Source organism: Kitasatospora sp. NPDC088346 (assembly GCF_044740765.1).
Lineage (GTDB): Bacteria > Actinomycetota > Actinomycetes > Streptomycetales > Streptomycetaceae > Kitasatospora.
The window spans coordinates 56,187-143,314 of sequence record NZ_JBIURH010000019.1 but is presented as its reverse complement, the minus strand read 5'-3'; the positions used below and the strand labels follow the sequence as shown (position 1 = coordinate 143,314).

At 73.3% G+C, this 87,128-nt stretch carries 79 protein-coding genes, 1 pseudogene and 1 riboswitch; of the genes and pseudogenes, 30 read left to right on the top strand and 50 right to left on the bottom strand.

The window, feature by feature from the left end; all coding sequences use genetic code 11:
- Positions 1-338: 338 nt before the first annotated feature.
- Genes ACIOFR_RS23985 through ACIOFR_RS23975 form a run of 3 tightly spaced genes read right to left on the bottom strand, consistent with a single transcriptional unit; the run spans position 339 to position 3,555 of the window.
- A complete protein-coding gene (locus ACIOFR_RS23985; protein ID WP_401000514.1) occupies positions 339-1,412 on the bottom strand; it encodes a threonine aldolase family protein in 1,074 nt (357 codons plus the stop codon).
- A complete protein-coding gene (locus ACIOFR_RS23980) occupies positions 1,409-2,158 on the bottom strand; it encodes an SDR family NAD(P)-dependent oxidoreductase (RefSeq protein ID WP_401000512.1) in 750 nt (249 codons plus the stop codon). Before ACIOFR_RS23980 ends, ACIOFR_RS23985 begins: the two co-directional genes overlap by 4 nt.
- Positions 2,155-3,555: a DUF6421 family protein gene (locus tag ACIOFR_RS23975; protein WP_401000510.1), complete on the bottom strand. Its 1,401-nt coding sequence runs from the start codon at positions 3,553-3,555 to the stop codon at positions 2,155-2,157. Before ACIOFR_RS23975 ends, ACIOFR_RS23980 begins: the two co-directional genes overlap by 4 nt.
- Positions 3,556-3,958: 403 nt before the next feature.
- On the opposite strand from ACIOFR_RS23975, the gene nadE reads away from it, so the two are divergent.
- Positions 3,959-4,789 carry an ammonia-dependent NAD(+) synthetase gene (gene nadE, locus ACIOFR_RS23970; protein ID WP_401000508.1) on the top strand — a complete coding sequence of 277 codons (831 nt, stop codon included), beginning with the start codon at positions 3,959-3,961 and terminating at the stop codon, positions 4,787-4,789.
- A 51-nt stretch (positions 4,790-4,840) separates the two neighbouring features.
- On the opposite strand, the gene ACIOFR_RS23965 is transcribed toward nadE, so the two are convergent.
- On the bottom strand, positions 4,841-5,086 hold the full coding sequence (locus ACIOFR_RS23965; protein ID WP_371495706.1) for a hypothetical protein: 246 nt from the start codon (positions 5,084-5,086) through the stop codon (positions 4,841-4,843).
- A gap of 161 nt (positions 5,087-5,247) precedes the next feature.
- Here ACIOFR_RS23965 and ACIOFR_RS23960 point away from each other — a divergent pair, with 161 nt between their 5' ends.
- The 4 genes and pseudogenes from ACIOFR_RS23960 to ACIOFR_RS23945 all read left to right on the top strand — a co-directional run bounded on the left by ACIOFR_RS23960 (position 5,248) and on the right by ACIOFR_RS23945 (position 8,387).
- Positions 5,248-5,919 (top strand): DUF5134 domain-containing protein, encoded by a 672-nt coding sequence (locus ACIOFR_RS23960; protein WP_401000506.1) that lies wholly within the window; start codon positions 5,248-5,250, stop codon positions 5,917-5,919.
- Between the two features lie 160 nt (positions 5,920-6,079).
- Positions 6,080-7,030 carry a M56 family metallopeptidase gene (locus ACIOFR_RS23955; RefSeq protein WP_401000504.1) on the top strand — a complete coding sequence of 317 codons (951 nt, stop codon included), beginning with the start codon at positions 6,080-6,082 and terminating at the stop codon, positions 7,028-7,030.
- A 207-nt stretch (positions 7,031-7,237) separates the two neighbouring features.
- A pseudogene (locus ACIOFR_RS23950) lies at positions 7,238-7,813 on the top strand (protein-L-isoaspartate O-methyltransferase); the annotation flags it as partial.
- A gap of 94 nt (positions 7,814-7,907) precedes the next feature.
- Complete coding sequence (locus ACIOFR_RS23945; protein WP_401000502.1) at positions 7,908-8,387, top strand: hypothetical protein; 480 nt, start codon at positions 7,908-7,910, stop codon at positions 8,385-8,387.
- 556 nt (positions 8,388-8,943) lie between these two features.
- On the opposite strand, the gene ACIOFR_RS23940 is transcribed toward ACIOFR_RS23945, so the two are convergent.
- Positions 8,944-9,627 carry a winged helix-turn-helix transcriptional regulator gene (locus tag ACIOFR_RS23940; RefSeq protein ID WP_401000500.1) on the bottom strand — a complete coding sequence of 228 codons (684 nt, stop codon included), beginning with the start codon at positions 9,625-9,627 and terminating at the stop codon, positions 8,944-8,946.
- A 9-nt stretch (positions 9,628-9,636) separates the two neighbouring features.
- A complete protein-coding gene (locus ACIOFR_RS23935) occupies positions 9,637-10,350 on the bottom strand; it encodes an alpha/beta fold hydrolase (protein ID WP_401000498.1) in 714 nt (237 codons plus the stop codon).
- A gap of 105 nt (positions 10,351-10,455) precedes the next feature.
- Between ACIOFR_RS23935 and ACIOFR_RS23930 the strand changes: the two genes are divergently transcribed.
- Positions 10,456-10,881 carry an organic hydroperoxide resistance protein gene (locus tag ACIOFR_RS23930; RefSeq protein WP_401000496.1) on the top strand — a complete coding sequence of 142 codons (426 nt, stop codon included), beginning with the start codon at positions 10,456-10,458 and terminating at the stop codon, positions 10,879-10,881.
- 110 nt (positions 10,882-10,991) lie between these two features.
- Here the strand turns inward: ACIOFR_RS23930 and ACIOFR_RS23925 are convergent, their stop codons facing one another.
- A complete protein-coding gene (locus tag ACIOFR_RS23925; protein WP_401000494.1) occupies positions 10,992-11,408 on the bottom strand; it encodes a MarR family transcriptional regulator in 417 nt (138 codons plus the stop codon).
- Between the two features lie 87 nt (positions 11,409-11,495).
- On the opposite strand from ACIOFR_RS23925, the gene ACIOFR_RS23920 reads away from it, so the two are divergent.
- Complete coding sequence (locus ACIOFR_RS23920; protein ID WP_401000492.1) at positions 11,496-13,043, top strand: MFS transporter; 1,548 nt, start codon at positions 11,496-11,498, stop codon at positions 13,041-13,043.
- A gap of 230 nt (positions 13,044-13,273) precedes the next feature.
- Positions 13,274-13,879, top strand: a complete 606-nt coding sequence (locus tag ACIOFR_RS23915; protein ID WP_401000490.1) for a TetR/AcrR family transcriptional regulator — start codon at positions 13,274-13,276, stop codon at positions 13,877-13,879.
- A gap of 76 nt (positions 13,880-13,955) precedes the next feature.
- Here ACIOFR_RS23915 and ACIOFR_RS23910 read toward each other — a convergent pair whose 3' ends face one another.
- Positions 13,956-14,822 carry a helix-turn-helix domain-containing protein gene (locus ACIOFR_RS23910; RefSeq protein ID WP_401000488.1) on the bottom strand — a complete coding sequence of 289 codons (867 nt, stop codon included), beginning with the start codon at positions 14,820-14,822 and terminating at the stop codon, positions 13,956-13,958.
- A 418-nt stretch (positions 14,823-15,240) separates the two neighbouring features.
- Between ACIOFR_RS23910 and ACIOFR_RS23905 the strand changes: the two genes are divergently transcribed.
- Positions 15,241-15,792, top strand: a complete 552-nt coding sequence (locus ACIOFR_RS23905) for an ATP-binding protein (RefSeq protein WP_401000486.1) — start codon at positions 15,241-15,243, stop codon at positions 15,790-15,792.
- A gap of 310 nt (positions 15,793-16,102) precedes the next feature.
- On the opposite strand, the gene ACIOFR_RS23900 is transcribed toward ACIOFR_RS23905, so the two are convergent.
- The gene (locus ACIOFR_RS23900) at positions 16,103-16,348 is read right to left on the bottom strand and encodes a DUF397 domain-containing protein (RefSeq protein WP_401000484.1); all 246 of its coding nucleotides are present in this window, start codon (positions 16,346-16,348) and stop codon (positions 16,103-16,105) included.
- Positions 16,349-16,766: 418 nt separating this feature from the next.
- Here ACIOFR_RS23900 and ACIOFR_RS23895 point away from each other — a divergent pair, with 418 nt between their 5' ends.
- Positions 16,767-17,645, top strand: coding sequence for a sirohydrochlorin chelatase (locus ACIOFR_RS23895; RefSeq protein ID WP_401000482.1), 879 nt, complete (start codon positions 16,767-16,769; stop codon positions 17,643-17,645).
- Between the two features lie 146 nt (positions 17,646-17,791).
- Here the strand turns inward: ACIOFR_RS23895 and ACIOFR_RS23890 are convergent, their stop codons facing one another.
- Positions 17,792-19,972 (bottom strand): hypothetical protein, encoded by a 2,181-nt coding sequence (locus ACIOFR_RS23890; RefSeq protein WP_401000480.1) that lies wholly within the window; start codon positions 19,970-19,972, stop codon positions 17,792-17,794.
- 270 nt (positions 19,973-20,242) lie between these two features.
- Positions 20,243-20,404: riboswitch (cyclic di-AMP (ydaO/yuaA leader) on the top strand.
- A gap of 5 nt (positions 20,405-20,409) precedes the next feature.
- Between ACIOFR_RS23890 and ACIOFR_RS23885 the strand changes: the two genes are divergently transcribed.
- Complete coding sequence (locus tag ACIOFR_RS23885) at positions 20,410-21,603, top strand: transglycosylase family protein (RefSeq protein WP_401000479.1); 1,194 nt, start codon at positions 20,410-20,412, stop codon at positions 21,601-21,603.
- A 95-nt stretch (positions 21,604-21,698) separates the two neighbouring features.
- Positions 21,699-21,899 carry a hypothetical protein gene (locus ACIOFR_RS23880; protein WP_401000477.1) on the top strand — a complete coding sequence of 67 codons (201 nt, stop codon included), beginning with the start codon at positions 21,699-21,701 and terminating at the stop codon, positions 21,897-21,899.
- Positions 21,900-21,992: 93 nt separating this feature from the next.
- Here ACIOFR_RS23880 and ACIOFR_RS23875 read toward each other — a convergent pair whose 3' ends face one another.
- The 5 genes from ACIOFR_RS23875 to ACIOFR_RS23855 form a co-directional block, all read right to left on the bottom strand.
- Entirely contained in the window at positions 21,993-23,018 is a 1,026-nt protein-coding gene (locus ACIOFR_RS23875; RefSeq protein ID WP_401000475.1) for a LacI family DNA-binding transcriptional regulator, read from the bottom strand.
- Between the two features lie 25 nt (positions 23,019-23,043).
- Complete coding sequence (locus ACIOFR_RS23870; protein ID WP_401000473.1) at positions 23,044-24,747, bottom strand: glycoside hydrolase family 13 protein; 1,704 nt, start codon at positions 24,745-24,747, stop codon at positions 23,044-23,046.
- Positions 24,748-24,848: 101 nt separating this feature from the next.
- Positions 24,849-25,745 carry a sugar ABC transporter permease gene (locus tag ACIOFR_RS23865; RefSeq protein WP_401000529.1) on the bottom strand — a complete coding sequence of 299 codons (897 nt, stop codon included), beginning with the start codon at positions 25,743-25,745 and terminating at the stop codon, positions 24,849-24,851.
- Between the two features lie 50 nt (positions 25,746-25,795).
- Positions 25,796-26,797 (bottom strand): carbohydrate ABC transporter permease, encoded by a 1,002-nt coding sequence (locus tag ACIOFR_RS23860; RefSeq protein WP_401000471.1) that lies wholly within the window; start codon positions 26,795-26,797, stop codon positions 25,796-25,798.
- Between the two features lie 105 nt (positions 26,798-26,902).
- On the bottom strand, positions 26,903-28,183 hold the full coding sequence (locus tag ACIOFR_RS23855) for an extracellular solute-binding protein (protein ID WP_401000469.1): 1,281 nt from the start codon (positions 28,181-28,183) through the stop codon (positions 26,903-26,905).
- Between the two features lie 403 nt (positions 28,184-28,586).
- On the opposite strand from ACIOFR_RS23855, the gene ACIOFR_RS23850 reads away from it, so the two are divergent.
- The gene (locus ACIOFR_RS23850; RefSeq protein ID WP_401000467.1) at positions 28,587-29,780 is read left to right on the top strand and encodes a globin domain-containing protein; all 1,194 of its coding nucleotides are present in this window, start codon (positions 28,587-28,589) and stop codon (positions 29,778-29,780) included.
- 7 nt (positions 29,781-29,787) lie between these two features.
- Here ACIOFR_RS23850 and ACIOFR_RS23845 read toward each other — a convergent pair whose 3' ends face one another.
- The 3 genes from ACIOFR_RS23845 to ACIOFR_RS23835 all read right to left on the bottom strand — a co-directional run bounded on the left by ACIOFR_RS23845 (position 29,788) and on the right by ACIOFR_RS23835 (position 34,648).
- On the bottom strand, positions 29,788-30,432 hold the full coding sequence (locus ACIOFR_RS23845; protein ID WP_401000465.1) for a helix-turn-helix transcriptional regulator: 645 nt from the start codon (positions 30,430-30,432) through the stop codon (positions 29,788-29,790).
- A gap of 40 nt (positions 30,433-30,472) precedes the next feature.
- Positions 30,473-31,534: an aldose epimerase family protein gene (locus tag ACIOFR_RS23840; RefSeq protein WP_401000463.1), complete on the bottom strand. Its 1,062-nt coding sequence runs from the start codon at positions 31,532-31,534 to the stop codon at positions 30,473-30,475.
- 159 nt (positions 31,535-31,693) lie between these two features.
- A complete protein-coding gene (locus tag ACIOFR_RS23835; protein WP_401000461.1) occupies positions 31,694-34,648 on the bottom strand; it encodes an ATP-binding protein in 2,955 nt (984 codons plus the stop codon).
- A 263-nt stretch (positions 34,649-34,911) separates the two neighbouring features.
- Here ACIOFR_RS23835 and ACIOFR_RS23830 point away from each other — a divergent pair, with 263 nt between their 5' ends.
- The 3 genes from ACIOFR_RS23830 (at position 34,912) to ACIOFR_RS23820 (ending at position 37,953) form a co-directional block, all read left to right on the top strand.
- On the top strand, positions 34,912-35,862 hold the full coding sequence (locus tag ACIOFR_RS23830) for a hypothetical protein (protein WP_401000459.1): 951 nt from the start codon (positions 34,912-34,914) through the stop codon (positions 35,860-35,862).
- 182 nt (positions 35,863-36,044) lie between these two features.
- On the top strand, positions 36,045-37,568 hold the full coding sequence (locus ACIOFR_RS23825) for an aldehyde dehydrogenase family protein (protein ID WP_401000457.1): 1,524 nt from the start codon (positions 36,045-36,047) through the stop codon (positions 37,566-37,568).
- A gap of 1 nt (position 37,569) precedes the next feature.
- Positions 37,570-37,953 (top strand): DUF779 domain-containing protein, encoded by a 384-nt coding sequence (locus ACIOFR_RS23820; protein WP_401000455.1) that lies wholly within the window; start codon positions 37,570-37,572, stop codon positions 37,951-37,953.
- Between the two features lie 114 nt (positions 37,954-38,067).
- Here ACIOFR_RS23820 and ACIOFR_RS23815 read toward each other — a convergent pair whose 3' ends face one another.
- The gene (locus ACIOFR_RS23815) at positions 38,068-38,496 is read right to left on the bottom strand and encodes a DUF6325 family protein (RefSeq protein ID WP_401000453.1); all 429 of its coding nucleotides are present in this window, start codon (positions 38,494-38,496) and stop codon (positions 38,068-38,070) included.
- 194 nt (positions 38,497-38,690) lie between these two features.
- Between ACIOFR_RS23815 and ACIOFR_RS23810 the strand changes: the two genes are divergently transcribed.
- A complete protein-coding gene (locus ACIOFR_RS23810; RefSeq protein ID WP_401000451.1) occupies positions 38,691-39,014 on the top strand; it encodes a nuclear transport factor 2 family protein in 324 nt (107 codons plus the stop codon).
- A gap of 78 nt (positions 39,015-39,092) precedes the next feature.
- Positions 39,093-40,070, top strand: a complete 978-nt coding sequence (locus tag ACIOFR_RS23805) for an acetylxylan esterase (protein WP_401000449.1) — start codon at positions 39,093-39,095, stop codon at positions 40,068-40,070.
- 53 nt (positions 40,071-40,123) lie between these two features.
- Here the strand turns inward: ACIOFR_RS23805 and ACIOFR_RS23800 are convergent, their stop codons facing one another.
- Positions 40,124-41,341, bottom strand: coding sequence for a serine hydrolase domain-containing protein (locus ACIOFR_RS23800; protein WP_401000527.1), 1,218 nt, complete (start codon positions 41,339-41,341; stop codon positions 40,124-40,126).
- Between the two features lie 94 nt (positions 41,342-41,435).
- Between ACIOFR_RS23800 and ACIOFR_RS23795 the strand changes: the two genes are divergently transcribed.
- Positions 41,436-41,954 (top strand): NUDIX hydrolase, encoded by a 519-nt coding sequence (locus ACIOFR_RS23795; RefSeq protein WP_401000447.1) that lies wholly within the window; start codon positions 41,436-41,438, stop codon positions 41,952-41,954.
- Here ACIOFR_RS23795 and ACIOFR_RS23790 read toward each other — a convergent pair.
- Together ACIOFR_RS23790 and ACIOFR_RS23785 are read right to left on the bottom strand one after the other, a co-directional pair.
- The gene (locus ACIOFR_RS23790; RefSeq protein WP_401000445.1) at positions 41,924-42,598 is read right to left on the bottom strand and encodes a cytochrome b/b6 domain-containing protein; all 675 of its coding nucleotides are present in this window, start codon (positions 42,596-42,598) and stop codon (positions 41,924-41,926) included. The two genes, ACIOFR_RS23795 and ACIOFR_RS23790, sit on opposite strands and share 31 nt — an antisense overlap.
- On the bottom strand, positions 42,582-43,235 hold the full coding sequence (locus tag ACIOFR_RS23785) for a molybdopterin-dependent oxidoreductase (RefSeq protein ID WP_401000525.1): 654 nt from the start codon (positions 43,233-43,235) through the stop codon (positions 42,582-42,584). Before ACIOFR_RS23785 ends, ACIOFR_RS23790 begins: the two co-directional genes overlap by 17 nt.
- 214 nt (positions 43,236-43,449) lie before the next feature.
- Between ACIOFR_RS23785 and ACIOFR_RS23780 the strand changes: the two genes are divergently transcribed.
- The 3 genes from ACIOFR_RS23780 (at position 43,450) to ACIOFR_RS23770 (ending at position 48,735) form a co-directional block, all read left to right on the top strand.
- Positions 43,450-44,229, top strand: coding sequence for a TetR/AcrR family transcriptional regulator (locus ACIOFR_RS23780; RefSeq protein ID WP_401000443.1), 780 nt, complete (start codon positions 43,450-43,452; stop codon positions 44,227-44,229).
- A 122-nt stretch (positions 44,230-44,351) separates the two neighbouring features.
- On the top strand, positions 44,352-46,166 hold the full coding sequence (locus tag ACIOFR_RS23775; RefSeq protein ID WP_401000441.1) for a hypothetical protein: 1,815 nt from the start codon (positions 44,352-44,354) through the stop codon (positions 46,164-46,166).
- A 310-nt stretch (positions 46,167-46,476) separates the two neighbouring features.
- On the top strand, positions 46,477-48,735 hold the full coding sequence (locus ACIOFR_RS23770; RefSeq protein WP_401000439.1) for a glycosyl hydrolase family 18 protein: 2,259 nt from the start codon (positions 46,477-46,479) through the stop codon (positions 48,733-48,735).
- Between the two features lie 15 nt (positions 48,736-48,750).
- Here ACIOFR_RS23770 and ACIOFR_RS23765 read toward each other — a convergent pair whose 3' ends face one another.
- The 11 genes from ACIOFR_RS23765 to ACIOFR_RS23715 form a co-directional block, all read right to left on the bottom strand.
- Positions 48,751-49,437, bottom strand: a complete 687-nt coding sequence (locus ACIOFR_RS23765; protein ID WP_401000437.1) for a spermidine synthase — start codon at positions 49,435-49,437, stop codon at positions 48,751-48,753.
- Positions 49,438-49,614: 177 nt separating this feature from the next.
- Complete coding sequence (locus tag ACIOFR_RS23760; protein ID WP_401000523.1) at positions 49,615-50,643, bottom strand: YeiH family protein; 1,029 nt, start codon at positions 50,641-50,643, stop codon at positions 49,615-49,617.
- A gap of 13 nt (positions 50,644-50,656) precedes the next feature.
- Positions 50,657-51,223, bottom strand: coding sequence for a cysteine dioxygenase (locus ACIOFR_RS23755; protein WP_401000435.1), 567 nt, complete (start codon positions 51,221-51,223; stop codon positions 50,657-50,659).
- Between the two features lie 88 nt (positions 51,224-51,311).
- Positions 51,312-52,217, bottom strand: coding sequence for a LysR family transcriptional regulator (locus ACIOFR_RS23750; RefSeq protein WP_401000433.1), 906 nt, complete (start codon positions 52,215-52,217; stop codon positions 51,312-51,314).
- Positions 52,218-52,283: 66 nt separating this feature from the next.
- Positions 52,284-53,147, bottom strand: a complete 864-nt coding sequence (locus ACIOFR_RS23745; protein WP_401000431.1) for an amino acid ABC transporter permease — start codon at positions 53,145-53,147, stop codon at positions 52,284-52,286.
- Entirely contained in the window at positions 53,144-53,788 is a 645-nt protein-coding gene (locus tag ACIOFR_RS23740) for an amino acid ABC transporter permease (protein WP_401000429.1), read from the bottom strand. The genes ACIOFR_RS23745 and ACIOFR_RS23740 overlap by 4 nt, the downstream gene beginning before the upstream one ends.
- Before the next feature lie 82 nt (positions 53,789-53,870).
- Positions 53,871-54,785 carry a glutamate ABC transporter substrate-binding protein gene (locus ACIOFR_RS23735; protein WP_401000427.1) on the bottom strand — a complete coding sequence of 305 codons (915 nt, stop codon included), beginning with the start codon at positions 54,783-54,785 and terminating at the stop codon, positions 53,871-53,873.
- Positions 54,786-54,794: 9 nt separating this feature from the next.
- Complete coding sequence (locus tag ACIOFR_RS23730) at positions 54,795-55,523, bottom strand: amino acid ABC transporter ATP-binding protein (protein ID WP_401000521.1); 729 nt, start codon at positions 55,521-55,523, stop codon at positions 54,795-54,797.
- A gap of 20 nt (positions 55,524-55,543) precedes the next feature.
- The gene (locus tag ACIOFR_RS23725) at positions 55,544-55,792 is read right to left on the bottom strand and encodes a lipopolysaccharide assembly protein LapA domain-containing protein (RefSeq protein ID WP_401000425.1); all 249 of its coding nucleotides are present in this window, start codon (positions 55,790-55,792) and stop codon (positions 55,544-55,546) included.
- Positions 55,793-56,009: 217 nt separating this feature from the next.
- Positions 56,010-57,782 carry an ABC transporter ATP-binding protein gene (locus ACIOFR_RS23720; protein ID WP_401000423.1) on the bottom strand — a complete coding sequence of 591 codons (1,773 nt, stop codon included), beginning with the start codon at positions 57,780-57,782 and terminating at the stop codon, positions 56,010-56,012.
- The gene (locus tag ACIOFR_RS23715) at positions 57,779-59,617 is read right to left on the bottom strand and encodes an ABC transporter transmembrane domain-containing protein (RefSeq protein ID WP_401000421.1); all 1,839 of its coding nucleotides are present in this window, start codon (positions 59,615-59,617) and stop codon (positions 57,779-57,781) included. The genes ACIOFR_RS23720 and ACIOFR_RS23715 overlap by 4 nt, the downstream gene beginning before the upstream one ends.
- Positions 59,618-59,940: 323 nt before the next feature.
- Between ACIOFR_RS23715 and ACIOFR_RS23710 the strand changes: the two genes are divergently transcribed.
- A complete protein-coding gene (locus ACIOFR_RS23710; RefSeq protein WP_401000419.1) occupies positions 59,941-60,795 on the top strand; it encodes an aldo/keto reductase in 855 nt (284 codons plus the stop codon).
- Between the two features lie 107 nt (positions 60,796-60,902).
- Here ACIOFR_RS23710 and ACIOFR_RS23705 read toward each other — a convergent pair whose 3' ends face one another.
- Positions 60,903-61,703 carry a MarR family winged helix-turn-helix transcriptional regulator gene (locus ACIOFR_RS23705; RefSeq protein WP_371495780.1) on the bottom strand — a complete coding sequence of 267 codons (801 nt, stop codon included), beginning with the start codon at positions 61,701-61,703 and terminating at the stop codon, positions 60,903-60,905.
- Between the two features lie 565 nt (positions 61,704-62,268).
- Here ACIOFR_RS23705 and fabG point away from each other — a divergent pair.
- From fabG to ACIOFR_RS23675, 6 genes are all read left to right on the top strand, one after another.
- The gene (gene fabG / locus ACIOFR_RS23700; RefSeq protein ID WP_401000416.1) at positions 62,269-63,033 is read left to right on the top strand and encodes a 3-oxoacyl-ACP reductase FabG; all 765 of its coding nucleotides are present in this window, start codon (positions 62,269-62,271) and stop codon (positions 63,031-63,033) included.
- Positions 63,034-63,182: 149 nt separating this feature from the next.
- Entirely contained in the window at positions 63,183-63,374 is a 192-nt protein-coding gene (locus ACIOFR_RS23695; RefSeq protein ID WP_401000414.1) for a hypothetical protein, read from the top strand.
- 162 nt (positions 63,375-63,536) lie between these two features.
- On the top strand, positions 63,537-66,284 hold the full coding sequence (locus ACIOFR_RS23690) for an NPCBM/NEW2 domain-containing protein (protein ID WP_401000412.1): 2,748 nt from the start codon (positions 63,537-63,539) through the stop codon (positions 66,282-66,284).
- Positions 66,285-66,538: 254 nt separating this feature from the next.
- Positions 66,539-67,279, top strand: coding sequence for a phosphatase PAP2 family protein (locus ACIOFR_RS23685; protein WP_401000410.1), 741 nt, complete (start codon positions 66,539-66,541; stop codon positions 67,277-67,279).
- Positions 67,280-67,345: 66 nt separating this feature from the next.
- The gene (locus ACIOFR_RS23680; protein WP_401000408.1) at positions 67,346-67,621 is read left to right on the top strand and encodes a DUF6343 family protein; all 276 of its coding nucleotides are present in this window, start codon (positions 67,346-67,348) and stop codon (positions 67,619-67,621) included.
- A gap of 88 nt (positions 67,622-67,709) precedes the next feature.
- A complete protein-coding gene (locus ACIOFR_RS23675; RefSeq protein WP_401000406.1) occupies positions 67,710-68,228 on the top strand; it encodes a hypothetical protein in 519 nt (172 codons plus the stop codon).
- A gap of 69 nt (positions 68,229-68,297) precedes the next feature.
- On the opposite strand, the gene ACIOFR_RS23670 is transcribed toward ACIOFR_RS23675, so the two are convergent.
- The 16 genes from ACIOFR_RS23670 to ACIOFR_RS23595 form a co-directional block, all read right to left on the bottom strand.
- Entirely contained in the window at positions 68,298-69,698 is a 1,401-nt protein-coding gene (locus tag ACIOFR_RS23670; RefSeq protein ID WP_401000404.1) for an aspartate aminotransferase family protein, read from the bottom strand.
- Positions 69,688-71,598, bottom strand: a complete 1,911-nt coding sequence (gene dxs / locus ACIOFR_RS23665) for a 1-deoxy-D-xylulose-5-phosphate synthase (RefSeq protein ID WP_401000402.1) — start codon at positions 71,596-71,598, stop codon at positions 69,688-69,690. The genes ACIOFR_RS23670 and dxs overlap by 11 nt, the downstream gene beginning before the upstream one ends.
- A gap of 122 nt (positions 71,599-71,720) precedes the next feature.
- Positions 71,721-72,746 (bottom strand): adenosyl-hopene transferase HpnH, encoded by a 1,026-nt coding sequence (gene hpnH, locus ACIOFR_RS23660; protein WP_401000400.1) that lies wholly within the window; start codon positions 72,744-72,746, stop codon positions 71,721-71,723.
- Positions 72,747-72,748: 2 nt separating this feature from the next.
- Positions 72,749-73,429 carry a 1-hydroxy-2-methyl-2-butenyl 4-diphosphate reductase gene (locus ACIOFR_RS23655; RefSeq protein ID WP_401000398.1) on the bottom strand — a complete coding sequence of 227 codons (681 nt, stop codon included), beginning with the start codon at positions 73,427-73,429 and terminating at the stop codon, positions 72,749-72,751.
- Complete coding sequence (gene shc, locus ACIOFR_RS23650; RefSeq protein ID WP_401000396.1) at positions 73,426-75,444, bottom strand: squalene--hopene cyclase; 2,019 nt, start codon at positions 75,442-75,444, stop codon at positions 73,426-73,428. The genes ACIOFR_RS23655 and shc overlap by 4 nt, the downstream gene beginning before the upstream one ends.
- Positions 75,445-75,451: 7 nt before the next feature.
- On the bottom strand, positions 75,452-76,549 hold the full coding sequence (locus tag ACIOFR_RS23645) for a polyprenyl synthetase family protein (RefSeq protein WP_401000394.1): 1,098 nt from the start codon (positions 76,547-76,549) through the stop codon (positions 75,452-75,454).
- 80 nt (positions 76,550-76,629) lie between these two features.
- A complete protein-coding gene (hpnE, locus tag ACIOFR_RS23640; protein WP_401000392.1) occupies positions 76,630-78,042 on the bottom strand; it encodes a hydroxysqualene dehydroxylase HpnE in 1,413 nt (470 codons plus the stop codon).
- 124 nt (positions 78,043-78,166) lie between these two features.
- Positions 78,167-79,024: a presqualene diphosphate synthase HpnD gene (gene hpnD / locus ACIOFR_RS23635; protein ID WP_401000519.1), complete on the bottom strand. Its 858-nt coding sequence runs from the start codon at positions 79,022-79,024 to the stop codon at positions 78,167-78,169.
- A 41-nt stretch (positions 79,025-79,065) separates the two neighbouring features.
- Entirely contained in the window at positions 79,066-80,004 is a 939-nt protein-coding gene (gene hpnC / locus ACIOFR_RS23630) for a squalene synthase HpnC (RefSeq protein ID WP_401000388.1), read from the bottom strand.
- A 241-nt stretch (positions 80,005-80,245) separates the two neighbouring features.
- On the bottom strand, positions 80,246-81,055 hold the full coding sequence (locus tag ACIOFR_RS23625; RefSeq protein ID WP_401000386.1) for an ABC transporter ATP-binding protein: 810 nt from the start codon (positions 81,053-81,055) through the stop codon (positions 80,246-80,248).
- Positions 81,048-82,025: an ABC transporter permease gene (locus ACIOFR_RS23620; protein ID WP_401000384.1), complete on the bottom strand. Its 978-nt coding sequence runs from the start codon at positions 82,023-82,025 to the stop codon at positions 81,048-81,050. Before ACIOFR_RS23620 ends, ACIOFR_RS23625 begins: the two co-directional genes overlap by 8 nt.
- Positions 82,026-82,139: 114 nt before the next feature.
- Positions 82,140-82,985 carry a glycosyltransferase family 2 protein gene (locus ACIOFR_RS23615; RefSeq protein ID WP_401000517.1) on the bottom strand — a complete coding sequence of 282 codons (846 nt, stop codon included), beginning with the start codon at positions 82,983-82,985 and terminating at the stop codon, positions 82,140-82,142.
- 41 nt (positions 82,986-83,026) lie between these two features.
- Positions 83,027-83,764 (bottom strand): CDP-alcohol phosphatidyltransferase family protein, encoded by a 738-nt coding sequence (locus ACIOFR_RS23610; protein ID WP_401000515.1) that lies wholly within the window; start codon positions 83,762-83,764, stop codon positions 83,027-83,029.
- A 94-nt stretch (positions 83,765-83,858) separates the two neighbouring features.
- On the bottom strand, positions 83,859-84,920 hold the full coding sequence (locus ACIOFR_RS23605) for an iron-containing alcohol dehydrogenase family protein (protein ID WP_401000382.1): 1,062 nt from the start codon (positions 84,918-84,920) through the stop codon (positions 83,859-83,861).
- Positions 84,908-85,663, bottom strand: coding sequence for a sugar phosphate nucleotidyltransferase (locus tag ACIOFR_RS23600; RefSeq protein WP_401000380.1), 756 nt, complete (start codon positions 85,661-85,663; stop codon positions 84,908-84,910). Before ACIOFR_RS23600 ends, ACIOFR_RS23605 begins: the two co-directional genes overlap by 13 nt.
- Entirely contained in the window at positions 85,660-86,127 is a 468-nt protein-coding gene (locus ACIOFR_RS23595) for a DUF5941 domain-containing protein (RefSeq protein WP_401000378.1), read from the bottom strand. The genes ACIOFR_RS23600 and ACIOFR_RS23595 overlap by 4 nt, the downstream gene beginning before the upstream one ends.
- Positions 86,128-86,367: 240 nt before the next feature.
- Here ACIOFR_RS23595 and idi point away from each other — a divergent pair, with 240 nt between their 5' ends.
- Positions 86,368-86,982, top strand: coding sequence for an isopentenyl-diphosphate Delta-isomerase (gene idi, locus ACIOFR_RS23590; RefSeq protein WP_401000376.1), 615 nt, complete (start codon positions 86,368-86,370; stop codon positions 86,980-86,982).
- Positions 86,983-87,128 lie beyond the last annotated feature (146 nt).

Below are 87,128 nucleotides of genomic sequence, written 5' to 3'. Positions count from 1 at the left end.
ATATCTGGCGTTGACTTTTGGCACGCTGTTGAGTTCTCAAGGAACGGACACTTCCTTCGGACCGCCTTCCAGCGGGCCCTCCGGGCGCTTCGTTCTTTCGTGTTTCAAGCTTATCAGATGTTTTCCGCTCCGTTTTCCGGAGTTTCATTCATCGGATTTCACTTCGGCCTTTCGGCGCTCCCGAACTCTAGCAGAGTTTTTCGGGCTGTTTTCCCGGCCCGGATTCGAATCCATCTCTGATTTCGAAGGCCCGAACCGTGCGACCGAACGGCCGCGGGGCAACTCGGAGAACATTACGCTCCGAGCTGCCCCGCGTCAAACCGGGCTGGGGTGGCGGGTCAGGCCCGGCCCAGCTCCTCGATCAGCGCCGCCACGAAGGCGTCGATGTCGGCCTCGGTGGTGTCGAAGGCGGTCATCCAGCGGACCTCACCGGTCTGCTCGTCCCAGAAGTAGAAGCGGTAACGCTTCTGCAGTCGCTCGCTGACCTCACGGGGCAGGATCGCGAAGACCGCGTTGGACTCCACGGGCCGCACCACGGTGACGCCCTCGATCTCGCGCACCGCCGTCACCAGCCGCTGGGCCATCGCGTTCGCGTGGCCCGCGTTGCGCAGCCAGAGGTCGCCGGCGAGCAGCGCCTCGAACTGGACCGAGACGAAGCGCATCTTCGACGCGAGCTGCATCGACATCTTGCGCAGGAACTTCAGGTCCCGGACGCGGTCGGGGTTGAGCACCACGACGACCTCGCCGAACAGCAGACCGTTCTTGGTGCCACCGTACGAGAGCACGTCGACCCCGGCGTCCGTGGTGAACGCGCGCAGCGGCAGGCCCTGGGCCGCGGCGGCGTTCGCCAGGCGCGAGCCGTCGAGGTGGACCAGCATGCCGCGCTCGTGGGCGTGGTCGCAGATCGCCTTGATCTCGTCGGGCGTGTAGACCGTGCCGAGCTCGGTGGACTGCGCGATCGAGACGGCGAGCGGCTGTGCGCGGTGCTCGTCGCCCCAGCCCCAGGCCTGGAGGTCGATCAGCTCGGGGGTGAGCTTGCCGTCCGGGGTGGGGACGGTCAGCGCCTTGATGCCGGCGACCTTCTCGGGGGCGCCGCACTCGTCCACGTTGATGTGGGCGCTCTCGGCGGAGATGACCGCGCCCCAGCGCGGCAGCAGGGCCTGGAGCGCGACGACGTTCGCGCCGGTGCCGTTGAAGACCGGGTACGCCTCGGCGCGCTCGCCGAAGTGCTTCCGGAACACCTGCTGGAGGTGGTCGGTGTACTGGTCCTCGCCGTAGGCGATCTGGTGACCGCCGTTGGCCACCGCGAAGGCCGCGAGGATCTCGGGGTGCACGCCGGCGTAGTTGTCGCTGGCGAAGCCCCGGACGGACGGGTCGTGCCGCCGGACGGCGTCGGTGTGGTGGATCGTCATCGGGCTGTCAACCACAGGTGCTGTCCGTTCAGTTCTGCTGCGGGGCGGTCCCAGAGGCCCGCGAGGTGCTCGGCCAGGTCGGCCGTGTCCGTGAAGCCGGGGAACTTGGCGTCCGGCTTCTCGGCCCGCATCTCCGGGCTGACCAGGGCCTTGATCACCAGGATCGCCGCCGCGGCGGTGGGCTCGCCGTCGTCGGCGGTGGTCTCCTTGACGAAGGAGTGCGCCATGGAGAGCGTCCAGGCCTCGGTCGCGGCCTTGGCGGCCGCGTACGCGGCGCCGCCGGCGGTGGGCTTGTGCGCGGCGGCGGCACCGATCATCGCGAACCGGCCGGACTCGCTGCGCAGCAGCGCGGGCTGGAACGCGAGCGAGGTGTGCTGGAGGGTGCGGACGACGGTGTCGTGCAGGAAGTCCCAGTCGTCTATGCGGCTCTCGAAGAAGGACTTGCTGCCGCGCCAGCCGCCGACCAGGTGGAAGAGGCCGTCGACGTGGCCGTGCTCGGCCTCCAGGTGGTCGGCCCAGTCGTGGACCTCCTGCGGGTCGAGGAGGTCGATGATCTGACCGGTGATCTTGGCGCCCGGGACGGCGGTGCGGACCGCGTCCACCGCGGAGTCCAGCCGGCGCTGGTCGATGTCGGCGCCGATGACGGTCGCGCCCTCGGCGGCGAGACGGCGCATGGTGGCCTGGCCGGCCGGGCCACTGGCTCCGGCGACGGCGACGACCTTGCCTGCGAGTCGGAGGGTGCTCACGCGGCGACTCCCTCGAGGCCGGCGCCGGTGATGCCGGTGGTCGCGGCGATGACGCCGCTGAGCTTCTTGGACAGGGCCTCGTAGAACATGCTCAGCGGGAACTCGTCCGGGTGGACGGCGTCGCACAGGGCCTTGTTGAGCGCCTTGCCGTCGACGGTGTCGAGCGGCAGCGCCTCCGGGCCCTTCGCCCAGGTGGAGGCCGGGTGCGGGGTGAGGTACTTGGAGACCAGCTGGTAGGCGGCGATCCAGTGCGCGGTCTTGGGCCGGTCGATGCCGTCGCGGTAGAGGGTCTCGATCTCGCCGCAGAGCTGGTTGGTGACGTCGGCGACGCGGTCCCAGTCGATGCTGAGGCGGTTGTCGCGCCAGCGCAGCGCGTCGTGCTTGTGCAGGTACGCGAAGAGCAGCTGGCCGCCCATGCCGTCGTAGTTGCGGACGCGGTCGCCGCTGACCGGGAAGCGGAACATGCGGTCGAAGAGGATCGCGTACTGGACGTCGCGGCCCTGGGCGTACCCCTCGGCCTGCAGCCTGACGGCCTCCTTGAAGGCGGTCAGGTCGCAGCGCAGCTCCTCCAGCCCGTACATCCAGAACGGGCTGCGCTGCTTGATCATGAAGGGGTCGAACGGCAGGTCGCCGTGGCTGTGGGTGCGGTCGTGCACGAGGTCCCACAGGACGAAGGTCTGCTGGGCGCGGTCCTGGTCCTCCAGGAGGCCGGCGGCGTCGGCCGGGATCTCCAGGCCGAGCAGGTCGACGGCGCTGGTGGTGACGGCGCGGAAGCGGGCGGCCTCGCGGTCGCAGAAGATGCCGCCCCAGGTGAAGCGCTCGGGGGCCTTGCGCACGGCGACGGTCTCCGGGAAGAGCACCGCGGAGTTGGTGTCGTAGCCGGCCGTGAAGTCGGTGAAGGTGATCGGCACGAACATCGGGTTGTCGAAGCGCTCGCGCTCCAGCTCGGCCAGCCAGTCCGGCCAGACGACCTTGAGCAGGACGGCCTCGAGGTTGCGGTTCGGGTTGCCGTTCTGGGTGTACATCGGGAAGACCACGAGGTGGTCGAGGCCGTCGACGCGCTGGTCGGCGGGCTGGAAGGCGAGCAGCGAGTCCAGGAAGTCGGGCTCGCGGTAGCCGGTGTCGGCCCACTTGACCAGGTCGGCCTGCACGGCGGCGAGGTACGCGGCATCGTGCGGGAAGAGCGGGGCGAGCTCGGCGACGGAGGCGCGGACGGTGTCGATCAGCGGGTCGACGGTGTGCCGCTGGACGGCGCCCAGGTCGATCGAACCGTCCTTGGACTGCATCGGTCGAAGGGTCTCGACAGCGTCCTTGAGGCGCAGCCAGGCAGCGTGGCCGGCCGGGCCGGCGGCGGTGGCGTCGCCCGCTACCGCGAGCTTCGGCGAAAGATTCTGCATTGGAGACTCACTTCGACAGGAGTATTTCGACAGGACCACCATAGATACGAAAGGTTCTCCTGTTCAAGGGGGGGTCGGGGGTACTCCTGGAGACAGGAGGGGTTGTCCGCGATGTGGACGGCGGCCCGAACACCTGCGAGGGCGCGGCGGGCGGTGTCCCGGCGCCCGCCCGGAGCGCCTCGCGGGCAGGGTCCGTACGCCGACCATCCCCCGCCTCCCCCGGCGCCGCCACCGGTGGCCGTCCACCCGCGGCGGGCCGCGTGCCGGCGGCCGGGGAGCACGGGACCACGGGCCCGCCGGGCTCCGCGGCCTTCCTCTAGAGTGCTTGCGTCCCCCACCGCGCTGGTGGCCCCGGCCCCGCGGCTCCCGCCGCCCGCGCCGCGGGCCCGACCGAGGAGCAACCGTGACCGACCTGGCGTCCACCGCCGTGCAGCAGGAGATCGCCCGGGATCTTCAGGTGAGCCCGTCCTTCGAGGCGGACCAGGAGATCGAACGCCGGGTGGCCTTCCTCACCGAGCGGCTGGTCTCCACCGGGCTGCGCTCGCTGGTGCTGGGGATCAGCGGCGGCGTCGACTCCACGACCGCGGGCCGGCTGTGTCAGCTGGCGGTCGAGCGGGTCCGGGCCGGCGGGCAGGAGGCGACGTTCTACGCGATGCGGCTGCCGTACGGCACCCAGGCCGACGAGCACGACGCCCAGCTGGCGCTGGAGTTCATCCGGCCGGACCGGATCCTTACCGTCGACGTGAAGCCCGCCTGCGACGCCGCCCTGGACGCGGTGCTGGCCGGCGGCACGGTCTTCCGTGATCCGCACCACCAGGACTTCGTGCACGGCAACATCAAGGCCCGGCAGCGCATGGTCGCCCAGTACGCGGTGGCTGGCGCCCAGGACGGCCTGGTGGTGGGTACCGACCACGCCGCCGAGGCGGTGTCCGGCTTCTTCACCAAGTTCGGCGACGGCGCGGCCGACGTGGTCCCGCTCACCGGGCTCACCAAGCGGCGGGTGCGGGCCGTGTCGCAGGCCCTGGGCGCGCCGGCCGAGCTGATCTGGAAGACCCCGACCGCCGACCTGGAGACGCTGGCCCCGGGCAAGCCCGACGAGGAGGCCCTCGGCGTCACGTACGACGACATCGACGACTTCCTGGAGGGCGAGCCGGTCGACACCGCCGTCTTCGAGGCCGTCGTCCGCCGCTACCGGCTCACCGAACACAAGCGGCAGCTGCCGATCGCCCCCTGAGTCGCCCGACGGGCAGTCATCCGGCGGGCCGGGTCGGTGCCACCGCGGGTCTCAGCCGCCGGCCCCGACCCGGACGACCTCGGCCAGCACCATCAGCCCGCCGAGCGAGGCCCACCAGGCGCCGATCCGCCGCAGCGTGCCCGGGGTCGCGGACCCGAGCGGACGCCAGGAGCGCGCGCCGAGCCGGAAGCACTTCTCGGCCACCCCGCCGGTGTTCAGCGCCAGTGCCAGACCCGAGACCACCATCACCGCGATGGTGATCCACAGAACCCAGCTGTCGTCACCCGCTGCTCCCATCCGGATCCCCCCTGTCGTGACGTCCCCACGCCACCCTCGCACAGCGGACCGCCGTTTCAAGGGGCAAGCCCCAGTGCGCCCCTCACGCGCCCTGCCTGCGGCGGCGGCCCCTCCGGGACCGTGGACGCTGAACCCGTCTGCACACGGTCGAGGGGGCGTCCATGCACGGTCCGGCCCTGGTCACCTGGCTGGTCGCCGCCCTGGCCGTGGGCGCCGCGGCGCTCTGCCTGGTCCGGCTGCGCGGCCCCCGGCCCGGCTGCGGCCCCGGCCGCGCCACCCGCCCGGACGGCCCCGCGGCCGGCCACCGGCGCGACCGCGAGTCGGACGCGGCCGAGGCGCTGATGGCCCTCGGCATGGCCGGGATGACCCTGCTGCCCGGCCCGCTCTGGGGCTGGCTGTTCACCGTGCCGGCCGGCGCGCTGCTGCTGGGCGCGCTGGGACCCGCCGGGCCCCGGACGGACCACGGGGCCGGGCCGCGGGCGCACCGGCTGCACCACGGCGTCGGAGCCCTCGCCATGGTCTACATGGCCCTCGCGATGGGGAGCGGGCCGGCCCATCCGCACCACGCCGCCGCCCCCGGGCTGCCCGCCGTCACCGGGCTCCTGCTGGTCTACTTCGGCGGCTACTCGCTGTGGAGCGGGAGCCGGCTGCTCTCCCCCGCACCGGCCGGCCCGCACCCCGGCCGGTCCCCCGCCCCCGCCCCCATTGCCCCCGCCCCCATTGCCCCCACCCCCGCAGGCCCCGCCCGCGCACTCGCCGTCGCCGGCGGGCTCGGCCCGGCCTGCCGGGTCGCCATGGGGATCGGGATGTTCGCGATGCTGCTGACGATGTGACCCCCACGGCCCGCCCGGTCCCGGCCCGATGCCCGGTCCGCCGGCCCCGCACGTGGCCTTGGTCACTGCTGCCGGCAAGAAGCACCAAGAGGCCTGGCCGGCGCATAGGTTGGGGCTGCGCACTGCCGCGCGCCCGTTCTCCCCGGGGGGAGCCACTGCCATGACGGCCCTGCTCAGCCTGCTGCTGCTCGGACTGCTGCTCGCCACCGTGGCCCCCCGCCTGCTGGCCCGGGCCCGCTGGCCCGAACGCGAACCGGTGCTGGCCCTGTGCGTCTGGCAGTGCCTGGTGGCCGCAGTGCTGCTGTGCTGCGTGCTCAGCCTGCTGCTGGCCTGCACGGCCGCCCTGCCGGAACTGCGCGCCCTGGTCTTCGCGAATGCGCCGCACGGCGTCGAGGAGGCGTACGGCCTCGCGGGCTCGGCGGGCTGGGGGCGGCTGTGGGCCGCCCTGCTCGCGGCGGGCGGGGTGTGGACGGCGGTCTCGCTGGCGCGGGAGGTCAGGTCCGCCCGGACGCTGCGCGGCCACCAGCACTCCCGGCTCAGCCGCTCGGCGCCCGAACTGCCCGCCGGACTCGGCGCGGCCGAGCGCGTCAGGGAACGGCTGGTGGTCCTGGAGGACGTCCGCCCGGAGGCCTGGTCCCTGCCCGGCCCGGCCGCCCGGCTGGTGGTCACCACCGGGGCGCTGCAACAGCTGAGCGGTCAGGAGCTGGCGGCCGTCCTCAGCCACGAGCGCGGCCACGTGCGGGCCAGGCACCACTGGCTGTCCCAGTGCGCGCAGGCACTGGCCGACGGGTTCCCGGGGGTCTGGGTCTTCAGCGCCTTCCGCGACCAGGTCGGCGAGCTGGTCGAGCTGGCCGCCGACGACCGGGCGGCCCGCCGGCACGGCCGGCTGACCACGGCTCTCGCCCTGGTCGAGCTCAACTCCGGCCGCGGGGTGTTCGGTTCGTGCACCCCGCAGCAGCTCGCCCAGTCCCCGCGCCGGGTGGACCGGCTGCTCGCGGGCGAGCCGCGGCTGCACCCCGCCCACCGGCTGCGGCTCACCCTGGCGGCGCTCGCCGCCCCGGCCGCCGCCGTCCTGCTCGCCGCCTGGCCCGGGCTGTCGGCGCTGCTCTGAGGACCGTCGCGCCGCCGCCGGCTCCCGCCGGTCGCGCCCACCTCAACTCGTGCGCCGGTGAACCACTCTGATGCGCCCTCCCCCGCCCGGTCGCGCCCGCGCACGATGGATCCGGGCCAGGGCACGCCGCCACCGGGGAACTCGGACGGGCAGGTGCCTCCGCCGCCGCCGAGCGACGGAAAGCACCGGAAGTAGGCGGTCGTGGCGATGCCGACCACCGGCGCCCTAGGCCTGGACCGGCACCGTGCCCGCCTCGACCGGGTGATGGCCGAGCGCGGTGCGTGGCCGGAGCGGTCGCCGTGGATCCGGGAGGCGGTCGCCGCGCTGCCCCGGCACCGGTTCGCGCCCGAGCGACTGTGGCGCTGGGACGGCCGGGTGTGGGTGCCGGTCGACCGGGCGACCGACCGGAACGGCTGGGCGGACCAGCTGTACGGCGATCCGGACGCGGCGACGATCACCCAGCTGACCGGCGATCTGCCCGCCTCCAGCCTCTCCTGCCAGGCGGTGGTCGCGGACATGGCCGACTCCCTGCTGCTGGAACCCGGGCAGCGGGTGCTGGAACTCGGCGCCGGCGCGGGCTGGGACGCCCCACTTCTCGCCCACCGCGCTGGACCGGGCCGGGTCACGTCGGTGGAGGTCGACCCCCGGCTGGCCACCGCGGCCGCCGACCGGATCCGGGCGGCCGGCCCGGAGGTCGCGGTGGTCGGCGGGGACGGCGACGCCGGGTGGCCCGCCGGGGCGCCGTACGAGCGGATGATCGCGACGGACGCGGTGGAGCGGATCCCGTGGGCGTGGGTGGAGCAGACCGTCCCGGGCGGACGGATCGTCACCCCGTGGGGCCGGCTCGGGCACGCCGCCCAGGAGCGCCACCGGCCGGATGCAGGGCCTGGGGCGGTTCATGCCCTCCCGCGCCACCGGCCCGGCTGCGGCGGTCGGCGGACCGGGGCCGGTCGGGTTCGCGGCCGTCCGCGGCCGCAACGAGCGGGACCACCGCGGCGAGACGGGCCGGGACCTCACGGCGCTCACCGACTGGTGGCGGCTGGGCTTCGCCCTGCGCGTCGCCCTGCCCGACGTCGCGGTCACCACCGCGGTGGACGCGGACGGCACCAGCGCCTGGCTGACCGACGGCAGCTCCTCCTGGGCCTCGCTGTCCGCCCGGCCCGCCCCCGACGGCGGCGCCCGGGTGGACGAAGGCGGTCCCCGCCGGCTCGCCGCCGAGCTGGAGGCGGCCTGGGCCCGGTGGGAGCGGATCGGATCACCCGGCGTGTACGACTACGGCATCACCGTCACCGGGGACGAGCAGTGCACCTGGGCGAACGACCCGGCCACCGGCCCCCGCTGGGCCGCCTCGGCGTAGCGCACCCTGCCCTGGCCGGCCACCGGGGCCCCGGCGGGCGGCCCGTCCGCCGGTGCGCACCGCGGGAGCCGGCGCGGAGGGTCAGGATCGGGGAGGTCTCCGCCGGTCGCTCGGACGGCTCCGGGTGCGGGCGGTTGTCGTGGAGGACCCGGCCGTCCGGCAGACGCAGAGCCACGTGCAGGCGCTCGGGGCCGGGGTGGTGCGCCTCGTGCATCAGGTTCCCGAGTTCCGCCTGGGCCGCCGGCGGCGTTCCGGGGGCGTTCCGGGGGCGTCGAACCGGACGTCGAGTGCGATCTCCAGGCCCGTGCAGTACGCAACGAGTCCGGCGACCGTCACCGCGACCTGCCCGGTCGTGACGGTGAACGGCGGGCCGGCGAGCGGGGCTCCGACCTCACCGGCCGGGGGCTCGGCACCGACGGCGCCGTCCGGTTCGAGGTGCGGCGCGAACCGGTGCGCAGCCGGCTGCGGGGCTTCGGACGTCCCCGCTCCCGCGGGACCGCCCGGTGCGGGTGGACGGCCGCGGGCGGTCCGCGGACGTGGCCGACGCGACCCGGCGTCAGGGACTCGGGTCACCCGTGCGGGCGCTCGGGGCGGGCAGGCGGAAGAGGGCCTTCAGCCTCCGCAGGGCCTCGGCGTCGCCGGACACCGACGCCGCGCCGGTCTCGATCGCCTGGGCGAGGGTCCGGTCCTGCGCGGTGAGGCCGAGGAAGGTCTCCTCGTTCATGGTGATCGTGGCGTCCGGGTACTGGGCCGGGCCGTGCAGTGCCTCGATCGTCCCGTCGTCGATCCGGGTGTGGAAGGTCTCGGCGTCGATGCGGAACTCGTAGACCGCGCGGAGTCCGGCGGCGGCGTCGGCGTCGAAACAGGCCCGCAGGCCGAGCACCGCCCAGCCGGGGTGGAAGGTTTCGGTCGTCCGTCGTTCGCCCATGGCCCATTTCAGGCCCCACCGGGCGAGGGCCAGGACGGCGGGGGCGAGTTCGCTGCCGGCCTCGGTGAGGGCGTAGGCGGGGGTGCGGGCGGGCGGCGGGAGGGTGACCCTGCGGGCCAGGCCCTCCTGTTCGAGGTGCTTGAGGCGGGCGGACAGCAGGCCGGTCCCGAGGCCGCGCAGGCTGGCCTGAAGGTCGCCGAACCGCTTGGGGCCGGTGAGGAGTTCGCGGATCAGCAGCAGCGTCCAGCGCTCGCCGACCAGGTCGAGGGTCCGCGCGGTGGCGCAGTACTGGTTGTATGTTCGCTGGTCCACTTCGTCATTCTAGGGTTCGCGCTTCCGGTTACTGAACGAACCGATGTCGAGGAGCAGGCGGGCGACCCGTTCCGGGTCGGTCAGCATCACGTCGTGCGGGCCGTCCAGGGGAAGCGTCCGGTACCCGAGGGCCGCGCCGAAGCGCTCGAACGGGTAGGTCGGCGGCCGGCAGTGGACGGCGGTGCCGGGGATCCGGTCGACGGCGCCGCTCAGGCGGGTGGGCTCGGCGAAGGTGCGCAGCGGCTGCGGGAGCAGGCGTGCTTCCAGCCAGGCCGCGTCGTCGGGGTCGACGATGCCGAACGCGGCCGGGGGCGGGGCCGGGATCAGCCGTCCGTCCCCGGAGGTCCCGGCCGCGGCGCGGACCGCCGCGACGAAGGCTCCGGGCGCCAGGCCGAACATGCTCGCCCCGTCGGCTCCCGCCCAGCCGTCGAGGAGGACGAGGTGGTCGACGGCTCCGGGGCGCGCGTCCGCGGCCTCTCGGACGACCAGGCCCGCGTAGCTGTGGCCGACCAGCACGAGTTCGTCCTCCTCGGGAACGGCATCGATGGCGGCGACGACCACGTCGGCGTGGTCGTGCAGCCCGTGGTCGTTCGGCCCGCGCTCTCCGGCGGCGCCGAGGTCGGGGACGAGGGTGCGGGCCCCGGCGGCGTGCAGGGCGGGTACGACGCGGTCCCAGGCCCACGGGCCGTGCCAGGCGCCGTGGACGAGTACGAACGTGGTCATCGGTCCTCCAGGTCGTCGCGGGATCTCGATCCTAGACCCTTGACTTCCTGTTTTTGAAGTGTCAAGTTTCAGATCAAGAAGTTGGCAGACGGAGGGGAGCTCATCATGGACAAGGCGCTCTACACGGCGCAGGCGCACGTCACCGGGGGGCGGAGCGGCCACGGCCGCACGTCCGACGGACGGCTCGACCTGACCCTGCGCCAGCCCGAGGCGCTGGGCGGGGACGGCGAGGGGGTCAACCCGGAGCAGCTCTTCGCGATCGGGTACGCGGCATGCTTCGGCACGACGCTGGAGCTGGTCGGCCGCCGCGCGGAACTGGTGGCGGACGATGCGGAGATCGACTCGTCCGTCTCGCTGTGGCCGAGCGGCGCGGGCTTCAGGCTCGGCGTCGAGTTGCGGGTCTCCCTGCCCTCGGTCACCACCGGGCAGGCGATCGAACTGGTCAGGACCGCCCACCGGATCTGCCCGTACTCCAACGCCACGACCGGGAACGTCGACGTGGCCCTGGTCGTCAACGGCACCCGACTCTGACGGTCCGCCACCGGCCCCGCCGTCCGGGCGGGGCCGGGCGCGCGGGGCCGGGCGCGCGGGGCCGGGCGCGCGGGGCCGGGCGCGCGGGGCCGGGCGCGCGGGGAGAGGCCCTAGCGCCCGGCGCCCTGCTCGGTCAGGGTGCGGGCCAGGATCTCCCGGTGCAGCGGGCGGGCCTGCTGGTAGCGGTCGCGGCCGGCGTCGGTGAGGACGACGTAGATGCCCCGGCGGTCGACCTGGCACATCGCCCGTTCGACCAGCCCGGCCTTCTCCAGCCTGCCGATCAGGCGGGACAGCGCGCTCTGGCTGAGGTGCACCGTGCAGGCGAGGTCCTGCACCCGCAGGGCCGCCTCGCGGGTGCGGCGCTCGTCCTCCCAGAGGCGTTCCAGCACCTCGAACTCGCTCATGCCGAGGTCGTACCGCTCGCCCAGCTCCCGGTCGAGCGCACAGGAGGCGGTCGCGTGGCGCGCCAGCAGTGCGCGCCACTCGGCGACCAGGGCCGTGTCGGGGGCGGTGTCGAGTTCAGTCACGGCGCCACACTAGCAGATGCAGAAGAACTTATTGCACTCACATTAAATGCATTTGCAGTCAATGCACATGCATGTAGTCTCCTGCCCATGACCTCAGCCCATCCCGCCCCCGCCGGCGGCCAGTCGGACACCGCTTGGAGCCCGCGCCTGTGGGGCACCCTGGTCGTCCTGTGCGCCGCGATGTTCCTCGACGCCCTCGACGTCTCCATGGTCGGCGTCGCCCTGCCCTCCATCGGCGCGGACCTGCACCTGTCCACCTCCACCCTGCAGTGGGTGGTCAGCGGCTACGTGCTCGGCTACGGCGGCCTGCTGCTGCTCGGCGGCCGCGCGGCGGACCTGCTCGGACGCCGACGGGTCTTCCTGGTCGCCCTCGCCGTGTTCGCCGGCGCCTCCCTGCTCGGCGGCCTGGTGGACGACGGCGGGCTGCTGATCGCGGCCCGCTTCCTCAAGGGTGTCAGCGCCGCGTTCACCGCGCCGGCCGGCCTGTCCATCATCACCACCACCTTCGCCGAGGGCCCGGCCCGCAACCGCGCCCTCAGCATCTACACCACCTGCGGCGCCAGCGGCTTCTCGCTCGGCCTCGTGCTCAGCGGCCTGCTCACCTCCGCCGGCTGGCGCTGGACGTTCCTGATGCCCGTCCCGGTCGCCCTGCTGGCCCTGGCCTTCGCGGTCCGGCTGCTCCCCCGCCAGGCGGCGCCCGAGCGCGGCAGGGCCGGGTACGACGTGGCCGGCGCGGTCACCGGCACCGGCGCCCTGCTGCTGCTGGTCTTCACCCTGACCGAGGCGCAGAGCGCGGGCTGGGCCTCGCTGCGGACCCTCGGTTCACTGGCCGTGGTGGCCGTCCTCGCCGCCGCGTTCCTGCTGATCGAGTCCCGCACCGCGCACCCGCTGGTCCGGCTCGGCATCTTCCGCAACGGCGGGGTGGCCCGGGCCAACCTGACCGCCTTCACCATCTTCGGCTCGTACGCGGGCTTCCAGTTCATCACCACGCTCTACCTCCAGCGGCTGCTCGGCTGGTCCGCGCTGGAGATGGCCTTCGGCCTGCTGCCGGCCGGCGCGCTGGTGGCGCTGTCGGCGACCAGGATGGGTGCGATCATCGACCGGTTCGGCACCGGACGGCTGCTGCCGATCGGCGTCCTGGCCCTGACCGCCGGCTACGCGTACTTCCTGCAGCTGGGCGAGCACAGCGGCTTCCTCACCCTGGTGCTGCCGAGCATGGTGCTGCTGGGCATCGGCTTCGCGCTCGCCTTCCCGTCCGTCAACATCAACGCCACCAGCGGGGTCGCGGACGAGGAGCAGGGCCTGGCCTCCGGTCTGGTGAACACCGCCTTCCAGGTCGGCAGTGCGATCGTGCTCGCCGTCACCACCGCCGTGATCACCGCGGGCAGCGGCGGTGGCGAGAGCCCGCAGGCCCAACTGGACGGGTACCGGCCGGCGTTGTTGCTGGTCACCGGGATCGCGGCACTCGGCCTGCTGGTCGCCCTGCTCGGCGCGGCGCTGGAGCGACGGCCCAAGCCCCCGGCCCCGGTGCCCGACTACCGCTACGGGCCGCTCGACGGCGCCCGGGACGGAGCGGGACGGGACAGGACCGGTCGGGAAGCGGTCACCGAAGCACAGGTGATGTCCGAGCGCTGAGCGGATCCGACCGGCCGCCGAGCGGACCTGACAGTGCCTGACCGAGGTGCCGGCTCCACCAAACCCCCGTGTTGGTGGAGCCGGCACTTCGGCGTACCGCCACGGGGACGATGTCCGGAAGTACCCGGATCCCACCGGTGGCGGGCGACCCGGCCAGTATATTGGCCGGGAGCCAATGAACGTACGGAGCAGACACGATGGCACCTCGCGGGGAATCGGTCAATGAGGAGATGCGCCGCCGATCCCGCCGTCGCATCCTCCGGGCCACGGTGGAGCTGGTCGACCAGCGGGGTTACGCCCGCACCACCCTGGGCGACATAGCGGAACGGGCCGGGCTGGCCCGCGGCCTGGTGTCCTACTACTTCGAGGGCAAACGGCTGCTGATGCAGGCCGCCACCCACCGGCTGATGCACCTGGAGCTGGCCGCCGCACTGGCCGCACTGCCCCCGGGGGCCAGCCCCGACGCCCGGCTGGCCCGGGCGATCGACGCGGTGGTGCAGGTGGCGATCGACCACCCGCTGGTGATGCGCTCCCATCTGGCGCTGATCCTGGAGCCGGACGCCGGCACCTTCGTCCAGGACCCGGAGCAGCAGCAACTCGGCGCGATCCTGCGCGCGTTGCTGAGCGACTGGGGAGCGGCCGACCCGGTGGCCGAGCACGCGGTGCTGCGCAGCGCGCTGATGGGCGCCTGCATCGGGGTGCTGCTGCCGGGGGCGTCGGCGCCGCTGGCACCGATCCGGGCCGACCTGTTCGCCCGGTACGGCCTGGTCTGGGAGCTGGGCGTGCCGCCGCAGCCGGAGGCGCCGGCCAGGCCCCAGCCGTCGGTGCGGGGCTGACCGGACCGGAGCCGGACGTCGCCGGGGACCCGGGGACCCGGGGACCCGGGGCCTCGACGGCCGCGCGGGCCGGGGCTCAGCGGTCCTTGAGGATGGTGGCGAGCAGGTCGACGGTCTGGCCCGGAGTCAGGCTGTCCACGCAGAGCCGTTCCATGACCTGGATGTAGGCGTCGACGTCGTCCCGCTTGTCGAGGTAGAGCGCGCTGGTGAGCTGTTCCAGGTACACGACGTCCGCGAGGTCCTGCTCGGGGAAGCGCAGGATCGAGAACGCGCCGCTCTCGCCGGCGTGCGCGCCGAACCGGAACGGCATCACCTGCACCACCACGTTGGCGTGCTCGGACATGTCGATCAGGTGCTGCACCTGGGCGCGCATCACCTTGGGCCCGCCGACCGGACGGCGCAGCGCCGCCTCGTCGATGACCGCCCACAGCTTGGGGCCCGGGGACTCCATCAGCAGGCTCTGACGGCGCATCCGCAGGCTGACCCGGCGCTCGATCTCCTCCTCGCCCAGCGCCGGGCGGCTCTGACCGAAGATCGCGCGGGCGTACTCCTCGCACTGGAGCAGGCCGGGGATGAACTGCACCTCGTAGGTGCGGATCAGGGCGGCCGCCTCCTCCAGACCGATGTAGGTCTGGAACCAGTTGGGCAGCACGTCGGTGAAGCTGTGCCACCAACCGGACTTGTTGGCCTCGCGGACCAGGCCGAGCAGCGCCTCGCGCTCGGCGCCGTCGTGCACGCCGTAGAGGCTGAGCAGGTCGGCGACGTCGCGCTCCTTGAAGCTGACCCGGCCGAGCTCCATCCGGCTGATCTTGGACTCGGAGGCGCGGATGGCGTAGCCGGCGTCCTCGCGGGTGATCGCGCGCCCTTCACGCAGGCGGCGTAGTTGGGAGCCGAGGAGGATTCGGCGCACCATCGAGCCACCACCGGGCTGAACTGTGGTCATGCGGTCGAAACCTCCACCTCGGGCAAACAGCGCACAGTCTGCCATCAGTTGAGCGCTCTCGGTGCCTGTACTGATGCAACGATCTACCAGTTCTGCATCACATCCACCATCTTGCACGTGCATCCGGCGCTTGCATATGCCAATACCCCGACTGCACGTGAATCGACTCTTGCATCTGCAGTGAGCGCAGAGGACCATGGTGCACGTGCACCTGCACACCCCTGGCAATCCCGCGGGCTCCGCCTCGACCACATGCGCGAACCGCACGCCGTACCCGGCAGCGCTGTTCGCGCAGCCGGATTCGCGTGCACGCGAGTGGTCGTCGGGCGCAGCGGCCGCGCGGCCGAGCGAGTCGGAGGTGACCGGCATGACCCCGGCGGGTCCAGCCGTGTCGGCCCCCTTATGGGAGGAGCTCTTCATGGGCACCGGAACGGCCTTGGCGACCGACCCCCACGTGGTCAGCTGTACCCTCGCTCCTCGCTTCGAAGCCGTGAGAACCGCGCGCGAGTTCGCGAGATCGACGCTGCAGGGGTGGGGCCTCGGTGAGCTCTTCGACGACGTCTCGCTGGTCGCCTCCGAGCTGGTGACCAACGCGCTCCGGCACGCCCTGGGCGCGGCCGAGCCGGCACGGCTGCCGATGCAGCCCGGGCCCCGGCAGGCCGCGGACGCCGCACTGCCGATCCGAATAAGCCTGGTGCACCGTGCTCCGCAGGTGGTCTGTGCGGTGAGCGACCCGAGCAGCACCGGGCCGGTGGCCCGGGAGGCGGACTTCGTCGCGGAGTCCGGCCGCGGGCTGCACCTGGTGGACTCGTTCAGCCGCTCGTGGGGCTGGCATCCGCTGGCCGGCGCGGGCAAGGTCGTCTGGGCCCTGTTCGAAGCCGCACCGTTCGAGCGGGCGCCGTTCGAGGCCGCGTCCTACGAGGCGACGTCCGGGAGCGCCGCCGCCGGGCGGCACCGCCGCTCCGCCTGACCCGCTCCCACCCGTCCCGGACCGCCGGTCCGTCCGGGACGTCCGGCCGGACCGCCGCCGTCGGGTCCTCCCGGTGGAAGAAACGGCGCGGCGCGGCGAAAGGCCGCACCAGGTCGCGGTCAAGGGCCGGTCAACCCGCGCGACCCCCCGTTCGAACCTCCGTGCGGCATCCCGTACGGCGTCCGGCTCGGCATCCCGTGCGGCACTCCGCACGGCCGCCGGAGAAACACCGAGGCCGCCGTGGCGCCCCGCCCACGACGGCCCAGCCCGCCCCTGCTCCTCGCGTTCCGCGCCCGGTCGCTCCGGGTTCTCAGTTCGCCCCCGCGGCGAGGTGGTCGAACTCGCCGTCCTTGACGCCGAGCAACAGCGCCGCGATTTCGGCCCGGGTGTAGACCAGGGCCGGCCCGTCCGGAAAGCGCGAGTTCCGCATCGCGACGTCTCCGCCGGGCAGCGCCGCGAACTCCACACAGTTCCCCTGGGAGTTACTGTGCCGACTCTTCTGCCAGACCACCCCGACGAGGTCCGCAGCAGCCATGCCGTTGAAAGCCTCACGCATTGAAATCTCCCCGATTGACCGGCGATCTCCTCACCTGACGTGATGATAGCCCGGCTGCACGTGCATCAGCACGGGATGGCGCCCGTGCCGATGCACGCCATTACCGAAGTCGTGAATCCCTCACACCGCATCAGTGGACCGCACATTCAAGGGCATAGTGGAACGAAACACAGAGTCCCGATGACCGTCCGTACACCGCGAAAAGCGGCGCGTCGATCTTCGAGGCGGGTCGGCTCCCTCACGGGCAGTCACCTCGGACCGCTGTGAGCCGCGTCACGGTGAATCCGTCGGAGCGTCACGAGCCCGGCACGGGAAGGCTGATGATTTGACCGAGAACATCCCTTTTGACCTGGGAGCTTTCACCCAGTCCTGGGATCCGACTGCAGCCAGGTCGGGCGAATGTCCTACGATCTCCGCCATGAGCACCGCAGCGATCCCGGGCGCGCCACTGCCCGTCCGTACGCCAGGCTCCCGTGCGCGGGGGCGCCACCGCCGTCCTGAGCGCCCCGAGGTCCCGGTCGGTTCGCCGGCCCTGGTGCTCGCGGTGCCCGCCGACGCCGGTCCGGAGTCCCGTCCCGTGGTGGACGAGCTGTTGTCGATCGTGCGCAGCGAGCAGCCCGGCATCGAGGCCGCAGCCGCCTACCTGGCGGTCGGCGAGAGCGCCCCGGAGGCCGTCACGGTCGCCGCCCTGCTGGCCGAGGCCACCAACGCCGGGTACCCGGCGCCGGTCGTCGTCCCGCTGCTGACCGGCCCGCACGGCCGGCTGGGCGAGCTGGCCGAGGTCGCCGCCGCCGCCGGCTCCCCCGTCACCGACGCGCTCGGCCCGCACCCGCTGCTGGCCGAGGCGGTGCACGTGCGCCTCTCCGAGGCCGGTCTGGCCCGTGCCGACCGCGCCCGGCTGTTCGCGATCACCACCGCCGCGGACGGCATCGTGCTGACCGTCGTCGGCGGCGAGGAGGCCGCCACGGCCGCCGGGATCACCGGTGTGCTGCTGGCCGCACGGCTGGCCGTGCCCGTGGTGGCCGCCGCGCTGGACGTCCCGGGTTCGGTGGTCGCGGCCGTCGAGCACCTGCGGGCCACCGGTTCGCAGCGTCCCGCCCTCGCGCCGCTGGTGATCGGCCCCGAGGCCGACCCGGAGCTGCTGGCCACGGCCGCCGAGGAGACCGGCTGCCCGAGCGCCGCGCCGCTGGGTGCGTACCCGACCGTCGGTCAGCTGATCGCCGGCATCTACATGGCGGAGCTGCCGCCCGCGCCGGCCCCCGTCGAGGAGCCGGTCGAGGACAAGCCGGCCGGCTGACCCGCCCGGGCCCGCAGACCCGAAGAGCCGGCCCCGGCCCCCCGTCGTCGGGGGGGCCGGGGCCGGCTCTTCCTGCGTGTGCGTGGCTCCGGCCTCCCGCGCGGGCCGCCCGGGCGGGCCCGGGGCTCGTCGGGTGAGCCCTCCGGTCAGGTCGGGAGGCGTGAGGTCTTCGCCGCCGTGTCGCTCAACCGCAGCGCCGGGGTGACCGGCTGGCGCGGGCCGTCCGGCACGCTGGCCGGGGCCACCGAGGCGTTCCACTCCGCGGGCGCGGCCTTGCCGCCCCCGGGCTTGCCCACCTCGACGGCCTGGCTCTCCCCCGCCTTGCGCAGCACGATCCGCTTGGGGGCCGGGGCCTCCGGGTCGAGCCAGACCTCGTTGCCGCTGAAGGAGCAGTCCAGCACCTGGATGTCGTCCGGCTCGCCGTCCGTGGTGGCCCGGAAGGCCACGCCGGCCTTCCGGTAGCCGGTCAGCCGGCAGCGGCTGACCGTCACCGGCTGCCCGGCCAGCTGGTGCTTGGCGGTGGAGACGGCGTAGTCGGACTGCCCGGCGGCGTCGATCAGCAGGCCGTCGAAGACGGTTCCCTTGTCGCGGCCGAGCGCGTGCACGGCGACCCCGCCGGCCGCGTTGCCGTACAGGACGCTCGCGGTGTAGTCGAAGTCGTTCAGGTAGGCGCCGTGCTCGATGCCCCAGCCGCCGTTGTGGTAGGCCACGAACTGGGTGACGGTGTGGTGGTGCTGGGCGTTGAGCCAGACGAAGATGCCGTTCTCCAGGTTGTTGTGGGCCAGGCACCGTTCGAAGGTCCACACCCCCTCGCTGGTCTCCGGCCACTCGTACCCCGAGGCGCCGGTGGCCCCCTGCACGCCGACGGCCACGCAGTCGGTGGCCCGGCTGCCGGTGCCCGCGCCGAGGCTGAAGCCGGTCAGCCGGTAGCCGCGAGGGTTGGGTTCGAAGACCGTCCGGGAGGCGACGCAGGACTCGTAGCCGATGTCGTCGGACGGCCCCTGCGGGGTCCGGGTGTCCTGCGGCCCGTCCCACCAGTAGGCGTCCTCCCAGGTGTTGTGGCTGATGCAGCTGCGGAAGGTGACGCCGTGGCTCATGTGCGGGACGAAGGCGTGGTTGCCGGCGTCCCGGACGACGACCCCCTCCACCACGGTGCCCCGGCTGGCGTCGGCGAGCATGTGGAAGTGCAGCCCGTACCGGCCCAGCACCGGCTCGGTGACGGCCTTTCCGTTCCACTTCTCCTTGCCCTCGGCCCGCGGGCCCAGCCAGCGCAGCGCAGCGTGCCGGACGTCGGCGCGGCGGGAGCCGGTGAGGTGGATGTGGGCCCGGCCCTGCTCGGTGCCCTCGACCCGGACGTTGCGGGTCAGGTTGAGCACCTCGGCGCCGACGGTGACGCCGCCGCCGACCGCGACCCGGGGGTGGGCGTACTTCAACGGGCCGTCAAGGACGACCGTGCTGCCGTTGACCTGACGGACCGTGCGCAGGTCGTACTGGTTGGTGAAGTCCTCGCCGTCGGGGGCGCCGGTCGGGGTGACGGCCAGTTCGTCGCCGGCCTTCCAGCCGGTCGGGGCGGCGGCGAGGGTGATGCTGGTGTCGCCCGCTCTGAGCGCTCCGGCGGCCCGCACCCAGGCCGTCCGGGCGGCGCCGTCCAGGCGCAGGTAGCCGGCGCCGGTGACCCACAGGCCGGTGTCGGAGTCGACGACGGTCATGCCGCCGCCCTTGAACCGGCGCTCGTCCACGGCGGGGAAACGCACCGTGTGCACGGCGGTGTCGGAGGGGGCGAGCACCAGGCTGCCGCGGACCTCGATGTTGCCGGCCGAGCCGAGCGTGAGGTCGGTGTCCTTGGCGAAGACCAGCGAGCCGGTCGGCTCGATCAGCAGGGAGCCCACCGTCGCGTCCGCGTCGAGCAGCACCTGGTCGGTGATCCGCACCGCGGACTTCGGACCGGGGACGGCGCCGCCCCAGCCGGCCGGGTCGGACCAGCGGCGGCCGCCATCGGTCACCGGCGGCGGCGGGGCGGGCGGCGCGGAGGTGGCACCGGACGTGGCGCCGGAGGTGGGCGTGGCGCTGTGCTGGTGGGGGCTCGGGGTCGCTCCGGCCTCCGTCCGGCCCGGGCGCGGGCGGCGGAAGCCGACCGGCGTCTGACGGACCAGCTCCTCGCCGGTGACGGCCGCGACGATTCCGACGGCCCCCCAGATCAGCAGCCTGCGCCGGGCGATACGCCCCTTATGGTCCGGTTCGGACCGATGTGACCTGGGCCGGGCCGGCCGGGGCTTCGCGTCGTCGGCGCCGTTCACGGGCTCCGGCGGTCTGTGCTCGAACTCCATGATCGCTCAGCCTCACCCAGGCCTCGATAACGACTCTGCCGACTGAAGCATAGGCAAGTCCCCATCCGCTAAAGGCTTTTGCGCGAAAGCGAGCGATAATGAACGGTCCGATCGAGGTTTATCGATCATGAAAAGGCGATGCGAACAGTGTGATGGCGGTCACACACATTTGCGGTTTCAACTTACGTCTGCCTAATGTCCTCCCACGTTCGTGGTCGCACGGACCCAGCCACCCGGGACGCCGAGTCCTGCCGCCGGGTGCGCTGGCACTGCACAGAAGCACCGCGGGCAGGAGCGGGGGAACCAGGTAGGTCGCCCGGGAACGGTACGTCGGTACCGGTCCGGGGCTTGGGGTGAAGCCGTGCTCAGCACGGCCGGGCAACTCCAGCCCGAATCCGACAGCTCACCTCGCAGGCGTGGGAGAGGAACGCATCTTCATGCTGCCCATCAGCGCCTCCAAGCGCGCCCGCCGCATCATCGCCACCACCGGTGTCGTCGGCATCGGCCTCACCATCCCGTGCCTGACCGCCGGGTCCGCCTCCGCCGCCTCGGTCGCCACCTGGGACAAGGTCGCCCAGTGCGAGTCCTCCGGCAACTGGAGCATCAACACCGGCAACGGCTTCTACGGCGGCCTCCAGTTCACCTCCAGCACCTGGGCCGCCTTCGGTGGCACCGCGTACGCCCCGCAGGCCAACCAGGCGACCAAGGACCAGCAGATCGCCGTCGCCGAGAAGGTGCTGGCCTCCCAGGGCCCCGGCGCGTGGCCGGTCTGCTCCGTCCAGGCCGGTCTGACCAAGGGCGGCGAGGCCCCGCAGATCAACACCGGCGCCGCGGCCACCACCACCCAGGCCGCCCCGAAGCCGGCCGCCGCCCCCAAGGCCGCCCAGCCCGCCGCCCCCGAGGCCGCCGCGCCGAAGGCCGCGACCACCGCGCCCGCCGGGAGCACCCACCAGTGGTCCGGCAAGAAGTGGGACGGCTCCCGGGAGCACGGCAGCCACGACTACACCGTGGTGGCCGGCGACTGGCTGTCCCACATCGCCGAGAAGAACCACGTCCAGGGCGGCTGGGAGAAGCTCTACGAGCTGAACAAGGCCACCCTGACGGCCGGTCCGCACGTCATCTACCCGGGTCAGCACCTCGACCTCGGTGACGGCACCCGAGCCGCCGCCCCGGCCGCCGCCGAGCAGCCGGCCGCCCCGGCCGCCCCGGCCGCCAAGGCCGCCCCGGCCGCGAGCACCGCCGCCAAGCCCGCCGCCGCCACCCAGGCGACCGGCTCCAAGGCCGCGGCGATCAACTTCGCGCTCTCCAAGGTCGGCCAGGCCTACGTCTACGGCGGCAGCAGCGACGGCGGCTGGGACTGCTCCGGCCTCACCCAGGCCGCCTACCGTCAGGCCGGCGTCTCGCTGCCCCGCGTCGCCGCGGACCAGGCGGACACCGCCACCCGCGTCTCGCTGGACAGCCTCCAGCCGGGCGACCTGCTGTTCTGGTCCAACAACGGCAGCAACTCGGGCGTCTACCACGTCGCGCTGTACGTCGGCAACGGCACCTACGTCGAGGCCGCCAACCCGAGCGCCGGCGTGCGCACCGAGACCATCGCCGACTGGGCCCCGGACTTCGCCGGCCGGATCTGACACCTGATCCGCGGCCCCGTCCCCCGGCGGGCCTGGCCCGACCCGGGGGACGGGGCCTATGCTGCGGCGAGCCCACCGATCCGGGAGAGCACGCCATGGCGAAGGTCACCATCACCCTCGACGCCGATCTGGCCATCGAGGTGATGCTGCAGTCCGGCACCAGGAATCCGCAGGACGCGGTCGAGTTGGTCGTTCGGGACTACCTCGACCGCACCCGGCGCACCGAGGCGCGGACCGGCGACGCGGCCGACGGGCAGCGACTGAACCAGCCACGGCCGGTCGTCGAGGAGGGCTGAGCTCCCTCCGCCCACGAGAACGTGCGCAACAGCCCCGGAGAGGGTCTCTCCGGGGCTGTTCGCACGCTCGGGCACCACGGGCCCCGGCCGGGCCTACCGGCCGTTGGACACCGCTCCGGTGGAGCCGCGCATGACCAGCTCGGGTTGGAACATGTACTCGGTGCGCTGGCCCAGGTTCCCGCCGACCTCCTCCAGCAGGGCGTCGACCGCGGCGGTGGCCATCGCCTCGACCGGCTGGCGGATGGTGGTCAGCGGCGGCTCGGTGAAGGCGATCAGCGGCGAGTCGTCGAAGCCGACCACCGAGACGTCGTGCGGCACCGACAGGCCGCGCCGGCGCACCGCCCGGATCGCCCCCAGGGCCATCATGTCGCTGCCGCAGACGATCGCGGTGCAGCCCTTGTCCAGCAGGGCGCCCGCTGCCGCGTCACCGCCCTCCACGCTGAACAGGGTGTGCTGGATCAGCTCCTGCGCCTGCTCGGCGGTGCGTCCCAGCAGCTCCTGGACGGCCGCGGTGAAGCCCTCGATCTTGCGCAGCACCGGGACGTAGCGGCGTGGGCCGATCGCCATCCCGATCCGCTCGTGCCCGAGCTCGACGAGGTGCTGGACGGCCATCCACATCGCGGTGCGGTCGTCCGGCGAGATGAACGGCGCGTCGATCTTCTCGCTGTAACCGTTGATCAGGACGTACGGGACCTGGCGGCCGGTCAGCCGGGCGTACCGGTCGTGGTCGGCGGCGGTGTCGGCGTGCAGGCCGGAGACGAAGACGATGCCCGCGACCCCCCGCTCGACCAGCATGTCGACCAGTTCGTCCTCGGTGGCGCCGCCCGGCGTCTGGGTGCAGAGCACCGGCGTGAAGCCGTGCCGGCTGAGGACCTGCTCGATCACCTGGGCGAGCGCGGGGAAGATCGGGTTGCTGAGCTCCGGGGTGATCAGTCCGATCAGACCGGCGCTGCGCTGGCGCAGACGGGTCGGCCGTTCGTAGCCGAGGACGTCGAGTGCGGCCAGCACCGTCTGCCGGGTGGTCGCCGAGACGCCCGCCTTGCCGTTGAGCACCCGGCTGACGGTCGCCTCGCTGACCCCCGCCTGTGCCGCAATGTCTGAGAGTCGCGCCGTAGTCACGATCCCAGAGCCTATTGCAACCACGTCAGACCGCCCACCAAATGGCACAGTCCGTCGGAAGGACGCCCTCGCCGTCCACCACCTCCACCTCCGCGGAGGCGAGCAGCAGCCGGCCGGGGGCGGGCATCCGGACCGGCTCGGCGGTGGTGTTGACGGTGCAGACGAAGGAGCCCTCGGCGCTGTCCCGGCGGAAGGCCAGCACGCCCTCGGGGGCCTCCAGCCAGCTGACCTCGGTGCCGGCGCCGAGCGCGGGGTGCTCCCGGCGGACGGCCAGCGCTGAGCGGTACAGCTCCAGGGTGGAGGTCGGGTCGCCGGTCTGGACCTCGACGCTCAGCTCGGCCCAGGAGGCCGGCTGCGGCAGCCAGCTCGGGCCGCCGGGGGTCGGGCCGAAGCCGTACGGCGCCTCGGTGCCGGACCACGGGATCGGGACGCGGCAGCCGTCGCGGAAGCCGTCCTGGCCGGCCTGCCGGAAGAAGGACGGGTCCTGGCGGACCTCGTCGGGCAGGTCGGTGACGTCCGGCAGACCGAGCTCCTCGCCCTGGTAGACGTAGGCCGACCCGGGCAGCGCGAGCATCAGCAGGGTGGCGGCGCGGGCGCGGCGCAGGCCGAGCGCGCGGTCGCCGGCGGTGCGGATCTGGGTGCCGCCGGGCGGGTTGGCGAAGCGGGTGGCGTGCCGGGTGACATCGTGGTTGGAGAGCACCCAGGTGGCGGGGGCGTCGACCGGGCGCATCGCGTCCAGCGAGACGTCGACCACCTCGCGCAGCGCGGCGGCGTCCCAGTGGGTGCCCAGGTACTGGAAGTTGAACGCCTGGTGCAGCTCGTCCGGGCGGACGTAGTTGGCGGTGCGCTGGACGGTCGGGGTCCACGCCTCGGCGACGCCGATCCGCTGGCCGGGGTACTCGTCGAGGATCTTGCGCCAGCTGCGGTAGATCTCGTGGACTCCGTCCTGGTCGAAGAACGGCATCACGTCGTTGCCGAGCAGCTTGAGCTGGTCGTGCGAGCCGAGGTCGGGCAGGCCGGGGGCCTTGACCATGCCGTGCGCGACGTCGATCCGGAAGCCGTCCACGCCCATGTCCAGCCAGAACCGCAGGATCGAGCGGAACTCGTCGGCGACCGCCGGGCTGTCCCAGTTGAAGTCGGGCTGCTCGGGCGCGAAGAGGTGCAGGTACCAGTCGCCGGGGGTGCCGTCCGGGTCGACGGTGCGGGTCCAGGCCGGGCCGCCGAAGATCGACTCCCAGTCGTTGGGCGGCAGTTCGCCCTCGGCGCCCTTGCCCGGGCGGAAGTGGTAGCGCTCGCGCAGCGGGGAGGAGGGGCCCTCGCGCAGCGCGCGCTGGAACCACTCGTGCTGGTCGGAGGAGTGGTTGGGGACCAGGTCGACGATGATCCGCAGGCCCAGCAGGTGGGCGTCGCGGATCAGGCCGTCGGCGTCCAGCAGGGTGCCGAACATCGGGTCCACCGCACGGTAGTCGGCGACGTCGTAGCCGGCGTCGGCCTGCGGCGAGGCGTAGAACGGGGACAGCCAGACGGCGTCCACGCCGAGGTCCCGCAGGTAGGGCAGGCGGCTGCGGATGCCCGGCAGGTCTCCCATGCCGTCGCCGTTGCCGTCCGCGAAGCTGCGCGGGTACACCTGGTAGATGACCGCGTCCCGCCACCAGCCTCTGGAGGCACCGGCGTTCGCAGCGATCGGAGCGGCGGCGGGCCGGGAGGTGTCGGCCAGGTTCTGGGTCATGGACTGTCATCCCTCACAGGACGTAGGTAGCGTCCCGGCCGTCCGTGCGGGCGGCCGGTGCGCGGCAGCAGGCGTGGGGTGGTGCGCGTGCCCGACGGTGGTCAGGACTTGGCGGCACCGGCGGTGAGGCCGGTGACCAGGTGGCGCTGGACGAGGTAGAAGACCAGGGCCGCGGGCAGGGCGATCAGCACGGCGGCGGCGGCCATCAGGTTCCACTGGTGGTCGTGCTCGCTGACGAAGGTCTGCAGACCGACGGCGAGGGTGTACTTGCCGGAGCTGAGCAGGAACGTCGAGGCGAAGGCGACCTCGGCCCAGGCGGTGAGGAAGGAGTAGAAGGCCGCGACCGCGAGCCCCGGGCGGGCCAGCGGCATGATCAGCCGCCAGAAGGTGCCGAACGGCGAGAGCCCGTCGACCCGGCCCGCCTCGTCGACCTCCACCGGGATGGTGTCGAAGTACCCCTTCAGCAGCCAGGCGCAGTACGGCACGGTGGTGCCCGAGTAGACCAGGATCAGACCGAGGTAGCTGTCCAGCAGCTGGAGGCTGGACAGGATCGTGTACATCGGGACGATCAGCACCGCGATCGGGAACATCTGGGTCAGCAGCAGGGTCCACATCAGCTGGCGGTGGCCCGGGAAGCGCATCCGGGAGACCGCGTAGCCGGTGCTCGCCGCGACCAGGACGCCGACCACGGTGGTGCCGCCGGCCACGACGACCGAGTTGCCGAACCAGCTGAAGAAGTCGGTGTCGCCGAGCACCTTGGAGTAGTTCGCCAGACTGGCCCGGCCGAAGATGTCGCCGGGGTGCAGGTAGTCCATCTCGCCGGGACCGAGCGAGACGAACGCGATGTAGACCACCGGGAAGAGCGCGATCAGGCTGGCCAGGACGAGTCCGGCGTGCAGCAGCGCGGTGCCCAGCGGGCCGCGCTCGCCGCGCGGGCGGACCCGGACCGGGCGGGCGGCGGGGGCCGCGGCGGTGGGGCGTTCGGTGGTGACGGTCATCGGGGTACCTGCCTCGTGGTGGTCGCCGGCCTGCGGTGCGGTAGCGGTCGTCATCCGTTCGCCTGCTCGGTGCGGGCCAGCCAGCGGCGGTAGAAGCTGGTGAAGACGATCAGGATGGACAGCAGCAGGACGCCGTAGGTGGCGGACTGCGCGTAGTCGCGCGGCATCTGGCCGAAGCCCAGGCGGTAGGCCCAGGTGACCAGGATCTGGGCGTCCGGGGCGCCGGCGCCGAACAGCAGGAAGATGACCGCGAACTGGTTGAAGGTCCAGATCACGCCGAGCAGGACGACGGTGCTGCTGACGTTGCGCAGGCCCGGCAGGGTCACGTACCGGAACTGCTGCCAGGCGGAGGCGCCGTCCATCTCGGCGGCCTCGTAGAGCTCGCCGGGGATCGACTGCAGTCCGCCGAGCAGCGAGATCATCATGAACGGCACGCCGACCCAGGTGTTGACGATGATCGCGGCGGCCTTCTGGGCCAGCGGCTCGGAGAGCCAGGCGGGCTCCGGCAGGCCGAGGGTGCCGAGGATGCCGTTGATGGCACCGCCGTCGGCGAGCATCAGGCGCCAGGAGAAGACGGTGACGAAGGTCGGGACGGCCCAGGGCAGGATGAGCAGCATCCGGTAGAGGCCGCGGCCGCGCAGCTTCTGGTTGAGCAGCAGGGCGAGGCCGAGACCGATCGAGTAGTGCAGGCAGACGCAGATGGCCGTCCAGGCGACGGTCCACACGAAGTGCGACCAGAACCGATCGTAGGACCCCGGGCCCCACAGCACGTCGGCGTAGTTGTCGAGGCCGACGAAGGTGAAGCTGTCCGGGATGTGGTTGACGCCGATCTGGCGGCCCACGTTCAGGCTGTTGGCGTCGGTCAGCGTGTAGTAGAGGCCCTGCACCAGCGGGTAGCCCACCAGGACGCCGAGCACGATCACGACCGGCGCGATCATCGCGTACGCGTACCAGTACTTGCTGTACGAGATCCTGAGGCGCTGCACGATACCGGGGCGCGGCTCGCGCTCTCGGCTGGCCTGGCCGGTAGCGCCCTGCACGGCGACTGCCATTGTTGACACCTTTTCGGGAGGTCCGCCGCCTCGCTGCGGCGACTGCTGCTGTTCGTGCGGGAGGCCGCCCGGTCTGCGGTGTCGCAGGCCGGGCGGCCGGGGGGACTACTTGGTGAAGTCCGGCAGGAGCTTCGCGTAGTCGACGACGGTGGCGTCCAGGCCGGCCTTGGTGTCCGACTGGCCCTGGACGATCTTGCCGAGGTTGGTGCCGACCGGGCCGAACAGCGAGCTGTACTCGGGCAGCTCGGGGCGCGGCTGGGCGGAGCTGAGGATCGCCTGGAACCCGGCGATGCCCGCGTTGGCCTTGACCTCGGCGGTGTACGCGTCGGCGCGGGTCGGCAGGGTGGAGTTCTTCAGCGCGAGGAAGGTCTGGCTCTCGGCGGAGGTCAGGAAGCCCGCGAGCTTCTCGGCCGCGGCCTTGTGCGCGGCGTCGGAGCCGGCGTAGACCGAGACGTTGTGGCCGCCGGTGGGGGCGCCGGCCTTGCCGGTGGAGCCGGCCGGGACCGGGGCGACGCCGAGGTTGGCCTTGTCGGCGAAGGCGGAGCCCTTGTAGACGTTGGTGATCTCCCAGGGACCCTGGATGACCATCGCGACCTTGCCGCTGTTGAAGGCGTCCATCATGTGGGCGTACGAGTCGGTGGTGACGTCCGCCTTGACGGTGCCGGGCGCGGTGAACAGCGACTTGTACGTCTCGATCGCCTTGACGGCCTCGGGCGAGTTGACGGTGATCTTCTTGCTCTTGGCGTCCACCATGTCGGTGCCCTCGCCGAACAGGAACGGCATGGCGTAGTAGCCGTCGCCGGCCCGCATGAAGAAGCCGTCGACGCCGGCCTTGTCCTTGAGCAGCGCGGCGTCGGCCTTCAGCTCGTCCCAGGTGGCGGGGGCCTTGGTGATGCCGGCCTTCTCGAACAGCGCCTTGTTGTAGAGCAGGCCGAGGGTGTCGGTGACCAGCGGGGCGCCGTAGGTCTTGCCGGAGAACTTGGCCTGCTGGATCAGGCTGGGCTGGAAGGCGGCGGCGTCGGCCAGCGCGGGGGTGCCGTCCAGCGGCTCCAGGAAGCCGGCCTTGGCGAACGCGGGGGTCCAGCCGACCTCGGCGCGGAAGGCGTCCGGTGCGCCCTTGGCGCCCATTGCGGTCTGGAGCTTGTTCTGGGCCTGGTCGAACGGGACGTTCTCGAAGTTGACCTTGATGTTCGGGTTGGCCGCCTCGAACTTCTTGACCAGCTCCTGGTAGTTCGGAGCCTCGTTGGTGGCGTTGGAGGTGTCCCAGTAGGTGATGGTGACCGGTCCGGAGGACTTGCCGTCCGCACTGGTGCCGCTGCTGCCACAGGCTGCAAGCGTTACCGCAAGGGCCGCAACGAGAGCGGAGGCCGCGATGCCACGCCGCATGAGAACTCCTAAGAGGTGGGGGTGCCCGAGAGGGAGGAGGACCGCGCATAATGGCTGTCCCAGCCGACTGCGCCGTTGCGGCCGTCGGGCTTGGGCAGGAACGTAACAGCGATGCAATCGCGTCGGAAACCCCTTGCAGCAAGTTTCTGCAAGATCTGGGGATCGTTACAGCCGCGTGTCCTCCGCGTTGCCGCAAGGTAGCCACCTTCAGGCCACTTTCGCCCCTTTCGGCCAGCCCTCGACGTGCCCCGACCACCCCACGGGCCTTGCGGGCCTTGCACGTCCTTGCGGCAAGGCCCTGCACGGGCGACCCCTCGCCGATTTAAAAGGATAAAGGTCCTCTATATTGAGAGAGCGGCAACCGCCGCAGGACCGCCCCGCCCCGCCATGCCCTGGAGGACCCGTGCTCTCCCCCGAGTCGACCGCGACCGTCCGCGCCACGCTCCCCGCCGTCGGAGCCGCGATCGGAGAGATCACCAAGCTCTTCTACGCCCGGATGTTCGCCGACCACCCCGCGCTGGAGCGCGACCTGTTCAACCGCGGCAACCAGGCCGGCGGCGCCCAGCAGCAGGCCCTGGCCGGCGCGATCGCCGGGTACGCCACGCTGCTGGTCCAGCAGCCGCAGGAGGGCGCCGCCGGCCCGCTGCTGGCCCGGATCGCCCACAAGCACGCCTCGCTCGGCATCACCCGCGAGCAGTACGGGATCGTCCACACCTACCTGTTCGCCGCGATCGTCGAGGTGCTCGGCGAGGCCGTGACGCCCGAGGTCGCCGCCGCCTGGGACGAGGTCTACTGGCTGATGGCCGGCGAGCTGATCGCCCTGGAGGCCCGCCTCTACCGCGAGGCCGGCGTCGAGGAGGGACAGGTCTGGCAGGAGATGGCCGTGCTGTCCCGCCGCGAGGAGTCCCGCGACGCGGTCTCCTTCACGCTCCGCCCCGCCGACGGCTCGGCCGCACCCGCCTTCCGCCCCGGCCAGTACGTCAGCGTGGCCGTCCACCTCCCGGACGGCGCCCGGCAGATACGCCAGTACAGCCTGTCCGCCGCCGACCCGGAGCAGTGGCGGATCACCGTCAAGCGGGTGCGCGGGGCGGGCGTCCCGGACGGCGAGGTCTCCCGCCACCTGCACGAGCACCTGGCAGCCGGCGACCGCCTCACCGTCTCCCGCCCGTTCGGCGACCTCACCCTGGAGGAGGGCGAGGGCCCGCTGCTGCTCGCCTCCGCGGGCATCGGCTGCACGCCGATCACCGGCATGCTCGACCACCTCGCCCGGACCGGCTCCACCCGCCGGGTGGTCGCCGTGCACGCCGACCGCTCCCCCGCCGACCACGCCCACGCCGACCAGCTCGCGGAGCTGGTCGGCGCCCTCCCCGAGGGCGAGCTGCACCGCTGGTACGAGCAGCCGGCCGGGACCGCCGGCGCCCGGACCGGCCTGGCCGACCTCACCCTGGTCGAGCTGCCGGCGGGCCTCACCGCGTACCTCTGCGGGCCGCTGCCGTTCATGCGCTCCGCCCGCACCGAGCTGCTGCGGCGCGGCGTGCCGGCCGCCTCGATCCGCTACGAGGTGTTCGGGCCCGACCTGTGGCTGGCCTCGGTCTGAGCGGAGCTCAGTCCTGGGGCATGACCAGCGAGACCGTGCAGACCCGCGGCCCGGCGAACGGGTGCAGGCGGAGCGCGCCGGGCACCCCGGCCCGCTCCGCCAGCGCGTCCAGCAGCCCCTGGTGGACGCCGCAGACCACCTCCGGGTGACGCTCGGCGTTGCGCAGGAACGGGCAGCCGTGCAGCGCCACCTCGGTGCCGCCGGCCCGCAGCTCCGGCTGGAAGCCCCAGCGCTCCGCCTCCGCCATCACCCGGGCCACCAGGGGCACCTCGTCCTGCGGCCGGGCCGCCGCACCCCAGGCCCGGCCCGCCCGCTCGGCCCGCTCGGACCTGGCCCCGGGGTCGGTGCCGTAGCCCAGGGCGAGCACCTCGACCAGCTCCTGGTAGGCGGCCAACTGCTCCCGGGCCGGCACCGCGGTGTACAGCAGCCGGGGCCTGCCCCGGCCGGCCGCGCTCTCGTCCCGGTGCACCCGGACCAGTCCGGCCTCCACCAGGGCGGTCAGGTGGTGGCGCACGGTGGTGACGTGCTGGCCCGTCAACGCGGTGAGGCTCCGGCTGTCCAGCGGCTCGGCCGCCTCGGTCAGCGCCGCCAGCAGCACCCGCCGCGCGGGGGCCGCGAGCGCTCTGTGCACACCGGGGTCGGAACTCTCCACCCGGCCAATATACGGCGCCGCCCCGGTCCGGCCCGGCGGCTCAGGCGGTGCCCGGACGCAGCACGGTGGTGGAGCGGAACTCCTCGCCGGGGCGCAGGACGGTGGACGGGTACGAGGCCTGGTGCGGGGAGTCCGGGTGGTGCTGGGTCTCCAGGGCGATGCCCGCGTAGCGGTGGTACGGGACACCGGCGGCGCCGCTGACCGTGCCGTCGAAGTGGTTGGCGGTGTAGACCTGGATGCCGGGCTCGGTGGTGAGCACCTCCAGCGTCCGGCCGCTGCCGGGGTCCTCCAGCAGGGCGGCGCGGACCGGGGTGCCGTCGGCGGGACGGTCCCGCAGCACCCAGTTGTGGTCGTAGCCGCGCGGGCCGCGCAGCTGCGGGTGGTCGTCGTCGATCCCCTTGCCGACCGGGCGTGCGGTGGTGAAGTCGAACGGGGTGCCGGCCACCGGCTCGTACGGGCCGAACGGGATCTGCCGGTCGTCGACCGGGGTGTAGTGGTCGGCGTCCAGGGTCAGCAGGTGGCCGAGGACGTCGCCGCTGCCCTCGCCGGCCAGGTTGAAATAGGCGTGGTTGGTCAGGTTGACCACGGTGGGGCGGGTGGTGACCGCGTGGTACGCGATGGTCAGGCCGTCGGCGGTGAGGGTGTAGGAGACGGTGACGTCCAGGCTGCCCGGGAAGCCCTGGTCACCGCCGGGGCTGTGCAGGTGCAGCCGCACGCCGTCGGGGATCCGCTCGGCCTCCCACATCCGGTTGGCGAAGCCGTCCGGGCCGCCGTGCAGGGTGACGCCACCCCCGGTCGGCAGCAGCGGGTGGTCGACGCCGTCGAGGGTGACCCGGCTGCCGGCGATCCGGTTGGCGTACCGGCCGACGGTGGCGCCGAAGTGCCGCGCCGGGCCGAGGAGGGCGTCCAACTCGTCGGTGCTGAGCAGGAGTTGGGCGGGCGTGCCGGAGCGGTCGGGGGCGCTGAGGGTGTGCAGGGTGGCACCGAGGTTGAGCACGCTGGCCCGCACCGGGCCACAGCTCAGGGTCCAGCGTTCGATGGCCGCCCCGGCCCCGCTGGGTTCGAAGGGCTCGCGTCGTACCTCGGTGGCCTGCGCCGACATGGCCTGCTCCTCACCGGTCACCGGGGCCGGGCGGCCGCGGCGACCACGCCTTGTTCCTGCCCGCAGCCTAGGGCTTTTCCGACAATTCCCGTCGGATCAGCGCGCGAGGAGAACCACTCGCCCCGGGGCGGTCATGGCGGGACCGCCCCGGTCACGGGCTCAGTCGTCCTCGTCGGGCTCCCGGTCGGGCAGGCCGAGGGCGGCGGCCAGACCGTCGGGCCCGGCCCCGGCCTTGCGGTGGACGGCGGCCAGGCGGCGGTGCACCAGGCTGAGTTGGATGTTCAGCTGCTCGGCGATGCGCTGCGGCGGCACGCCCTGGACGGCGAGCTGGGCGACGTCCCACTCGGGCTGGCTGAGCGCGTCCTTGCTGAGGGTGCGCAGCCGGTTGGGCCGCAGGCCGGAGACGGCGAGCTCGGTGCGGGCCTTGGCGACCAGTCCGTCCGCGCCGCAGTGCTGGGCGAGCTCCATGCCCTGGTAGAGGTACTCGCCGGCGGCGGTCAGCCGGCCGACCCGGCGCAGGGCCGCACCGAGGTCGACCAGGGCGTGCGCGTGCTCGTATCCGGCCGGGGACTGGCCGAGCTGCGCGACGGCCTCCTCCAGCAGTTCGACCGAGCGCCGACCCTCGGTGATCATCGCGTTGAGCCGCAGGGCGCTGCCGATCGCCGAGGCGGAGCCGAAGTTCCGGGCCCGGTCGACCGCGGTCTCGGCGTGCTTGCGGGCCGTGTCGGGGTCGGTCGGCGCGAGCGCCACGGCGAGGTGGCCGGCCCACGGCGCCCAGACCGTGTTGTGCCAGCCGCGCTCGTCCAGCTTGGCGCCGACCTCGGTGAACGCCTCGACGGCGCCCGCCAGGTCGCCGCGGGCGAGCAGCAGCTTGCCGTACAGGGTGGGCGCGTCGGGCAGCACCATGGCGGTGGGGTGGTACGGCGGCCGGAAGTCGTAGCGCTGGGCGAGCTCCCAGGCCTCGGCGGTGCGGCCGCGGGCGAGCAGGGTGTCGGCGAGGACGCCGACGATGTCCCACTGCAGCGGCAGGCCGGGGGCGATCCGCTCGGAGATCTTCAGGCCGCGGCGCAGGAAGTCCTCCGCCTCCGGCAGGAAGCCGCGGCGGAACCTGACCAGGCCCATCAGGAAGTAGGCGAAGCCGCGGTGTGCGCCGCTCCACCCGGCGATCTCGAACTCCAGGACGGCGTCGGAGAAGAGCTTCTCGGCGCGGGCGAGCTCGTCGGTGTAGGTCAGGGTGAGGCCGACCAGGGCGGGGAGTTCGAAGCCCCAGGTGGTGTTGGTCCAGCCGAGTTCGGCCGGCAGGCGGCCGTTGTCGAGGGCCTCGTCGGCGAGGGCGACGGCCTCCGCTGCGGGCTTGCCGCGCAGCGTGAGGTCCCAGGCCCGCATGGCGAGGACGGCCCGCTCGGCGGCGGTGTCGCGCTCGCCGAGGGTCAGCGAGAGCTCCTCGAGCCGGTGGGAGCGGTCCGGACCGTCCTCCTCGTCGCGCTGGAACGCGGCCCACATGAAGTGGGCGGCCTGGAGCCGGAGCCGGCCGGGCCCGGGCGGGGTGCGCAGGGCCTCGTCGTGGCAGACCTGGGCGGCGCGGACCAGTTCGCCGGAGTGCGCCAGCACCTCGGAGAGCCGGAAGGTGGCGTCGACGCGCAGCTCGGGGCTCAGGCCGTCCTCCACCTCCAGGGCGAGTTCCAGTTGGTTGACGGTGGAGGCCGGGTCGGTGAGCAGCGCGGAGCAGCCGAGCTCGTAGATGACCTCGGCCCGGTCGGCCTCGTCCGGCGGCTCGCCGAGGGCCCGTTCCAGGCAGCGCTGGGCGGCTTCGGGGGCGCCGATGGCGAGGTGTTCGGCGGCGGCCTTGCGCAGCTTTCGGACGATCGCGTAGTCGCCCTCGGGGATGGTCTCCAGCAGGTGCCGGGAGGCGGCGAGCAGGGTGCCGCCGGAGTTCTCGATGGCGGCCGCGGCGATGCCGTGCATGGCGGTCTTGGTGCCCGGCGGCATGGTCAGGTAGATGGCCGTGCCGATCAGCGGGTGGACGAACTCCAGCCGTCCGTTGGGGCTGCTGGTGAGCACCCGGTGCTTGCGCAGCCGGCGCAGCGACTCGTCGGCCTGGTCCGGTCCCTGGGCGGAGATGGTGGCGGCCAGTTGCTGCTTGATGTCGGTGCCGAGCAGGGCGGCGGCCCAGGCGAACCGCAGGGTGTTCGGGCCGAGTTTCTCCAGCCAGTACTGGAGGGTCTGCCCGCGGGCCGCGGCGGCCAGGTCGCGCAGCCGCGGGGCGTTCTCCTCGATCGGGTCGAGCCCCTGGTCACGGACCTCGCGGAGCAGGATGTGGATGTCGTACGGGGTGCCCGCGGTGATCGCCCAGACCTGGCGGGAGAAGGCGTCGTCGGCGTCGTCGCCGAACATGGCACGCACCAGGTGCGTGACCGAGGCGGGGTTGAGCGGGTTGAGCTCGTGTCGACGGGCGGCGATGCCCTCGATCTGCTGGACCAGGCCGCGGGCCTCTTCCTCGAACTCCTCGCGGTAGCCGAGGACCAGCAGGACGGGAAGCTCCCGGGAGCGGACGGCGAAGGAGGCGAGCCAGGTGAGCGACTCCAGGTCGGCCCAGTGCAGGTCGTCGATGACCATGACCAGCGGTGCCCGGCGCGGGGCGAGCTGGGTGAGGACGAAGTCCAGGCCGTCCCGGACGCCCTGCGGGTCGAGCGGCTCCAGCTCACCGGAGGGCGGGAAGAGGCCGATCGCGGGGCCGACGATGCCGTACCAGTTGCCGAACACCTCACGGCTCTCGGCCTCGGTGAGCCCGCCGAGCACCGGCAGCAGCAACTGGCGCAGCACCCGGAAGGGTTCGTTGCGCTGGCGCTCGCCGCCGCGGGCGAACAGGACGGTGCAGCCGGGCTGGAGCTTGGCCAGTCGGCGGACCTGGTGCAGCACCGAGGTCTTGCCCATGCCGGCCGGGCCGGAGTACAGCAGCAGTTCGCCGATCTCGGTGCCGCCGTTGGCGAAGGCCCGGCAGAGCCGGGCGACCGCCTGCTCGGCGGTCTGGAGCTCGGACTCGCGCTCGTGGAGTGCTTCCTCGGCCCCGGGGCCGTGGTCCTGGTCCCCCTGCGCGTGCTGATCTCCGGCCACCGTTGCGCCCTCCGCCTCACCGATCCGTGGTTCCGTTTCGACATTAGCGCTGCGCGCGCCCCTATGGGCGGCGTTCGCGCAGGCCGGAGGCCACGGACAGGGTTGAGACCGGGTGTCAGGGGCAAATGCCCTGGTACCTCTGACATCTGATGATGTGATCAGATAATCTTCGGCCCGCACCGCCGGAGATGATCTCAGCGTTTGCGGGCCCCCCGAGGCCGCGCAGCCCGTCAGCACAGACCTTCAGCAGCGCCGGGAGAACGATGTCCGACTGCACCTCACTAGAGCTTCCCTTCCCCCACAGGCGGAGCCCCCACCAGGCCAGGGCGGCAGCCCACCACCGGCTCTGGCTGGAGCGCCACAGCCGGCTCGCGGCCTGCACCGGTGAGCTGACCTACGAGCACTGGGACGTGGCCGAGCTCGCCTCGATCTGCTACCCCGAATGCGGGGCCGAGGAACTCGGCCTGGCCGCCGACCTGCTCGGTTTCTACTTCCTCTTCGACGACCAGTTCGACACCGAACTCGGCCAGCACCCCTCCGAGGTGGCGAGGATCTGCGACCGGCTCACCTCCGTCCTGCACGGCGCCCAGCCCGCCGCCGGATCCCCCGCCGAGCTGGCGTTCGCCGACATCTGGAGACGCAGCCGGCAGGCGATGCCTGCCCGCTGGCTGGCCCGTGCCTCCTACAACTGGGAGTGGTACTTCGCCAGCCACCCGGCCGAGTCGGCCGGTCGCACGTTCGCCGAACTCCCTGACCGCGAGGGCTACATGGTCCTCCGTCGGGGGACGGCCGCGATGGAGACCCTGTTCGACATGATCGAGCGGCTCGGCCGGTTCGAGATCCCGCCGACCGTGTTCCACCACCCGGTCCTCCGCCAGCTCCGCCAACTGGCCGCCGACATACCCTCGTTCAGCAACGACGTCCGCTCCTACCCGCTGGAGGCGCCCCGCGGGGACGTCTACAACCTGGTGCTGATCGTCCAGCAGGAGCGCAGCTGCTCCGCCGAGGAGGCCTGCGCCGTGGTCCTCGGGGAGGCCCAGCTGATGGTCGACCGGTTCGCCGAGCTCCGCCAGCAACTTCCGACCGCCTACCACCAGTTGGAGCTCGACCACGAGCAGCGCGGGGCCGCCCAGCGGTACGCCGACGGGCTGGCGGCCTGGCTGGCCGGCTACCTGCGCTGGGAGGGACACACCGGGCGCTACCGGGTCTCGTAACCGGTCCCGCACGCACCGTAGCGACGCCGTGCGCCGGGCGGTTAGGGTGCGGACCGGAGGGGCCAGGCCCCTCCGGCTCACCTTCCCAGCACCCACCGCCCGGGCCGGCACGCGCGGCCCGGCGCGCCGCCGACCCCGGGTCCGCCCGGGGCGGCGGCGCCTGCCGTTGCGAGGAGAACGCCATGACGGTCTACCAGCCCCCCGGACAGCCCGGCGCCGTGGTCGAGTTCCGCGGCCGGTACGAACACTGGATCGACGGCGAGTGGCGGGCCCCGGCCCGCGGCCAGTACTTCGAGAACCCCACCCCGGTGACCGGGCAGGTCTTCTGCGAGGTGGCCCGCGGCACCGCCGAGGACGTCGAGGCCGCCCTGGACGCCGCCCACGCGGCCGCCCCCGGCTGGGGCCGCACCTCCCCGGCCGAGCGCGCCGCGGTCCTGCTCCGGCTCGCCGACCGGATGGAGGAGAACCTGGAGGCCCTGGCCGTCGCCGAGAGCTGGGACAACGGCAAGCCGGTCCGCGAGACGCTGGCGGCGGACCTGCCGCTGGCCGTGGACCACCTACGCTACTTCGCGGGCGCGCTGCGCGCCCAGGAGGGCTCGCTGTCCCAGCTCGACGAGGACACCGTCGCCTACCACTTCCACGAGCCGCTGGGCGTGGTCGGCCAGATCATCCCCTGGAACTTCCCGATCCTGATGGCCGTCTGGAAGCTCGCCCCGGCCCTCGCGGCCGGCAACACGGTGGTCCTCAAGCCCGCCGAGCAGACCCCCGCCTCGATCATGCTGCTGATGGAGCTGACCGCCGACCTGCTGCCGCCGGGCGTGGTCAACGTGGTCAACGGCTTCGGGGTGGAGGCCGGCAAGCCGCTCGCCTCCAGCCCCCGGATCCGCAAGATCGCCTTCACCGGCGAGACCACCACCGGCCGGCTGATCATGCAGTACGCCAGCGCCAACCTGATCCCGGTCTCGCTGGAGCTCGGCGGCAAGAGCCCCAACCTGTTCTTCGCCGACGTCGCGGCGCAGCGGGACGCCTTCTACGACAAGGCTCTGGAGGGCTTCGCGATGTTCGCCCTGAACCAGGGCGAGGTGTGCACCTGTCCGAGCCGGGCGCTGATCGAGTCGTCCATCTACGACGGCTTCCTCGGCGACGGTCTGGAGCGGGTCCGGGCGATGCGGCAGGGCAACCCGCTGGACACCGACACGATGGTCGGTGCGCAGGCGAGCAACGACCAGCTGGAGAAGATCCTCTCCTACATCGAGATCGGCCAGGCGGAGGGCGCCAAGGTCCTGATCGGCGGCGAACGGGTCGAGCTCCCGGGGGAGTTGGCCGGCGGCTACTACGTGGCCCCGACGGTCTTCGAGGGCCACAACCGGATGCGGATCTTCCAGGAGGAGATCTTCGGCCCGGTGGTCGCGGTGGCCCGCTTCGACGGCTTCGAGGACGGCATCGAGACGGCCAACGACACCCTGTACGGACTCGGCGCGGGCGTGTGGTCGCGGGACGGCTCCACCGCCTACCGGGCCGGGCGCGCGATCCAGGCCGGCCGGGTGTGGACCAACAGCTACCACCTGTACCCGGCCCATGCGGCGTTCGGCGGCTACAAGAACTCGGGCATCGGACGGGAGACCCACAAGATGCTGCTGGAGCACTACCAGCAGACCAAGAACCTGCTGGTCAGCTACTCGCCGCAGGCGATGGGCTTCTTCTAGGATGCCGGCCGCCGACCGCTCCCAGGTGGCCGTGACCGCGGCCGCGGCCGACCTGCTGCGTGAACTCGCCGCCGAGCACGGCCCGTTGATGTTCCACCAGTCGGGCGGCTGCTGCGACGGATCGGCCCCGATGTGCTACCCGGCCGGCGAGTTCCTCACCTCCGCCGCCGACCACCTGGTCGGCGCGCTCGCGGTGGACGGCCTCGCCCCGGTCGAGGTCTGGATGGCCCGTGACCAGTACGCGTACTGGTCGCACACCCACCTGACCATCGACGTGGTGCCCGGCCGCGGCAGCGGTTTCTCCCTGGAGGCGCCGACCGGGCGGCGCTTCCTGGTCCGCTCGCGGCTGCTGACGGACGAGGAGGCACGGGCCCTCGGGCGGTGACCCGGCCGGGGGCGGGCGGCTCGCCCCGCGAGGAGGCGCGCCCGCGCGGCGCCGTCCTCCTCCGGGGTGGGCGGCCCGCCCCCGGTCTCCGCGGGGCCGGACCGCGCCCGTTGTTCACCTCTGCGCCGCGACCCGCGCCGCCGCGGCCCGGACGGCCTCCTCGATGGTCTCCGGCGGGATGCGCACGCCCGAGGCGATCCGCCCGCCCACCGCGCGCAGCGCCTCGGCGGCGGCGTGCGCCCAGACGTGCTCGATCAGCACCAGCAGGGCGACCGAGCCCGGCTCCAGCAGTTCGGCGGCCTGCTGGGCGTCCTCCGGGCCGATCAGCGGCAGCTCGCCGCCGGCGTTCGCGGCCACCGCCCGCAGGTGTTCGAAGTCGGCGAGCTCGCCGTAGCTGGCGGCACCGTCGGCGTGCCGGGTGACGACCAGCGAGTCGATCACCCTGATGTCCCCGGCGATGCGCAGGGCCGCGAGCGCCGCGGCGGTCTCGGCCGTGATGGTCGCCTGCGGGAACGTCAGGACGAGCAGTTCGGCCGGCCCCATCCGGTCCTCCCTTCCTCGGGCTGATCCCCCTCAGCGGATCCAAGCACACGGCCCGCCCGGTCGACCCGGGCGACCCGCCGGGGCCGGAGCAGGCCGGGCGACCGCGAACGGCCCAGGCGGCGCGCGGCCGCGGCCCGGCCGTGATCTCTGGAGAGCAGCGGCCGAGTGCGCCGCGGAACAGGAGCCGCAGACCCATGACCATCCCCGTCGACAAGCTGTCCCAGCCCGCCGTCCGCAGCCTGGTCGCCGCGATCAACGCGGGCGACCGGGACGCCTTCATCGCCGCCCTCACCCCGGCCGCCACCATGTCGGACGACGGCTCGGACCGTGACCTCGCCGACTGGATCGACCGGGAGGTGTTCTCCTCCCGGGGCCACATGGACGTCCAGACCGAGAAGGACGGCGGGCTGGCGCTGGTGGCGAACTTCCGCAACGACGCCTGGGGCGAGATGCGCACCGCCTGGCGCTTCACCGTCGACGGCGGGAAGGTCAGCCGCTTCGAGACCGGTCAGGCCTGAGCCCACGGCGCCACCCGGAACCATCGCCCGGGCCCGGCGGTTCCCCTCGGGACGCATGATCGAATCGGAGGAGACCCCGTGCCGCTCACCGACCTGCCGTACGAGGACCTGCTGGAGTACCGGCCGGCCGTCACCGAGCCCGCCGACCTGGACGCCTTCTGGGCCGGCACGCTCGCCGAGGCCCGTGCCCACGACGGCGGGGCCCGGGTCAGCCGGGTGGAGGACTCGCTGCTGACCGGGGTGGAGGTGTTCGACGTCCGCTTCCCCGGCTGGCGCGGCGAGCCGGTGGCGGGCTGGCTGCTGCTGCCGCGCGGCGCCGCGGGGCCGCTGCCGGCCGTGGTCGAGTTCCTCGGCTACAGCCAGGGCCGGGGCCTGCCGCTGGAGCGGCTGCTCTACCCCACGGCCGGCTACGCCTACTTCGTGATGGACACCCGCGGCCAGGGCCACGACACCCCGGACCGGCACGAGGGCGACGCCCCGCAGTGGTACGGCGGGTTCATGACCCGGGGCATCGACGCGCCCGAGCACTACTACTACCGCCGGCTGTACAGCGACGCCGTCCGGGCCGTGGACTTCGTCCGCGGCCTGGACGCGGTGGACGCCGGGCGGGTGGTGGTCGCCGGGGACAGCCAGGGCGGCGGCCTCGCGATCGCCGCCGCCGCGCTGGCGGGCGACCTGGTCGCCGGCGCGATGGCCAACGTGCCGTTCCTGCAGCACTTCCGCCGGGCGGTGGAGATCACCGCGCTCGGCCCGTACCCGGAGATCGCCGACTACCTGCGCCGACACAGTCGCGAGCAGGTCGACCGGACCTTCCGCACCCTGGCGTACTTCGACGGGGCCAACCTCGCCTCCCGGGCCACCGCACCGGCGCTGTTCAGCGTCGGGCTGATGGACCCGGTCTGCCCGCCGTCCACGGTGTTCGCCACGTACCACCGCTACGGCGGCGAGCGCGAGATCGAGACCTGGCGGTTCGCCGACCACGCGGGCGGGATGGCCTCCCAGGCCCGCCGTCAGCTGCGCTGGCTGCACGCACGCGGGCTCGGCCCGACCGGCTGACCGACCAGCCACCCCGTCGGCTGACCCGTCGCCACCCGGCCGTCAACCGGCCGTCAGCCGGTCAGGCAGGAGCGGACCGCGGCGATCAGCGTCCGGGACCGGATGTCCCCGGTCACCCCGGGCTGCATGCCGTTGGTGACGTAGCCGAAACCGATGCCGAGCTCGGGGTCGGCGAAGCCGAGCGAGCCGCCCCGGCCCGGGTGCCCGAAGGCGGCCGGCGAGGACATCGGCGACGTCCCGCCGTGCCGGAAGAAGCCCTGCCCGAACGCGGTGTTGATGATCAGCACCCGGTCCGGCCCGTCCACCGCCGGGCCCGCCGCCTCGGCCAGCACCTGCGGGGTGAACAGCGCGGGCAGCCGCTCCCCGGGCCGCCCGCCGTGCCGGTCCGCGGCGCCGATCAGCGCGGCGTAGAACCGGGCCAGCGAGCGGGCCGTCCCGATGCCGCCCGCCCCGGGCACCTCGGCTGCCTGCACCGCCGGGTCGTTGAGGTCCACGGACGGCCGGACGGCGGCGAAGGCCCGCGCGGTCAGCGAGGTCGGGTCGCGGTAGGCGTCCCGGACGGTCTGCTTGGGCCGCACCCGCAGGCCGTTCGGCCCGACCCGGGCCTGCTCGGGCGCGGGCAGGTCGACCAGCCGCCCCACCCGGGGCGCCGCCCCGGCGGGCAGCCCGATCCACAGGTCCAGGCCGAACGGGCGGGCGATCTCCTCCGCGAAGTAGTGGCCGACGCTGCGCCCGTCCGCCCGCCGGACCAGCTCGCCGACCAGCCAACCGAAGGTGTACGGGTGGTAGCCGTGCGCGGTGCCGGGCGCCCAGGCCGGTGCCTGGGCGGCGACGGCCGCCACCGCGGGCTCCCAGGCGATCAGGTCCTCGACCCGCAGCGGGGTGTCCAGCACGGGCAGCCCGGCCTGGTGCGACAGCAGCCAGCGGACCGGGATCCGGTCCTTGCCGGCCGCCTTGAACTCGGGCCAGTACGAGGCGGCCGGCGCGTCCAGGTCGAGCAGGCCGCGCTGGACCAGCAGCATCGCCGCGGCGGCCGTCAGCCCCTTGGTCACCGAGCGCAGCACCTGCGCGGTGTCGGCCGTCCAGGGCACGGCGGGCGCCGGGCGGGCGCCGACCTCGGGCCGGGCGTCGCCGCCCCACAGGTCGACCACCTTGCGGCCGTCCGCGTACAGCGCGAAGGCCGCGCCCAGCTCGCCGTGGTCCCGGAAGTTGCGGGCGAAGGCCTCCCGGACGGGTTCGAAACCGTCGGCCGTCTCGCCCCAGATCTCCACCGTGCTCACCGCTCGCCGCCCTCGTTCTCGCCGCCGCCCCCTGTTCGACCATAGTCGGATGATCCACCTGACGCCGAGTCGGTACCGTGGCCCCATGACGAACCCCGCCGACGAGCTGCTGGACGTGGTCGACGAGCAGGACCGGGTGATCGGCACCGCGCCGCGCGGTGAGGTCTACCGCCGGGGGCTGACCCATCGCTGCGTGTTCATCCTGGTCCGCGACGCGCGAGGCCGGATCTTCACCCACCGGCGCACCGACACCAAGCTCTTCGCGCCCGGGGCGTACGACTGCTTCGTCGGGGGCGTGGTCGGCAGCGGGGAGAGCTATCCGGTGGCGGCCGTCCGGGAGGCCGAGGAGGAGCTCGGGGTGACCGGGATCCGGCCGGAGCCGCTGTTCAAGTTCCTGTTCGAGGACGGCGACCGGCTGTCCTGGTGGTGCGACGTGTACCGGGCCGAGTGGGACGGGCCGGTCGCCCCGCAGGTCGAGGAGGTCGCCTGGCACGGCTGGCTGACCGAGGCGGAGCTGACCGACCGGATGGCGCGGGAGGAGTTCGTGGTCGACGGGCGCGAGGCCTGGCGGCGCTACCTCCGGTGGCGCTCGGCCCCCGCCTGACCGGGCGGTTCCCCGTCCGCGGGCCCGCCCTCGGGGTACTCCCAGTCCGGGTGCTCCCGGACGGCCCACAGCGGGTCGACGCTGCCGGTGCGCATCCCCCGGCGGGCCTCCGGGTCACGGACCGCCATCCAGACGTGCCCGGCCACGGCGACGGCGACCGCCACGGCCAGCCAGTCGTGGACGAAGGTGGCGCCGGTCCGCCAGACCAGTGGCGCGAGGTGGGTGAACCACATCAGCAGACCGGTGCCGAGCATCACCAGCACCGCGCCCGCCGTCCAGGCCGCGTACAGCTTCTGGCCGGCGTTGAACTTCCCGGCCGGGCGGTGGAAGGAGCGGCGGCGCACCGCCCGCAGCCACTCCCGGTCCAGCCCGGTGAAACGGTTCAGCCTGGTCAGGTCGGCCCGCAGGGCCCGGGAGAACAGGCCGAGCAGCAGCGGCACCGGCAGCAGCAGGCCGCACCACTCGTGCACCACCACGACCAGCCGGCGGCGCCCGACCAGCTCGCTCAGCGGCGGGTAGTACAAGAAGGCGGCGGTCACCAGGCAGACCGCCGTCAGCGCGGCCGTCACCCGGTGCACCCAGCGCTCGGCCGCACTGAAGCGGGGGATCCGGCCCGGGGCCGCGGGCTCAGCCGGTGGGCGCATCGTCGCGTCCGTTCGACCGGCCGACCCAGGCGTCGACGTCGTAGCCGTAGCGCTCCCAGTACCCCGGCTCCACGGAGGGCGTCAGGGTGATCCCGGACAGCCACTTGGCCGACTTGTAGAAGTACATCGGCGCGACGTACAGCCGCACCGGGCCGCCGTGCGCGTGGCTGACCGGCTGGTCCTGCATCCGCAGCGCGACCAGGACGTCGTCGCGGCGGGCCTGCTCCAGGGTGAGGCTCTCGGTGTAGCTGCCGTCGAAGCAGCTGAACCGGACCGCGCCCGCGCCGCCGCGCACCCCGGCCGCGTCCAGCAGCGCCGACAGCCGGACCCCCTCGAACGGCGTGCCCGGCACCCGCCAGCCGGTGACGCACTGGACGTCGTGGACGATCCGGTGCTGCTCCATCGCCTCCAGGTCGGCCAGCCGGTAGGTGGCGGGCCGGTCCACCAGGCCGTCGACGGTCAGCGTGTAGTCCTGCGCCGTCCGGACCGGCACCGAGGCCACCACGGAGTAGTACCGGAAGCCCCCTCCGCCGGGCAGCAGCCCGCTCAGGCCGGTCGGGTCCTTGCTGGTGACCCCTTCGACGGCACGCTGCAGGAACGGTCCGGCCGCCACCCCGGCCACGCCCAGGCCCAGCATGCCGAGGACGACCCGTCGCCCCACCGGTGTTCCGGAACTCTCACTCACACCGTCGATTCGACCAGGTCAGCGCCGCCGGGGCCAGGGATCCGGGGCGGCCGTCAGAATTTCGTCATCTCCTCCAAGGACGGCCCGGCCTCCCGGCCGCCGGCCCCCGCCGCCGGGAGGCCGCAGCCGGCCCCGACCCCCGCACCCGGGCCGATAGGGTGACGGCATGGCTTCCCGTACGCCGTCGGCGGCGACCAGGTCGGAGGACGAGCGCGCGCCGCGCCGCAGGCTGAGCGTGGACGAGCGCCGGGAACAGCTGATCGCGGTCGCACTGGACCTGTTCAGCAAGCACCCGCCCGAGGACGTCTCGATCGACGACATCGCGGCCGCCGCCGGTGCCTCGCGCCCGCTGGTCTACCACTACTTCCCCGGCAAGCAGGCGCTGTACGAGGAGTCGCTGCGGCGGGCCGGACGGGAGCTGGCCGGCCGCTTCGAGGAGGCCGCCGAGGGCCCGATGTCGGAGCGGCTGCTGCGGGTCATGGGCCGCTACCTGGACTTCGTCGACGGGCACGGCCCCGGCTTCGAGGCGCTGCTGCGCGGCGGCTCGGTCGCGGCCAGCCCGGGCACCACCGCGGTGATCGACGAGGTCCGGCGGGCGGCCCTGGAGCAGATCCTGGCGCACCTGGCGGTCCGGGATCCCAGCCCCGGCCTGCGCCGGACCGTCCGGGCCTGGATCGCCAACGCCGAGATCACCTCGCTGGACTGGCTCTCCGAGCGGAGCGTCCCGCTGGAGGAGCTCCAGCTCCAGCTGGTGCAGGAGTTCGTCGCGGCGCTGGCCGTCACGGCGGCCCGCGAGCCGGCGCTCGCCGCCGAGCTGGCGGGCTTCTTCGCCGCCGAGCGCCCCGACGGCCCGACCGGGCGGCTGGTGCGCGAGCTGGCCGGGCTGCTGGCCGTCCCCGGCCTGGCCGCTGACCTGGGCCGGCTGGCGACCCCGCCGGCCGGCTGAGCGGGGGCATCCGGAGCTGCCCCGCCCGCTTGGTGAGGTTCCATGCCGGATGCCGTTGCGTCAGCGGTTTCTGATAGAAAGTGGACGTAATTCCACACCGAGAGCGAGGGGGGCTCGGCGCCATGACGCAGGACGGCTTCACAGCCGCAGAGCGGATCGCGGCCACGCTGGACGCACTGGCCGAAGCGCTGCTGGGCGAGCGTGCGACGCACTACCCGGCAGCCGCGCTGGCCGCCTTCGGCGGCGCCGCCCATCCGTCCGCCGGGGCGTTGTTCGGCGTCCGGATCGGCCCCAACGGCCCCGGCGTGACCGGCGTCCACGGCCTGGGCACCGTGGTCGAGGCCGCGCACACCCGTCGCCCGCAGCCCGCCGAGGGCGCGGCCGCCGAGCTGCTCGCCCGGCACGGCGGCGGTGCGGTGCGCGGGTCGGCGGCGCCCTCGGCCCGCGAGTACCACCTTCCGGTCGCGCTGGAGAGCGCGGACGAGAAGCTGCGGCCGGCCTTCACCCCGGCCCTCGCCGGGCTGGCGGCGGACCGTCAGATCCGCACCCCCGACGAGCTGTCCACCGGGTCCGGCGTGGAGGCGCGCCTGTTGGTGCCCTCCGCGTTCCACCCGGTGGCCGTCCGCGGTGACCGGGCGGCGCTGGCCGCCCACCTGACCGAGGTCGCCGAGGAGCTGTTCGCCGGCGCCCCGCAGGCCCGCAAGGAGTTCGCCGTCGTGTCGGCCGCGCTGGCCGAGGAGGCCGCCGCCGCCGGTGTCGTCTTCGCCGGCCTGTCGGCCGTCGCCGTCGCCGGGCGCCGCTCGCACGCCTCGCTGGTCGTCTCGGTCGCCCCGCACGCCCAGAGCGTCGGCGACCTGGCCAACTCGCTGGCCGACCAGCGGCCCGCGGCCGAGGTCTGGCGGGTCCTGCTGCCGGCCGGCCCCGCGGTCCTGCTGGTGGAGCCGCGGTCGTCCGCGGTGCCCGGCCCGCTCACGGACGGCGGCCAGGCCCGATGGCTGGCCGCCGCCGCCGTCGAGGCGTTCGTCCCGCTGCCGGACGGCCGGTCCGTGCTGGCCGTCCAGTTGAGCACCGCCCAGACCGAGGACTGGGAGCTGTACGCGGGCGCGTTCGCCCGGGTCCTGGAGAGCATCCAGCTGGCCTGGGACGGCATCCTCGACACCAGCCCGCTGCCGCAGGCTCCGGCGGCGGTCACCGTCCAGCAGCCCGTGGCGGCTGCTCCCCCGGCCGCTCCCCCGGCGCCGGCCGCTCCCCCGGCCCCGCCGGTGGCCCCGCCCGCTCCGCCGGTGGCCCCGCCGGCCGCACCGGTCCCGGCCGTCCCGGCGCCGGCCGCCGAGCAGCCCACCGGTACGCCGGTGCTGGTCCCGCCCGCGGACTTCAACCCGTTCGCCCCGCCGGCCCCCGCGGCCGCGCCTGCCGCTCCCGCCGCCCCGGCCGCTCCCGCCGAGCCGCCCGCCGCCGGCAAGGGCACCCCGGTCCGGGTCCCGCCGCCGGACTTCAACCCCTTCGCCCCGCAGGCCCCATCGGCGCCGGCACCCGCGGCCGCACCGGCACCGGCCGCCGCCCCCGCCGCGGCCGACCCGTTCGGCACGGTGCTGCCCAGCGCGCCGGTCGACCCGTTCGGCACGGTGACCACGGGTTCGGCTCCGGCCCCTGCGGCCGCTCCCGCCGCCCCGGCCCCGGCTCCCGCGGCGGCTCCGCCGGGCCCCGGCAAGGGCACTCCGGTCCGGGTCCCGCCGCCGGACTTCAACCCCTTCGCCCCGCCGGCACCCCCGGCCGCGCCGGCCGCTCCCGCCGAGCCGCCCACGGCCGGCAAGGGCACCCCGGTCCGGGTCCCGCCGCCGGACTTCAACCCCTTCGCCCCGCAGGCCCCCTCGGCGCCCGCCGCGGCGCCGGAGCCCCCGGCTCCCGAGCCGCCGGCGTACAGCCCGTTCGGCTGATCGACGGTCCCGACGGCGGTCCGGCAGTGTCAACTGCCGGACCGCCGTTCGGCGTTACCGCACCCGAACCCCGGGGGGCCGGGGGCCGGTCCGCCACTTTGGTCCAGACCTATTGCCAGCCGGGCCGTGGCTCCCTACCCTCCTATGACACAGGACCCCTGCGGCAACCCGACGGCCCGGGGCCCGGGCTCCGGGCTGTCCCCACCTGCCCGAGCGCGCGTCATCCATGCACCTGGCACCTCCCCCCACAGGTAGGGGAGCCCGCCCGGTCGGCCACGGCCCCGGCGCGCTCCCGGACAGGAGCCCTTCCATGCGCAGACGTCGGTTCCGGCTACCCCTGCTCGCCGCGGGAAGCCTGATCGCCCCGCTGATCGCGGTCGCCCTTCCCGCCACCAGCGCCCATGCCGCCTCCGCCACCGCCACCTTCGCCAAGGACCAGGACTGGGGCAGCGGGTACGGCGGCAGCTACACCATCAACAACAGCACCGGCACGGCCATCAACGGCTGGACGCTGGAGTTCGACCTGCCGGCGAACAACAGCGTCGCCTCGCTCTGGAACGCGGGCTACACCGCCGCCGGCTCCCACGTGACAGTGAAGAATCCCGGCTGGCAGCCGGTGATCGCACCGGGCGCCTCGTACAACTTCGGCTTCAACATCGCCTATTCGGGTGCCTACCAGCCGCTGCTGAACTGCCGGCTCAACGGGCAGCCCTGCGCCGGCGCCCCCTCCGACACCACCGCCCCGAGCGTGCCCGGCAACCTGCGGGGCACGCTGAGCGGCACCGACGGCGCGGCGCTCGGCTGGTCGGCCAGCACCGACAACGTCGGGGTGAGCGGGTACGACGTCCTCGACGGAGGCACCAGGGCCGCCACCGTCACCGGCACCTCGGCCACCCTGGCGGGGCTGTCGGTCGGCACCCACGCGTTCACCGTGGTCGCCTTCGACGCGGCCGGCAACCGCTCCGGAGCCGCGGGCCCGGTCACCGTGACGGTGCCCACTCCCCCGGCGGACACCCAGCCGCCGACCGCTCCCGGCGCTCCGACCGCCACCGCGACCGGCTCCCACTCGATCGCGGTGAGCTGGGCCGCCGCCACCGACAACGTCGGCGTCAGCGCCTACGACGTGTACAACGGCGCGGGCCTCGCCAAAACGGTGACCGGCACCTCCGCCTCGGTGGACGGCCTCGCGCCGGACACCTCGTACACCTTCACCGTCAAGGCCAGGGACGCGGCCGGAAACGTCTCCCCCGCCTCCGCGGCGGCCACCGCCAGGACCCTGCCCGACACCGGCAACCCGGGCGGCGGGCTGAAGATCGGCTACTTCACCCAGTGGAGCGTCTACGCCCGCGGCTACAGCGTGAAGCAACTGGACACCTCGGGCACCGCGGCGAAGCTGACCACGCTCAACTACGCCTTCGCCAACATCCACCCGACCACCAAGCAGTGCTTCATCACCAACAAGGCCGCCGGCAACGACTCCGACCCGAACGCGGGCGACGGCGCGGGCGACGCCTGGGCCGACTTCGGCCGCGGCTGGGACGCCGGCACCTCGGTGGCCGGCACCACCGACACCTGGGACCAGAAGCTGGCGGGCAACTTCAACCAGCTCAAGCAGCTCAAGGCCAAGTACCCCAACCTCAGGATGCAGATCTCGCTGGGCGGTTGGTCCTACAGCAAGTGGTTCTCGGACGCCGCCGCCACCGACGCCTCCCGCAAGGCGCTGGTCGGTTCCTGCATCGACATGTACATCAAGGGCAACCTGCCGGTGATCGACGGCCGCGGCGGCGCGGGCTCGGCGGCCGGCATCTTCGACGGCATCGACCTGGACTGGGAGTGGCCCAACTCCGACGGCCACCTGGGCAACATCTTCAAGCCCGCCGACAAGGCCAACTACACGCTGCTGGCCCAGGAGTTCCGCCGCCAGCTGGACGCGCTCGGCGCCACCACCGGCAAGCACTACACGCTCAGCGCGTTCCTCCCGGCCGACCCGCTGAAGATCTCGGCCGGCATCGACGTCCCCGGCCTGTTCGGCGCCTTCGACTTCGCCACCGTCCAGGGCTACGACTACCACGGCGGCTGGGAGAACGTCACCAACCAGCAGTCGGCCCTGCGGCTGCCGGCCGGCGACCCGAGCCCGGCGAACCAGCGGTTCAGCTCCGAGATCGCCATCAACGCGTACGTCAGCGGCGGGGCGCCGAAGAGCAAGCTCACCCTGGGCATCCCGTTCTACGGCCGCGGCTGGACGGGTGTGCCGCGCGGCACCACCAACGGCCTGTTCCAGACCGGCACCGGCCCGGGCCCCGGCACCTACGAGCCCGGCTACGAGGACTACCACAAGCTCAAGGAGATGGCCACGAGCGGCGGTTACTCCGTCTACCGGGACGCGGTCGCCGGTTTCGCGTACATCTACAACGGCAGCGTCCTGTACACCTACGACGACCCGACCGAGATCGCCCGCAAGACCGCCTGGATCAAGTCCCAGGGGCTGGCCGGCGCCATGGTCTGGTCGTTCGACGGTGACACCACCAACGGCGAGCTGATGACGGCCGTCAGCAACGGCCTCAAGTAGAGCGGCCGGCGCCCCTCACGCGCGGCGTGCCAGATGGACGACGTCCGGCACGCCGCGCACCACGTCCACCTCCAGCGTCCCGACCTCCACGAACCCGGCCGCGCCCAGCGCCCGTTCGAACGGCTCGGACGGCTGGGCGCTCCACACCGCGAGCACCCCGCCCGGCGCCAGCCGCCGGTGCGCGGCGGCCAGCCCGGCCGGACCGTACAGACCGGCGTTGGCCTCGGTCACCGTCCAGTCCGGCCCGTTGTCGACGTCCAGGCAGAGCGCGTCGTACGGCTCCCCGGGCCCGGCCAGGTAGGCGAGCAGGTCGGTGTGCTCGACGACGACCCGCGGGTCGTCCAGCGCGCCGGCCGAGAACGCGGCCAGCGGCCCCCGCCGGTGCCAGTCGATCACCGCCTGCTCGCGCTCGACGACGGCGATCCGCGCCCAGCGCGGGTCGGCCGCGGCGTGCGCCAGGGAGAAGCCCACCCCGAGACCGCCGATCAGCACGGACGGCCGGGCCGCGGTCAGCCGGTCCAGCGCCGCCTGGACGAGCAGCCGTTCGGAGCGGCCGTCGGCGGTGTCCATCAGGAAGCAGCCGTTGGCGATGATCTCGAAGTGCGCGCCGCGCCGACGCAGCACCACCTCCCCGTACGGTCCGTCCCGCCGGTCGAGCGTGACGGGCGCGGCCGGTCCGGACCGGGAGGGCAGTACGGGCATCGGGCGTCCTCGGGACGGGTGGGGGTGCGGGACCGAGTGCGGGTGCGGGAACGAGTGCGGGTGCGGGAACGAGTGCGGGTGCGGGACCGGCGGGCCACCGCCGGCCGGATCGTGGTCGGCCCGACTCTAGCCCGCCACCCCGGGCCCGTTCAGCGATTTTCGCGCACTACCACCCGGTCAGGTGGTGAGCAGCACGCCCGCGTACGAGACGCCGGCGACCACCACCCAGGCGGCCAGCCCGAGGGCGGCGACCCGGCCGCCGGTCCGGGCCAGGGCGGGCAGGTTGACCGCGCTGCCGAGGCCGAACAGGGCTGCCGCGAGCAGGAGTTCCTGCGCCTGCTGGGCTCCCTCCAGTAGGCCGTCGGGCACGGTGAGGACGCTGCGCGCCACCACCACCGCCAGGAAGCCGGCCACGAACAGCGGCACGACCGGTGGCCGCTTCAGGGTCCGGACGGTCCGCCGCCGGTTGCGCAGGGCGATCCCGACGCCCGCCACCAGCGGCGCCAGCAGGACCACCCGCATCAGCTTGACCAGCACGGCCTCGCGCAGCGCGACCGGACCACCGGTCTGCGCGGTGGCGACCACCTGGCCGACGTCGTGCACGCCGGCGCCGACCCAGCGGCCGAAGCCGGTGGCGTCCAGGCCGAGCGGCTGGTGCAGCAGCGGCAGCACGGCGATGGCGAGGGTGCCGCAGAGGGTGACCAGGGCGACCGAGGTGGCGGCGTCCTCCTCGTCGCTGCCGGCGGCCTCGCTGACCGCGCCGATCGCGGAGGCCCCGCAGATCGCGTAGCCGGCGGCGACCAGCAGTGGCTGGTCGCCCGGCAGGCCGAGCCGGCGGCCGAGCCACAGGGTGCCGGCGAAGGTGGCGCCGACGACCGCGAGCACCATCGCGACGGTGGCCCAGCCGAGCCCGAGGACGTCGTGCAGGCTGAGCTTGCAGCCGAGCAGCACGATGCCGACCCGCATCAGCCGGCGCCCGGCGAGCGAGAGGCCGGGCCGGGCGGCGCCGCGCACCAGGTCGCGCAGCCGGGGCAGGTGGGCGGCGGCGATGCCGAGGGCGACGGCGGCGGTGAGCCGGGGGACGGCGGGAACCGCGGCGTGCACCGTCCAGGCGACGGCCACGCCGAGGACGGCCAGGGCCAGGCCCGGTCCGTTGCGGCGGAAGGCCGGCGGCAGGGCCGGGCGGGCGACGGCCCGGAGGGTCAGGGCCACGGCGCCGTCACCGCTCGTCGGCTGGGAGGCGGTAGACCCGGCGGATGCTGCTGCCGAGGCGGGCCAGGTCTGCGCCGTAGACGTGCAGCGAGATCGCGGTGCCGGTGCCGCTGTTGCGGACCCGGTGGATGTCGCCGGGGGGCGCGAAGCCGCACACCGTGCCCTGCCGGTTGACCACGTCCTCGGTGGCGACCAGGCGCGCGGTGTTCCCGTCGGAGATCAACCGGTAGCGGCGTTCGCCCTCCTCGCCGAGGTGGACGCCGGTGGTGCACCAGGAGAGGTGGTCGTGGATGGAGGTCCGCTGGCCGGGCAGCCAGACCAGGGCGACCAGCGAGAAGCTGCCGTCGGACTCGGCGTGCAGCAGGTGCTGGCGGTAGTGGTCGGGGTCGCCCTCGCACTGCTCGGCGGTGAGCAGGTCGTCGGCTCCGAGGTGCGGGGCGAGCCGTTCACCGACCAGGTAGGCCGTCAGCTCGGGCGGCAGGCCGCGCTCGACGGTCTCCCGGATCTCCTCGACCAGGTCGCGCAGGCGCCGGGTGCAGGCGGCGGTGGCTGCTCTCGGTGCGGTGGTTGTCATGCCTGCAGGGTCGGGCGGACCGTCCCATCACGTCCAAGGAGGGTTTCTTGGCGGATTCACCATCAACGCTTATGGGTTGCTGCGGACCTCAGCAGCCGGCCCGGGCCGAGGCGGCCCGGCGGAGTTCCTCGACCACCACGGCGGTGGCCGGCACCCGCAGGTGCTCGCGCAGCACGTACGCGGAGACCCGGCGGAACTGGTGCGGCTCCACCAGCCGTCCGGTGACCTTCTGGTGGCACATGAAGGCCAGCACCAGCGAGGGCATCAGGGCGATCCCGACCCCGGCGGCGACCAGGCTCTGTACGGCCAGGTTGTCGTCGGTGGTGAACACCACGTCGGGAGCGTATCCCTCGTCGGCGCAGACCTGCAGCAGATTGGCCCGGCAGCGGGGACAGCCGGCGATCCAGCGCTCCTCGGTCAGGTCGGCGAGGCGGACGGCGTGCCGGCGGGCCAGCGGGTGGCCGACCGGGAGCAGCACGGTGAGCCGGTCCTCCAGCAGAGGGATCTCGACCAGCTCGTCGGCGACCGGCGCGGTGGTGTCCTGGTAGCTGAAAGCGAGGGCCACGTCGCACTCGCCGCGCAGCAGCCGCTGGACGGACTCGGGGGGTTCCGCCTCGGTCAGCTCGACCCGGACGCCGGGGTGGTCGGCGAGCAGGCTGGCCATCGCCTCGGGGATCAGGGTGGCGTTGGCGCTGGGGAAGCCGCAGACCCGTACCCGTCCGGCGCGCAGCCGGGCGAGCGCGCCGAGCTGCTGGTGGGCGGCGTCGAGGCTGGTCAGGATGGTCCGGGCGTGCCGGGCGAGCGCCTCGCCGGCTTCGGTGAGGCGCAGCCCGCGGCCGGATCTGGTGAACAGCGGGACGCCGGCGGTGCGCTCCAGCGCCTTCATCTGCTGGGTGACGGCCGGCTGGGTGTAGCCGAGCACCCGGGCGGCCGCCGAGTAGGAGCCGCTGGTGACCACCTGGTCGAAGGTCTTGATGTGCCGTGAGTCGAACACCTGGGAATCATAAGCGGATTTTGGGGTCGGGAGCCAAATCCCCTGGCGTCACTTTGACATCTCCCGTCACTCCCCGGTCGGGGGCAACCCCATCACCACGCCGGCCTTCGCCATCGGCGCGCCACCGCGCACCCGGGGGCTGCGCCGGCCGTGCCGCTCCACCAGCCGGGCCAGCCAGGAGAGCAGCAGGCACAGGCCGATGTAGATCGGCGTGATCACCAGGACCACCGGGATGAAGGGCAGCCCGTAGTCGAGGTTGGTGGCGATCAGCTTGCCCGCGTGCAGGAACTCCTCGTACGTGATCAGGAAGCCCAGCGAGGTGTCCTTGAGCGCGACCACCAGCTGGCTGATGATGCTGGGCAGCATCGCCCGGTTGGCCTGCGGCACCAGCACGTACGCCATCACCTGGGTCTTGCGCATGCCGAGCGCGAAGGCCGCCTCCCGCTGGCCCGCGGGCACCGCGAGCACCCCGGCCCGGAAGACCTCGGCCAGCACCGAGCCGTTGTAGAGGGTCAGCCCGGCGACCAGGGCCCAGAGCGGCTGCACCTTCAGGGCGACGAAGATGAAGAAGATCATCACCAGCAGTGGCATGGCCCGGAAGAACTCCACCACCGCCGTGCACACCAGGCGCACCGCCCGGTGGTCCGAGAGCCGCCCAGCGGCGAACAGCGCGCCGAACGGCAGCGCCAGCACCACCGTCAGGGCGAAGGCCTTCAGGGTGTTGCCGAGACCGCGCAGCAGCAGCTCCTGGATGCCCCGGTACTGGAAGGGGCGCCACTTCTCGGCGGTGAACTGGTGGGTGTGGAACAGCATGTACACCACCCAGCCGACCAGCGCCGCGATCAGCACCAGCGCGATCAGCCCGTACAGCCGGTGCCGGGCGAGCGCCCGGGGGCCGGGCACGTCGTACAGCGCCGAGGACTCGCTCACCGGGACACCGCCGCGCGCCGCTCCAGCCGGTCGAACAGCAGGCTGATCGCCAGGGTGATGACCAGGTAGCCGGCCGCGATCCAGACGAAGGTCCACACGATGCCGTACCCGAGTTCGTTCAACGGCCGGTAGACGCCGAGGAGTTCGGTGACGCTGAACGATCCGGCGATGGCCGTGTTCTTCGCCAGCGCGATCATCACGCTGCCCAGCGGCGCCACCACCGAGCGGTACGCCTGCGGCAGCACCACGGCCCCGAGCGTCTGGCCGAAGGTCATCCCCAGGCTGCGGGCCGCCTCCCCCTGCCCGGCCGGCACGGTGTTGATGCCCGAGCGCAGCGCCTCACAGACGAAGGCCGAGGTGTAGCAGCCGAGCGCCAGCACCGCGAAGGTGAAGAACGGCAGGGTGATGTCGAACCGCGGCAGGCCCAGCACCACCACGAAGAACAGCAGCGTCAGCGGGGTGTTGCGGAGCACCGTCACCCAGCCGGTGCCGAAGATCCGCAGCGGGCGCACCGGTGAGACCCGGAAGCCCGCGATCAGCACGCCCAGCGCGAGCGCGAGCACGGCGCTGATCAGGGTCAGCCAGAGCGTGCCCAGGAAGCCGTGCCAGTAGGTGGAGAAGTTGTCGGTCAGGACTTTCATGCCGGGCGGTCCTCTCTGGGTCCCACAGCTGCGGGGCGCGGCCGGTACCGGGCCGGACGGAGGCCGGTCGGTGCCGGCCCGGTCAGTACCGGTCGATCGGCGGCGGTTCGGGCGCGGGCACCCCGGACAGGCCCAGCGTGGCGTCGTACGCGGCGCGCCAGTCGCCGTTCTCCTCGTGCCGGGCGAGCGCGTCGTCGACGGCCAGCCGCAGCGCGCTGTCGTTCTTCGGGGTGCCGACGCCGTAGGGCTCGGTGGAGAACGGCTGCCCCGCGATCCGCAGCTCGTCCGGGGCCTTGGCGGCGTAGCCCTGGAGGATGGCGTTGTCGGTGGTGACGGCGTCGACCTGACCGCTGATCAGGTTGTCGACGCAGGCCGAGTAGGTGTCGTAGCCGATCAGCCTGGCCTTCGGGTAGTCCTTCTGGATCCGCTGGTACGGCGTGGAGCCGGCCGCGGAGCAGACCTTGCGGCCGTCCAGGTCCTGCGGGCCGTTGATCTCCCGGTCGTTCCTGCGCACCAGCAGCGCCTGCCCGGCGACGAAGTACGGGCCGGCGAAGCCGACCAGCTTCTTGCGGTTGTCGTTGATGGTGTAGGTGCCGACGTAGTAGTCGACCTGGCCGTTCTGCAGCGCGGTCTCGCGGTTGGCCGAGGCGATGGTCCGGAACTCGATCCGGTCCGGGGGGAAGCCCAGGTCGGCGGCGACCATCCTGGCGATCTCGATGTCGAAGCCGGAGTACTCGCCGCTCGCCGGGTCCTTCTGCCCCAGGTACGGCTGGTCCTCCTTGACCCCGACCACCAGGTGGCCCCGGGCCCGGGCGGCGTCCAGCGTGGCGGAGCCGGTGACGGGCTCGCCGCTGCGCACCCGGTACGCGGGCAGGGCGCCCGGCTGCGGGCCCTTGACCGGCGGGGTGCCGGACTTCCCGCAGCCGGTGAGGGCCAGGAGCGGGGCCAGGAGCAGGGCCAGGGCCGGCAGCAGGGCGGCCGCGGTGGGTCGTCGCACGGCGCCGCCTCAGTGCTTGAGAATCTTGGAGAGGAAGTCCCGGGCCCGCTCGCTCTCCGGCCGGGCGAAGAAGTCCTCGGGGGCGCGGTCCTCGACGATCCGGCCGTCGGCCATGAACACCACGCGGTTGGCGGCGGAGCGGGCGAAGCCCATCTCGTGGGTGACCACCACCATGGTCATCCCTTCCCGGGCGAGGCCGCGCATCACGTCCAGCACCTCGTTGATCATCTCGGGATCGAGGGCCGAGGTCGGCTCGTCGAAGAGCAGCGCCTTGGGGTCCATCGCCAGCGCCCGGGCGATCGCCACCCGCTGCTGCTGGCCGCCGGAGAGCTGGGCCGGGTACTTGTCGGCCTGGTCGGCCAGGCCGACCCGCTCCAGCAGCGCCCGGGCCCGGCGCTCCGCCTCGTCCCGGGGCCGCCCCCGGACCTTCACCGGCGCGAGCGCCACGTTCTGCAGCACGGTCCGGTGGGCGAACAGGTTGAAGCTCTGGAACACCATCCCGACCTCGGCCCGGAGCTTCGCCAGCCCGCGGCCCTCGGCCGGCAGCGGCTGCCCGTCGATGACGATGGTGCCGCTCTCGACCGGCTCCAGCCGGTTGATCGCCCGGCACAGGGTGGACTTGCCGGACCCGGACGGCCCGATCACCACCACCACCTCGCCGCGGCCGACGGTGAGCTCGATGTCCCGCAGGACGTGCAGGTCGCCGAAGTGCTTGTTCACCCCGCTCAGGCTGATCAGCGGGGTGAAGGCGGCGGGGGTCACCTGCTCTGACGCCCCTTGGCGAGCCAGCCGAGCGCCGCGCCCGCGAGCAGCGTCGCCAGCAGCGCGATCCACAGCGGCGCCGTCACGGTGAACACCCAGAGCTGGATCTTCACCCGTTCCAGGTTGGCGAACAGGAACCAGACCGCCAGCGCCACGATCACGACGATGGCGATCACCCTGGTCGGCACACCCGCGATCTCGCCGCGCTTCTTGGCCCCCGAGGAGCCGTCGGAAATCTTGGTCACCCCGGCAGTCTGCGCCGCACCGGGCCCGCGAACGGCCGCGCCGCCCGGGGTTGGCCCGGGCGGCGCAACGCGGTGCACCCGTTCGGGCGACCGGCCGGCCGTGGCGGCCGGACCGGCCGCCGATCGGACGAGCGGACGCCGGACGAGCGGACGGCGGGCGTCCCACCCGTCAGCGCTCGTCCCACCCGTCAGCGCTCGTCCCGCCCGTCAGCGCCCGTCAGCGCTCGTCCCGCCAGGAGCGCCAGAGCGCCGCGTACGGTCCGTCGGCCGCCACCAGCTCGCGGTGGCTGCCGTACTCGCTGATCCGGCCCTGCTCGACCACCGCGATCACGTCCGCGTCGTGCGCGGTGTGCAGCCGGTGCGCGATCGCGACCACCGTACGGCCGTCCAGGACCCGCGCCAGCGAGCGCTCCAGGTGCCGGGCGGCCCGCGGGTCGAGCAGCGAGGTGGCCTCGTCCAGCACCAGGGTGTGCGGGTCCGCCAGGACGAGCCGGGCCAGCGCCAGTTGCTGCGCCTGGGCCGGGGTCAGCGCGGTGCCGCCCGAGCCGACCTCGGTGTCCAGGCCGGACGGCAGCGCGTCCGCCCACTCGGTGGCGTCCACCGCCGCGAGCGCCGCCCGCAGCTCGGTGTCGGCGGCGGCCGGCCGGGCCAGCCGGAGGTTGTCCCGCAGGGTGCCGACGAAGACGTGGTGCTCCTGGTTGACCAGCGCCACCTGGGTGCGCACCCGTTCGGCCGGCATCCGGGACAGCTGCGCGCCGCCCATCGTCACCGTGCCGCGGCCGGGTGCGTAGATCCCCGCGAGCAGTCGGCCCAGGGTGGACTTGCCGGCCCCGGACGGGCCGACCAGCGCGACCCGGCTGCCGGGCGCCACGTCCAGGCTGATGCCGTGCAGCACGTCCGCACCCTCGCGGTAGCCGAACCGGACCTGGTCGGCCGTCACCCGCGCGCCGTCCGGGTGCACCGACTCGTCGGTCTCCGGGTCCGGCACCTCGCGGACGCCCACCAGCCGGGCCAGCGAGGCCTGGCCGATCTGCAGCTCGTCGTACCAGCGCAGGATCATGTCCACCGGGTGGGTCAGCGCCTGGGCGTACAGCACCCCCGCCGTCAGCTGGCCGACGCCGATCCAGCCGTTCAGCGTGTACACCCCGCCGAGCAGCAGGGTGCCGAGGATCGCCAGGGCGTAGGTCGCCTCGATGGCGGGGAACCAGCTGACCCGCAGCCAGAGCGTGTACCGCTCCCAGTCCAGCCACTCGGCGATCTTGCGGTCGGTCAGCTCGACGCGCTCCCGGCCGAGCCGCATCGCCTCCACCGTCCGGCCCGCGTCCACCGTCTCGGCCAGCACTGTGTTGACCGCCGCGTAGCCCGCCGACTCCGCCCGGTACGACTGCGGGGCCCGCCGGAAGTACCAGCGGGAGGAGGCCAGCAGCAGTGGCAGGCCGAGCAGCGCGCTGACCGCCAGCAGCGGGGAGGTGAGCACCAGGGCCCCCGCCACCAGCACCAACGAGACCACCGCGACGGCCAGTTCGGGCACCGCCTCGCGGACCGACTTGGCCAGCCGGTCGATGTCGGTGGTGCCCCGGGAGACCAGGTCCCCGGTACCGGCCCGCTCCAGGACGCCCGGCGGCAGGGCGACCGAGCGGACCAGGAAGTCCTCCCGCAGGTCGGCCAGCACCTCCTCGCCCAGCACCCCGCCGCGCAGCCGGGACAGACCGGTGAAGACGGCCTGCACCACCAGCGCCGCCAGGTACCAGCCGACGGCGGAGACCACCCGGCCCCCGGCGGTCCCGGCGCTCAGCGACTCCACCAGCGAGCCCAGCACCCACGGGCCGACCAGCCCCGCCACCGTGGCGACGGTGTGCAGCCCCACCACGCCGGTGAACCCCCGGCGGTGGCGCCGGGCCAGCAGTCGCACGTACGAGCGGACGGCGGACGGCGAGCCGACCGGCAGCACGGTGGCCGGCCCGCTCTCCTGGACGACGGGGGGCTTCATGCCGGCTCCTTCACGGGTTCGTCGCGGACCGCGGGGTCGCCGTCCTCGCGGGTGCCGTCCGCGCGGACGGCGCCGTCGGGGGTGTCGTCCTCACGGGTGACCACCGCGCGGTAGTGCCGGTCGGCGGCCAGCAGGTCGCGGTGGCGGCCGGTGGCGGCCACCCGGCCGTCGCGGACCAGCACCACGGTGTCGGCCCGGTCCAGCAGCAGCGGGCTGGTCGCGAGGACGACGGTGGTGCGACCGGCCCGCACCTCGCCCAGCCCGGCCGCGATCCGGGACTCGGTGTGCGCGTCCACGGCGCTGGTCGGCTCGTCGAGCACCAGCACCGGCGGGTCCGCGACCAGTGCGCGGGCCAGCGCCAGCCGCTGGCGCTGGCCACCGGAGAGCGAGCGGCCGCGTTCGGTGATCACGGCCCGCATGGCGTCCCCCGCGCACTCGGGCGAGCCGTCGACCAGGGCGTCCAGCACGTCCCCGGCCTGCGCCGCGGCCAGCGCCTCGGCCACCGTCACCCGGCCGGAGCGGGGCACGTCCAGCAGGTCGGCCAGGGTGCCGGAGAGCAGCACCGGCTCCTTGTCGTGCACCAGCACGGCGGCCCGGGCCGCGGCGAGCGGTACGGTGTCCAGCTCCGTGCCGCCGAGGCGGACGCCCGGCTCGGGCCGCTCCCCCTCGGCCGGCGGCAGATGGCCGCCGAGGCGGGCGGCGAGGGCGCCGGCCAGGTCCGGGTCGCCGCAGACCACCGCCGTCAGCCGGCCGGCCCGTGCGGTCAGCCCGGTCACCGGGTCGTGCAGATCGGCGCGCTCCGGGCGGTCCAGCACGGCGGCGGGATCCACCGCGTCGGCGCCGCGGTCCAGCGCCAGCACCCGGGTGGCCCGGGCGGCCGAGACCCGGGCGACGCTGTACGCGTGCGCGGCCTCGCCGAGGATCCGCAGCGGGGCCGCCAGGAAGGCGGTGGCGCCGTAGACGGCGACCAGCTGGCCCACCTCGATCCGCCCGGAGACCGCCAGCCGGGCGCCGTACCAGGTCACACCGACCACGAACAGGCCCGGCAGCAGGACCTGCTGCGCCTGCATCAGGGCCCAGATCCGGCTGGCCCGCACGGCCGCGCCGCGGACCCGCTGGGAGGCGGCGCGGTAGCGCTGCAGGAACAGCTCCTCGCCGCCGATGCCGCGCAGCACGCGCAGCCCGGCGACGGTGTCGGCGGCCAGCTCGGTCGCCTTCCCCCCGAGCGCCCGCTGCTCGTCGTAGCGGCGTTCGAACGGCCCGAGCAGCGGCCACACGGCCACCGCCAGCACCGGTACACCGAGCAGGACGGCCATCCCGAGCAGCGGCTGCTGCACCAGGACGGCCACGCTGACACCGAGCCAGACCAGCACGGCGGCCCGCACCCGGGCGATCAGCTCCACGTACCAGCCGATCTTCTCGACGTCGCCGCTGCTCACGGCCACGATCTCGCCGGTGGCGATCGAGCGGGACAGCCCGGCGCCCAGGTGGGAGGCCTGGCGGGCGACCAGCTGACGGAGCTGGGAGGCGGCGGTGATCCAGTTCCACACCGCCTGGCGGTGCAGCAGGACGAAGCCGGCGGTCTGGACGACGGACAGGGCGAGGGCCAGCGCGCCGGCCCGCCAGAGCCCGCCGGCGTCGTGCTCGACGACGGCCTGGATGCCGAGGCCGAGGGCGGTGGGCAGGGCCGCCATACAGCCCAGCTCCAGCACGCCCCAGCAGGTGGCGAGCAGCTGGCCGCGGCGCTGGCAGCGGCGCAGCCAGCGCAGGAAGGCGATCGGGGAGGAGAGGTCCGGGTTCCCGGGGTCGGACAGGGGCAAGGGTGCGAGCGGCATGACGCTCCGTTTGCGCTGTGCTGACAGGGTCTCTGCGGCGGCTGCCGGGGCGCGCGACCGGTGCTCGGGCGCGGCGATGCGCCCCGGCGGGGGCGTGGGCGGCCGGGGCGGAGCAGGAGTGGGGGGACGGTCTCGTCACGACGTCATGGGCATCGAGCCTGCCCGGCCCGGTGTGATCTGCGCAACAGGTTTTCCGGCCGCGGCGGCGGCCGGGCGGGGGTCACCGATTCCGCCGGATCCCCGCCGGCGGGGGAATGATTCCAGGTCGCCGGCGGTTGGGCATGGTCGGACATCATCGGACGATCAGAGGGGCACCCCTTCTCGTGAGCACCATCCCCAGCGTCACCCTGAACAACGGCGCGGAGATCCCGCAGCTCGGCTTCGGTGTCTGGCAGGTCCCGGACGCGGAGGCCGCGCCCGCCGTGCGGACCGCCATCGAGGCCGGTTACCGCTCGATCGACACGGCCGCGATCTACGAGAACGAGACCGGCACCGGTCAGGCCGTGGCGGAGGCGGGCGTCCCGCGCGAGGAGCTGTACGTCACCACCAAGCTGTGGAACTCGGGCACCAAGGACTGGTCGGGCGCCCAGGGCCGGGACGCCGTCCGCCGGGCCTTCGACGACTCGCTGGGCAAGCTCGGCCTCGACTACGTCGACCTGTACCTGATCCACTGGCCGCGCCCGATGCACGGCACCTTCCTCAACGTGTGGGAGGGCGTCACGGAGCTGCTGGCGGACGGCCGGGTCAAGTCGGTCGGCGTCTCGAACTTCGGCATCCCCCAGCTGGAGACCCTGCTCAAGGAGAGCTCCGTGGTGCCGGTGCTCAACCAGGTCGAGCTGCACCCGTACTTCCCGCAGCGCGAGCTGCGCGAGTTCCAGTCCCGGCACGGCATCGCCACCGAGGCGTGGAGCCCGCTGGGCCAGGGCGGCGATCTGCTCGCCGAGCCGGCGCTGGTGAAGACCGCCGAGAAGCACGGCCGCACGGTCGCCCAGGTGGTCCTGCGCTGGCACCTGCAGAGCGGTGTCATCGCGATCCCGAAGTCCGTCACGCCGTCCCGGATCCGGGAGAACCTCGACGTGGCCGGCTTCGAGCTGGACGCCGAGGACATGGCCGCGATCGCGGCGGTGGAGACCGGCGTCCGGATCGGTCCGGACCCGCAGGGCTTCGACTGGAACTGACCGTCCCGGTCGGTGCACATGCTTGAAGGGCCGCCACTCCCGAGGGGGTGACGGCCCTTCAAGTGCCCTGGCGAATCGTTACGCCCGATTCGCGGTCGGATCCTGCGCTACAGCCGTGCCGCCTTGGCGAGCAGGGCCATCGCCGGCTCGTGCTCGTCCGCGTCGAGCGGGGAGAGCAGGAGCTGCTGGACCTCGCGCACGCCCGCCGCCGAGCGGTGCAGGAGGTCCTGGCCGTCCGGCGAGAGCGACAGCAGGTTGCGCCGCCCGTCGGAGGGGTCCCGGCGACGCAGGACCAGACCGCGGCGGACCAGCCGGCTGACCATCTCCGCCATCGTCGCCTTGTCGAGCGAGGCGAGCTCGCCGACGGTGCGCTGGTCCGCGCCCGGCTCGGTCTCCAGCGCGTCGAGCACCGCGTACTGCGGGGCCGTCAGTTCGGAGCCGACCTTCTCGGACCAGAGCTTGGTGTGCACCTGCTGCGCCACCCGGATGAGGTAGCCGATCGCCCGCTGGGCGTCCAGCATCGGCCGGGCGTCGGTCATGACCGCGACGGCGGCAGGCTCCAGCCGGGCTATCTTCGACATCACCCGGACGATCTCGACCTGCTCGTCGGGGTTGAGGGGCTCGAACAGCGTGCGCTGCACTCGGACCACGCCGCCGGTGGCCTCGCGCACCGCCTGGGCGCCGTTCTGCGAGAGTGCCAGCAGCTTGCGACGGCCGTCGGCCGGATCGCGGCGGCGGAGCACCAGGCCGCGCCGCACCAGGCGGGCGACCATCTCGGCCATCGTGGCCTTGTCGAGCGAGGCCCGCTCGCCGACCGTGCGCTGGTCGGCGCCCGGTTCAAGGGCCAGCACCAGCAGAACGGCGAACTGCGGAGCCGTCAGCTCGGTACCGACGAATTCGGACCACAAGCGGGTGTGTACCTGCTGGGCCACGCGGATGAGGTGGCCGGGCGACTGCTGCAGTCGACCGGTCACTCGGGTTGTCGGGATCTCCCCCAGCACCATGAAATCCGTCCCGGTGTCACGCCCGGTGTGTGTGGGACACCCGGGCGGGGCAGTAACGGCGAGTGAGCATCCCGCTGTGATGGAAGGCACGCCAGCCGTGCAGCCGGTGGCTGCTGGCGCACACTATACAAACGGTCGGCCTGTGCTGGCAGGCAGGGGCCAATAGTAGACGCATGTTCGGCGAAGTTGGCATATTTCCCCGGTCTGTCGGGGCCGTGTCAGACGGTGGTTCACCCGCTCGGATCCGGACCGCCCTCACCCTCCGTCACCTGCGGCGCTGCCCTCTGGCCCGGAATCCTACTCGCCGGTAAGGTGACCGCGCACCACGCAGCGCCACCACCCCGCTCCGCGCCCGCCCGCTCCCGCCCCGCATCGGGCGGTGACGGCCCCGGGCCGGACGCCTCCCGGGGAGGCCGCCGTCAACGCTCCGGCCTCGCCCGTCACCCCATCGAGAGAGACGAGTACGAGCATGACCGAGCAGATCACCACCCGGGTCGCGATCGTGACCGGTGCCGCCCGGGGCATCGGTGCCGCCACCGCCCTGCGCCTGGCGGCCGACGGCTACGCGGTCGCGGTGGTCGACCTGGCCGAGGACGCGGCCCGGGAGACCGTCGAGCGGATCACCGCGGCCGGCGGGCGGGCGCTGGCCGTCGGCGCGGACGTCTCGGACGCCGGGCAGGTCCAGGCCGCGGTCGACCGGATCGCCGAGGAGCTGGGCGCCCCGGTCGTGCTGGTGAACAACGCCGGCGTACTGCGGGACAACCTGCTCTTCAAGATGTCCGAAACCGACTGGGACACCGTCATGGACGTGCACCTCAAGGGCGCCTTCCTGATGACCCGCGCGGTGCAGAAGCACATGGTGGACGCCGGCTTCGGCCGGATCGTCAACCTGTCCTCCTCCTCCGCCCAGGGCAACCGCGGCCAGGCCAACTACTCCACCGCCAAGGCCGGCCTGCAGGGCTTCACCAAGACCCTGGCGATCGAGCTCGGCAAGTTCGGCATCACCGCCAACGCGGTCGCACCCGGCTTCATCGCCACCGACATGACGGCGGCCACCGCGGCCCGGGTCGGCATGGAGTTCGAGGCGTTCAAGGCGGCCGCGGCCACCCAGATCCCGGTCGGCCGGGTCGGCGTCCCGGAGGACATCGCCAACACCATCTCGTTCCTGGCCGCCGAGGGTGCCGGCTTCGTGTCCGGCCAGGTCATCTATGTCGCGGGCGGCCCGCTCGACTAGGTCCCGTCCCGGTCGGGCCCGGCGGGGTCCGGGGCGCGACACGCCGGGGCGGCCTCACCGCGCGGGCGACGGGCGGACAGGTCCACACTCGTTAGGAGGCCTGCCGCCCGCCCGGACGGCCGGCCGACCCCCTCTCCCGGAGGCCCTCTATGTCCGAGCCCAGTGACGTCGACTCCATGCCGACCCCGGACCACCTGCTGCACACCGGATCCGAGCACCCCGTCGATCCCGAGGACCTGGTGCGCGCCTCGGGCCGCGAGCCCACCCCCGAGCTGATCGAGAAGGCCCGCCAGGATCTGGCCAAGTACGGCGCCGCCGCCGTGGAGCGACTGCTCCCCTGATCGGCGCCGGTCCGGCGTCGAAGGCCCCGCAGAGATGCGGGGCCTTCGACGTTTTCTACATGAACATTTCACGGTCGTTTTCGCGACGGACCCGTAGTCAGACCCGTCGAACTGCGCTATACCTGCCCACAGTTGCTCAATCGTGCACTGTGAGAGGTGCTTATGCGCAGAAGTGTGCACCATCCGCTCATATGGCCGGCTGCTCTGGCCCTCGCCGCCGCCCTGACACTGACCGGCGCGAGCCTCAGCGCCGCCCTCGCCCCCACCGCCGTCGCCACCACCACCACCAGCGCGGGCGCCGTCACCGCGTTCAGCGGCAACGGCGCGGTCTACTCCGTCTCGGCCGGCGCCGTCCGGGCCCGGGTCAGCTTCACCACCGACCAGGTGTTCCGGATCGAGCTGGCCCCCGACGGCACCTTCACCGACCCCACCGGCTCGGACATCGTGCTGCCCCAGGGCGCACCGCCGGCCACCAGCTGGCGCGACGCCGGCGACCGGTACGAGATCTCGACCGCGGCGCTGACCCTGCGGGTCTACAAGTCCGCGCTGCGCTTCGAGCTCCGCCGGGCCGACGGCAGCCTGGTGTGGTCCGAGTCCCGGCCGCTGAGCTGGGACGGCACGGCCACCACCCAGACCCTCGCCCGGGGCGCCACCGAGCAGTTCTTCGGCGCGGGCGAGCAGAACGGCTCGTTCTCCCACCGGGGACGGACCGTCCAGGTCTCCCAGGACACCAACTGGAACGAGGGCGGCCACCCCAACTCGGTGCCGTTCTACCTCTCCTCATCCGGCTACGGCGTCTTCCGCAACACCTGGGCGCCGGGCAGCTACGCCTTCAACGACCCGGTCACCACCACCGAGCAGGAGAAGCGCTTCGACGCGTACTACTTCGCCGGGCCCACCGCCAAGGACGTGATCGGCCAGTACACCGCGCTGACCGGCAAGCCCTTCCTGCCGCCGATCTACGGCCTGGAGATGGGCGACTCGGACTGCTACCTGCACAACGCCAACCGCGGCGAGCGGCACACCCTGGACGCCCTCAAGGTCGCCGACGGGTACGTGCAGAACGACATGCCGAACGGCTGGATGCTGGTCAACGACGGGTACGGCTGCGGCTACGAGAACCTCGCCCAGACCGCCCAGGGCCTCCAGCAGCGCAGGATGCAGATGGGCCTGTGGACCGAGAACGGCCTGACCCGGCTCGGCGACCAGGTCCGGGCCGGTCAGCGGATCGCCAAGCTGGACGTGGCCTGGGTCGGCTCGGGCTACAAGTTCGCGCTGGACGGCTGCAAGGCCGCCTACCAGGGCATCGAGGCCAACAGCGACGCCCGGGGCTTCACCTGGGCACCCGAGAGCTGGGCCGGCGCGCAGCGCTGCGGGGTGCAGTGGAGCGGTGACCAGTCGGGCAGCTGGGACTACATCCGCTGGCAGATCCCGACCTACGCCGGGGCCACCATGTCCGGCCTGGCCTACAACAGCGGCGACGTGGACGGGATCTTCGGCGGCAGCGCCAAGACCTACACCCGCGACCTGGAGTGGAAGTCCTTCCTGCCGGCCATCATGTCGATGGACGGCTGGGCCCCCAGCGACAAGCAGCCCTTCCGGTACGGGGAACCGTACACCGCGATCAACCGCAAGTACCTGAAGCTCAAGGAGTCGCTGCTCCCCTACATGTACAGCTACGCCGCCGAGGCCACCCGCACCGGCGTCGGCCCGGTCCGCCCGCTGGCGCTGGAGTACCCCGACGACCCGGTGACGGCCACCGACGCGGTGAAGTACGAGTTCCTCAGCGGCACCGACTTCCTGGTCGCGCCGGTCTACTCGGACACCTCCGTCCGGGACGGCATCTACCTGCCCAGGGGCACCTGGGTCGACTACTGGACCGGCCGCACCTATCAGGGCCCGACCACGGTGAACGGTTACCAGGCGCCGCTGGACACCCTGCCGCTGTTCGTCAGGGCCGGTGCCACAGTGCCGATGTGGCCCGGCGTCAGCTCGTACCAGGACCGCACCGCCGGATCGCCGCTGGCCTGGGACGTCTACCCGCAGGGCCACGGCTCGTTCAGCCTCTACGAGGACGACGGCGTGACCCGGCAGCACCGCACCGGCAGGTTCGCCACCCAGACCGCCACGGTGGAGGCCCCCACCACCGGCGCCGGCCAGGTGCGGATCGACGTGAGCGCCAGCAACGGCGACTTCACCGGGAAGCAGACCGCGCGGCCGTACGCCTTCACGGTGCACAGCACCACCGCCCCCACCCAGGTCGCGCTGGGCGGGCGGGCACTGCCGAAGCACGCCTCCAGGGCCGCGTTCGACGCCGCCTCCGAGGGCTGGTGGTACGACCCGGCGGACCGCACCGGCGTGGTGAACGTCAAGACGGCGGCACTGTCCACCTCGTCCGCCTTCCAACTGGTGCTGGACGGCGCCACCGCGGTCGGCAGCGGCGGCGGGACCCCGCCCGACCCGGGCGGCCCCCGGGTCGACAGCTGGGCGAGCGACCTGACGTGGGTGAGCTCGGCGAACGGCTGGGGCCCGGCCGAGCGCGACCGCAGCAACGGCGAGCAGCAGGCGGCCGACGGCCGGACGCTCACCCTCGACGGCACGACCTTCCCGAAGGGGATCGGCGCGCACGCGGCGTCCGACATCGAGATCCTCACCGCTGGGCACTGCTCCTCGTTCACGGCGACGGTCGGCATCGACGACGAGATCAGCGGGTACGGCGACGTGACCTTCTCGGTCCGGGCCGACGGCGCGACCCTGTGGACCTCGCCGACGCTGACCTCCGCGTCGGCCCCGCTCGCGGTGGACGTACCGCTGACCGGGGCGCAGCGGGTGCACCTGGTGGTGACCAGCGTCGGTACCGCCACGGGTGATCACGGCGACTGGGGTGCGGCCAGGTTCCACTGTTCCTGATCCCGCACCGACTCGGACAACGAACCGTCCGATCGGTATTCGATCCGAGCAATGGCGGCCATTTCCGGTCAGGGGAATGGCCACCACATTTTCACCACCTCTTCGGGATTCAATTGGAGAAACCTTCATGAATCGGCGCACGGGAGTGCGGCCGGAGCGGATTTCGCACGGGCCGCACGATCAGCCACCATCCTGACCAGCCAACTTCGGACAACTTTCGGAGGTGTCCGCCGACTCCGGGTAACCTTCGGCACGTGCCAGTCAGAATCGAATCCACCGACCCCCCGAATACCTCCTCCGCCCGGGACGGAAGCGGAACCGCCATCGAGGCGGGGTGGCCGCCGATCAGCAGACGGCACGCCATGGCCTTCGGCCTCACCGGTCTCGGCTACCTCCTGGTGGTGGTCGGGATCCTCTGCGACACCACCCTGGTGGACCTCGACTGGTCGTTCCAGCAGCTCCAGCCCTACCGGCGCTGGCCCGAGCTGGAGCCCTACCTGGACGTCTGGGTGGTGGCCGGACAGCGCGGGCCGACCGCCATCGCCGCCTGCCTCTGGCTCGGCTGGCGCTCCTACCGGACGGGGACGGCGCGGCCGCTGCTGGTGATGGGCACCGCGCTGCTGCTGCTCAACGTCACGGTCGGCACGGTCAAGATCGTGACGGGTCGGCTCGGGCCGCACTACGCGCACTACGTGGGATCCCCCGAGCTGTTCTCGGGCGGCAACATCTTCCCCTCCGGCCACACCGCCAACGCGGTGGTCACCTGGGGCGTGCTCGCCTACCTGGCCACCCGGGGCCGGCGGATCGGCGCGGTGCTGGCCGGTGCGACCGCCGTCTCGATCGGGCTGACCACCGTGTATCTGGGCACCCACTGGCTCTCCGACGTCCTGGCGGGCTGGGCGGCCGGGCTGCTGGTCCTGCTGGCGCTGCCGCCGGCCGAGCCGCTGATCGCCGGTCTGGACGCCCGGATCGCCCGGAGGCGGCGGGGCGACTGAACCTCCCGCCGACCGGCCCGCGTCCTACCCTGGAGGGGGGAGCGACCGGGCTCGGAGGTGAGCGGAATGCGGCCGGCGAAGACACCCAGGACCTGGCGGAGCGGGACGGAGCCCGCCACCGCCCGCACCGACCTGAAGCTGCGTTTCCTGCTCTCGATGCTGTTCACGCCGGTGTTCGCGCTGCTCACCCTCGGTTTCGCGGTCTGGGCGGCCCGCTCGGGCCCGACCGACAATCCGAGCCAGGCCGTGCTGACCGTCTTCGCCGTCGTCTGCGGTGCGCTGACCGTGTTCGCCGCCGTCGACCTCTGGGTGGTGGTCCGGCGGCGCCGCACCGAGCTGTGACCGCCCGCCGCGACCCGGCACGGCGCGACGTCCGGTGCCGCCGCTCCGGGGGCTTCCGCACCGGACGCGAGCATGACACCGTACGGGCATGCGTCTTCGAGCCACCCTGCTGGCCTGTACGGCCATCGCCGCGCTGACCCTGTCCGCCTGCTCCGGCGGCGGCAGCGCGAGCAGCACCCCCGCCGCCGCCTCCGGCGCCGCCTCCACGGCTGTCTCCGGTGCGCCGTCCACCGGCGTCGCGCCCTCCGAGCCCGCCCCGCAGGGCTCGGCGCCCGCCTCGCAACCGCCCGCACCGGAGGCGTCCAAGCCCGCGCCCCCTGCCGACGCCGGGCTGCCGCCCGCCCCGGACACCGCGGCCACCGCCAAGCTGGTCGCGGCCCTGGACGCGATCGACCCGGACATCGTGGCGGGCAAGCCCGACAAGGCCGTCGAGGCGGCCCGCGCCCAGTGCCAGGCGGTCTACAACTTCCCCAAGGACCGGGCGAAGCTGATCTCCCTGGCCGAGCAGCGCTTCACCTCGCCCGCGCACCCGGGCGGTTTCGGACCGGAGAAGGCCGAGAAGATCCTGGCCGCCGTACAGTCCACGCTCTGCGACGCGCCCCGCTGACCGTCCGCCGACCCGCCCTCAGGGGCGCGGGACTCCCGCGCCCCTGACCCCGGCCACCGGCTCACCCGGTCACCGGCTGCCGACGGCCTGCTTGACCAGGGTCCGCCCGAAGTCCCACATCAGCCCGCTGCCGCGGTGCGCGTCGTCCATCACCTCGGTGAAGGCGGTCATGAAGCGGTCCACCTCCCGCTCGGTGATGGTCAGCGGCGGGATGAGCTTGATCACCTCCAGGTGGTCCCCGGAGACCTGGGTGAGGATCCGGTGCCGCTGCAGCAGCGGGACCACCACCATCTGCGCGAACAGGCCCTTGCGGGCGGCCTGCAGGGCCGTCCAGCCGGTCCGCAGCTTGAGCGACCTCGGCCGGCCGAACTCGATCCCGATCATCAGCCCGCGGCCGCGCACCTCGGCCAGCAGCTCGTACCGGTCCACCAGCGCCGTCAGCCGCTCCCGGAACAGGTCGCCGACCTGCCGGGCGTTCTCCACCACCTTCTCGTCCCGCATCACCTGCAGCGTCGCCAGACCGGCCGCCATCGCCTGCGCGTTGGAGCCGAACGAGGCGGAGTGCACCAGCACCCGGTCCATCGAGGAGTAGACCTTCTCGAAGATCCAGCCCTTGCCCAGGGTTGCGCCCACCGGCACGTACCCGCCGGAGAGCGCCTTGGCCGCGCACACCAGGTCCGGCAGCACGCCCTCCTCGTGCTGGTAGGCGAAGAAGTCGCCGGTGCGCCCGATGCCGGTCTGCACCTCGTCGCAGATCAGCAGCGCCTTGTGCTCGTGCAGCAGGGTCTGCGCGGACCGCAGCCAGCCGGGCGGCGCCGCGTGCACGCCCTTGCCCTGGATCGGCTCCACGATGAGCGCCGCGACGTCGCCGCGCCTCAGCTCCTCGGCCAGCGCGCCGAGGTCGCCGAGCGGGATCGCGGTGTCCGGCAGCAGCGGCTCGAACCCCTTGCGGAAGCCCGCCTCGCCGTTGACCGACAGTGACCCGGCCGTCAGGCCGTGGAAGGCGTGGTCGCAGTACAGCACCCGGCGCCTCCCGGTGGCGTACCGGGCGAACTTGAGCGCGGTCTCGACCGCCTCGGTGCCGCTGTTGCCGAAGAACACCCGGTCCAGGCCCGGGGCGTACGAGAGCAGCTGTTCGGCCAGCAGGCCGGGCAGCGGCGAGCAGTCGAAGCGGGTGAGGTCGGGAAGGTCGAGGTCGATCACCTGGTGGATGGCGTCCCGGACCACGGGGTGGTGCCGGCCGAGGGCGAAGATGCCGAACCCGGCCAGCATGTCGAGGTAGGAGTTGCCCTCGGCGTCGTAGAAGTACGGGCCCTCGGCGCGCTCGTAGTACTTGTCGAAGCCGATCGTGTGCAGCATCCGGGACAGCTGCGGGTTCAGGTGGGCGGTCTGCAGCTCGTACCGCTCGGCGCCGCGTTCGGCGATCAGGGCGGCCAGGTCGAGCGGGCGGGCGGGACGGTCAGCCGGCATGGTGCGGGTTCGCTCCTCGGATCGGCAGCAGGTGCTTGGCGAAGGCGGCGGTCTGGGCCGCGACGCCGGTGCCGGTGAGCCCGATCTGCTCCAGGATCTCGCCCCGGCCGGCGTGGTTCAGGAACTCCTGCGGGATGCCGAGGTCGCGCAACGGGGTGTCCACCCCGCCGTCGCGCATGGCCTGGGCGATCGCCGCGCCCACTCCCCCGGCCCGGCCGTTGTCCTCGACGGTGACGACCAGCCGGTGGGCGGCGGCCAGCGAGACCAGCGCCGGGTCGACCGGCTTCACCCAGCGCGGGTCGACCACGGTGGAGGTGAAGCCCTCGGCGGCCAGCAGGGCGCCGGCGTCCAGGCAGGCGGTCGCCATCGCGCCGACGGCGACCAGCAGGACGTCGGGGTTGGGGCCGGTGCGCTGGAGGACGTCGACACCGCCGATCCGCTCGACGGCGGGCACCGCCGGCCCGAGGTCGCCCTTGGGGAAGCGCAGCACGGTCGGCGCGTCCGAGACGGCCACCGCCTCGCGCAGCTGGGTGCGCAGCTGTTCGGCGTCGCGCGGGGCGGCCAGCCGCAGGCCGGGGACGACCTGCAGGATCGACATGTCCCACATGCCGTTGTGCGAGGCGCCGTCGTTCCCGGTGACGCCCGCGCGGTCCAGCACGAAGGTGACGCCGAGCCGGTGCAGGGCGACGTCCATCAGGACCTGGTCGAAGGCCCGGTTGAGGAAGGTCGCGTACACCGCGACCACCGGGTGCAGGCCTCCGGTGGCGAGGCCGGCGGCGCTGGCCACGGCGTGCTGCTCGGCGATGCCGACGTCGAAGGTCCGCTCCGGGTAGGCCGCGGCGAACTTGGCCAGGCCGACGGGCTGGAGCATCGCGGCGGTGATCGCGACCACGTCCGGGTACTCGGCGCCGAGCGCGAGCATCTCGCCGCCGAAGACCGAGGTCCAGGAGGTCCCGGCGGACGGCGAGATGGGCAGGCAGGTGTACGGGTCGATCGGGTTGACGGCGTGGAAGCGGTCGGCCTCGTCCTGCTCGGCCGGGCGGTAGCCGCGGCCCTTGACGGTCAGGCAGTGCACGATCACCGGGCCGCCGAAGTGCCGGGCCTGGCGCAGCGCCTGCTCGACCGCGCCGATGTCGTGGCCGTCGATCGGCCCGAGGTACTTCAGGCCCAGGTCCTCGAACAGCCCCTGCGGGGCGAAGGCGTCCTTGAAGCCCTTCTTGGCGCCGTGCAGCGCGTCGAAGATCGGCTGTCCGACCAGCGGGGTGCGCTGGAGGGCCTCCTTGCCGCGGGCCAGGAACCGCTCGTAGCCCTGGGTGGTGCGCAGCGTCGACAGGTGGTGGGCCAGGCCGCCGACCGTCCGGGCGTAGGAGCGCTCGTTGTCGTTGACGACGATGACCAGCGGGCGGTCCTTGGCGTCGGCGATGTTGTTGAGCGCCTCCCAGGCCATGCCGCCGGTGAGCGCGCCGTCGCCGATGACCGCGACGGTGCGCCGGTCGGCGCGGCCGAGCAGCTGGTTGGCCTTGGCGATGCCGTCGGCGTAGCCGAGCGCGGTGGAGGCGTGCGAGTTCTCGATCAGGTCGTGCTCGGACTCGCCTCGGGAGGGGTAGCCGGAGAGGCCGTCCTTGGCCCGCAGCCGGCTGAAGTCCTGGCGGCCGGTGAGCAGCTTGTGCACGTAGGCCTGGTGGCCGGTGTCGAACAGGATGCGGTCGTGCGGTGAGTCGAAGACCCGGTGCAGTGCGATGGTCAGTTCGACCACGCCGAGGTTGGGGCCGAGGTGGCCGCCGGTGCGGGTGACGGCGTCGATCAGGAAGTCCCTGATCTCGTCGGCCAGCAGCGGCAGGTCCTCGACCGGCAGCCGTCTGAGGTCGGCGGGCCCCTTGATGGTGGGCAGAAGTGACATGGCTTCACCTCGCGACTCGTTCAAAGCGATGACTGTCGGTGTCCAGCCTGCGGCCGCGGCGGGCCGCCCGCCTGTTGTGCCCCGGCCCGCCGTCGGGCGGGGCGGCCGGGGCACGGGCGCCGTCAGCCGCTCCGGTTGGCGGTGAGGGTCTCGCGGGCGGCGCGCAGGGACTCCTTGAGCGAGCCCATGGTGGCGAGGACGGCGGTCGGCTCGTAGCCGCAGTGCGCCATGCAGTTCTCGCAGCGCGGGTCCTTGCCGCGGCCGTACTTGGCCCAGTCGGTCTCCTCGATCAGCTCCCGGTAGGTCGGTACGTAGCCGTCGGCCATCAGGTAGCAGGGGCGCTGCCAGCCGAACAGCGAGTAGTTCGGGATGCCCCAGGCGGTGCACTCGAAGTCGACCTTGCCCTCCAGGAAGTCCAGGAAGAGCGGGCTGTGGTTGAGCCGCCAGCGCAGCCGGTTGCCGCCGGCGAAGGCCTTCTTGAACAGTTCCCTGGTCTGCGCGACGCCGAGGAAGTGCTCCTGGTCGGGGGCCTTCTCGTAGGCGTACGCCGGGGAGATCATCATCTCGTCGACGTGCAGCTCGTCGTTGAGGTAGTCGAGCACCTCGATGACGGTCTGCGGGGTGTCGGTGTTGAAGAACGTGGAGTTGGTGGTGACCCGGAAGCCGCGCCGCTTGGCCTCCTTGATCGCCTCCACCGCCTCGTCGAAGGTGCCCTCCTTGGCGACCGAGGCGTCGTGGCGCTCGCGCAGCCCGTCGATGTGCACGGTGAAGGTGAAGTACGGCGAGGGGGTGAACCGGTCCAGCTTCTTGCGCATCAGCAGCGCGTTGGTGCACAGGAAGACGTACTTGCGGCGGGCCACCAGCTGCCGCACGATCTCGTCGATCTGCGGGTGCATCAGCGGCTCGCCGCCGGCGATGGAGACCATCGGGGCGCCGGACTCCAGGACGGCGCCGACCGCCTGGGCCACCGGCATCCGCTGCTTGAGCACCCCGGCCGGGTGCTGGATCTTGCCGCAGCCCTCGCAGGCCAGGTTGCAGGCGTAGAGCGGTTCCAGCTCCACGATCAGCGGGAACTTGTCCCGCCGCTTGATCTTCTGCTGCATGAGGTAGGTGCCGACCCGGATGGTCTGACGCAGCGGCATGGCCATGACTAGCTCGCCTCCTGAGGGAGCGTCGAGGGCTGTGGGTGGGACGGGAGGGGGGTGGGGGCGGGATACGGCCCGCCGGCCGCCTGCCAAGCGGTGAGCGCCGGTACGGCGGCGCGCAGGGCGCGCCAGGCGCGCAGCCCCGCCGGGAGGGTGCCGGGGCGGATCAGCTCGCGTTCGGGGGTGTCGACCACGATCCGCAGCACGGCGGCCGGCAGCCCGGGCCGCAGCTCGGCCCGGGCGGCGAGCACGGCGGCCGCCTCCATGTCGACGGCGAGCGCCCCCTCGGAGCGCAGCTCGGCCCGCCGGGCGCCGCGGACCACCCGGTCCGCGGTGTGGTGCAGGCCGGTGTGCGCGGTGAGCCCGCGGGCCCGCAGGGCCTCGGCCAGCGCCGGGGCCGAGTCCAGTTCGAAGCGCCGGCCGTCGGTGTCGCGGACGGCGTCGGCGACGATCACCTCGCCGGGTTCGACGCCGGAGGCCACCGAGGCGCCGAACCCGGCCACCACCAGTGCTCCGTAGCCCTCGCCGGCCAGCAGCCGGGCGGCGCTGCGGCCGGCCCGGCGGCGTCCCATGCCGGTCCGGGCGAGGACCGGCGGCCCGCCCCGGGCGCCCGTCCAGTCGCCGCCGCGCAGGGCCCACAGCTCCGGGCTGAGCGCGCACAGCACCAGCAGCGGGCCTTCGGTCATGGTCTGCCTCCGCCCAGGGGGGTGCCGTTGACGTACCGGCCGAGCGCGGTCACCGGGAAGACCAGCCGGTACAGGTGGTAGTTGATGGAGAAGTCCCAGGGGAAGCCGGTGCCGGTGAACTGCGGCTCGTCCCAGGTGCCCTCCGGCAGCTGGGTGTCCACCAGCCAGCTCACCCCGCGTTCGACGACCCGGCCCTCCTCGCCGGCCGCCAGCAGGGCCATCAGTGCCCAGGCGGTCTGCGAGGCGGTGGACTCGCCGCGCCCGGCCCAGCCGGCCGGGTCCTCGTAGGAGCGCATGTCCTCGCCCCAGCCGCCGTCCGGGTTCTGCCGGTCCACCAGCCACCGGACGGCCCGGCGGACGGCCGGGTGGCCGGGGGTGAGTCCGGCGGCGACCAGGGCCGGCACCACCGAGCCGGTGCCGTAGACGTAGTTGGTGCCCCAGCGGCCGAACCAGGAGCCGTCCGGCTCCTGGTTCGCCAGCAGCCAGGCGACGCCCCGCCGGGTGCGCCGGTCGTGGGCGAGGCCGACCTCGGCCAGCATCTCGACCACGTGGGCGGTGACGTCGGCGGAGGGCGGGTCGATCACCTCGCCGAAGTCGCAGAACGGCAGCTTGTTCGGGAGCCGGCTGGTGTTGTCGACGTCGAAGGCGCCCCAGGCACCGTTCCGTGACTGCATGCCGAGGTTCCAGTCGACGCCGCGGCGCACCGCGCCGGCCAGCCGCTGGCCGTCGGGGTGGGCGATCCGGCGCAGCGCCAGGACGACCTCGGCGGTGTCGTCGATGTCGGGGTAGGTGTCGTTGTGGAACTCGAAGGCCCAGCCGCCGGGGGCGAGTCCGGGGCGTTTGACCGCCCAGTCGCCCTTGGTGGTGATCTCCTCCCCGAGCATCCAGTCGGCGGCGGAGACCAGGGCCGGGTGGTCGGCCGGCAGCCCGGCGTCGCGCAGGGCGATGGCGGCCAGGCAGGTGTCCCAGACCGGGGACTGGCAGGCCTCCATCCAGCGCCGGCCGTCCTCGGTGTGCACGGTGAAGCCGTCGAAGGAGGCCAGTCCGGCCTTCATCACCGGGTGGTCGAGCGGGTAGCCGAGCAGGTGCAGGGCGATCAGGGAGTAGACGGCGGGCGGTTGGATGCCGCCCCAGCAGCCGTCGGACTCCTGCCGCTCGACGATCCACCGGCCGGCTCTGGCGAGCGCCACCCTGCGCAGCGGGCGCAGGGCGTGGCGGTGGTAGAGGTGCATCAGCCGGTCGAGGCGCTGGAAGAGGCCGTCCCAGGTGTGGGCGGGGGCCAGCGGCCGGGTGGGGTGCGGGTCGGCCGGGTCGGTGTGCAGCTCGGTGAGGGCGAAGGGCGCCGGCCGGACCGGGCGGTTGGCGGAGACCACCGTCAGCGGCACGATGGTCTGCCGGGCCCAGCAGCCGAAGTCGTAGATGTTCAGCGGTGCCCAGCTGGGCAGGAAGATCAGCTCGGGCGGCAGTTCGGGGAGCTCCTCCCAGGGCCACCAGCCGAACAGGGCGAGCCAGATCCGGGTGAAGACCCGGGCGGCGGCGATGCCGCCGCGGGCGCGCACGAACTCGGCGGCGGCCCGCATGTGGGCCGCCTCGGGGGCGTCCCCGGCCAGCCGCAGCGCCACGTACGCCTCGACGGTGGCGGACAGCTCGGGCGGGCCGCCGTGGAAGGTGGCCCAGGTGCCGTCCGGGCGCTGCTGGGAGCGGATCCAGGCGGCGCCCGCGGCGGTCTGCTCATCGGTCCGGATGCCCAGGAACTGTCGCAGTAACAGGTCCTCGGCATCCATGGTGACGTTGGTCTCCAGGTCGCCCTTCCACCAGCCCTCGGCGTTCTGGAGGGAGAGCAGGTGGGCGGTGGCCCGGGCCAGAGCGGCCGCGGCCGGTGAAGAATCGTTTGGTCCGGTCGGGACCTGCGTCCGGAGCGGGCCCGGTCCGTCGGGCACCGGCGGGCGGGTGCCCACCGCGGCCGGCTCGGGATCGTACTCGGGGTCGAGCCGGCCGCCCGCGGTTGCTGTCACCTTGACGTCACCTCTCTCGTACCACCACGAATTCGGCGAGTGCCACGAAGTGCTCGCGCACCGTTTGGGCCATCGGCACCTCGTCCAGTGCGGCGAGGGCCGTGTCGTACTGGCGGCGGGCCTCGTCCTGGGTCCAGGCGCGGCCACCGGCCTGTTCGATCAGGGCGGCGCGGGCGGCGAGCACCGGCTCGCTCTCCTCGCCCCGGTTCTTCGGGTCGGCGAGCTGTTCGGCCAGCAGCCGGGACGCCTCGCCGCCGTCGGCCAGCGCGGCGGCCACCGGCAGCGACTTCTTGCGCTGGCGCAGGTCGCCCCAGTGCGGCTTGCCGGTGACCTCGGTGGCGCCCCAGATGCCGAGCAGGTCGTCGACGGCCTGGAAGGCGAGGCCCAGGTGGTGGCCGTAGCGCTGGAGGGCGTCCGAGACCCGGTCGTCCGCGCCGGCCAGCACCGCGCCGACGGCGGCCGAGGCGGCCAGCAGGGCGCCGGTCTTGTTGCCCTCCATCTCCAGGCACTCCTCGACGGTGACCACGTCGCGGTGCTCGAAGGAGAGGTCCTGGGCCTGGCCGTCGATCAGCTTGCGGGTGGCGGTGGTGACCAGGCGGACGGCGCGGGCCGCGTCGGCGGCGGTGGCCTTCCCGGTGACCGCGGCGTCCAGCAGCACCTCGGTGCCCAGCGTGGCCAGCGCGTCACCGACCAGGATCGCCTGGGCCGGGCCGAAGACCGTCCACGCCGTCGCCCGGTGCCGCCGGAACTCGTCACCGTCCATCAGATCATCATGGAGCAGCGAAAAGTTGTGCACCAACTCAACGGAGACGCCACCGGGCACCCCGCACTCCGCCGGTGCGCCGGCCGCCTCGGCCGAGAGCAGGGCCAGCGCGGGGCGCACGGCCTTGCCGCCGTCGCCCGCGGCCGGTCGGCCGTCCCGGTCGATCCAGCCGAAGTGGTACGCCGCGACGGTGTCCATCGGTGCGGCCAAACGGGCGACGGTGGAGCGCATCGGCGGGGTGCACAGGCTCCGGCCGCGGGCCAGCAGCTCGACCACCGAAGGGGCGTCCTTGACCGGTGCGGACCCCGCCGCCTGACCGATCGAGCCGGTGCGTGCCTCCACGTGCGTTCCCTCTCCCTGCGTGAACCCGGCCGAACTGGACGGCCGGTCTGGTGCGATGTCGGTGGTGGTGGGGCGGGCCGTCATCGCGGCCACCGCCCGTCGCCGCGGTCGACCGGCAGCCGGCCGGTCCCGGACGGCGTGGATCCGGCCAGCGCGGCGTCGGCCGCGGCGTGACCGCTGCGGACGGCGCCCTCCATGGTCGCGGGCCACCCGGTGGCCGTCCACGACCCGGCGAGCAGCACACCGGGCAGGTTGGTCCGCGCGGCGGGCCGCAGGGCCGCGGTGCCGGGGGCCGGGTCGAAGGTCGCGGTGCGCTCCCTGGTCACGAAGAAGTCCAGCACCCCGGCTCCCCGCGCGGCCGGCAGCAGCCGCTCCAGCTCGGGCAGGTAGCGCTCGCGCAGCTCGGCCACCGGCAGGTCGATCTCGTCCTGGACGGCCGACTGGGACAGCGCCAGGTACTGGGCGCCGGGCACCGCGAGGCCCGAGTGGGCCGTCCGGTCGAACACCCACTGGACCGGGGAGCCGAGCGCGGCGAAGAACGGCCGGCGCAGCAGCCGGCGGTCGTAGACCACGTGCACGTTGAGGATCGGCGCGGTGCCGAGCTCGGTGAGCCGGTGCTGTGCCTCGATCGCACCGGGCGGCAGCAGGGCCGCCGCGGCGTCCTGGGCACCGGCCAGCACCACCGTGTCGGCGGTGAGCAGTTCGCCGCCCTCCAGGCGCACGGCGTGCTGGTCCGCGGGCTTGAGCTCGGCCGCGCGGGTGCGCAGCAGCACCCGTACGCCGGCGCGCTCCAGCTCGGCGAGGGCCGCGTCGTGGTGGATCGCGCCGAGCGGGACGTTGGCCATGCCGATGTCGGAGGCGCCCGGGTCGGACAGCAGGCCGGTCTTGAAGACCATGGCGGCCAGCGCCAGCGAGGTCTGGTCGGCGGTGGCGTTCAGGGTGGCGACGCCGACCAGGTCCCACATCGCGGCCAGGGTGGCCGGGGTCTGGCCGTGCCGGCGCAGCCAGTCCCCGAAGGAGATCCGGTCCAGGGCCGGGTCGGCCAGGTCGAGGGCCTTGAGGGCGAGCGCGGCGCGGACCACCCGCAGGCGGTCCGCCGGCCCGAGGTGCGGGTAGCCGGCGAGGCTGCCGGCCAGGTGCAGCGGGACGGGCAGGGCGGCCCGCCTGAGCCGGCCGAGGGTCCGCGTGCCGTCGGCGCCGACCCCGAGCACCGGGACGTCCAGCCGGGGCTGGAGATCCACCAGACGGCCCGCACCCAGCCGGTCGATCAGGCCCCGGTAGGCGGTGCAGCAACGCAGGAAGACGTGCTGCCCGTTGTCGACGGTGAGCTCACCGCGGCGGAACGAGAAGGCGAGTCCGCCGAGCCGGGGCCGGGACTCCAGCAGGGTGACCCGCCGGCCGGCCTCGGCCAGCCGCAGCGCGGCGGTGATGCCCGCCAGGCCGCCGCCGACCACCACGGCGGACGGCTGCGCAGCCGGAACCCGTGCCGACATCAGCGTCTCCCCCCGTGGTCGTGGTGGTGGTTGTGGTGGTCCTTCCGTCGCCCGGCGCTGGACAACGCTCTCCCTGCCGTGTGTGCATCGGCGCTGACACAGCGTGACATAACTGGCGAGAGAATCAAGAACGCCCTCCGGCGAGCCCGGACAGTGCCACGTATGCCTTCTGCCAGCCGGGCAGCGAGACCCGGCCGCGCAGCACCGACTCCGGCTCGGCGGCGATCCGGCCCAGCAGCCGGTGGTAGATCCCGGCCATCGCGGCGGTGCAGGCACGGCTGCGGCGGTCGAGCATCGGCAGCAGTCGCAGGCCCTCCTCGAAGGCCCGCTGGGCGCGCTCGGCCTCGAAGGCGACCAACCCGGTGAAGTCGGCGGAGGCCGGCAGCTCGGGCAGGGCGAAGCCCTGCCCGCAGCCGAACCGGTCCAGGTCCTCGGCGGGCAGGTAGGTGCGGCCGTTGAGGGCGTCCTCGCGCAGGTCGCGCAGGATGTTGGTGAGCTGCAGGGCCAGTCCCAGGGTGTCGGCGTAGCGCTCGCCGAGCTCAGGGTCCTCGCAGCCGTAGACGCCGAGCGAGAGCCGTCCGATCGAGCCGGCCACGCAGCGGCAGTACGTCCTGAGGTCGTCGAAGGTCTGGTACTCGACGCCCTTGAGGTCCATCTCGACGCCGTCGATCAGTTCGTCGAAGCCGCCGAGCGGGATCGGGAAGCGACGGGCCGCGTCGGCCAGCGCGACCTTGATCGGGTCGGTGTCCTCCTCGGAGACCGCGCCCGCCCTGACCTGGTCCAGCAGGTCCCTGGTCTGTCCGAGCAGTTCGGTCTTGCGCTCGGGCGGCAGCTCGCCGTCCCCGATGTCGTCGACCCGCCGGGCCAGCGCGTACAGCGCCGACATGGCGAGCCGCTTGGACTCGGGCAGCAGCCGGATGCCGTAGCTGAAGTTTCGGGCCTGCAGGGCGGTGACCGCCTCGCAGTACCGGTAGGCGGCCATGACCGGCGCCGAGGCCAGTGGTGATGCCCCCACTCGGGCACTCACCTTCCCTTCGCGAAGAGTGCCGCCGCCTTCACTGCGAGGCGGCGCTTGTCGGGCTTGGCCTGCTGGGCCAGGACGTCGTACCCGGCGGCCTCGATGGCCGACAGGGCCGCGTACCCGCCGGCGGTGAATCCCGCCAACAGCAGTCGGAGCCTTCCTCGAACCGTACCCACCAGCGGCGCGCCGTGGTCGAGCAGGGTCCGCGCCCGGGCGGCCTCGAAGGCGATCAGCTCGCGGACCCGCGGCCCGGCGGTGGGCGCGGCGAGGTCCTGCTCGGTGACCCGGAAGCGCGCCATGTCCTCGGCCGGGAGGTAGATCCGGCCGCGGCCCAGGTCCTCGGCCACGTCCTGGAGGTGTTCGACGATCTGGAGCGCCGTGCAGATCTGGTCCGACCGGGTGATCCGGTCGGGGGTGGCGCGGCCGGCGATGGCCAGCACCAGGCGGCCGACCGGGTCGGCGGAGAGCGTGCAGTAGTCGAGCAGGTCCCGGTAGGTCGGGTAGCGGGTGGCGGTCTGGTCCACCCGGTTGGCCTCGATCAGACGGCGGAACGGCTCGGGGGTCAGCCCGTGCCGGTCCACGGCCGGGACGAGGGCGCGCATCAGCGGGTGCAGCGGCCGGGCGTCGGGCTCCGCCGGGCGCAGTGCCGACTCGAAGACCCGGTCCAGGTCGCGCTCCAGGCCGTCCAGCAGGGCCGGGCGGAAGCCCGGGTCCGCGGGAGCGCTCTCCACGCCCAGCAGGCGGGCCGTGCCGGCCGGGTCGGCCAGGTCGCCGTCGCCGGCGTCGTCGACCAGGCGGGCGAAGCCGTAGACGGACATCAGGTCGCCGCGCCAGGCGGCCGGCAGGAAGCCGGGAGCGACCGGGAAGTTCTCCAGGTCGGCCTTGCCGAGGGTGTCGTCGAGCAGGCCGTCGCCCGGAGCGCCGCCGGGGCCGTCCCCCACCCCGCCACCAGTCGGGTTATCTGATTTTGCTGAAGCCGCCACTGCCGTCACTCCCCCGTTGTACACCGGCCGACCCCGTCGGCCCGCCTCGGACACGCGTCACCCACCGAGTCGGGGGAGGTCCCCGGTCCGGCTCAAGCCTTGCAGTCCCCGGCCGTCCGGGGGAAGGGCGCCCGCACACGACGGAGGGCCGGTGCCCGGAGTGTTCCGGCACCGGCCCCCGCGTGTCGTGCGCGGGCGGTCAGGGGCGCTCGCCCCGCTCGTAGGCGGAGACCACGTCCTCGGTGAGACCGTCCATGACCAGCTCGCCGTGCTCGATCCAGATGGTCCGCTCGCAGACCTCGCGGATCGAGTTGTTGTCGTGGCTGACCAGGAACACCGTGCCCGCGGCCTTGCGGAGCTGGTTGATCCGGTCCTTGCTGCGCTGCTGGAACGCCTGGTCGCCGGTGGCCAGCGCCTCGTCGATCAGCAGCACGTCGTGGGTCTTGGCCGCCGCGATCGAGAACCGCAGGCGGGCGCCCATGCCGGAGGAGTACGTGCGCATCGGCAACGAGATGAAGTCGCCCTTGTCGTTGATGCCCGAGAAGTCGACGATCTCCTGGTACCGGTTGCGCACCTCCTCCTTGGTCATGCCCATCGCCAGGCAGCCCAGGACCACGTTGCGCTCGCCGGTGAGGTCGTTCATCAGCGCGGCGTTCACGCCCAGCAGGGACGGCTGGCCGTTCGTGTAGATGCCGCCGCGCTCGGTCGGCAGCAGGCCCGCGATGGCCGCCAGCATGGTCGACTTGCCGGAGCCGTTCGAGCCGATCAGGCCGATCGCCTCGCCCTTGTAGGCGGTGAAGCTGATGCCCCGCACCGCGTGCACCTCGCGGATCGAGGGCGACTTCTTCCGGGAGACCAGGCGGCTCAGCGCGGAGGTCGCGCTGCCCTTGCCGGCGCCGGCGCCGTGCACCTTGTAGACGATGTGCACGTCGTCCACGACCACGGTGGGCACCTTGGCGGTCTGTGCGGCCACCGGCACCTCCTTGATGTTCGTCGCGATGTCAGCCACGGCCGTACTCCTCCTCCGCCTTCCAGAAGAACACAAAGCCGAGCACGAAGGCGAAGACGGCCCAGGCGACGGCGATCATCCACACGTGGTTCGGGAGCGTCAGCCAGTGCGGCTGGGCGTTGCCTGCGGCGTCGTAGCCACCGGGGTACATCTTCGGGTTGAAGCTGTCCGGCATGAACGCGTAGCGCATCAGGTCCATGTAGACCGACGCCGGGTTGAGCTCGGTGATCGTCCGCACGAACGGGGGGTAGCTGGAGATCTGCGCCTGGACGCTGTACATCACGCCGGAGACGTACATCCAGGTGCGGAGGATGAACGGCATCAGCTGGGAGATGTCCGAGGCCTTGGAGCCGACCCGCGCCATCACCAGGGCGAGCCCGGTGTTGAAGCCGCACTGGAGCAGCAGCGCGGGGATGATCAGCAGCCAGGTGGGGCCGGGCGTGATGCCGCTCAGCAGGACGATCGCGACCAGCACGACCATCGAGATCAGCAGCTGCTGCAGCTGGATGACGGTGAACGCGACCGGCATCGAGGCGCGCGGGAAGTGCAGCGCCCGGATCAGCCCGAGGTTGTCGGAGATCGACCGGGTGCCGGACTGGATGGCGCTCTGCGAGAACTGGAAGACGAACACGCCGACGCACAGCCAGGCGATGTAGACCGGCACCGACTCCCGGCTCTTCAGGATCACGCCGAAGACCAGGTAGAACACGGCGCAGTTCAGCAGCGGCGTGAGCACCTGCCAGACCTGGCCGAGCTTGGCGGTCGTGTACTGGGCCACCAGGCGCGCCGTGGCGAAGGCCACGATGAAGTGGCGCCGCTGCCACAGCTGCTTGACGTACTGGATCAGACCGGGCCGCTTGCCGCTCACCTCAAGGCCGTACTTGGCCGCGAGCTGCTGGGGGGTCAGACCCGCATCAGCCCCCACGGGAGTGGAGAGGCTCACGGAGTCACTCACTGTCGACACATTCATCCTTCATGGATCAGGACGCCGGTTCGCCCCCGGGGGACGATGGGGAACCGGGCGGACCCTCTGGGATCACGGGGGAGATTCCGGCCGGCAGCGGGGGGCTGCCGACCGCTGCGATCAGATGACTGGCGGTCTGCCCAACCTGGTCAATCGCCATACAGTACGCCATCGCATCGGACGGCGAGGCCCGCAGGGCTCCCGCCACCCGGCCCGGAAACCGCCCAGCCAGGCCTTGACCGCCGCACCCGAGGGACGGCGGGCCAGCGTGAGCAGGAACCACGTTCCCAGGTAGAGAGGCACCAGGAGGGCCGGAAGGTTCCGCCGGGCCAGCCACACCCGGTTGCGGGCCACGTTGTGCAGGTACGTGGCGTGCCGGCCCGGCGAGGTCGTCGGGTGGTGCAGCACGATGTCCGCGCGGTAGTCGATCGACCAGCCGGCGTCCAGGGCGCGCCAGGCGAGGTCGGTCTCCTCGTGGGCGTAGAAGAAGTCCGCCGGCAGCTGGCCCGCCGTGCTGAACACCTCGCTGCGCACCGCGCTGGCACCGCCGAGGAAGGTGGTCACCGGGGAGGAGTGCAGCGGGTCGCTGGCGCGCAGCCGGGGGACGTGGCGGCGCTGGGTGACCCCGGTGTCGGGGTCGGCGATCCGGAAGGAGACGATGCCCAGCCGCGGGTCGGCCGTGAAGGCCTCCCGCAGCAGCCGGGCGGAGTCCTCCAGCGGCAGCGAACCGTCGTCGTCCAGGAAGAGCACGGCGTCGACGTCCCGCCCGTCCCGGCCGAACAGCTCGATGCCGACGTTGCGCCCGCCGGGGATGCCCAGGTTCTCGGGCAGCTCGACGCTGCGCACGCCCTCCGGCAGCGGTGGCAGGGGAGCGCCGTTGCCGACCACGGCGAGCTCGACCTCGGGGCCCTGCTGGGCCCGGACCGAGTCGATCAGCGCGTTCAGCTCCGCCGGGCGGTTGCCCATGGTGATGATGACGGCACCCAGCCGGAAGCCGTCCGCGGCCGTCACCGGAGCCTGCTGGACAGGACGATGCTGAGCAGGTGCAGGACCGTCTGCAGCATGGCGATGGCGGCCAGCACGACCACCGCGAGGCGGGTGAAGAACAGCCCGCCGTGCACCTGGTCGGCGATGCCGGCGGCCAGGATGAACAGCGAGGCCTCGACGGCGCCGACCAGGCGGTGGAACTTCAGCAGCGAGGCGGCCCGGCGGGCCTTGGCCACCGCGGTCGAGCGCGGCACCGAGGCACTGTCCTCGACGGCCGTCAGGCCGCTGCGGGCCCGGGCCACGTCGACCAGGTCGGTCTCCGACTTGATCAGGATCGCGCCGAGCGCGGCGAGGGTGCCGAGGAAGGCCCATTCCCACTGCGAGGCCGTGCCCTCCCGGTGGAACAGGTCGGCGGCCCGCAGGCCGAGGCCGGTGAGCAGCGCGGCCTCGGACATGTAGTGGCCGACCCGGTCGAGGTAGACACCGGTCAGCGAGGTCTGCCGGCGCCAGCGGGCCACCTCGCCGTCGACGCAGTCGAGCAGCAGGTAGATCTGGATCAGCAGGGCGCCGAGGACGGCTCCGGCGATCCCGGGCACCAGCAGCGCGGCACCGGCCAGGACGCCGGTGAGCATCATCAGGTAGGTCAGGCCGTTGGGCGTGATCACCGTCATGGTGGACAGGACCCGGGTGATCCGCAGCGAGATCTTCCGCATGTAGAGGCGGCCCGCCCAGTGCTCGGCGCTGCGGCGCTGGAGCATGCCCTCCGGGTGGATGACGGCCCGCAGCTCCTCGATCGAGGGGCGGACCGTGAGGTCGACCGCGGGCGGTTCGGCCGGGCTGCCGGCGGTGCGGTCAGCTGTTGACGGCTTGGACATAGTCGGCGTACGCGTCCCTGATGTCTGATGGGGAGAGGTCGAGGTGCTCAAGGATGGTGAAACGGCCCGGACGGGTGTTCGGAGCGTAGTGCACCGCTTCGGTGAACTCCGCTCCGGTGAAGCCGATCTCGTCCGCGGTCACCGGCAGGCCGTGGCTCCGCAGGCGGTCCACGACCAGGCCGGTCAGCTCGCGCTCGCCCCGCAGGAAGCAGGCGAAGGCCGCACCGAGGCCGACCTGCTCGCCGTGCTGGGCGGACCGCTTGGGATACAGCACGTCCAGGGCGTGCGAGATCTCGTGGCAGGCGCCCGAGGACGGCCGGGTGCTGCCAGCGATGTTCATCGCGATGCCGGACAGTACCAGGGCTTCCGCCAGGGCCGTCAGGAGGTCCTGGTCCTTCAGGCTGCCGGGGTGCCGCAGCAGGTTCTCGCCCGCCGCGCGGGCCATCGCGACCGCGAGTCCGTCGACCGGTTCGCCGGTCACGGCGCTGGACAGTTCCCAGTCGGCGCAGGCCGAGATGTTGGAGATGACGTCGCCGATGCCGGCGGCCACGAACCGCGGCGGGGCCTGCCGGACCACGTCCAGGTCGACCACGATGCCGATCGGGCTCGGCACCCCGTAGGAGCCGCGGCCCGCGTCGTTGTCGAGGGTCGAGACCGGCGAGCAGATGCCGTCGTGCGCGAGGTTGGTGGCCACCGCGACCAGCGGGAGGCCGACCCGGGCGGCCGCGTACTTGGCGACGTCGATGATCTTGCCGCCGCCGAGGCCGACGATGGCGTCGTAGTGCCCGGCCCGCATCTCGTCGGCCAGCCGCACGGCGCTGTCGAGCGTGCCGTCCGGCACGTGGTACCAGTCGGCGCCCGGCAGCAGCGGCTCCAGCCGCTCGCGCAGCACCGCGCCGGAGCCGTTGCTGATCGCCACCGCGATCCGGCCGGAGGCGGACAGCCGCTGGTCGGCGAGGATCCCGCCGAGCGCGTCCAGGGCCGCCGACCGGATCTCGACGAAGACCGGCGAGGGGACCAGGCGGGTCAGTACTGGCACGCGATCTCCCGCGCCCTCGCCAGGTCGTCGTGGTTGTCGACCTCGACCCAGGAGACCTCGCCGATCGGCTGGACGTCGATCCGCAGGCCGCGGTCGACCATCTCCTGGTAACCGTCCTCGTAGTACAGCTGCGGGTCGCGCTCGAAGGTGGCGCGCAGCGCGTCGCTGAGGTCCTCGGCGGCGGAGGGGTTGATCACCGTGACGCCGATGTACTCGCCGGTGGCCTCCGTGGGCTCCATCAGCTTGGTGATCCGTCGCATGCCCGCGGCCGGGTCGACGACGACCTTCATCTCCTCGTCGGCGAGCTTCTTCACCGTGTCGAGGGCCAGCAGGATGCCGGGGTTGCGGCCCTCCTTGATCAGGCGGTCGTTGCCGTCCAGCATGGTGCGCTGCACCGAGGCCGGGTGGACGGTGTCGCCGTTGGCCAGCAGCAGGCCCTCGGCGAAGAGGTCACGGGCGCACCAGAGCGAGTACGCGTTGTTCCACTCCTCGGCCTTGTCGTTCTCGACCAGGGTGAGCCGAACGCCGTACTTCTGCTCCAGGGCGTCCTTGCGGTCGTAGACCGCCTCCTTGCGGTAGCCCACCACGATGGCGGCCTCGCGCAGGCCGACCTCGGCGAAGTTCCCGAGGGTGAGATCCAGGACGGTCCGCTCGCCGTCGACCGGCACCAGGGCCTTGGGCAGGGTGTCGGTGTACGGGCGGAGCCGGCGGCCCGCGCCGGCTGCCAGGACGAGGCCGATCATGCGGTGTCTCCTGATTCATCGTGTGCTGCTGCGGTGTCGACGGACACCCACCTGCGACTGCCCTCGGCGCACCCGGCCACCGCGACGGGAACGGCGGGCACGGACCGGCCGACCTGCCCGGTGGGGCCTCGCACCGGCCCCCCGGGACGGTGACCCGGCGCCGCCCGGAGGCGGTACACCGTGTCGTAGTGATGGTAGGCGACCGCGACGGCCGGCCCGCACCCGGCCGGGACGGCTGTGAAGGCGCGGTGACGACCCGGGGCGGTCCGTCCGGGCGCGGCCCGCCGGCCCGGAGAACCCGCAGGTGGCGACCGGGATCCGGGTGGATCATCATTCCGGACGACCGCCCCCCGCGACAAGGTCCCCGACGGGGCCGGGGCGCCACGGACGGAGCCCGGTCCGACCGCCCCGACGCCCGGGGAATCGACCAGGTTTGCCAGAAGGTGAACGGACGGTCGACACACTCGATCAGCACTCGAACAGTTTCACCATTCATCCATACCGGTACGGGCCGATGACGGCCCACATGTGCGTCGGACCAGCACGGACAGTGAGCCATACGGCAGACTGGGGCCCCGACGCCCCTGGTGCTCCCCGGCGCTCCGGGGACCGCCGGCGAGGCGCAGCCGACCACCGGACCGGGTGGACGGACCCGGGCCCGCACGCCCGGGTGGCGGCTCCGGTCCCCGCGCGAAAGGGGCCTCATGCCCACGAGCCCATCGACCAGCAGGCCGGACCTCACCACGGGCGTCACCGCCCGGGATCCGGGCACCGACCCCGGGGCGGAGATCCTGCTGGAACTCGTGGACGACGAGGGCGTCACCACCGGCACCGCCGAGAAGCTCTGGGCGCACCAGCAGCCCGGCCGGCTGCACCGGGCCTTCTCCGTCTTCCTCTTCGACCAGCAGGGACGGCTGCTGCTCCAGCGCCGGGCGCTCGGCAAGTACCACTCGCCCGGCGTGTGGTCGAACACCTGCTGCGGCCACCCGTACCCCGGCGAGCAGCCCTTCGTGGCCGCCGCCCGCCGGACGGCGGAGGAGCTCGGCGCGGCCCCCGCACTGCTCTGCGAGGCCGGGACGGTCCGCTACGACCTGCCCGACGAGGCGTCCGGCCTGATCGAGCGCGAGTGGAACCACCTCTTCGTCGGCCTGGTCACCGCGGACCTGGACCCGGACCCGGACGAGGTCGACTCGACCCGGTTCGTGACGGCCCAGGAGCTCAAGGAACTGCAGGCCGAGAAGCCGTTCTCGGTGTGGTTCCGGACGGTCTTCGAGGCGGCGCTGCCCGGGATCCAGGAGATCGCCGGGCGCGACTGGTAGGGCGGCCGGCGGGGTCCGCGGCAACCTTGTCGCGGTCCCGGCCCGCGCGGCTTCCGGCTTCCGGCTTCCGGCTTCCGGCTTCCGGCTTCCGGCTTCCGGCTTCCGGCTTCCGGCTTCCGGCTTCCGGCTTCCGGCTTCCGGCTTCC

Excerpts from the sequence above, each read along its gene's own strand:
- ACIOFR_RS23820 (WP_401000455.1), top strand. The coding sequence starts at position 37,570 with ATGCCGGCCGCCGACCGCTCCCAGGTGGCCGTGACCGCGGCCGCGGCC.
- ACIOFR_RS23870 (WP_401000473.1), bottom strand. The coding sequence starts at position 24,747 with ATGACCCAGAACCTGGCCGACACCTCCCGGCCCGCCGCCGCTCCGATC.
- ACIOFR_RS23770 (WP_401000439.1), top strand. The coding sequence starts at position 46,477 with ATGCGCAGACGTCGGTTCCGGCTACCCCTGCTCGCCGCGGGAAGCCTG.
- ACIOFR_RS23615 (WP_401000517.1), bottom strand. The coding sequence starts at position 82,985 with ATGGGCAACCGCCCGGCGGAGCTGAACGCGCTGATCGACTCGGTCCGG.
- ACIOFR_RS23840 (WP_401000463.1), bottom strand. The coding sequence starts at position 31,534 with ATGTCGGCGCAGGCCACCGAGGTACGACGCGAGCCCTTCGAACCCAGC.
- ACIOFR_RS23740 (WP_401000429.1), bottom strand. The coding sequence starts at position 53,788 with ATGAAAGTCCTGACCGACAACTTCTCCACCTACTGGCACGGCTTCCTG.
- ACIOFR_RS23670 (WP_401000404.1), bottom strand. The coding sequence starts at position 69,698 with ATGCCGGCTGACCGTCCCGCCCGCCCGCTCGACCTGGCCGCCCTGATC.
- ACIOFR_RS23655 (WP_401000398.1), bottom strand. The coding sequence starts at position 73,429 with ATGACCGAAGGCCCGCTGCTGGTGCTGTGCGCGCTCAGCCCGGAGCTG.
- hpnE (WP_401000392.1), bottom strand. The coding sequence starts at position 78,042 with ATGTCGGCACGGGTTCCGGCTGCGCAGCCGTCCGCCGTGGTGGTCGGC.
- ACIOFR_RS23815 (WP_401000453.1), bottom strand. The coding sequence starts at position 38,496 with ATGGGGCCGGCCGAACTGCTCGTCCTGACGTTCCCGCAGGCGACCATC.
- ACIOFR_RS23890 (WP_401000480.1), bottom strand. The coding sequence starts at position 19,972 with ATGGAGTTCGAGCACAGACCGCCGGAGCCCGTGAACGGCGCCGACGAC.
- ACIOFR_RS23780 (WP_401000443.1), top strand. The coding sequence starts at position 43,450 with ATGGCTTCCCGTACGCCGTCGGCGGCGACCAGGTCGGAGGACGAGCGC.
- ACIOFR_RS23690 (WP_401000412.1), top strand. The coding sequence starts at position 63,537 with ATGCGCAGAAGTGTGCACCATCCGCTCATATGGCCGGCTGCTCTGGCC.
- ACIOFR_RS23695 (WP_401000414.1), top strand. The coding sequence starts at position 63,183 with ATGTCCGAGCCCAGTGACGTCGACTCCATGCCGACCCCGGACCACCTG.
- ACIOFR_RS23885 (WP_401000479.1), top strand. The coding sequence starts at position 20,410 with ATGCTGCCCATCAGCGCCTCCAAGCGCGCCCGCCGCATCATCGCCACC.
- ACIOFR_RS23960 (WP_401000506.1), top strand. The coding sequence starts at position 5,248 with ATGCACGGTCCGGCCCTGGTCACCTGGCTGGTCGCCGCCCTGGCCGTG.
- ACIOFR_RS23920 (WP_401000492.1), top strand. The coding sequence starts at position 11,496 with ATGACCTCAGCCCATCCCGCCCCCGCCGGCGGCCAGTCGGACACCGCT.
- ACIOFR_RS23880 (WP_401000477.1), top strand. The coding sequence starts at position 21,699 with ATGGCGAAGGTCACCATCACCCTCGACGCCGATCTGGCCATCGAGGTG.
- ACIOFR_RS23680 (WP_401000408.1), top strand. The coding sequence starts at position 67,346 with ATGCGGCCGGCGAAGACACCCAGGACCTGGCGGAGCGGGACGGAGCCC.
- ACIOFR_RS23910 (WP_401000488.1), bottom strand. The coding sequence starts at position 14,822 with ATGACCACAGTTCAGCCCGGTGGTGGCTCGATGGTGCGCCGAATCCTC.
- ACIOFR_RS23790 (WP_401000445.1), bottom strand. The coding sequence starts at position 42,598 with ATGCGCCCACCGGCTGAGCCCGCGGCCCCGGGCCGGATCCCCCGCTTC.
- ACIOFR_RS23715 (WP_401000421.1), bottom strand. The coding sequence starts at position 59,617 with ATGCCGCTCGCACCCTTGCCCCTGTCCGACCCCGGGAACCCGGACCTC.
- fabG (WP_401000416.1), top strand. The coding sequence starts at position 62,269 with ATGACCGAGCAGATCACCACCCGGGTCGCGATCGTGACCGGTGCCGCC.
- ACIOFR_RS23765 (WP_401000437.1), bottom strand. The coding sequence starts at position 49,437 with ATGCCCGTACTGCCCTCCCGGTCCGGACCGGCCGCGCCCGTCACGCTC.
- ACIOFR_RS23855 (WP_401000469.1), bottom strand. The coding sequence starts at position 28,183 with ATGCGGCGTGGCATCGCGGCCTCCGCTCTCGTTGCGGCCCTTGCGGTA.
- hpnH (WP_401000400.1), bottom strand. The coding sequence starts at position 72,746 with ATGGCCATGCCGCTGCGTCAGACCATCCGGGTCGGCACCTACCTCATG.
- ACIOFR_RS23935 (WP_401000498.1), bottom strand. The coding sequence starts at position 10,350 with ATGACCACGTTCGTACTCGTCCACGGCGCCTGGCACGGCCCGTGGGCC.
- ACIOFR_RS23915 (WP_401000490.1), top strand. The coding sequence starts at position 13,274 with ATGCGCCGCCGATCCCGCCGTCGCATCCTCCGGGCCACGGTGGAGCTG.
- ACIOFR_RS23945 (WP_401000502.1), top strand. The coding sequence starts at position 7,908 with ATGCAGGGCCTGGGGCGGTTCATGCCCTCCCGCGCCACCGGCCCGGCT.
- ACIOFR_RS23720 (WP_401000423.1), bottom strand. The coding sequence starts at position 57,782 with ATGAAGCCCCCCGTCGTCCAGGAGAGCGGGCCGGCCACCGTGCTGCCG.
- hpnD (WP_401000519.1), bottom strand. The coding sequence starts at position 79,024 with ATGGCCGCCTACCGGTACTGCGAGGCGGTCACCGCCCTGCAGGCCCGA.
- ACIOFR_RS23860 (WP_401000471.1), bottom strand. The coding sequence starts at position 26,797 with ATGGCAGTCGCCGTGCAGGGCGCTACCGGCCAGGCCAGCCGAGAGCGC.
- ACIOFR_RS23900 (WP_401000484.1), bottom strand. The coding sequence starts at position 16,348 with ATGCGTGAGGCTTTCAACGGCATGGCTGCTGCGGACCTCGTCGGGGTG.
- idi (WP_401000376.1), top strand. The coding sequence starts at position 86,368 with ATGCCCACGAGCCCATCGACCAGCAGGCCGGACCTCACCACGGGCGTC.
- ACIOFR_RS23600 (WP_401000380.1), bottom strand. The coding sequence starts at position 85,663 with ATGATCGGCCTCGTCCTGGCAGCCGGCGCGGGCCGCCGGCTCCGCCCG.
- dxs (WP_401000402.1), bottom strand. The coding sequence starts at position 71,598 with ATGTCACTTCTGCCCACCATCAAGGGGCCCGCCGACCTCAGACGGCTG.
- ACIOFR_RS23905 (WP_401000486.1), top strand. The coding sequence starts at position 15,241 with ATGGGCACCGGAACGGCCTTGGCGACCGACCCCCACGTGGTCAGCTGT.
- ACIOFR_RS23610 (WP_401000515.1), bottom strand. The coding sequence starts at position 83,764 with ATGCTCCAGCGCCGCAGCGCCGAGCACTGGGCGGGCCGCCTCTACATG.
- ACIOFR_RS23895 (WP_401000482.1), top strand. The coding sequence starts at position 16,767 with ATGAGCACCGCAGCGATCCCGGGCGCGCCACTGCCCGTCCGTACGCCA.
- ACIOFR_RS23775 (WP_401000441.1), top strand. The coding sequence starts at position 44,352 with ATGACGCAGGACGGCTTCACAGCCGCAGAGCGGATCGCGGCCACGCTG.
- ACIOFR_RS23975 (WP_401000510.1), bottom strand. The coding sequence starts at position 3,555 with ATGCAGAATCTTTCGCCGAAGCTCGCGGTAGCGGGCGACGCCACCGCC.
- ACIOFR_RS23865 (WP_401000529.1), bottom strand. The coding sequence starts at position 25,745 with ATGACCGTCACCACCGAACGCCCCACCGCCGCGGCCCCCGCCGCCCGC.
- ACIOFR_RS23825 (WP_401000457.1), top strand. The coding sequence starts at position 36,045 with ATGACGGTCTACCAGCCCCCCGGACAGCCCGGCGCCGTGGTCGAGTTC.
- ACIOFR_RS23930 (WP_401000496.1), top strand. The coding sequence starts at position 10,456 with ATGGACAAGGCGCTCTACACGGCGCAGGCGCACGTCACCGGGGGGCGG.
- ACIOFR_RS23795 (WP_401000447.1), top strand. The coding sequence starts at position 41,436 with ATGACGAACCCCGCCGACGAGCTGCTGGACGTGGTCGACGAGCAGGAC.
- ACIOFR_RS23965 (WP_371495706.1), bottom strand. The coding sequence starts at position 5,086 with ATGGGAGCAGCGGGTGACGACAGCTGGGTTCTGTGGATCACCATCGCG.
- ACIOFR_RS23830 (WP_401000459.1), top strand. The coding sequence starts at position 34,912 with ATGTCCGACTGCACCTCACTAGAGCTTCCCTTCCCCCACAGGCGGAGC.
- ACIOFR_RS23810 (WP_401000451.1), top strand. The coding sequence starts at position 38,691 with ATGACCATCCCCGTCGACAAGCTGTCCCAGCCCGCCGTCCGCAGCCTG.
- ACIOFR_RS23985 (WP_401000514.1), bottom strand. The coding sequence starts at position 1,412 with ATGACGATCCACCACACCGACGCCGTCCGGCGGCACGACCCGTCCGTC.
- ACIOFR_RS23785 (WP_401000525.1), bottom strand. The coding sequence starts at position 43,235 with ATGCTGGGCCTGGGCGTGGCCGGGGTGGCGGCCGGACCGTTCCTGCAG.
- ACIOFR_RS23755 (WP_401000435.1), bottom strand. The coding sequence starts at position 51,223 with ATGACAACCACCGCACCGAGAGCAGCCACCGCCGCCTGCACCCGGCGC.
- ACIOFR_RS23955 (WP_401000504.1), top strand. The coding sequence starts at position 6,080 with ATGACGGCCCTGCTCAGCCTGCTGCTGCTCGGACTGCTGCTCGCCACC.
- ACIOFR_RS23620 (WP_401000384.1), bottom strand. The coding sequence starts at position 82,025 with ATGAATGTGTCGACAGTGAGTGACTCCGTGAGCCTCTCCACTCCCGTG.
- ACIOFR_RS23675 (WP_401000406.1), top strand. The coding sequence starts at position 67,710 with ATGCGTCTTCGAGCCACCCTGCTGGCCTGTACGGCCATCGCCGCGCTG.